This window comes from Burkholderia sp. MSHR3999 (assembly GCF_000833595.1).
Lineage (GTDB): Bacteria > Pseudomonadota > Gammaproteobacteria > Burkholderiales > Burkholderiaceae > Burkholderia > Burkholderia ubonensis.
Genome location: NZ_JRFO01000001.1, coordinates 1 through 112639 on the forward strand (window position 1 = coordinate 1; position 112639 = coordinate 112639).

At 64.7% G+C, this 112639-nt stretch carries 116 protein-coding genes, 7 tRNA genes, 3 rRNA genes and 1 riboswitch (1 of these 127 cut by a window edge); of the genes, 115 read left to right on the forward strand and 11 right to left on the reverse strand.

From position 1 onward, the window contains the following. The 6 genes from KY49_RS00005 to KY49_RS00030 all read left to right on the forward strand — a co-directional run. Positions 1-335, forward strand: a 16S ribosomal RNA gene (locus KY49_RS00005); the annotation flags it as partial. Between the two features lie 63 nt (positions 336-398). Then, positions 399-475, forward strand: a tRNA-Ile gene (locus tag KY49_RS00010). A gap of 39 nt (positions 476-514) precedes the next feature. After that, a tRNA-Ala gene (locus KY49_RS00015) sits at positions 515-590 on the forward strand. Positions 591-867: 277 nt separating this feature from the next. Further along, a 23S ribosomal RNA gene (locus tag KY49_RS00020) occupies positions 868-3749 on the forward strand. 120 nt (positions 3750-3869) lie between these two features. Then, positions 3870-3982, forward strand: a 5S ribosomal RNA gene (gene rrf / locus KY49_RS00025). A gap of 192 nt (positions 3983-4174) precedes the next feature. Next, complete coding sequence (locus tag KY49_RS00030; RefSeq protein ID WP_042584481.1) at positions 4175-5257, forward strand: IS630 family transposase; 1083 nt, start codon at positions 4175-4177, stop codon at positions 5255-5257. A 90-nt stretch (positions 5258-5347) separates the two neighbouring features. On the opposite strand, the gene KY49_RS00035 is transcribed toward KY49_RS00030, so the two are convergent. Continuing rightward, a complete protein-coding gene (locus KY49_RS00035; protein ID WP_042582901.1) occupies positions 5348-6493 on the reverse strand; it encodes a hypothetical protein in 1146 nt (381 codons plus the stop codon). 655 nt (positions 6494-7148) lie between these two features. On the opposite strand from KY49_RS00035, the gene KY49_RS00040 reads away from it, so the two are divergent. The 49 genes from KY49_RS00040 to dsbD all read left to right on the forward strand — a co-directional run bounded on the left by KY49_RS00040 (position 7149) and on the right by dsbD (position 45151). Further along, positions 7149-7234: transfer RNA gene (locus tag KY49_RS00040), tRNA-Tyr, on the forward strand. Between the two features lie 43 nt (positions 7235-7277). Continuing rightward, positions 7278-7351: transfer RNA gene (locus KY49_RS00045), tRNA-Gly, on the forward strand. Positions 7352-7376: 25 nt separating this feature from the next. Then, positions 7377-7451: transfer RNA gene (locus KY49_RS00050), tRNA-Thr, on the forward strand. A 64-nt stretch (positions 7452-7515) separates the two neighbouring features. Beyond that, a complete protein-coding gene (gene tuf / locus KY49_RS00055; RefSeq protein WP_034209732.1) occupies positions 7516-8706 on the forward strand; it encodes an elongation factor Tu in 1191 nt (396 codons plus the stop codon). A gap of 59 nt (positions 8707-8765) precedes the next feature. Next, positions 8766-8841 (forward strand) — tRNA-Trp (locus tag KY49_RS00060). Between the two features lie 43 nt (positions 8842-8884). Next, entirely contained in the window at positions 8885-9265 is a 381-nt protein-coding gene (gene secE / locus KY49_RS00065) for a preprotein translocase subunit SecE (RefSeq protein WP_042582902.1), read from the forward strand. Between the two features lies 1 nt (position 9266). Then, positions 9267-9824 carry a transcription termination/antitermination protein NusG gene (nusG, locus tag KY49_RS00070; protein WP_006765424.1) on the forward strand — a complete coding sequence of 186 codons (558 nt, stop codon included), beginning with the start codon at positions 9267-9269 and terminating at the stop codon, positions 9822-9824. Between the two features lie 141 nt (positions 9825-9965). After that, positions 9966-10397 carry a 50S ribosomal protein L11 gene (rplK, locus tag KY49_RS00075; protein ID WP_006400671.1) on the forward strand — a complete coding sequence of 144 codons (432 nt, stop codon included), beginning with the start codon at positions 9966-9968 and terminating at the stop codon, positions 10395-10397. After that, on the forward strand, positions 10398-11096 hold the full coding sequence (gene rplA, locus KY49_RS00080; protein WP_042582903.1) for a 50S ribosomal protein L1: 699 nt from the start codon (positions 10398-10400) through the stop codon (positions 11094-11096). Between the two features lie 305 nt (positions 11097-11401). Beyond that, positions 11402-11899 (forward strand): 50S ribosomal protein L10, encoded by a 498-nt coding sequence (gene rplJ, locus KY49_RS00085; protein ID WP_010092952.1) that lies wholly within the window; start codon positions 11402-11404, stop codon positions 11897-11899. A gap of 72 nt (positions 11900-11971) precedes the next feature. Further along, entirely contained in the window at positions 11972-12346 is a 375-nt protein-coding gene (rplL, locus tag KY49_RS00090; RefSeq protein WP_006477198.1) for a 50S ribosomal protein L7/L12, read from the forward strand. A gap of 367 nt (positions 12347-12713) precedes the next feature. Further along, the gene (rpoB, locus tag KY49_RS00095) at positions 12714-16820 is read left to right on the forward strand and encodes a DNA-directed RNA polymerase subunit beta (RefSeq protein ID WP_042582904.1); all 4107 of its coding nucleotides are present in this window, start codon (positions 12714-12716) and stop codon (positions 16818-16820) included. Positions 16821-16841: 21 nt separating this feature from the next. Beyond that, on the forward strand, positions 16842-21089 hold the full coding sequence (gene rpoC, locus KY49_RS00100; RefSeq protein ID WP_042582905.1) for a DNA-directed RNA polymerase subunit beta': 4248 nt from the start codon (positions 16842-16844) through the stop codon (positions 21087-21089). Positions 21090-21324: 235 nt separating this feature from the next. After that, positions 21325-23172: a DNA helicase RecQ gene (gene recQ, locus KY49_RS00105; protein WP_042582906.1), complete on the forward strand. Its 1848-nt coding sequence runs from the start codon at positions 21325-21327 to the stop codon at positions 23170-23172. A 218-nt stretch (positions 23173-23390) separates the two neighbouring features. Next, on the forward strand, positions 23391-23771 hold the full coding sequence (gene rpsL / locus KY49_RS00110; protein ID WP_006400662.1) for a 30S ribosomal protein S12: 381 nt from the start codon (positions 23391-23393) through the stop codon (positions 23769-23771). Between the two features lie 173 nt (positions 23772-23944). After that, positions 23945-24415 carry a 30S ribosomal protein S7 gene (gene rpsG / locus KY49_RS00115; protein ID WP_004198359.1) on the forward strand — a complete coding sequence of 157 codons (471 nt, stop codon included), beginning with the start codon at positions 23945-23947 and terminating at the stop codon, positions 24413-24415. 122 nt (positions 24416-24537) lie between these two features. Beyond that, a complete protein-coding gene (gene fusA / locus KY49_RS00120) occupies positions 24538-26640 on the forward strand; it encodes an elongation factor G (protein WP_042582907.1) in 2103 nt (700 codons plus the stop codon). A 41-nt stretch (positions 26641-26681) separates the two neighbouring features. Beyond that, positions 26682-27872: an elongation factor Tu gene (tuf, locus tag KY49_RS00125; protein ID WP_034209732.1), complete on the forward strand. Its 1191-nt coding sequence runs from the start codon at positions 26682-26684 to the stop codon at positions 27870-27872. Positions 27873-28158: 286 nt separating this feature from the next. After that, a complete protein-coding gene (gene rpsJ / locus KY49_RS00130) occupies positions 28159-28470 on the forward strand; it encodes a 30S ribosomal protein S10 (protein ID WP_004199280.1) in 312 nt (103 codons plus the stop codon). Positions 28471-28647: 177 nt separating this feature from the next. Then, on the forward strand, positions 28648-29298 hold the full coding sequence (gene rplC / locus KY49_RS00135) for a 50S ribosomal protein L3 (protein ID WP_009687192.1): 651 nt from the start codon (positions 28648-28650) through the stop codon (positions 29296-29298). After that, positions 29298-29918 carry a 50S ribosomal protein L4 gene (gene rplD, locus KY49_RS00140; RefSeq protein ID WP_042582908.1) on the forward strand — a complete coding sequence of 207 codons (621 nt, stop codon included), beginning with the start codon at positions 29298-29300 and terminating at the stop codon, positions 29916-29918. Before rplC ends, rplD begins: the two co-directional genes overlap by 1 nt. Then, the gene (gene rplW, locus KY49_RS00145) at positions 29915-30229 is read left to right on the forward strand and encodes a 50S ribosomal protein L23 (protein ID WP_009687194.1); all 315 of its coding nucleotides are present in this window, start codon (positions 29915-29917) and stop codon (positions 30227-30229) included. The genes rplD and rplW overlap by 4 nt, the downstream gene beginning before the upstream one ends. A gap of 2 nt (positions 30230-30231) precedes the next feature. Further along, positions 30232-31059, forward strand: coding sequence for a 50S ribosomal protein L2 (gene rplB, locus KY49_RS00150; RefSeq protein ID WP_009687195.1), 828 nt, complete (start codon positions 30232-30234; stop codon positions 31057-31059). Positions 31060-31069: 10 nt separating this feature from the next. Further along, on the forward strand, positions 31070-31345 hold the full coding sequence (rpsS, locus tag KY49_RS00155; protein WP_004199273.1) for a 30S ribosomal protein S19: 276 nt from the start codon (positions 31070-31072) through the stop codon (positions 31343-31345). Positions 31346-31357: 12 nt separating this feature from the next. Further along, the gene (rplV, locus tag KY49_RS00160; RefSeq protein ID WP_004199272.1) at positions 31358-31687 is read left to right on the forward strand and encodes a 50S ribosomal protein L22; all 330 of its coding nucleotides are present in this window, start codon (positions 31358-31360) and stop codon (positions 31685-31687) included. Between the two features lie 11 nt (positions 31688-31698). Then, positions 31699-32499 (forward strand): 30S ribosomal protein S3, encoded by an 801-nt coding sequence (gene rpsC / locus KY49_RS00165; protein ID WP_010092944.1) that lies wholly within the window; start codon positions 31699-31701, stop codon positions 32497-32499. A 2-nt stretch (positions 32500-32501) separates the two neighbouring features. Next, positions 32502-32918, forward strand: coding sequence for a 50S ribosomal protein L16 (rplP, locus tag KY49_RS00170; RefSeq protein ID WP_006765417.1), 417 nt, complete (start codon positions 32502-32504; stop codon positions 32916-32918). 9 nt (positions 32919-32927) lie between these two features. Next, positions 32928-33122: a 50S ribosomal protein L29 gene (gene rpmC, locus KY49_RS00175; RefSeq protein WP_006400652.1), complete on the forward strand. Its 195-nt coding sequence runs from the start codon at positions 32928-32930 to the stop codon at positions 33120-33122. Continuing rightward, on the forward strand, positions 33119-33391 hold the full coding sequence (rpsQ, locus tag KY49_RS00180; RefSeq protein ID WP_006752928.1) for a 30S ribosomal protein S17: 273 nt from the start codon (positions 33119-33121) through the stop codon (positions 33389-33391). Before rpmC ends, rpsQ begins: the two co-directional genes overlap by 4 nt. A 310-nt stretch (positions 33392-33701) precedes the next feature. Continuing rightward, the gene (gene rplN, locus KY49_RS00185) at positions 33702-34070 is read left to right on the forward strand and encodes a 50S ribosomal protein L14 (RefSeq protein ID WP_004197951.1); all 369 of its coding nucleotides are present in this window, start codon (positions 33702-33704) and stop codon (positions 34068-34070) included. A gap of 9 nt (positions 34071-34079) precedes the next feature. Continuing rightward, complete coding sequence (gene rplX, locus KY49_RS00190) at positions 34080-34388, forward strand: 50S ribosomal protein L24 (RefSeq protein WP_010092943.1); 309 nt, start codon at positions 34080-34082, stop codon at positions 34386-34388. 16 nt (positions 34389-34404) lie between these two features. Next, entirely contained in the window at positions 34405-34944 is a 540-nt protein-coding gene (gene rplE / locus KY49_RS00195) for a 50S ribosomal protein L5 (RefSeq protein WP_006482882.1), read from the forward strand. A 7-nt stretch (positions 34945-34951) separates the two neighbouring features. Continuing rightward, positions 34952-35257 carry a 30S ribosomal protein S14 gene (gene rpsN, locus KY49_RS00200; protein ID WP_006400648.1) on the forward strand — a complete coding sequence of 102 codons (306 nt, stop codon included), beginning with the start codon at positions 34952-34954 and terminating at the stop codon, positions 35255-35257. 14 nt (positions 35258-35271) lie between these two features. Then, positions 35272-35667 (forward strand): 30S ribosomal protein S8, encoded by a 396-nt coding sequence (rpsH, locus tag KY49_RS00205; protein ID WP_006400647.1) that lies wholly within the window; start codon positions 35272-35274, stop codon positions 35665-35667. Positions 35668-35685: 18 nt separating this feature from the next. Next, on the forward strand, positions 35686-36216 hold the full coding sequence (gene rplF / locus KY49_RS00210; protein ID WP_010092942.1) for a 50S ribosomal protein L6: 531 nt from the start codon (positions 35686-35688) through the stop codon (positions 36214-36216). 12 nt (positions 36217-36228) lie between these two features. Further along, positions 36229-36594, forward strand: coding sequence for a 50S ribosomal protein L18 (rplR, locus tag KY49_RS00215; RefSeq protein ID WP_006400645.1), 366 nt, complete (start codon positions 36229-36231; stop codon positions 36592-36594). A gap of 14 nt (positions 36595-36608) precedes the next feature. Beyond that, on the forward strand, positions 36609-37127 hold the full coding sequence (gene rpsE, locus KY49_RS00220; RefSeq protein WP_010092941.1) for a 30S ribosomal protein S5: 519 nt from the start codon (positions 36609-36611) through the stop codon (positions 37125-37127). A gap of 15 nt (positions 37128-37142) precedes the next feature. Continuing rightward, the gene (gene rpmD / locus KY49_RS00225; RefSeq protein ID WP_006400644.1) at positions 37143-37325 is read left to right on the forward strand and encodes a 50S ribosomal protein L30; all 183 of its coding nucleotides are present in this window, start codon (positions 37143-37145) and stop codon (positions 37323-37325) included. A gap of 28 nt (positions 37326-37353) precedes the next feature. Next, positions 37354-37788: a 50S ribosomal protein L15 gene (gene rplO / locus KY49_RS00230; RefSeq protein ID WP_006482880.1), complete on the forward strand. Its 435-nt coding sequence runs from the start codon at positions 37354-37356 to the stop codon at positions 37786-37788. A gap of 44 nt (positions 37789-37832) precedes the next feature. Continuing rightward, complete coding sequence (secY, locus tag KY49_RS00235) at positions 37833-39182, forward strand: preprotein translocase subunit SecY (RefSeq protein ID WP_010092940.1); 1350 nt, start codon at positions 37833-37835, stop codon at positions 39180-39182. 8 nt (positions 39183-39190) lie between these two features. Beyond that, positions 39191-39409: a translation initiation factor IF-1 gene (gene infA / locus KY49_RS00240; protein WP_004521905.1), complete on the forward strand. Its 219-nt coding sequence runs from the start codon at positions 39191-39193 to the stop codon at positions 39407-39409. Positions 39410-39429: 20 nt separating this feature from the next. Further along, complete coding sequence (gene rpmJ / locus KY49_RS00245) at positions 39430-39546, forward strand: 50S ribosomal protein L36 (protein ID WP_004199844.1); 117 nt, start codon at positions 39430-39432, stop codon at positions 39544-39546. A 38-nt stretch (positions 39547-39584) separates the two neighbouring features. Then, the gene (rpsM, locus tag KY49_RS00250; RefSeq protein ID WP_042582909.1) at positions 39585-39950 is read left to right on the forward strand and encodes a 30S ribosomal protein S13; all 366 of its coding nucleotides are present in this window, start codon (positions 39585-39587) and stop codon (positions 39948-39950) included. 28 nt (positions 39951-39978) lie between these two features. Next, a complete protein-coding gene (gene rpsK / locus KY49_RS00255; protein ID WP_010092939.1) occupies positions 39979-40380 on the forward strand; it encodes a 30S ribosomal protein S11 in 402 nt (133 codons plus the stop codon). 140 nt (positions 40381-40520) lie between these two features. Next, complete coding sequence (gene rpsD, locus KY49_RS00260; RefSeq protein ID WP_010092938.1) at positions 40521-41144, forward strand: 30S ribosomal protein S4; 624 nt, start codon at positions 40521-40523, stop codon at positions 41142-41144. A 124-nt stretch (positions 41145-41268) separates the two neighbouring features. Further along, positions 41269-42246 (forward strand): DNA-directed RNA polymerase subunit alpha, encoded by a 978-nt coding sequence (locus KY49_RS00265; RefSeq protein ID WP_042582910.1) that lies wholly within the window; start codon positions 41269-41271, stop codon positions 42244-42246. Between the two features lie 138 nt (positions 42247-42384). Then, positions 42385-42780, forward strand: coding sequence for a 50S ribosomal protein L17 (gene rplQ, locus KY49_RS00270; protein ID WP_006400638.1), 396 nt, complete (start codon positions 42385-42387; stop codon positions 42778-42780). A gap of 180 nt (positions 42781-42960) precedes the next feature. Continuing rightward, positions 42961-43287: a divalent-cation tolerance protein CutA gene (cutA, locus tag KY49_RS00275; RefSeq protein WP_042582911.1), complete on the forward strand. Its 327-nt coding sequence runs from the start codon at positions 42961-42963 to the stop codon at positions 43285-43287. Continuing rightward, positions 43280-45151, forward strand: coding sequence for a protein-disulfide reductase DsbD (gene dsbD, locus KY49_RS00280; protein WP_042582912.1), 1872 nt, complete (start codon positions 43280-43282; stop codon positions 45149-45151). Before cutA ends, dsbD begins: the two co-directional genes overlap by 8 nt. Before the next feature lie 142 nt (positions 45152-45293). Here the strand turns inward: dsbD and hemB are convergent, their stop codons facing one another. Continuing rightward, on the reverse strand, positions 45294-46292 hold the full coding sequence (gene hemB, locus KY49_RS00285) for a porphobilinogen synthase (RefSeq protein ID WP_042582913.1): 999 nt from the start codon (positions 46290-46292) through the stop codon (positions 45294-45296). Between the two features lie 252 nt (positions 46293-46544). Continuing rightward, positions 46545-47204 (reverse strand): ribosome biogenesis GTP-binding protein YihA/YsxC, encoded by a 660-nt coding sequence (gene yihA / locus KY49_RS00290; RefSeq protein ID WP_010092933.1) that lies wholly within the window; start codon positions 47202-47204, stop codon positions 46545-46547. A gap of 206 nt (positions 47205-47410) precedes the next feature. On the opposite strand from yihA, the gene KY49_RS00295 reads away from it, so the two are divergent. The 5 genes from KY49_RS00295 (at position 47411) to msrQ (ending at position 53422) form a co-directional block, all read left to right on the forward strand. Further along, positions 47411-48064: a c-type cytochrome gene (locus tag KY49_RS00295; RefSeq protein ID WP_042582914.1), complete on the forward strand. Its 654-nt coding sequence runs from the start codon at positions 47411-47413 to the stop codon at positions 48062-48064. A gap of 120 nt (positions 48065-48184) precedes the next feature. Further along, a complete protein-coding gene (locus KY49_RS00300; RefSeq protein WP_042582915.1) occupies positions 48185-50386 on the forward strand; it encodes a cytochrome c biogenesis protein ResB in 2202 nt (733 codons plus the stop codon). A gap of 4 nt (positions 50387-50390) precedes the next feature. Next, positions 50391-51581, forward strand: a complete 1191-nt coding sequence (gene ccsB / locus KY49_RS00305; RefSeq protein ID WP_042582916.1) for a c-type cytochrome biogenesis protein CcsB — start codon at positions 50391-50393, stop codon at positions 51579-51581. Positions 51582-51739: 158 nt separating this feature from the next. Then, entirely contained in the window at positions 51740-52735 is a 996-nt protein-coding gene (msrP, locus tag KY49_RS00310; RefSeq protein ID WP_042582917.1) for a protein-methionine-sulfoxide reductase catalytic subunit MsrP, read from the forward strand. A gap of 21 nt (positions 52736-52756) precedes the next feature. Continuing rightward, entirely contained in the window at positions 52757-53422 is a 666-nt protein-coding gene (gene msrQ / locus KY49_RS00315; protein WP_042582918.1) for a protein-methionine-sulfoxide reductase heme-binding subunit MsrQ, read from the forward strand. Between the two features lie 93 nt (positions 53423-53515). On the opposite strand, the gene lptM is transcribed toward msrQ, so the two are convergent. After that, positions 53516-53800 carry an LPS translocon maturation chaperone LptM gene (gene lptM / locus KY49_RS00320; RefSeq protein WP_042582919.1) on the reverse strand — a complete coding sequence of 95 codons (285 nt, stop codon included), beginning with the start codon at positions 53798-53800 and terminating at the stop codon, positions 53516-53518. A 36-nt stretch (positions 53801-53836) separates the two neighbouring features. On the opposite strand from lptM, the gene cyaY reads away from it, so the two are divergent. Beyond that, complete coding sequence (gene cyaY / locus KY49_RS00325) at positions 53837-54163, forward strand: iron donor protein CyaY (protein ID WP_010092926.1); 327 nt, start codon at positions 53837-53839, stop codon at positions 54161-54163. Positions 54164-54247: 84 nt separating this feature from the next. On the opposite strand, the gene KY49_RS00330 is transcribed toward cyaY, so the two are convergent. Then, the gene (locus KY49_RS00330) at positions 54248-56635 is read right to left on the reverse strand and encodes a penicillin-binding protein 1A (RefSeq protein ID WP_080425597.1); all 2388 of its coding nucleotides are present in this window, start codon (positions 56633-56635) and stop codon (positions 54248-54250) included. A gap of 224 nt (positions 56636-56859) precedes the next feature. On the opposite strand from KY49_RS00330, the gene KY49_RS00335 reads away from it, so the two are divergent. The 12 genes from KY49_RS00335 (at position 56860) to ugpQ (ending at position 69013) form a co-directional block, all read left to right on the forward strand. Further along, the gene (locus KY49_RS00335; protein WP_042582921.1) at positions 56860-57786 is read left to right on the forward strand and encodes a hypothetical protein; all 927 of its coding nucleotides are present in this window, start codon (positions 56860-56862) and stop codon (positions 57784-57786) included. Then, entirely contained in the window at positions 57783-58436 is a 654-nt protein-coding gene (locus KY49_RS00340) for a hypothetical protein (protein WP_042582922.1), read from the forward strand. The genes KY49_RS00335 and KY49_RS00340 overlap by 4 nt, the downstream gene beginning before the upstream one ends. After that, positions 58433-59305 (forward strand): hypothetical protein, encoded by an 873-nt coding sequence (locus KY49_RS00345; RefSeq protein WP_042582923.1) that lies wholly within the window; start codon positions 58433-58435, stop codon positions 59303-59305. Before KY49_RS00340 ends, KY49_RS00345 begins: the two co-directional genes overlap by 4 nt. 5 nt (positions 59306-59310) lie before the next feature. Then, complete coding sequence (locus KY49_RS00350; RefSeq protein ID WP_231636322.1) at positions 59311-60933, forward strand: type IV pilus secretin PilQ; 1623 nt, start codon at positions 59311-59313, stop codon at positions 60931-60933. A 41-nt stretch (positions 60934-60974) separates the two neighbouring features. Beyond that, positions 60975-61529 carry a shikimate kinase gene (locus tag KY49_RS00355; RefSeq protein WP_063805130.1) on the forward strand — a complete coding sequence of 185 codons (555 nt, stop codon included), beginning with the start codon at positions 60975-60977 and terminating at the stop codon, positions 61527-61529. Further along, the gene (aroB, locus tag KY49_RS00360; protein WP_042582926.1) at positions 61526-62605 is read left to right on the forward strand and encodes a 3-dehydroquinate synthase; all 1080 of its coding nucleotides are present in this window, start codon (positions 61526-61528) and stop codon (positions 62603-62605) included. Before KY49_RS00355 ends, aroB begins: the two co-directional genes overlap by 4 nt. A 41-nt stretch (positions 62606-62646) precedes the next feature. After that, positions 62647-63855 (forward strand): deoxyguanosinetriphosphate triphosphohydrolase, encoded by a 1209-nt coding sequence (locus KY49_RS00365; protein ID WP_042582927.1) that lies wholly within the window; start codon positions 62647-62649, stop codon positions 63853-63855. Between the two features lie 91 nt (positions 63856-63946). After that, positions 63947-65281 carry a sn-glycerol-3-phosphate ABC transporter substrate-binding protein UgpB gene (gene ugpB / locus KY49_RS00370; RefSeq protein ID WP_042582928.1) on the forward strand — a complete coding sequence of 445 codons (1335 nt, stop codon included), beginning with the start codon at positions 63947-63949 and terminating at the stop codon, positions 65279-65281. Positions 65282-65377: 96 nt separating this feature from the next. Then, positions 65378-66262, forward strand: a complete 885-nt coding sequence (gene ugpA, locus KY49_RS00375; protein WP_042582929.1) for a sn-glycerol-3-phosphate ABC transporter permease UgpA — start codon at positions 65378-65380, stop codon at positions 66260-66262. Further along, complete coding sequence (gene ugpE / locus KY49_RS00380) at positions 66259-67104, forward strand: sn-glycerol-3-phosphate ABC transporter permease UgpE (protein ID WP_042582930.1); 846 nt, start codon at positions 66259-66261, stop codon at positions 67102-67104. Before ugpA ends, ugpE begins: the two co-directional genes overlap by 4 nt. Before the next feature lie 32 nt (positions 67105-67136). Continuing rightward, complete coding sequence (locus KY49_RS00385; RefSeq protein WP_042582931.1) at positions 67137-68222, forward strand: sn-glycerol-3-phosphate import ATP-binding protein UgpC; 1086 nt, start codon at positions 67137-67139, stop codon at positions 68220-68222. 26 nt (positions 68223-68248) lie between these two features. After that, on the forward strand, positions 68249-69013 hold the full coding sequence (ugpQ, locus tag KY49_RS00390; RefSeq protein ID WP_042582932.1) for a glycerophosphodiester phosphodiesterase: 765 nt from the start codon (positions 68249-68251) through the stop codon (positions 69011-69013). A gap of 137 nt (positions 69014-69150) precedes the next feature. Here ugpQ and KY49_RS00395 read toward each other — a convergent pair whose 3' ends face one another. Continuing rightward, a complete protein-coding gene (locus tag KY49_RS00395; protein WP_042582933.1) occupies positions 69151-69882 on the reverse strand; it encodes an OmpW/AlkL family protein in 732 nt (243 codons plus the stop codon). 191 nt (positions 69883-70073) lie between these two features. Between KY49_RS00395 and KY49_RS00400 the strand changes: the two genes are divergently transcribed. The 3 genes from KY49_RS00400 (at position 70074) to KY49_RS00410 (ending at position 77334) form a co-directional block, all read left to right on the forward strand. Beyond that, complete coding sequence (locus KY49_RS00400) at positions 70074-70787, forward strand: transposase (RefSeq protein ID WP_010092912.1); 714 nt, start codon at positions 70074-70076, stop codon at positions 70785-70787. 291 nt (positions 70788-71078) lie between these two features. Continuing rightward, positions 71079-75782 (forward strand): glutamate synthase-related protein, encoded by a 4704-nt coding sequence (locus KY49_RS00405; RefSeq protein WP_042582934.1) that lies wholly within the window; start codon positions 71079-71081, stop codon positions 75780-75782. A gap of 85 nt (positions 75783-75867) precedes the next feature. Continuing rightward, a complete protein-coding gene (locus KY49_RS00410) occupies positions 75868-77334 on the forward strand; it encodes a glutamate synthase subunit beta (protein ID WP_042582935.1) in 1467 nt (488 codons plus the stop codon). A gap of 101 nt (positions 77335-77435) precedes the next feature. On the opposite strand, the gene KY49_RS36730 is transcribed toward KY49_RS00410, so the two are convergent. Further along, entirely contained in the window at positions 77436-77813 is a 378-nt protein-coding gene (locus tag KY49_RS36730) for a hypothetical protein (protein ID WP_156162404.1), read from the reverse strand. Positions 77814-77990: 177 nt separating this feature from the next. Between KY49_RS36730 and KY49_RS00415 the strand changes: the two genes are divergently transcribed. Together KY49_RS00415 and thpR are read left to right on the forward strand one after the other, a co-directional pair. Then, positions 77991-79478: an alanine/glycine:cation symporter family protein gene (locus KY49_RS00415; protein ID WP_042582936.1), complete on the forward strand. Its 1488-nt coding sequence runs from the start codon at positions 77991-77993 to the stop codon at positions 79476-79478. Positions 79479-79480: 2 nt separating this feature from the next. After that, complete coding sequence (thpR, locus tag KY49_RS00420) at positions 79481-80065, forward strand: RNA 2',3'-cyclic phosphodiesterase (RefSeq protein ID WP_042582937.1); 585 nt, start codon at positions 79481-79483, stop codon at positions 80063-80065. Between the two features lie 61 nt (positions 80066-80126). On the opposite strand, the gene KY49_RS00425 is transcribed toward thpR, so the two are convergent. Continuing rightward, positions 80127-81887, reverse strand: coding sequence for an ABC transporter ATP-binding protein/permease (locus KY49_RS00425; protein WP_042582938.1), 1761 nt, complete (start codon positions 81885-81887; stop codon positions 80127-80129). A gap of 272 nt (positions 81888-82159) precedes the next feature. After that, a riboswitch (TPP riboswitch) is annotated at positions 82160-82281 on the forward strand. Between the two features lie 214 nt (positions 82282-82495). Here KY49_RS00425 and KY49_RS00430 point away from each other — a divergent pair. From KY49_RS00430 to tatC, 29 genes are all read left to right on the forward strand, one after another. Beyond that, the gene (locus KY49_RS00430; protein WP_042582939.1) at positions 82496-83644 is read left to right on the forward strand and encodes an FAD-dependent oxidoreductase; all 1149 of its coding nucleotides are present in this window, start codon (positions 82496-82498) and stop codon (positions 83642-83644) included. Positions 83645-83678: 34 nt separating this feature from the next. Further along, on the forward strand, positions 83679-83876 hold the full coding sequence (gene thiS, locus KY49_RS00435) for a sulfur carrier protein ThiS (RefSeq protein ID WP_042582940.1): 198 nt from the start codon (positions 83679-83681) through the stop codon (positions 83874-83876). A gap of 39 nt (positions 83877-83915) precedes the next feature. Further along, entirely contained in the window at positions 83916-84731 is an 816-nt protein-coding gene (locus KY49_RS00440; RefSeq protein WP_042582941.1) for a thiazole synthase, read from the forward strand. Continuing rightward, positions 84728-85846, forward strand: a complete 1119-nt coding sequence (gene thiE / locus KY49_RS34885) for a thiamine phosphate synthase (protein ID WP_082062285.1) — start codon at positions 84728-84730, stop codon at positions 85844-85846. Before KY49_RS00440 ends, thiE begins: the two co-directional genes overlap by 4 nt. Before the next feature lie 99 nt (positions 85847-85945). After that, positions 85946-86770, forward strand: a complete 825-nt coding sequence (locus KY49_RS00450) for an ABC transporter ATP-binding protein (RefSeq protein WP_042582942.1) — start codon at positions 85946-85948, stop codon at positions 86768-86770. Then, on the forward strand, positions 86767-87534 hold the full coding sequence (mlaE, locus tag KY49_RS00455; RefSeq protein ID WP_042582943.1) for a lipid asymmetry maintenance ABC transporter permease subunit MlaE: 768 nt from the start codon (positions 86767-86769) through the stop codon (positions 87532-87534). Before KY49_RS00450 ends, mlaE begins: the two co-directional genes overlap by 4 nt. A 24-nt stretch (positions 87535-87558) precedes the next feature. Continuing rightward, positions 87559-88086 carry an outer membrane lipid asymmetry maintenance protein MlaD gene (gene mlaD, locus KY49_RS00460; RefSeq protein ID WP_042582944.1) on the forward strand — a complete coding sequence of 176 codons (528 nt, stop codon included), beginning with the start codon at positions 87559-87561 and terminating at the stop codon, positions 88084-88086. Between the two features lie 36 nt (positions 88087-88122). After that, a complete protein-coding gene (locus KY49_RS00465; RefSeq protein WP_042582945.1) occupies positions 88123-89031 on the forward strand; it encodes an MlaA family lipoprotein in 909 nt (302 codons plus the stop codon). Between the two features lie 112 nt (positions 89032-89143). Continuing rightward, the gene (locus tag KY49_RS00470) at positions 89144-89773 is read left to right on the forward strand and encodes an MlaC/ttg2D family ABC transporter substrate-binding protein (RefSeq protein WP_042582946.1); all 630 of its coding nucleotides are present in this window, start codon (positions 89144-89146) and stop codon (positions 89771-89773) included. After that, entirely contained in the window at positions 89770-90039 is a 270-nt protein-coding gene (locus KY49_RS00475) for an STAS domain-containing protein (protein ID WP_010092895.1), read from the forward strand. Before KY49_RS00470 ends, KY49_RS00475 begins: the two co-directional genes overlap by 4 nt. A gap of 187 nt (positions 90040-90226) precedes the next feature. After that, positions 90227-91153 carry an ABC transporter ATP-binding protein gene (locus KY49_RS00480; RefSeq protein WP_042584483.1) on the forward strand — a complete coding sequence of 309 codons (927 nt, stop codon included), beginning with the start codon at positions 90227-90229 and terminating at the stop codon, positions 91151-91153. Beyond that, complete coding sequence (locus tag KY49_RS00485; protein ID WP_042582947.1) at positions 91150-91905, forward strand: ABC transporter permease; 756 nt, start codon at positions 91150-91152, stop codon at positions 91903-91905. Before KY49_RS00480 ends, KY49_RS00485 begins: the two co-directional genes overlap by 4 nt. An 86-nt stretch (positions 91906-91991) precedes the next feature. After that, positions 91992-92231, forward strand: coding sequence for a BolA family protein (locus tag KY49_RS00490; RefSeq protein ID WP_006406983.1), 240 nt, complete (start codon positions 91992-91994; stop codon positions 92229-92231). Positions 92232-92244: 13 nt separating this feature from the next. Beyond that, a complete protein-coding gene (gene murA, locus KY49_RS00495; RefSeq protein ID WP_042582948.1) occupies positions 92245-93594 on the forward strand; it encodes a UDP-N-acetylglucosamine 1-carboxyvinyltransferase in 1350 nt (449 codons plus the stop codon). Then, on the forward strand, positions 93591-94244 hold the full coding sequence (gene hisG, locus KY49_RS00500; RefSeq protein WP_042582949.1) for an ATP phosphoribosyltransferase: 654 nt from the start codon (positions 93591-93593) through the stop codon (positions 94242-94244). The genes murA and hisG overlap by 4 nt, the downstream gene beginning before the upstream one ends. A 23-nt stretch (positions 94245-94267) precedes the next feature. After that, entirely contained in the window at positions 94268-95596 is a 1329-nt protein-coding gene (hisD, locus tag KY49_RS00505) for a histidinol dehydrogenase (RefSeq protein ID WP_010092889.1), read from the forward strand. An 82-nt stretch (positions 95597-95678) separates the two neighbouring features. Next, positions 95679-96758, forward strand: coding sequence for a histidinol-phosphate transaminase (gene hisC / locus KY49_RS00510; RefSeq protein ID WP_029226625.1), 1080 nt, complete (start codon positions 95679-95681; stop codon positions 96756-96758). Between the two features lie 59 nt (positions 96759-96817). Continuing rightward, a complete protein-coding gene (hisB, locus tag KY49_RS00515) occupies positions 96818-97405 on the forward strand; it encodes an imidazoleglycerol-phosphate dehydratase HisB (RefSeq protein WP_010092887.1) in 588 nt (195 codons plus the stop codon). A gap of 68 nt (positions 97406-97473) precedes the next feature. After that, the gene (locus KY49_RS00520) at positions 97474-98094 is read left to right on the forward strand and encodes a YchE family NAAT transporter (protein ID WP_010092886.1); all 621 of its coding nucleotides are present in this window, start codon (positions 97474-97476) and stop codon (positions 98092-98094) included. Next, positions 98091-98732 carry an imidazole glycerol phosphate synthase subunit HisH gene (gene hisH, locus KY49_RS00525; protein WP_042582950.1) on the forward strand — a complete coding sequence of 214 codons (642 nt, stop codon included), beginning with the start codon at positions 98091-98093 and terminating at the stop codon, positions 98730-98732. Before KY49_RS00520 ends, hisH begins: the two co-directional genes overlap by 4 nt. Positions 98733-99180: 448 nt before the next feature. After that, entirely contained in the window at positions 99181-99936 is a 756-nt protein-coding gene (gene hisA / locus KY49_RS00530) for a 1-(5-phosphoribosyl)-5-[(5-phosphoribosylamino)methylideneamino]imidazole-4-carboxamide isomerase (protein ID WP_010092884.1), read from the forward strand. Between the two features lie 96 nt (positions 99937-100032). After that, positions 100033-100806, forward strand: coding sequence for an imidazole glycerol phosphate synthase subunit HisF (hisF, locus tag KY49_RS00535; protein WP_010092883.1), 774 nt, complete (start codon positions 100033-100035; stop codon positions 100804-100806). Continuing rightward, a complete protein-coding gene (gene hisI / locus KY49_RS00540) occupies positions 100806-101219 on the forward strand; it encodes a phosphoribosyl-AMP cyclohydrolase (protein ID WP_042582951.1) in 414 nt (137 codons plus the stop codon). Before hisF ends, hisI begins: the two co-directional genes overlap by 1 nt. Continuing rightward, entirely contained in the window at positions 101216-101581 is a 366-nt protein-coding gene (locus KY49_RS00545) for a phosphoribosyl-ATP diphosphatase (protein WP_010092881.1), read from the forward strand. The genes hisI and KY49_RS00545 overlap by 4 nt, the downstream gene beginning before the upstream one ends. Before the next feature lie 72 nt (positions 101582-101653). Next, positions 101654-102043, forward strand: a complete 390-nt coding sequence (locus tag KY49_RS00550) for a DUF4870 family protein (protein WP_042582952.1) — start codon at positions 101654-101656, stop codon at positions 102041-102043. Between the two features lie 27 nt (positions 102044-102070). Continuing rightward, complete coding sequence (locus tag KY49_RS00555) at positions 102071-102436, forward strand: histidine triad nucleotide-binding protein (RefSeq protein ID WP_010092879.1); 366 nt, start codon at positions 102071-102073, stop codon at positions 102434-102436. 90 nt (positions 102437-102526) lie between these two features. Further along, complete coding sequence (gene tatA, locus KY49_RS00560; RefSeq protein WP_042584484.1) at positions 102527-102760, forward strand: Sec-independent protein translocase subunit TatA; 234 nt, start codon at positions 102527-102529, stop codon at positions 102758-102760. Positions 102761-102786: 26 nt separating this feature from the next. Further along, a complete protein-coding gene (gene tatB, locus KY49_RS00565; protein WP_042582953.1) occupies positions 102787-103317 on the forward strand; it encodes a Sec-independent protein translocase protein TatB in 531 nt (176 codons plus the stop codon). 41 nt (positions 103318-103358) lie between these two features. Then, positions 103359-104141 carry a twin-arginine translocase subunit TatC gene (gene tatC / locus KY49_RS00570; protein WP_042582954.1) on the forward strand — a complete coding sequence of 261 codons (783 nt, stop codon included), beginning with the start codon at positions 103359-103361 and terminating at the stop codon, positions 104139-104141. A 120-nt stretch (positions 104142-104261) separates the two neighbouring features. On the opposite strand, the gene KY49_RS00575 is transcribed toward tatC, so the two are convergent. Then, entirely contained in the window at positions 104262-105467 is a 1206-nt protein-coding gene (locus tag KY49_RS00575) for a Do family serine endopeptidase (RefSeq protein WP_042582955.1), read from the reverse strand. Positions 105468-105488: 21 nt separating this feature from the next. Here KY49_RS00575 and KY49_RS00580 point away from each other — a divergent pair, with 21 nt between their 5' ends. From KY49_RS00580 to KY49_RS00615, 8 genes are all read left to right on the forward strand, one after another. Further along, the gene (locus KY49_RS00580) at positions 105489-106235 is read left to right on the forward strand and encodes a Nif3-like dinuclear metal center hexameric protein (RefSeq protein WP_042582956.1); all 747 of its coding nucleotides are present in this window, start codon (positions 105489-105491) and stop codon (positions 106233-106235) included. Between the two features lie 218 nt (positions 106236-106453). After that, positions 106454-107074: a ubiquinol-cytochrome c reductase iron-sulfur subunit gene (gene petA, locus KY49_RS00585; RefSeq protein WP_042582957.1), complete on the forward strand. Its 621-nt coding sequence runs from the start codon at positions 106454-106456 to the stop codon at positions 107072-107074. Then, complete coding sequence (locus KY49_RS00590) at positions 107074-108465, forward strand: cytochrome b (protein WP_042582958.1); 1392 nt, start codon at positions 107074-107076, stop codon at positions 108463-108465. The genes petA and KY49_RS00590 overlap by 1 nt, the downstream gene beginning before the upstream one ends. Positions 108466-108486: 21 nt before the next feature. Further along, the gene (locus KY49_RS00595; protein WP_042582959.1) at positions 108487-109245 is read left to right on the forward strand and encodes a cytochrome c1; all 759 of its coding nucleotides are present in this window, start codon (positions 108487-108489) and stop codon (positions 109243-109245) included. 93 nt (positions 109246-109338) lie between these two features. Then, complete coding sequence (locus KY49_RS00600; protein ID WP_006400565.1) at positions 109339-109950, forward strand: glutathione S-transferase N-terminal domain-containing protein; 612 nt, start codon at positions 109339-109341, stop codon at positions 109948-109950. Positions 109951-110022: 72 nt separating this feature from the next. Further along, positions 110023-110532, forward strand: a complete 510-nt coding sequence (locus KY49_RS00605; protein WP_042582960.1) for a ClpXP protease specificity-enhancing factor — start codon at positions 110023-110025, stop codon at positions 110530-110532. Positions 110533-110551: 19 nt separating this feature from the next. Continuing rightward, positions 110552-110627: transfer RNA gene (locus KY49_RS00610), tRNA-Thr, on the forward strand. Positions 110628-110732: 105 nt separating this feature from the next. Beyond that, the gene (locus KY49_RS00615; RefSeq protein WP_042582961.1) at positions 110733-110987 is read left to right on the forward strand and encodes a hypothetical protein; all 255 of its coding nucleotides are present in this window, start codon (positions 110733-110735) and stop codon (positions 110985-110987) included. 210 nt (positions 110988-111197) lie between these two features. On the opposite strand, the gene KY49_RS00620 is transcribed toward KY49_RS00615, so the two are convergent. Together KY49_RS00620 and KY49_RS00625 are read right to left on the reverse strand one after the other, a co-directional pair. Continuing rightward, entirely contained in the window at positions 111198-112322 is a 1125-nt protein-coding gene (locus KY49_RS00620; RefSeq protein ID WP_060097396.1) for a glycosyltransferase family 9 protein, read from the reverse strand. 5 nt (positions 112323-112327) lie between these two features. Beyond that, positions 112328-112639: the 3' portion of an O-antigen ligase family protein gene (locus KY49_RS00625; RefSeq protein WP_231636323.1), read on the reverse strand. It continues 981 nt past the right edge of the window; the window shows 312 of its 1293 coding nt (coding positions 982-1293); the start codon falls outside the window, past its right edge; its stop codon occupies positions 112328-112330.

A 112639-nucleotide genomic window follows, 5' to 3' on the forward strand; every position in this document is an offset into this window, starting at 1 on the left:
CCTTATGGGTAGGGCTTCACACGTCATACAATGGTCGGAACAGAGGGTCGCCAACCCGCGAGGGGGAGCCAATCCCAGAAAACCGATCGTAGTCCGGATTGCACTCTGCAACTCGAGTGCATGAAGCTGGAATCGCTAGTAATCGCGGATCAGCATGCCGCGGTGAATACGTTCCCGGGGTCTTGTACACACCGCCCGTCACACCATGGGAGTGGGTTTTACCAGAAGTGGCTAGTCTAACCGCAAGGAGGACGGTCACCACGGTAGGATTCATGACTGGGGTGAAGTCGTAACAAGGTAGCCGTATCGGAAGGTGCGGCTGGATCACCTCCTTTCCAGAGCTATCTCGCACAAGTTGAGCGCTCACGCTTATCGGCTGTAAATCAGGACAGACTCAGGGGTCTGTAGCTCAGTCGGTTAGAGCACCGTCTTGATAAGGCGGGGGTCGTTGGTTCGAATCCAACCAGACCCACCATTGTCTGACGTGGAAACCTGAGAAGTCTCTGTACACATGGGGGGCATAGCTCAGCTGGGAGAGCACCTGCTTTGCAAGCAGGGGGTCGTCGGTTCGATCCCGTCTGCCTCCACCAATCTTCAATGACAAGCGTTCGACTTGATCGAGCTTTTGCCATTGGCGATTGAGCCAGTCAGAGTGATATGAGTAATACCATATCGGCTGTCGTTCTTTAACAATCTGGAAGAAGCAAGTAATTTGGATAGCGGAAGCGTCTTTGAGATGGACGTGGAAACTATCCGGGTTGTGATTGTATCGATGTATCTCAAGATGATTCGAACTTCATGTTCGGCTCAATTTGGAATACGGCACAACGCGAGAACTCAACCTGTAACGAGACAGACTCGTTATAGGGTCAAGCGAACAAGTGCATGTGGTGGATGCCTTGGCGATCACAGGCGATGAAGGACGCGGTAGCCTGCGAAAAGCTACGGGGAGCTGGCAAACGAGCTTTGATCCGTAGATGTCCGAATGGGGAAACCCACTCCTTATGGAGTATCCATGGCTGAATACATAGGCCATGTGAAGCGAACGCGGTGAACTGAAACATCTAAGTAACCGCAGGAAAAGAAATCAACCGAGATTCCCAAAGTAGTGGCGAGCGAAATGGGATGAGCCTTGCACTCTTTATTTGTATTGTTAGCCGAACGCTCTGGAAAGTGCGGCCATAGCAGGTGATAGCCCTGTAGGCGAAAACAGTATGAAAGAACTAGGTGTGCGACAAGTAGGGCGGGACACGTGAAATCCTGTCTGAAGATGGGGGGACCATCCTCCAAGGCTAAATACTCGTGATCGACCGATAGTGAACCAGTACCGTGAGGGAAAGGCGAAAAGAACCCCGGGAGGGGAGTGAAATAGATCCTGAAACCGCATGCATACAAACAGTCGGAGCCTCGTAAGGGGTGACGGCGTACCTTTTGTATAATGGGTCAGCGACTTACGTTCAGTAGCAAGCTTAACCGTATAGGGCAGGCGTAGCGAAAGCGAGTCCGAATAGGGCGTTCAGTTGCTGGGCGTAGACCCGAAACCAGGTGATCTATCCATGGCCAGGATGAAGGTGCGGTAACACGTACTGGAGGTCCGAACCCACTAACGTTGAAAAGTTAGGGGATGAGCTGTGGATAGGGGTGAAAGGCTAAACAAACCTGGAAATAGCTGGTTCTCTCCGAAAACTATTTAGGTAGTGCCTCGTGTCTCACCTTCGGGGGTAGAGCACTGTCATGGTTGGGGGGTCTATTGCAGATTACCCCGCCATAGCAAACTCCGAATACCGAAGAGTGCAATCACGGGAGACAGACATCGGGTGCTAACGTCCGGTGTCAAGAGGGAAACAACCCAGACCGCCAGCTAAGGTCCCCAAATATGGCTAAGTGGGAAACGAAGTGGGAAGGCTAAAACAGTCAGGAGGTTGGCTTAGAAGCAGCCACCCTTTAAAGAAAGCGTAATAGCTCACTGATCGAGTCGTCCTGCGCGGAAGATGTAACGGGGCTAAGCCATATACCGAAGCTGCGGATGCGAGCTAGTCTCGCATGGTAGGAGAGCGTTCCGTAAGCCTGCGAAGGTGCCTTGTAAAGGGTGCTGGAGGTATCGGAAGTGCGAATGCTGACATGAGTAGCGATAAAGGGGGTGAAAGGCCCCCTCGCCGTAAGCCCAAGGTTTCCTACGCAACGTTCATCGGCGTAGGGTGAGTCGGCCCCTAAGGCGAGGCAGAAATGCGTAGCTGATGGGAAGCAGGTCAATATTCCTGCACCGTCGTTAGATGCGATGGGGGGACGGATCGCGGAAGGTTGTCCGGGTGTTGGAAGTCCCGGTCGCTGCATTGGAGAAGGCGCTTAGGCAAATCCGGGCGCAGGATTCAAGGGTGTGGCGCGAGCTCCCTCGGGAGCGAAGCAATTGGAAGTGGTTCCAAGAAAAGCCTCTAAGCTTCAGTCTAACGATGACCGTACCGCAAACCGACACAGGTGGGCGAGATGAGTATTCTAAGGCGCTTGAGAGAACTCGGGAGAAGGAACTCGGCAAATTGGTACCGTAACTTCGGGATAAGGTACGCCCTTGTAGCTTGACTGGCCTGCGCCAGGAGGGTGAAGGGGTTGCAATAAACTGGTGGCTGCGACTGTTTAATAAAAACACAGCACTCTGCAAACACGAAAGTGGACGTATAGGGTGTGACGCCTGCCCGGTGCCGGAAGATTAAATGATGGGGTGCAAGCTCTTGATTGAAGTCCCGGTAAACGGCGGCCGTAACTATAACGGTCCTAAGGTAGCGAAATTCCTTGTCGGGTAAGTTCCGACCTGCACGAATGGCGTAACGATGGCCACACTGTCTCCTCCCGAGACTCAGCGAAGTTGAAGTGTTTGTGATGATGCAATCTACCCGCGGCTAGACGGAAAGACCCCATGAACCTTTACTGTAGCTTTGCATTGGACTTTGAACCGATCTGTGTAGGATAGGTGGGAGGCTATGAAACCGGAACGCCAGTTTCGGTGGAGCCGTCCTTGAAATACCACCCTGGTTTGTTTGAGGTTCTAACCTTGGCCCGTGATCCGGGTCGGGGACAGTGCATGGTAGGCAGTTTGACTGGGGCGGTCTCCTCCCAAAGCGTAACGGAGGAGTACGAAGGTACGCTAGGTACGGTCGGAAATCGTGCTGATAGTGCAATGGCATAAGCGTGCTTAACTGCGAGACCGACAAGTCGAGCAGGTGCGAAAGCAGGTCATAGTGATCCGGTGGTTCTGTATGGAAGGGCCATCGCTCAACGGATAAAAGGTACTCTGGGGATAACAGGCTGATACCGCCCAAGAGTTCATATCGACGGCGGTGTTTGGCACCTCGATGTCGGCTCATCTCATCCTGGGGCTGTAGCCGGTCCCAAGGGTATGGCTGTTCGCCATTTAAAGAGGTACGTGAGCTGGGTTTAAAACGTCGTGAGACAGTTTGGTCCCTATCTGCCGTGGGCGTTGGATATTTGAAGGGGGCTGCTCCTAGTACGAGAGGACCGGAGTGGACGAACCTCTGGTGTACCGGTTGTGACGCCAGTCGCATCGCCGGGTAGCTATGTTCGGAAGAGATAACCGCTGAAAGCATCTAAGCGGGAAACTCGCCTTAAGATGAGATATCCCTGGAGGCTTGACCTCCTTGAAGGGTCGTTCGAGACCAGGACGTTGATAGGTCGGGTGTGTAAGCGCAGTAATGCGTTCAGCTAACCGATACTAATTGCCCGTAAGGCTTGATCCTATAACAAGGCTGTTTTAGAGCGGTTGAATGACCGCGATGTGTGCGATACGCACAACCCCAGGATTACTGCTTCTTCCCAGATTGGTTCTGCTGGCCAAGCCAGCAGAACAACCCTCTTTGCCTGATGACCATAGCGAGTCGGTCCCACCCCTTCCCATCCCGAACAGGACCGTGAAACGACTCTACGCCGATGATAGTGCGGATTCCCGTGTGAAAGTAGGTAATCGTCAGGCTCCCTCAAGCCAGAAACCCCCGCCCAACCGGCGGGGGTTTTTGCATTTCCAGCGGCGGAAATGCATCCGGCCCGCCGGCGCGCGAAAACGTCACCCATCACTCTGCTCAGGCGCCCTAGTGTTCCGTCCCAGAAATAACTTTACATGGAATTGTGTTGCTCTATGATCAAGCGAAATTGAGTGGAGGTGATCATGGCGCGCAAGAGAATCGAGGTGGTGATCTCGGAACTGGAGCGGGAGCAATTGCTGTCGATGAGCCGCTCGCGTTCGCTGCCTCATTCGCTGGTGCGCCGGGCAAAGATTGTCCTGATGGCGGCTGACGGTCGTACGAACCAGGAAATCGCAGCGCAATGTGAAGTAACGTCTCCTGCGATCACGCACTGGAAGAAGCGGTTTGTCGCGCATGGGCTCGCCGGTCTGCATGACGAAGCACGCCCGGGGCGACCGCGCGCGCATGACAATGAAGCCGTGGCGGAGTTGCTGGCGAAGGTACTGCATGAGAAGCCCGACGGGGCAACGCACTGGAGTGTGCGTTCTGCTGCTGCGCAAACGGGTATTTCGAAGAGTTCGGTGGCCCGGTATCTGTCGCTGTTCGGTGTCCAGCCTCATCGCTCGAAGAGCTTCAAGCTTTCGACTGATCCGTACTTCGTCGAAAAGGTGCGCAATATTGTCGGGCTGTATCTGAGCCCGCCGACCAACGCCTTGGTGCTGTGTGTCGACGAGAAGAGCCAGTGTCAGGCGCTCGAGCGTACGCAGCCGGTGTTGCCGATGGGGCTGGGCTATCTTGAAGGTGTTACGCACGACTATATACGGCATGGCACGACCACCTTGTTTGCAGCGCTCAATGCGGCGACGGGCGAAGTCATCACGCAATGCAAGCCGCGTCATCGACATCAGGAGTTTCTGGCGTTTTTGAATCACATTGATCAAGCGGTTCCGGAAGATCTTGACGTGCATCTGATCGTCGATAACTACGCAACGCACAAGCACCCGAAGGTCAGGACATGGCTGGCGAAGCACCCGCGTTATCACATGCACTTCACGCCGACGTATTCGAGCTGGCTCAATCAGGTGGAGCGCTGGTTTGGCCTGATCACGCAGCAGGCCATCCGGCGCGGCTCGTTCAAAAATGTGCGCCAGCTGATTGCCAGCATCGAGCGCTATGTTGAGCAGTACAACCAGCACAAACGTCCGTTCGTCTGGACGGCAACCGCCGATTCCATCCTTCAGAAAGTGGCTCGGCTATGCAAAGTTATTTCTGGGACGGAACACTAGATTGCCGATGCAGATCGGCGCTACGCATGGCCCTGGTCCACCATTGCACATGTGTCACTTCCGGCAACCGGTCAACCGCAAGGCCGGCACTCATGGCAGTGTGCGAGGTGCGAGCAAAAGCGCGCGAACGCCGCGCCAAGGCAAGAGCACGCCTTCGCCCCGACAGTTTCTCTCGGCCTCCGAATACGCATTGAACGCGGCAAAGAGTCCTTCCTTCCTGGGCGAAAGCAGGAGTGACCACTTCCAATCCGCCATCTTCTTCGCGCCCTGGTTGCGACATCGCGAGTCGTCACATTCAAAGCTTCGGAATGCTTGGTCAATGCATTCCTTGTCGTTGCGCTCGTCCGCAGCACGTCTTAGCGCGAGCGACACTACATCGTTCCCTTTCGTGAAGTCGAAGGTTTCGGCTCCGGCAGCCGGAAAGCGAACCGTGCGAGTCCAGTCAAGGGGCTTGCCGGTGGCGAGATCGTAGGTCGTGGTATTCCAGCCGCTTGACGGGTGAGCTGCGCCTGGCCAATCCCAGTAGCATGTCGCGTCGACCGTGAACAAGCGGGTATTGGCGAATGCCACCGTCGGTGTGCAGCTCGAGTCGCCTTTCGGCCGGGCCATGAGTGTCAGGCCGACCGTTTCCCGAAACACCCGATCGAGGTCGGCGTTGATGGTTCGCACTGCGTCCGCTGACGGTCCGCTCGTCAGCTGCGGAGCGGATGCGCCACTCCGCTTTTCGGTGATGAATCGCCAGGTGACGGCGTGATCGGCTGACGTTCCCTTGCGTGCGGAAATCTCCGTCGGCCCTTCCACCCGCAAGCAATCGTAACCGCGTTCGGTTGCCGACGATCCGTGAAAGTTCGCGTCGCAGGTGGCGCTCGTGCGCTCCAGTCGGATCGGCAGGGTGGCGACCGCCCCAGCGTTTTTCCGCCACGTCCCGGATGCAGATCCGGATGCGAACGAGAGGGACCAAATGCCGGTCGGTTCGGCGCAGGCGATTGGTTCGTCGCCGCCGTCGGAAAGGGGACACTCGATGAATTCCCCCGCGTTGACGGTCGGGACCAGCCCGATGTCGATGCCTTGCGCGCGATAGAAGTAACGGCCGATCGCCTGCTTGTCGTTCTGGTAGAAGCGTAGAACGATAGGCGACTTGCCGATCATGCCGCGGTAGAGGCTTTCGTCCGGAGCGGCATGCGCGATGTCCGTGACGAGTGAGGCGGCGAACAGCAGCGCGCATGAGAGGCGCATGGAAGCTCCTGGTGTCGGGTTCGAGTCGAGCGCCTGGCGCTCCCTTGGCGTCGCAGACTGCGCATTTGGATCCGGACCCTACACAGACTAACGTGGCGCAACGAGGGGCGCCAGTCGATGCTGAGTCGCAACACTCGAGCATCGGGAGCGAACGAATAGCCGCGCATAGGCATGCGCGTCCATGCATTCGGACGACACGGCGGACTGCTGTTGCCGCTACGCGAGGAGATTGGCGACGCTGGACTGAGAAAACGTGCTGGATCTGCGCGTGCATCCCGGTTGCGGATGCGAGCGGGGCGCTTCGATCGCAAAGGCGTCTCGGGTGCGCAAAAGACCGGCAGATCAAGTTCGGCACGAAATTTGCGGTTTTTTGTGTTTACCCGCTTGGCTTTATCGTGCGAAGGTCGTATGATGGCGGTCTTCCGATTTTTCGGCGTGAACTCAGGTTCGTGACGGAACGGTCGGAGTCTGACGAAGATGCGTGCATTGGCGCGCCAGGTGTGACTTACGGTGTTCGCGAGGGCGTAATTGCTCGGTGGGGCGTCGATGAGGGGCTTGGGGCGTATCAGTCAGGTGCTGGTGAAGAGAATGAAAATAATCTTCGCAGTGCGCTTGACAAAGGTTCGATGCACCCCCATAATCGCCAGTTCTCTACGGAGGGGTGCCCGAGTGGCTAAAGGGGGCAGACTGTAAATCTGTTGGCTTACGCCTACGTTGGTTCGAATCCAACCTCCTCCACCAAGACATCAACGCAGAGAGCGGTAGGGAATCGTTAGTGGCCCGCGCGGGTGTAGCTCAATGGTAGAGCAGAAGCCTTCCAAGCTTACGACGAGGGTTCGATTCCCTTCACCCGCTCCAGTCTGTGCAGTTGAAGCATGAAATCGCCCATGTGGCTCAGTGGTAGAGCACTCCCTTGGTAAGGGAGAGGTCGGCAGTTCGATCCTGCCCATGGGCACCAGCAGTTATAGTCAGTGTCTGTTTGCGCGCGGCGCAACATGTGAAATTCCTTTCGGGAGTTGAAAATGGCCAAGGAAAAATTCGAGCGGACCAAGCCGCACGTGAACGTTGGTACGATTGGTCACGTTGACCACGGCAAGACGACGCTGACGGCGGCGATCACGACCGTGCTGACGAAGAAGTTCGGCGGCGAAGCGAAGGCATACGACCAGATCGACGCGGCGCCGGAAGAAAAGGCACGTGGTATCACGATCAACACCGCGCACGTCGAGTACGAAACGGCGAACCGCCACTACGCACACGTCGACTGCCCGGGCCACGCTGACTACGTGAAGAACATGATCACGGGCGCGGCGCAGATGGACGGCGCAATCCTGGTTTGCTCGGCAGCAGACGGCCCGATGCCGCAAACGCGTGAGCACATCCTGCTGGCGCGTCAGGTTGGCGTTCCGTACATCATCGTGTTCCTGAACAAGTGCGACATGGTGGACGACGCTGAACTGCTCGAGCTGGTCGAGATGGAAGTTCGCGAACTGCTGTCGAAGTACGACTTCCCGGGCGACGACACGCCGATCGTGAAGGGTTCGGCGAAGCTGGCGCTGGAAGGCGACACGGGCGAGCTGGGTGAAGTGGCGATCATGAACCTGGCCGACGCGCTGGACACGTACATCCCGACGCCGGAGCGTGCAGTTGACGGCGCGTTCCTGATGCCGGTGGAAGACGTGTTCTCGATCTCGGGCCGCGGTACGGTGGTGACGGGTCGTGTCGAGCGCGGCATCATCAAGGTCGGCGAGGAAATCGAAATCGTCGGTATCAAGCCGACGGTGAAGACGACCTGCACGGGCGTTGAAATGTTCCGCAAGCTGCTGGACCAGGGTCAGGCAGGCGACAACGTCGGTATCCTGCTGCGCGGCACGAAGCGTGAAGACGTGGAGCGCGGCCAGGTTCTGGCGAAGCCGGGTTCGATCACGCCGCACACGCACTTCACGGCTGAAGTGTACGTGCTGAGCAAGGACGAAGGTGGCCGTCACACGCCGTTCTTCAACAACTACCGTCCGCAGTTCTACTTCCGTACGACGGACGTGACGGGCTCGATCGAGCTGCCGAAGGACAAGGAAATGGTGATGCCGGGCGACAACGTGTCGATCACGGTGAAGCTGATTGCGCCGATCGCGATGGAAGAAGGTCTGCGCTTCGCAATCCGCGAAGGCGGCCGTACCGTCGGCGCAGGCGTCGTCGCCAAGATCATCGAGTAAGCCAGTTATTCGTTGATCGACAGTTTTGGGGCTGGCATTGGCCAGTCCCAACATGGTCTAGGGGTATAGCTCAACTGGCAGAGCGTCGGTCTCCAAAACCGAAGGTTGGGGGTTCGATTCCCTCTGCCCCTGCCAAAAAATCGCCACGTGTCCTACGTGGCATTTGTTTTAAGGTGTTATGGCGAATCCATCCGTCGAAACTGTAAATACCTCCGGCGATAAGCTGATGCTGGCCCTGGGCGTATTGTTGGTCTTGGCCGGATTCGTGGGCTTCTTCTGGCTGGGCGGTCAGGAGTGGTACATCCGCGGTGTCGCATTGGCGGTGGGGTTGATCGCCGGCGTGGCCGTCGGACTGATGTCGGCGCCTGGCAAGGGCCTGATCGCATTTGCCAAGGATTCGTACAAGGAAGTCCGGAAGGTCGTTTGGCCCACCCGCAAGGAAGCAACGCAAACCACGCTTGTCGTGTTCGGTTTCGTGCTCGTGATGGCGATTTTCCTCTGGTTGAGCGACAAGTCCATCGAGTGGGTGATTTTCTCGGCGATTCTGGGTTGGAAATGATATGAGCGATACTCCGGCATCCCCGAGCGGAAAGCGTTGGTACGTTGTGCACGCCTACTCCGGCATGGAGAAGAGCGTGCAACGCGCGCTTCAGGAGCGCATTGAACGTGCCGGCATGCAGGACAAATTCGGTCAGATCCTGGTTCCGACCGAAGAAGTGGTCGAAGTCAAGGGCGGCCACAAGGCAGTGACGGAGCGTCGTTTCTTTCCCGGCTACGTGCTGGTGGAAATGGAAATGACGGACGAAACGTGGCACCTCGTGAAAAATACCGCGAAGGTCACCGGTTTCGTCGGCGGTGCGCGTAACCGCCCGACGCCGATTTCCCCCAAGGAAGTCGAGAAGATCATGTCGCAGATGCAGGAAGGCGTGGAGAAGCCGCGCCCGAAGACCCTGTTCGAGGTCGGCGAGATGGTTCGGGTCAAGGAAGGCCCGTTCACGGATTTCAATGGCACCGTCGAAGAAGTGAACTACGAAAAGTCGCGTGTGCGTGTGTCGGTCACCATCTTCGGTCGCGCTACTCCGGTCGAGCTCGAGTTCGGCCAGGTCGAAAAAGTTTGATCCCGATTCGGTGGGCAGCCTCGGCTGCCCACCTTCGCGCTTACGGCCCGCGTCATGGCTGTTGAGGAGCGTCAGTAGCCGAACGGCGAACGCGCGTTATCACTCACCGAACGCCGCTTGGCGTTCCAACGAGGTTTTCAAATGGCAAAGAAGATTGTCGGCTTTATCAAGCTGCAGATCCCTGCAGGTAAAGCCAACCCGTCGCCGCCGGTCGGTCCGGCACTGGGCCAGCGCGGCCTGAACATCATGGAGTTCTGCAAGGCGTTCAACGCGCAGACTCAAGGCATGGAGCCGGGTCTGCCGGTGCCGGTGGTCATCACGGCATACGCTGACAAGAGCTTCACGTTCGTGATGAAGACGCCGCCGGCGACCGTCCTGATCAAGAAGGCGGCGAAGGTGGACAAGGGCTCGAGCAAGCCGCACACCGACAAGGTCGGTTCGATCACGCGCGCTCAAGCCGAAGAAATCGCGAAGACCAAGATGCCGGATCTCACGGCAGCTGATCTGGACGCAGCCGTTCGCACCATCGCTGGTAGCGCACGCTCGATGGGCATCACCGTGGAGGGTGTGTAAATGGCTAAGATCTCCAAGCGCCGTCAGGCATTTGCCGCCAAGGTCGACCGTCAGAAGCTGTATGCGATCGAAGACGCACTCGCACTCGTGAAGGAATGCGCGAGCGCGAAGTTCAACGAATCGATCGACGTCGCAGTCCAGCTCGGCATCGATGCGAAGAAGTCGGACCAGGTCGTTCGTGGTTCGGTCGTTTTGCCGGCAGGTACGGGCAAGTCGGTTCGCGTTGCCGTGTTCGCGCAAGGCGAGAAGGCCGAGCAGGCACGTGCAGCAGGCGCGGAAATCGTCGGTATGGAAGACTTGGCTGAGCAGATCAAGGCTGGCCAGATGGACTTCGACATCGTGATCGCTTCGCCGGACACGATGCGTATCGTCGGTACGCTGGGCCAGATCCTCGGCCCGCGCGGCCTGATGCCGAACCCGAAGGTCGGCACCGTGACGCCGGACGTCGCGACCGCCGTCAAGAACGCGAAGGCTGGCCAGGTCCAGTTCCGCGTCGACAAGGCCGGTATCATCCACGCAACGATCGGCCGTGCATCGTTCGAGTCGGCCGCGCTGCGCTCCAACCTGTCGGCGCTGATCGAAGCGCTGCAGAAGGCGAAGCCGGCAACGAGCAAGGGCGTGTACCTGCGCAAGATCGCACTGTCGAGCACGATGGGCGTCGGCGTGCGTGTCGACCAGGCTACGCTGGCCGCGCAGTAAGCAAGAATTCGGGCCGCTTCGCGTCGCGTAGCGGCCCTAAAGGGCTTTGGGCGGTTGTTCGTGCAGTTGGCGGGCAACCGGTTATCAAAGACCGTTGGTGGGAGCGCAGCAGTCGGGTGATCCCTTAATTCAAGCCAACGCAGATGGCGAACCCGAAAAAGTTTTGCAGTGGTGAAGCCGCAGGCCGCGAAGCGATTCGCGGCGTGAGGTGGAAATACTCCTAACGAGTCGGACGCCGTTGTTGAACGAGGTACGTGAGGTTCGTCATACCGGCAAGCTGAACGTATCGTTTCTGGAGGCTAACCGTGCCGCTTAATAGAGAAGACAAGCAAGCCGTCGTCGCTGAGGTTGCCGCGCAAGTCGCGAAGGCCCAGACCGTTGTGCTGGCTGAGTATCGTGGAATTGCGGTTGGCGATCTGACCACGCTGCGCGCGAAAGCGCGTGAGCAGAAGGTTTACCTGCGCGTTCTGAAGAACACGCTGGCGCGCCGCGCCGTTGAAGGTACGCCGTTTGCTCCGCTGGCAGAGCAGATGACTGGCCCCCTGATCTACGGCATCTCGGAAGATGCAATTGCTGCTGCTAAGGTCGTCAACGACTTCAGCAAGAGCAATGACAAGTTGGTCATCAAGGCTGGTTCGTTCGATGGCAAGGTGATGGACAAGGCTGGCGTGCAAGCGCTGGCAAGCATCCCGAGCCGTGAAGAACTGCTCTCGAAGCTGCTGTTCGTTATGCAATCGCCTGTTTCCGGCTTTGCGCGCGCTCTGGCCGCGCTGGCTGAGAAGAAGCAAGCCGAAGCTGCGTAATCACTACGCGCGAACGCACATCAGCGTCACTGATCGCTGGCTGTATCCGTATTCAATTTAGGAGTATTTCAAATGGCAATCGCAAAAGAAGACATCCTGGCAGCAGTCGAAGGGATGACCGTTCTGGAACTGAACGAACTGGTCAAGGCATTCGAAGAGAAGTTCGGCGTGTCGGCAGCTGCTGTTGCAGTCGCTGGCCCGGCAGGCGGCGGCGCTGCTGCTGCTGCTGAAGAGAAGACCGAGTTCACGGTCGTCCTGGCTGAAGCAGGCGCGAACAAGGTTTCCGTCATCAAGGCAGTTCGCGAACTGACGGGCCTGGGCCTGAAGGAAGCGAAGGACCTGGTTGACGGCGCACCGAAGCCCGTCAAGGAAGGCGTGGACAAGGCTGCTGCTGAAGAAGCCAAGAAGAAGCTGGAAGAAGCAGGCGCGAAGGTCGAAGTCAAGTAAGTTCCGACGCGCTGTGCGAAGGCTGGCGGTATTTCCACCGCCGGCCTTTTTGTGCTTTGTGGGGACGTTATTCTGGCACTCTTTCGGGAGCCCGAATAAACGCCCCCAGAAGCCAAAGATAACCGCCTAATCGTCGTGATTAGCGTTTCTCTTTGTCTTCTGAAGCGACTGCAGAAGGCAAGTTTGGTCGGGTAGCGGGCAACACAGGCATCCGCTGCCGTCAGCCAGCGGTTGGTAGCGGCCAACCACCAAGCTTCTCGGCTCGTTCAAGCCGTCGGACGGCCATCGGGTCTCAGTCGGTGAACACTCGGGTTTGACACGTCCAGGTATTCCGCCTCGATAGCACCCGCCGTGATTCGGAGATCGTATGCAATATTCCTTCACCGAGAAGAAGCGCATTCGCAAGAGTTTCGCGAAGCGCCCCATCGTTCACCAAGTTCCCTTCTTGCTGGCCACCCAGCTTGAATCATTCAGCACGTTTCTGCAAGCTGATGTGCCGGCGACGCAACGCAAGCCCGAGGGTTTGCAGGCCGCTTTCACATCCGTGTTTCCCATTGTTTCGCACAATGGCTTCGCGCGTCTCGAATTCGTGAGCTACGCGCTGTCCTCGCCGGCGTTCAACATCAAGGAATGCCAACAGCGGGGCCTGACGTACTGTTCCGCGCTGCGCGCGAAGGTGCGTCTCGTCATCCTCGACAAGGAATCGCCGAACAAGCCGGTCGTCAAGGAAGTGAAGGAGCAGGAAGTGTACATGGGCGAAATTCCGCTCATGACGCCGACGGGCTCGTTCGTCATCAACGGCACCGAGCGTGTGATCGTCTCGCAGCTGCACCGTTCGCCGGGCGTGTTCTTCGAACACGACAAGGGCAAGACGCACAGCTCGGGCAAGCTGCTGTTCTCGGCACGGATCATTCCGTACCGCGGCTCGTGGCTCGACTTCGAATTCGATCCGAAGGACATCCTGTACTTCCGCGTCGACCGTCGCCGCAAGATGCCGGTCACGATCCTGCTGAAGGCGATCGGCCTCACGCCGGAACAGATCCTCGCGAACTTCTTCGTGTTCGACAACTTCACGCTGATGGACGAAGGCGCGCAACTCGAGTTCGTGCCGGAGCGTCTGCGCGGTGAAGTCGCGCGTTTCGACATCACGGATCGCGACGGCAAGGTCATCGTCCAGAAGGACAAGCGGATCAACGCGAAGCACATTCGCGACCTCGAGGCCGCGAAGACGAAGTTCATCTCGGTGCCGGAAGACTACCTGCTCGGCCGCGTGCTGGCGAAGAACGTCGTCGACGGCGACACCGGCGAAGTGATCGCGAACGCGAACGACGAAGTCACGGAAAGCGTGCTCGAGAAGCTGCGCGAAGCGGGCATCAAGGACATCCAGACGCTCTACACGAACGACCTGGATCAGGGCCCGTACATCTCGTCGACGCTGCGTGTCGACGAAACGACCGACAAGACGGCCGCGCGCATTGCGATCTATCGCATGATGCGTCCGGGCGAGCCGCCGACCGAAGAAGCGGTCGAGGCGCTGTTCAACCGCCTGTTCTACAGCGAAGAAGCGTACGACCTGTCGAAGGTCGGCCGCATGAAGTTCAACCGCCGCGTCGGCCGTGACGAGATCACCGGCCCGATGACGCTGCAGGACGACGACATCCTCGCGACGATCAAGATCCTCGTCGAGCTGCGCAACGGCAAGGGCGAAGTGGACGATATCGACCACCTCGGCAACCGTCGCGTGCGTTGCGTCGGCGAACTGGCGGAGAACCAGTTCCGCGCCGGTCTCGTGCGTGTTGAGCGCGCGGTCAAGGAACGCCTCGGCCAGGCTGAGAGCGAAAACCTGATGCCGCACGACCTGATCAACTCGAAGCCGATTTCGTCGGCGATCCGCGAGTTCTTCGGTTCGTCGCAGCTGTCGCAGTTCATGGACCAGACCAACCCGCTGTCGGAAATCACGCACAAGCGCCGTGTTTCCGCACTGGGTCCGGGCGGTCTGACGCGCGAGCGCGCAGGCTTCGAAGTTCGTGACGTGCACCCGACCCACTATGGCCGCGTGTGCCCGATCGAAACGCCGGAAGGTCCGAACATCGGTCTGATCAACTCGCTCGCTCTGTACGCGCACCTGAACGAGTACGGTTTCCTCGAGACGCCGTACCGCAAGGTCGTGGACGGCAAGGTGACCGACCAGATCGACTACCTGTCGGCGATCGAGGAAGGCCGCTACATGATCGCGCAGGCGAACGCGGCGATCGACGAAGACGGCCGACTGATCGACGAACTCGTGTCGTCGCGTGAAGCCGGCGAAACGATGATGGTCACGCCGGACCGCATCCAGTACATGGACGTCGCGCCGTCGCAGATCGTGTCGGTTGCAGCTTCGCTGATTCCGTTCCTCGAGCACGATGACGCGAACCGTGCACTGATGGGCTCGAACATGCAGCGTCAGGCCGTGCCGTGTCTGCGTCCGGAGAAGCCGGTCGTCGGTACGGGCATCGAGCGCACCTGCGCGGTCGACTCGGGCACGACGGTCCAGGCGTTCCGCGGCGGCGTCGTCGACTATGTCGACGCGGGCCGTATCGTGATTCGCGTGAACGACGACGAAGCAGTCGCGGGTGAAGTCGGTGTCGACATCTACAACCTGATCAAGTACACGCGTTCGAACCAGAACACGAACATCAACCAGCGTCCGATCGTGAAGATGGGCGACAAGGTCTCGCGCGGCGACGTGCTGGCCGACGGCGCCTCGACGGACCTGGGCGAGCTCGCGCTCGGCCAGAACATGCTGATCGCGTTCATGCCGTGGAACGGCTACAACTTCGAGGATTCGATCCTGATCTCGGAGAAGGTCGTGGCCGACGATCGCTACACGTCGATCCACATCGAAGAGCTGAACGTCGTTGCACGCGACACGAAGCTCGGGCCGGAAGAAATCACGCGCGACATCTCGAACCTGGCGGAAGTCCAGCTTGGCCGTCTCGACGAATCGGGCATCGTGTACATCGGTGCGGAAGTCGAAGCGGGCGACGTGCTGGTCGGCAAGGTCACGCCGAAGGGCGAGACCCAACTGACGCCGGAAGAGAAGCTGCTGCGCGCGATTTTCGGCGAGAAGGCTTCGGACGTGAAGGACACGTCGCTGCGCGTGCCGTCGGGCATGAGCGGCACCGTGATCGACGTCCAGGTGTTCACGCGTGAAGGCATCCAGCGCGACAAGCGTGCGCAACAGATCATCGACGACGAACTGAAGCGCTACCGTCTCGACCTGAACGACCAGCTGCGCATCGTGGAAGGCGACGCGTTCCAGCGTCTCGCACGCATGCTCGTGGGCAAGGTCGCGAACGGCGGGCCGAAGAAGCTCGCGAAGGGCACGAAGATCGACCAGGCTTACCTGGAAGACCTCGACCACTACCACTGGTTCGACATCCGCCTCGCGGACGACGAGGCAGCGGCGCAGCTCGAAGCGATCAAGAACTCGATCGAAGAAAAGCGTCACCAGTTCGACCTCGCGTTCGAAGAGAAGCGCAAGAAGCTCACGCAAGGCGACGAACTGCCGCCGGGCGTGCTGAAGATGGTCAAGGTGTACCTCGCGGTGAAGCGCCGCCTGCAGCCGGGCGACAAGATGGCAGGCCGTCACGGCAACAAGGGTGTCGTGTCGAAGATCGTTCCGATCGAAGACATGCCGTACATGGCCGACGGCCGTCCGGCAGACGTCGTGCTGAACCCGCTCGGCGTGCCGTCGCGGATGAACGTGGGTCAGGTTCTCGAAGTGCACCTCGGCTGGGCCGCGAAGGGCCTCGGCTGGCGTATCGGCGAAATGCTGCAGCGCCAGGCGAAGATCGAGGAGCTGCGCATCTTCCTGACGAAGATCTACAACGAGTCGGGTCGCGCGGAAGATCTGGAAAGCTTCACCGACGACGAGATCCTCGAACTCGCGAAGAACCTGCGCGAAGGCGTGCCGTTCGCGACGCCGGTGTTCGACGGTGCGACCGAGGAAGAAATGGGCAAGATGCTCGACCTCGCGTTCCCGGACGACATCGCGCAGCAGCTCGACATGAACCCGTCGAAGAACCAGGTCCGCCTGTACGACGGGCGCACGGGCGAGCCGTTCGAACGCCGCGTGACGCTGGGCTACATGCACTACCTGAAGCTGCACCACCTTGTCGACGACAAGATGCACGCGCGTTCGACGGGCCCGTACTCGCTCGTCACGCAGCAGCCGCTGGGCGGCAAGGCGCAGTTCGGTGGCCAGCGTTTCGGTGAAATGGAAGTGTGGGCGCTCGAAGCGTACGGCGCATCGTACGTGCTGCAGGAAATGCTGACGGTGAAGTCGGACGACGTGACCGGCCGGACGAAGGTTTACGAGAACCTCGTCAAGGGCGATCACGTGATCGATGCAGGCATGCCGGAATCCTTCAACGTGCTGGTGAAGGAAATCCGCTCGCTCGGTATCGACATCGATCTCGACCGCAATTAATCGGACTACGGAGAGAAAGCAATGAAAGCTCTGCTCGATCTATTCAAGCAAGTCCAACAGGAAGAAGTTTTCGACGCGATCAAGATCGGTCTGGCCTCGCCGGACAAGATCCGCTCGTGGTCGTTCGGCGAAGTGAAGAAGCCGGAGACCATCAACTACCGTACGTTCAAGCCGGAACGCGATGGTCTGTTCTGCGCGAAGATCTTCGGGCCGATCAAGGACTACGAGTGCCTGTGCGGCAAGTACAAGCGCCTGAAGCACCGCGGCGTAATTTGCGAGAAGTGCGGCGTCGAAGTGACGCTGGCGAAGGTGCGTCGCGAACGCATGGGCCACATCGAACTGGCCTCGCCGGTCGCGCACATCTGGTTCCTGAAGTCGCTGCCGTCGCGTCTGGGCATGGTGCTCGACATGACGCTGCGCGACATCGAGCGCGTGCTGTACTTCGAAGCGTACGTGGTGATCGAACCGGGCATGACGCCGCTGAAGGCGCGGCAGATCATGACCGAAGAGGATTACTACAACAAGGTCGAGGAATACGGCGACGAATTCCGTGCCGAGATGGGCGCGGAAGGCGTGCGTGAGCTGCTGCGCGCGATCAACATCGACGAGCAGGTCGAGACGCTGCGCACCGAGCTGAAGAACACCGGCTCGGAAGCGAAGATCAAGAAGTACGCGAAGCGCCTGAAGGTCCTCGAGGCATTCCAGCGCTCGGGCATCAAGCCCGAGTGGATGATCCTCGAAGTGCTGCCGGTGCTGCCGCCGGAACTGCGTCCGCTCGTGCCGCTGGACGGCGGCCGTTTCGCGACGTCGGACCTGAACGACCTGTATCGCCGCGTGATCAACCGTAACAACCGGTTGAAGCGTCTGCTCGAGCTGAAGGCGCCGGAAATCATCGTCCGCAACGAAAAGCGGATGCTGCAGGAAGCCGTCGACTCGCTGCTCGACAACGGCCGCCGCGGCAAGGCGATGACGGGCGCGAACAAGCGTCCGCTGAAGTCGCTCGCCGACATGATCAAGGGCAAGGGCGGTCGCTTCCGTCAGAACCTGCTGGGCAAGCGCGTCGACTACTCGGGCCGTTCGGTCATCGTGGTCGGCCCGACGCTGAAGCTGCACCAGTGCGGCCTGCCGAAGCTGATGGCGCTCGAGCTGTTCAAGCCGTTCATCTTCAACAAGCTGGAAGTGATGGGCGTCGCTACGACCATCAAGGCTGCGAAGAAGGAAGTCGAGAACCAGACGCCGGTGGTGTGGGACATCCTCGAAGAGGTGATCCGCGAGCACCCGGTGATGCTGAACCGTGCGCCGACGCTGCACCGTCTCGGCATCCAGGCGTTCGAGCCGGTGCTGATCGAAGGCAAGGCGATCCAGCTGCACCCGCTCGTCTGCGCGGCGTTCAACGCCGACTTCGACGGTGACCAGATGGCCGTTCACGTGCCGCTGTCGCTCGAAGCGCAGATGGAAGCGCGCACGCTGATGCTCGCGTCGAACAACGTGCTGTTCCCGGCCAACGGCGATCCGTCGATCGTGCCGTCGCAGGATATCGTGCTGGGTCTGTACTACGCGACCCGCGAAGCGATCAATGCGAAGGGCGAGGGCCTGTCGTTCACCGGCGTGTCGGAAGTGCTGCGCGCGTACGAGAACAAGGAAGTCGAGCTCGCATCGCGCGTCAACGTGCGGATCACCGAAATGGTCCACAACGAGGACAAGTCGGAAGGCGCGCCGGCGTTCGTGCCGAAGATCACGCTGTACGCGACGACCGTCGGCCGCGCGATCCTGTCGGAGATCCTGCCGCACGGCCTGCCGTTCTCGGTGCTGAACAAGCCGCTGAAGAAGAAGGAAATCTCGCGCCTGATCAACACGGCGTTCCGCAAGTGCGGGCTGCGCGCGACGGTGGTGTTCGCCGATCAGCTGATGCAGTCGGGCTTCCGTCTCGCGACGCGCGCCGGCATCTCGATCTGCGTGGACGACATGCTCGTGCCGCCGCAGAAGGAAACGATCGTCGGCGACGCCGCGAAGAAGGTGAAGGAGTACGACCGCCAGTACATGTCGGGTCTCGTCACCGCGCAGGAACGCTACAACAACGTGGTCGACATCTGGTCGGCGACGTCGGAAGCGGTCGGCAAGGCGATGATGGAGCAGCTGTCGACGGAGCCGGTGACGGACCGCGACGGCAACGAGACGCGCCAGGAATCGTTCAACTCGATCTACATGATGGCCGACTCGGGCGCCCGGGGTTCGGCGGTGCAGATTCGTCAGCTGGCCGGTATGCGCGGCCTGATGGCGAAGCCGGACGGCTCGATTATCGAGACGCCGATTACCGCGAACTTCCGCGAAGGCCTGAACGTGTTGCAGTACTTCATCTCGACCCACGGTGCACGTAAGGGTCTGGCTGATACGGCACTGAAGACCGCGAACTCGGGTTACCTGACGCGTCGTCTCGTCGACGTGACGCAGGATCTGGTCGTGGTCGAGGACGATTGCGGCACGTCGAACGGCGTCGCGATGAAGGCGCTGGTCGAAGGCGGTGAAGTCGTCGAAGCGCTGCGCGACCGTATCCTCGGCCGCGTCGCGGTGGCGGACGTCGTCAATCCGGAAACGCAGGAAACGCTGTACGAAGCGGGCACGCTGCTCGACGAAACCGCGGTCGAAGACATCGAGCGCCTCGGCATCGACGAAGTGCGCGTGCGCACGCCGCTGACCTGCGAAACGCGTTACGGCCTGTGCGCGGCCTGCTACGGCCGCGACCTCGGCCGCGGCTCGCTCGTGAACGTCGGCGAAGCGGTCGGCGTGATCGCCGCGCAGTCGATCGGCGAACCGGGCACGCAGCTGACGATGCGTACGTTCCACATCGGTGGTGCGGCATCGCGTGCGGCAGTGGCGTCGTCGGTCGAAGCGAAGAGCAACGGTATCGTGCGCTTCACGGCCACGATGCGTTACGTGACGAACGCGAAGGGCGAGCAGATCGTCATCTCCCGTTCGGGCGAGGCGCTGATCACCGACGATATCGGCCGCGAGCGCGAGCGTCACAAGATCCCGTACGGCGCGACGCTGCTGCAGCTCGACGGCGCGACGATCAAGGCCGGCACGCAGCTGGCGACGTGGGATCCGATGACGCGTCCGATCATCACCGAGTACGGCGGTACGGTGAAGTTCGAGAACGTCGAGGAAGGCGTGACGGTCGCGAAGCAGATCGACGACGTGACCGGCCTGTCGACGCTGGTCGTGATCGACGTGAAGCGTCGCGGTTCGCAGGCGTCGAAGAGCGTGCGTCCGCAGGTGAAGCTGCTCGACGCGAACGGCGACGAAGTGAAGATCCCGGGCACGGAGCACGCGGTGCAGATCGGCTTCCAGGTCGGCGCGCTGATCACCGTGAAGGACGGCCAGCAGGTGCAGGTGGGTGAAGTGCTCGCACGTATCCCGACCGAAGCGCAGAAGACGCGTGACATTACCGGCGGTTTGCCGCGGGTGGCGGAACTGTTCGAAGCGCGTTCGCCGAAGGATGCGGGCATTCTCGCGGAAGTCACCGGCACGACGTCGTTCGGCAAGGACACGAAGGGCAAGCAGCGTCTCGTCATCACGGATCTCGAGGGCAACCAGCACGAGTTCCTGATCGCGAAGGAAAAGCAGGTGCTGGTCCACGACGCCCAGGTCGTCAACAAGGGCGAAATGATCGTGGACGGCCCGGCCGATCCGCACGACATCCTGCGTCTGCAGGGTATCGAGGCGCTGTCGCGCTACATCGTCGACGAAGTGCAGGACGTGTACCGTCTGCAGGGCGTGAAGATCAACGACAAGCACATCGAGGTGATCGTTCGCCAGATGCTGCGTCGTGTGCAGATCACCGACAACGGTGATACGCGCTTCATCCCGGGCGAGCAGGTCGAGCGTTCGGACATGCTGGACGAGAACGACCGCATGATCGCCGAAGGCAAGCGTCCGGCGTCGTACGACAACGTGCTCCTCGGTATCACGAAGGCGTCGCTGTCGACCGACTCGTTCATCTCCGCGGCATCGTTCCAGGAAACGACCCGCGTGCTGACCGAAGCGGCGATCATGGGCAAGCGCGACGATCTGCGCGGCCTGAAGGAAAACGTGATCGTCGGCCGTCTGATCCCGGCCGGTACCGGTCTCGCGTTCCACAAGGCGCGCAAGGCGAAGGAATCGTCGGATCGCGAGCGTTTCGACCAGATCGCAGCGGAAGAGGCGTTCGACTTCGGCACGCCGAGCACGCCTGCTGCGGAAGAGCCGCAACAGCATCCGGCAGCCGAGTAAGCGCGGGCGGCGCGAGCCGCCTCGCTACGCTGTCGCTGAAACCGCCCAGTTTCGACTGGGCGGTTTTTTTTCACCGTCGTTCACGCGCATGACGGGCTTGCGAGCGCGCCTGCCGCAGGCCCGTCATGCGCGCGAACGGAACCCGTCCGGATGGCCAACGTTGCGCGATTCGCCGCGCGAGCCGCGAGCGGGTTGTTAAAATCCGGGTCATCGTTTGCCGTCCTCGTTCTCATTCATGTCCCGCGCCCTCGAAATTCTCGACGAAGTCTTTGGTTATTCCGCGTTTCGCGGCCAGCAGGGCGAGATCGTCGAGCACGTCGCCGGCGGCGGCGATTGCCTCGTGCTGATGCCGACGGGCGGCGGCAAGTCGCTGTGCTATCAGATTCCTGCGCTGCTGCGCCGCGAGGCCGGGCAGGGCGCGGGCATCGTGGTGTCGCCGCTGATCGCGCTGATGCAGGACCAGGTCGCCGCGCTTTCCGAAGTCGGCGTGCGCGCGGCCTACCTGAACTCGACGCTGTCCGGCGCAGAAGCCGCGGCCACCGAGCGCGCACTGCGCGAAGGCGACATCGACCTGCTGTACGTCGCGCCCGAGCGGCTGATGACCGGGCGCTTCCTCGACCTGCTCGACCGCGCGAAGATCGGCCTGTTCGCGATCGACGAAGCGCACTGCGTGTCGCAATGGGGGCACGATTTCCGCCCCGAATACATCCAGCTGTCGGTGCTGCACGAGCGCTTTCCGTCGGTGCCGCGCATCGCGCTGACGGCCACCGCCGACGCGATCACGCGCGACGAGATCGTCCATCGCCTCGCGCTCGACGATGCGCGTGTGTTCGTGTCGAGCTTCGACCGCCCTAACATCCGCTACCGGATCGTCGAGAAGGACAACGCGCGCGCGCAGCTGCTCGACTTCATCCGCGCCGAGCATACGAACGCCGACGGCACGACCGACGCCGGCGTCGTGTACTGCCTGTCGCGGCGCAAGGTCGAGGAAACGGCTGAATGGCTGAAGTCGCAGGGCGTGCGCGCGTTGCCGTATCACGCGGGGATGGAATTCGAGGTGCGCCAGAAGCACCAGGAGATGTTCCAGCGCGAAGAGGGCATCGTGATGTGCGCGACGATCGCGTTCGGGATGGGCATCGACAAGCCGGACGTGCGCTTCGTCGCCCACCTCGACCTGCCGAAGAGCGTCGAGGGCTATTACCAGGAAACCGGCCGCGCGGGCCGCGACGGCCTGCCTGCGAACGCATGGATGGCGTACGGCCTCGGCGACGTCGTCCAGCAGCGCAAGATGATCGAGGAGTCCGATGCGGACGACGCGCACAAGCGCGTGCAGACGTCGAAGCTCGACGCGCTGCTCGGCCTGTGCGAGACGATCTCGTGCCGCCGCGTGCGCCTGCTGAACTATTTCGGCGAAGCCAGCCAGCCGTGCGGCAACTGCGATACGTGCATCGAGCCGCCCGATTCGTGGGACGCGACGCGCGAGGCGCAGATGGCGCTGTCGTGCGTGTTTCGCGCGCAGCGCGCGAGCGGCTTCAACTTCGGCGCGAGCCACCTGATCGAGATCCTGCGCGGCAGCCGCAACGAGAAGATCCTGCAGCGCGGCCACGACACGCTCAGCACGTTCGGGATCGGCGCGTCGCTGTCCGAGCCGGAATGGCGGGCGATCTTCCGGCAACTCGTCGCGTACGGCTACCTGGCCGTCGACCACGGCGGCTTCGGCGCGCTGGTGCTGACCGAAGCCGCGAAGCCGGTGCTCAAGGGCGAGGAAAAGGTCACGCTGCGGCGCTACGTGAAGCCGCAGCGCACGCGCCAGTCGTCGAGCCGCAGCGGTACGCGCGTCGATCCGACGACCGGCATGAGCACGCGCGAACGCGCGCGCTGGGACGCGCTGCGCGCGTGGCGCGCCGAGACGGCCAAGGCCGACGGCGTGCCGGCTTATGTGATCTTCCACGATGCGACCCTGGCCGAGATCGCGCGCAACGCGCCGGAGACGATCGACGATCTGCGTCATATTCCGGGCATGGGTATCCGCAAGCTCGAGCGTTTCGGCGCCGAGATCATCGACGTCGTCGAATCCGCCTGACGGGATCGTTTCCCGCCCCCGGCCGCGCGGCCGGAAAATCACGCAAGCCGTTGACTTGCTTGGTATTTCCGGAATATGATGCTAGGTTCCGGTTCTTGGTGGGACAGGTCGCGTGCGAAAGTTCGTGCCCGTTTTCCGGATCCGGAGGTCAATCGCACCTCGATTCTCGCTTTGCCCGAAATCGATGTGCGGATTTTGTTCAATTTCAGGAATAAACAATGCCAACCATCAACCAACTGGTTCGCAAAGGCCGTCAGTCGGAAACGACGAAGAGCAAGAGCCCGGCCCTGCAGGACTGCCCCCAGCGTCGCGGCGTGTGCACCCGTGTGTACACGACGACGCCGAAGAAGCCGAACTCGGCACTCCGTAAGGTCGCCAAGGTTCGTCTGACGAACGGCTTCGAAGTGATTTCGTACATCGGCGGTGAAGGCCACAACCTGCAGGAACACTCGGTTGTGCTGATCCGCGGCGGCCGTGTGAAGGACTTGCCGGGTGTGCGTTACCACATGGTTCGCGGCTCGCTGGATACCCAGGGCGTCAAGGACCGTAAGCAGGCGCGCTCGAAGTACGGCGCGAAGCGTGCGAAGGCTGCGAAGTAAGCAGTGTTCGATTAGGGATCGCCTCTGGGCGGTCAAGGCGGTGGTGCCGGATTGCCGGTGCTGTCGAGTAAGTGGTCACCCGGCCAAGCTGGTTAGTCTTGAAGATGTGATCGGGTTAGTTGGTGGCCGCGGGGCTGAGAAACAGCTCCAACTGAACAGGTAAAGGAAGAAACATGCCGCGTCGTCGCGAAGTCCCCAAGCGGGAAGTGTTGCCGGATCCGAAGTACGGCAACGTAGATGTAGCCAAGTTCATGAACATGCTGATGCTGTCCGGCAAGAAGTCGGTCGCTGAACGCATCGTTTATGGCGCATTCGAACAAATCCAGACCAAGGGTGGCAAGGACCCGCTGGAAGTGTTCACGGTTGCGCTCAACAACGTGAAGCCGGTGGTCGAAGTGAAGAGCCGTCGCGTTGGTGGTGCCAACTATCAGGTTCCGGTCGAAGTGCGCCCGTCGCGTCGTATGGCATTGGCGATGCGCTGGTTGCGTGAGGCTGCGAAGAAGCGCAGCGAGAAGTCGATGGCTCTGCGCCTTGCTGGCGAACTGTCCGAAGCGGCCGAAGGCCGTGGCGGCGCGATGAAGAAGCGCGATGAGGTTCACCGCATGGCGGAAGCCAACCGCGCATTCTCGCATTTCCGTTTCTAAGCGCCAGGCTGGGCTTTTAGCGGAAAAAATTCCGGGCGGGTGCGCTTTTCAAGCGCCTCGCCCGTTTGTGTTGAGGCGTGATGCGACAGGGTCGCATCACGCCAACCCAGTAGAGGATCAAAGTGGCTCGCAAGACTCCCATCGAGCGCTACCGCAACATCGGTATTAGCGCTCACATCGACGCCGGCAAGACGACGACGACCGAGCGCATTCTGTTTTACACCGGCGTGAACCACAAGATTGGTGAAGTTCACGACGGTGCAGCAACGATGGACTGGATGGAGCAGGAGCAGGAGCGTGGCATCACGATCACGTCCGCTGCTACCACGGCCTTCTGGAAGGGCATGGGCGGCAACTATCCGGAACACCGCATCAACATCATCGACACCCCGGGTCACGTCGACTTCACGATCGAAGTCGAGCGTTCGATGCGCGTGCTCGACGGCGCGTGCATGGTGTACTGCGCAGTGGGCGGCGTGCAGCCGCAGTCGGAAACGGTGTGGCGCCAGGCGAACAAGTACAAGGTGCCGCGTCTCGCGTTCGTCAACAAGATGGACCGTACCGGCGCGAACTTCTTCAAGGTCTACGACCAGCTCCGTCTGCGCCTGAAGGCGAACCCGGTTCCGGTCGTGGTGCCGATCGGCGCGGAAGAGAACTTCAAGGGCGTCGTCGATCTGCTGAAGATGAAGGCGATCATTTGGGACGAGGCGTCGCAAGGCACGAAGTTCGACTACGTCGACATCCCGGCCGAGCTCGCCGACACCTGCAACGAATGGCGTGAAAAGATGGTCGAAGCGGCTGCGGAAGCCAGCGAAGACCTGATGAACAAGTACCTGGAAGAAGGCGATCTGCCGGAAGCCGACATCGTCAAGGCGCTGCGCGACCGTACGATCGCATGCGAAATCCAGCCGATGCTGTGCGGTACCGCGTTCAAGAACAAGGGCGTGCAGCGCATGCTCGACGCCGTGATCGACTTCCTGCCGTCGCCGGTCGACATCCCGCCGGTCAAGGGCGAGCTGGAGAGCGGTGAAGAAGCCGAGCGCAAGGCGTCCGACGAAGAGAAGTTCTCGTCGCTCGCGTTCAAGATCATGACCGACCCGTTCGTCGGCCAGCTGATCTTCTTCCGCGTGTATTCGGGCGTCGTCAACTCGGGCGACACGCTGCTGAACTCGACCAAGGGCAAGAAGGAACGCCTCGGCCGTATTCTGCAGATGCACGCGAACCAGCGTGAAGAAATCAAGGAAGTCCGCGCAGGCGACATCGCGGCTGCGGTCGGCCTGAAGGAAGCGACCACGGGCGACACGCTGTGCGATCCGGCACACCCGATCGTGCTCGAGCGCATGGTGTTCCCGGAGCCGGTGATTTCGCAGGCGGTCGAGCCGAAGACCAAGGCTGACCAGGAAAAGATGGGCCTTGCGCTGAACCGTCTGGCGCAGGAAGATCCGTCGTTCCGCGTCCAGACCGACGAAGAGTCGGGCCAGACCATCATTTCGGGCATGGGCGAGCTCCACCTCGAAATTCTGGTCGACCGGATGAAGCGTGAATTCGGCGTGGAAGCGACCGTCGGCAAGCCGCAGGTTGCGTACCGCGAAACGATCCGCTCGACGGCGAAGGACGTCGACGGCAAGTTCGTCAAGCAGTCGGGTGGTCGCGGCCAGTACGGTCACGCGGTCATCACGCTCGAGCCGAACGAGCAGGGCAAGGGCTACGAGTTCTTCGACGAGATCAAGGGTGGTGTGATTCCGCGCGAATACATCCCGGCGGTCGACAAGGGTATCCAGGACACGCTGAAGTCGGGCGTGCTGGCAGGCTTCCCGGTCGTCGACGTGAAGGTCCACCTGACGTTCGGTTCGTACCACGACGTCGACTCGAACGAAAACGCGTTCCGCATGGCCGGTTCGATGGCGTTCAAGGAAGCGATGCGCAAGGCGAACCCGGTCGTGCTCGAGCCGATGATGGCTGTTGAAGTCGAGACGCCGGAAGACTACATGGGCAACGTGATGGGCGACCTGTCGGGCCGTCGCGGTATCGTCCAGGGCATGGAAGACATGGTCGGCGGCGGCAAGATCGTCCGTGCGGAAGTGCCGCTGTCGGAAATGTTCGGCTACTCGACGTCGCTGCGCTCGCTGACGCAAGGCCGTGCAACGTACACGATGGAGTTCAAGCACTACGCCGAAGCTCCGAAGAACGTTGCCGACGCGATCATCAGCGCGAAGTCGAAGTAAGCTGCATCTACCAACCGATTATTTTTTGAAAGAAGAGAATCATGGCAAAAGAGAAGTTTGAGCGGACCAAGCCGCACGTGAACGTTGGTACGATTGGTCACGTTGACCACGGCAAGACGACGCTGACGGCGGCGATCACGACCGTGCTGACGAAGAAGTTCGGCGGCGAAGCGAAGGCATACGACCAGATCGACGCGGCGCCGGAAGAAAAGGCACGTGGTATCACGATCAACACCGCGCACGTCGAGTACGAAACGGCGAACCGCCACTACGCACACGTCGACTGCCCGGGCCACGCTGACTACGTGAAGAACATGATCACGGGCGCGGCGCAGATGGACGGCGCAATCCTGGTTTGCTCGGCAGCAGACGGCCCGATGCCGCAAACGCGTGAGCACATCCTGCTGGCGCGTCAGGTTGGCGTTCCGTACATCATCGTGTTCCTGAACAAGTGCGACATGGTGGACGACGCTGAACTGCTCGAGCTGGTCGAGATGGAAGTTCGCGAACTGCTGTCGAAGTACGACTTCCCGGGCGACGACACGCCGATCGTGAAGGGTTCGGCGAAGCTGGCGCTGGAAGGCGACACGGGCGAGCTGGGTGAAGTGGCGATCATGAACCTGGCCGACGCGCTGGACACGTACATCCCGACGCCGGAGCGTGCAGTTGACGGCGCGTTCCTGATGCCGGTGGAAGACGTGTTCTCGATCTCGGGCCGCGGTACGGTGGTGACGGGTCGTGTCGAGCGCGGCATCATCAAGGTCGGCGAGGAAATCGAAATCGTCGGTATCAAGCCGACGGTGAAGACGACCTGCACGGGCGTTGAAATGTTCCGCAAGCTGCTGGACCAGGGTCAGGCAGGCGACAACGTCGGTATCCTGCTGCGCGGCACGAAGCGTGAAGACGTGGAGCGCGGCCAGGTTCTGGCGAAGCCGGGTTCGATCACGCCGCACACGCACTTCACGGCTGAAGTGTACGTGCTGAGCAAGGACGAAGGTGGCCGTCACACGCCGTTCTTCAACAACTACCGTCCGCAGTTCTACTTCCGTACGACGGACGTGACGGGCTCGATCGAGCTGCCGAAGGACAAGGAAATGGTGATGCCGGGCGACAACGTGTCGATCACGGTGAAGCTGATTGCGCCGATCGCGATGGAAGAAGGTCTGCGCTTCGCAATCCGCGAAGGCGGCCGTACCGTCGGCGCGGGCGTCGTCGCCAAGATCATCGAGTAATATCGGCGATCCGCGGGCCCCGGCGGGGCCTGCGATTCCACGGTACGCGGCTGTACCGTCGAAACCGGGTGCCCGGCTTGTGCCGGCACCCGGTTTTGTGTTTCCGGCGCCCCGTTGCGGGCGACGACAAACCCGCACCACCGCTTTATTTTTTCGTGTAGAATCGCGGGCTTAGCAGTGGAAGTACCGTTCGGGATCCGGCGCCTCGCTCCCCGCAGGCTTCGGGTTTCGCGTTCTTTTGGTGTCCGGCGATGCAATATCGCCTCGCTCTTTTCAAGGAATCGTCATGCAGCAACAGAAAATCCGCATTCGTCTGAAGGCTTTCGACTATCGTCTGATCGATCAATCGGCTGCCGAAATCGTCGACACGGCGAAGCGGACTGGCGCAATCGTCCGTGGCCCGGTGCCGCTGCCGACGCGCATCCAGCGTTTTGACATCCTGCGTTCGCCGCACGTCAACAAGACGTCGCGCGACCAGCTCGAAATCCGTACCCACCAGCGCCTGATGGACATCGTCGATCCGACCGACAAGACGGTCGACGCGCTGATGAAGCTCGATCTGCCGGCAGGCGTCGACGTGGAAATCAAGCTGCAGTAAGGCTTTCAGCGCCGCCCGGTCAGCCGGGCGGCGCTAAGTCTTTGATTGCTTGCAGAAAACGAATGGCCCGGCTATAATGCTAGGCTTTTCGCGTATTCGCGTAAAAAAGTCGGGCCTTGCGTGCCCGGCATTTTGTAAATCAGCCCCGACCAATCGCAGTCGGGAATGGAGAAAACGATGAGCCTTGGACTCGTAGGTCGCAAGGTTGGTATGACCCGTATCTTCACGGCTGAAGGGGATTCGATTCCCGTCACCGTGCTGGACGTGTCGGACAACCGCGTGACGCAGATCAAGACTGTTGAAACCGACGGCTACACGGCCGTGCAGGTTGCATTCGGCTCCCGTCGTGCATCGCGCGTGACGAAGCCGCTGGCAGGTCATCTCGCCAAAGCCGGTGTCGAAGCCGGTGAAATCCTCAAGGAATTCCGCATCGATGCGGCCAAGGCAGCCGAGCTGTCGAACGGCGCCATCGTCGGTCCGGACCTGTTCGAAGTGGGCCAGAAGGTCGACGTGCAAGGCGTGTCGATCGGTAAGGGCTACGCCGGTACCATCAAGCGTTACAACTTCGGTTCGGGTCGTGCATCCCACGGTAACTCGCGCTCGCACAACGTGCCGGGCTCGATCGGTATGGCGCAGGATCCGGGTCGCGTGTTCCCGGGCAAGCGCATGACGGGTCACATGGGTGACGTGACGGTGACGGTGCAGAACCTCGAAATCGCTCGTATCGACGCAGAGCGCAAGCTGCTGCTGGTCAAGGGCGCGATTCCGGGTGCGAAGGGCGGCAAGGTTTTCGTGACGCCGGCCGTGAAGACCAAGGGGGCGAAATAATGGAACTCAAGCTCCTGAACGCAAATGGTCAGGAAGGTGCGGTGGTTAACGCGTCGGACGTCGTGTTCGGCCGTGACTACAACGAAGCGCTGATCCACCAAGTTGTCGTCGCTTACCAGGCGAACGCTCGCCAGGGTAACCGCGCGCAGAAGGACCGTGAGCAGGTCAAGCACACGACCAAGAAGCCGTGGCGCCAGAAGGGTACGGGCCGTGCTCGTGCCGGTATGTCGTCGAGCCCGCTGTGGCGTGGCGGTGGTCGTATCTTCCCGAACTCGCCGGAAGAAAACTTCTCGCACAAGGTCAACAAGAAGATGCATCGCGCAGGCCTCTGCTCGATCTTCTCGCAGCTGGCCCGCGAAGGCCGTCTGTCGGTCGTCGAGGACATCGTTCTCGAAGCGCCGAAGACCAAGCTGCTGGCCGAAAAGTTCAAGGCCATGGGCCTCGAATCCGTGTTGATCATCACCGACACGGTCGACGAAAACCTGTACCTGGCTTCGCGCAACCTGCCGCACGTGGCAGTTGTCGAGCCGCGCTACGCTGACCCGCTGTCGCTGATCTACTTCAAGAAAGTGCTGGTCACGAAGGCTGCGGTCGCCCAGATCGAGGAGTTGCTGTCATGAGCGAGATTCGCAAGAACGATCATCGTTTGATGCAGGTCCTGCTCGCACCGGTGATTTCCGAAAAGGCGACGCTGGTTGCCGACAAGAACGAGCAAGTCGTGTTCGAAGTCGCACCGGATGCCACGAAGCAGGAAGTGAAGGCGGCTGTCGAGCTGCTGTTCAAGGTTGAAGTTGATTCCGTCAACGTGCTGGTTCAGAAGGGCAAGCAAAAGCGCTTCGGCCGTTCGATGGGCCGCCGCAAGGACGTGAAGAAGGCATACGTGTGCCTGAAGCCCGGCCAGGAAATCAACTTTGAAGCGGAGGCCAACTAACCATGGCAATCGTCAAAGTCAAACCGACATCGCCGGGCCGCCGCGCGATGGTCAAGATCGTCAACAAGGATCTGCACAAGGGCAAGCCGCACGCTGCGCTGCTCGACACGCAGAGCTCGAAGGCCGGTCGCAACAACAATGGTCGCATCACGACGCGTCACCAGGGTGGTGGTCACAAGCAGCACTACCGCGTGATCGATTTCCGTCGCACGAAGGACGGCATCCCGGCGAAGGTCGAGCGTCTCGAGTACGACCCGAACCGCAGCGCGAACATCGCGCTGGTGCTGTACGCAGACGGCGAGCGCCGCTACATCATCGCGCCGAAGGGCGTGACGGTTGGCCAGCAGCTGATGTCGGGCTCGGAAGCGCCGATCCGCGCAGGCAACACGCTGCCGATCCGTAACATTCCGGTCGGTACGACGATCCACTGCATCGAAATGCTGCCGGGCAAGGGCGCGCAAATGGCGCGTTCGGCTGGTACGTCGGCAATGCTGCTCGCACGTGAAGGCGTGTACGCGCAGGTTCGTCTGCGTTCGGGCGAAATCCGCCGCGTGCACATCGAGTGCCGTGCAACGATCGGTGAAGTCGGCAACGAAGAGCACAGCCTGCGCCAGATCGGCAAGGCAGGTGCAAACCGCTGGCGCGGTATCCGCCCGACGGTGCGTGGCGTGGCAATGAACCCGATCGACCACCCGCACGGTGGTGGTGAAGGCCGTACCGCTGCGGGCCGCGACCCGGTGAGCCCGTGGGGCACGCCGACGAAGGGCTTCCGTACGCGTCGCAACAAGCGCACGACGACGATGATCGTCCAGCGCCGTCACAAGCGTTAAGGAGTAGGCAATGGCACGTTCTGTTAAAAAAGGTCCGTTCTGCGACGCCCATTTGCTGAAGAAAGTTGAGGCGGCTGCAGCTTCGCGCGACAAGAAGCCGATCAAGACCTGGTCGCGTCGCTCGACGATCCTCCCGGATTTCATCGGTCTGACGATCGCCGTTCACAACGGCCGTCAACACGTTCCGGTGTACATCTCGGAAAACATGGTCGGCCACAAGCTTGGCGAGTTCGCACTGACCCGTACGTTCAAGGGTCACGCGGCCGACAAGAAGGCCAAGAAATAAGGGGCAATCAAGATGGAAGTGAAAGCAATTCATCGCGGTGCCCGCATCTCGGCGCAGAAGACGCGCCTTGTGGCTGACCAGATCCGCGGTTTGCCGGTCGACAAGGCGCTGAACGTTCTGACGTTCTCGCCGAAGAAGGCGGCTGGCATCGTGAAGAAGGTCGTGCTGTCGGCGATCGCGAATGCGGAGCACAACGAAGGCGCCGATATCGACGAGCTCAAGATCAAGAGCATCTACGTCGACAAGGCTGCGTCGCTCAAGCGGTTCACCGCGCGCGCAAAGGGTCGCGGCAACCGCATTGAGAAGCAATCCTGTCACATCACTGTGACGGTCGGGAATTAAGGGGTCATACGATGGGACAGAAAATTCATCCGACTGGCTTCCGTTTGGCCGTCAGCCGCAATTGGGCGTCGCGTTGGTACGCGAACAACAACAATTTCGCGGCGATGTTGAAGGAAGACATCGGTGTTCGTGAATACCTGAAGAAGAAGCTGAAGAACGCTTCGGTCGGTCGCGTCGTCATCGAGCGTCCGGCAAAGAACGCGCGCATCACGATTTTCAGCTCGCGTCCGGGTGTCGTCATCGGCAAGAAGGGCGAGGATATCGAACTGCTGAAGACGGAACTGCAACGCCGCATGGGCGTTCCGGTTCACGTCAACATCGAAGAGATCCGCAAGCCGGAAACCGATGCGCAGCTGATCGCTGACTCGATCACGCAACAGCTCGAGCGCCGGATCATGTTCCGTCGCGCGATGAAGCGTGCGATGCAGAACGCGATGCGCCTGGGTGCCCAGGGCATCAAGATCATGAGCGCGGGCCGTCTGAACGGTATCGAAATCGCACGTACGGAGTGGTATCGCGAAGGTCGCGTGCCGCTTCACACGCTGCGTGCCGACATCGACTACGCGACTTCGGAAGCGAAGACGACCTACGGGATCATCGGCGTCAAGGTGTGGGTGTACAAGGGCGATACCCTTGGCCGCAACGACGCGCCGGTGGTGGAAGAAGTAGCCGAAGACAAGCGTCCGCGTCGCAATGCGCGCCCGGGCGACCGTCGTCCGCGCCGTGACGGCGAAGGCGGCGCTCCGGGTGCTCGCCGTGGCGCACCGCGCCGTGGCGCCGGCAAGCCGGAAGACGGCAAGACTGGAGAATAACGATGCTGCAACCGAAACGCAGGAAGTATCGCAAAGAGCAGAAGGGTCGTAACACCGGCAAGGCGACGCGCGGCAACGCGGTGTCGTTCGGTGAATTCGGCCTGAAGGCGATCGGTCGCGGCCGTTTGACCGCGCGTCAAATTGAAGCGGCGCGTCGTGCCATGACGCGTCACATCAAGCGTGGCGGCCGCATCTGGATTCGCATTTTCCCGGACAAGCCGATTTCGCAGAAGCCGGCCGAAGTACGTATGGGTAACGGTAAGGGTAACCCGGAGTACTACGTTGCCGAGATTCAGCCGGGCAAGATGCTGTATGAAATGGACGGCGTATCCGAAGAACTGGCACGCGAAGCGTTCCGTCTGGCTGCAGCTAAGCTGCCGCTGAAGACGGCGTTCATCGTTCGTCAGCTCGGCGCCTAAGGAGAAAACATGAAGGCTTCCGAACTTCTCCAGAAAGACCAGGCCGCGCTCAACAAGGAGCTGGCGGACCTGCTGAAGGCGCAATTCGGCCTGCGCATGCAACTCGCGACCCAGCAGCTCACGAACACGAGCCAGCTGAAGAAGGTTCGTCGCGACATCGCACGTGTGCGGACCGTCATGACTCAGAAGGCGAACCAGAAATGAACGATAGCGTGAAAACCTCGCTGAAGCGGACGCTGGTCGGTCGGGTCGTCAGCAACAAGATGGACAAGACCGTCACCGTGCTGATCGAGCACCGCGTCAAGCATCCGATCTACGGCAAGTATGTCGTGCGCTCGAAGAAGTACCACGCGCACGATGAAGCGAACACCTGCAACGAAGGCGATCTCGTCGAAATCCAGGAAACTCGTCCTGTTTCGAAGACGAAGGCCTGGACGGTGTCGCGCCTCGTCGAAGCAGCCCGCGTCATCTGAGCGGGCGAGCAGTAGGGCAGTAACAGGCACTTCTCCACGAAGTGCTTGAAATCGCAAAGTTTTTGCTTGCGTGACCGGGATTATTTGTTATAATCCCGGTCTTCCCTCTTTATGGGAGCCCCGTCGCGGGCGAAGTTGGTGGGGGAAGCGGACGGGCGCCAGCCTGCTCCGAAAGATTCACCGAATTGCGATGGCGGGTTTCGTTTGCCGTCGCTGCTGTTCCAACCCAAGCAGCCGATTGGCTGACGGGACCAAGACTGACCGAATGCATCATGGTGGTGCATCCGGATTAAGTTGGGAAAGACAAACCATGATCCAGACCGAATCTCGGCTCGAAGTAGCCGACAACACGGGTGCACGTGAAGTCATGTGCATCAAGGTGCTCGGCGGCTCGAAGCGTCGTTATGCCAGCATTGGCGACATCATCAAGGTGAGCGTCAAAGAGGCAACGCCGCGCGGGCGCGTGAAGAAAGGCGAAATCTACAACGCCGTGGTGGTCCGCACCGCCAAGGGTGTTCGCCGTCAAGACGGCTCGCTGATCAAGTTCGACGGCAACGCCGCTGTGCTTTTGAATAACAAGCTCGAGCCGATCGGCACCCGTATCTTCGGGCCGGTCACGCGTGAGCTGCGTAGCGAACGATTCATGAAGATCGTTTCGCTGGCGCCGGAAGTGCTGTAAGGAGTCGCGATGAACAAGATTCGCAAGGGTGACGAAGTCATCGTCATCGCAGGCAAGGACAAGGGCAAGCGCGGCGTCGTGCTGGCTGTCGGCGCCGAGCATGTGACGGTTGAAGGTATCAACCTCGTCAAGAAGCATGTGAAGCCGAACCCGATGAAGGGTACGACGGGCGGCGTGGAAGCGAAGACGATGCCCCTCCATATTTCGAACGTCGCACTGGTCGACGCGAATGGCAAGGCGTCGCGTGTTGGCATCAAGGTCGAGGAAGGCAAGAAGGTTCGCTTCCTGAAGACGACCGGTGCCGTACTGAGCGCCTGACGCAGCGGAGTAAAAAATGGCTCGTTTTCAAGAGTTTTACAAAGAAAAGGTTGTGCCCGGCCTGATCGAGAAGTTCGGTTACAAGTCGGTCATGGAAGTGCCGCGCATCACCAAGATCACGCTGAACATGGGTCTTGGCGAAGCGATCGCTGACAAGAAGATCATCGAGAACGCCGTTGGCGACCTGACGAAGATCGCTGGTCAGAAGCCGGTTGTGACGAAGGCGCGCAAGGCAATCGCAGGCTTCAAGATCCGCCAGGGCTACCCGATCGGCGCGATGGTGACGCTGCGTGGTCGCGCGATGTACGAATTCCTCGACCGTTTCGTGACCGTTGCCCTGCCCCGCGTGCGTGACTTCCGCGGTGTGTCGGGTCGTGCTTTCGATGGCCGCGGCAACTACAACATCGGTGTGAAAGAGCAGATCATTTTCCCCGAAATCGATTACGACAAGATCGACGCGCTGCGTGGGCTGAACATCAGCATCACGACCACTGCGAAGACCGACGACGAAGCGAAGGCTCTGCTCGCCAGCTTCAAGTTCCCGTTCAGAAACTGAGGTTACCGTGGCTAAACTGGCACTGATCGAACGTGAAAAGAAGCGCGCCCGCCTGGTCGCGAAGTTCGCAGCAAAGCGCGAAGCGCTGAAGGCGATCATCGAAGACCAAAGCAAGTCGGAAGAAGAGCGCTACGAAGCACGCCTGGAGCTGCAGCAACTGCCCCGCAACGCAAACCCGACCCGCCAGCGCAACCGCTGCGCGATTACGGGCCGTCCGCGTGGCACGTTCCGTAAATTCGGCCTCGCGCGCAACAAGATTCGTGAAATCGCATTCCGTGGCGAGATTCCTGGCCTGACCAAGGCGAGCTGGTAATAGGAGAAACATAAATGAGCATGAGTGATCCTATCGCCGATATGCTGACTCGCATCCGCAACGCGCAGATGGTCGAGAAGGTATCGGTCGCGATGCCCTCGTCGAAGGTCAAGGTTGCAATCGCACAAGTCCTCAAGGACGAAGGTTATATCGACGATTTCGCGGTGAAGACCGAAGGCGCGAAGGCTGAGCTGAACATCGCGCTGAAGTACTACGCTGGTCGTCCGGTCATCGAGCGCCTCGAGCGCGTGTCGAAGCCGGGCCTGCGCGTGTACCGCGGCCGTAACGAGATTCCGCAGGTCATGAATGGCCTCGGTGTTGCTATCGTGTCGACGCCGAAGGGCGTGATGACCGACCGCAAGGCGCGCGCTACGGGCGTCGGCGGCGAAGTCATCTGCTACGTCGCTTAAGGCCGAGGAGAGAGAAACATGTCTCGAGTAGGTAAGAGCCCGATCGCGCTGCAAGGCGCGGAAGTCAAGCTGGCCGACGGTGCAATCACCGTCAAGGGCCCGCTGGGCACCATCACGCAAGCGGTCAACCCGCTCGTGAACGTGGCGAACAACGACGGCACGCTGAACCTGTCGCCGGCGGACGAAAGCCGCGAAGCAAATGCACTGTCGGGCACGATGCGCGCGATCATCGCGAATGCCGTGCACGGCGTGACCAAGGGTTTCGAGCGCAAGCTGACGCTGGTTGGCGTCGGTTATCGTGCGCAAGCGCAAGGCGACAAGCTGAACCTGTCGCTGGGTTTCTCGCACCCGGTGGTGCACCAGATGCCGGAAGGCGTCAAGGCTGAAACCCCGACGCAAACCGAAATCGTGATCAAGGGGATCGACAAGCAGAAAGTCGGGCAAGTGGCAGCGGAAGTCCGCGGCTACCGTCCGCCGGAGCCCTACAAGGGCAAGGGCGTGCGCTATTCCGACGAGGTTGTGATCCTCAAAGAAACGAAGAAGAAGTAAGGGTGCGCAATCATGGATAAGACTCAATCTCGCCTGCGCCGCGCTCGCCAGACGCGTATCAAGATCGCTGAGCTGCAGGTCGCGCGTCTCGCCGTGCATCGCACGAATACGCACATCTACGCGCAAGTGTTCTCGCCGTGCGGCACCAAGGTGCTGGCAAGCGCGTCGACGCTCGAAGCCGAAGTGCGCGCTGAGCTCGCCGACAAGTCGGGCAAGGGCGGCAACGTTGCCGCTGCGACCCTGATCGGCAAGCGTATCGCCGAAAAGGCCAAGGCCGCCGGCATCGAATCCGTCGCCTTCGACCGCTCGGGCTTCCGCTACCACGGCCGCGTGAAGGCGCTGGCTGAGGCGGCTCGCGAAGCCGGGCTCAAGTTCTAAGGAAGGAATTCGTCATGGCAAAGATGCAAGCGAAAGTTCAGGCTGACGAGCGCGACGACGGCCTTCGTGAAAAGATGATTTCGGTCAACCGCGTGACCAAGGTCGTGAAGGGTGGCCGTATTCTCGGCTTCGCCGCACTGACCGTGGTCGGCGACGGCGATGGCCGCATCGGTATGGGCAAGGGCAAGGCGAAGGAAGTGCCGGTTGCCGTCCAGAAGGCAATGGAACAAGCTCGCCGCAACATGTTCAAGGTGCCGCTCAAGAACGGCACGCTGCAGCACGAAGTGCACGGCAAGCACGGCGCATCGGCAGTCCTCCTCGCTCCGGCGAAGGACGGTACTGGCGTGATCGCCGGCGGCCCGATGCGCGCAGTGTTCGACGTGATGGGCGTTCAAAACGTCGTGGCGAAGAGCCACGGTTCGACGAACCCGTACAACCTCGTCCGTGCGACGCTGGACGGCCTGCGCAAGCAGTCCACCCCGGCAGACATCGCGGCGAAGCGCGGCAAGTCCGTCGAAGAAATTTTGGGCTAAGCCCGGGTGGTCACCATGTCTGAAAAAACTGTCAAGGTTCAGCTCGTCAAGAGCCTGATCGGGACCCGCGAATCGCACCGCGCGACCGTGCGTGGCCTGGGCCTGCGCCGACTCAATTCGGTTAGCGAGCTGCAGGATACGCCGGCGGTCCGCGGCATGATCAACAAGGTCTCGTACCTGGTTAAGGTCATCGCGTAAGCGGCCGACTACGGATCAAGGAGTTGATATGGAATTGAATAACCTGAAGCCGGCCGCTGGCGCCAAGCACGCCAAGCGTCGCGTCGGCCGCGGCATCGGTTCGGGCCTCGGCAAGACGGCTGGCCGTGGTCACAAGGGTCAGAAATCGCGTTCGGGCGGCTTCCACAAGGTCGGCTTCGAAGGCGGTCAGATGCCGCTGCAACGTCGTCTGCCGAAGCGCGGCTTCACGTCGCTGACGAAGGAATTCGTCGGTGAAGTGCGCCTGGGCGACCTCGAGAAGCTGCCGGTCGACGAAATCGATCTGCTCGCACTGAAGCAAGCCGGCCTGGTCGGCGAGCTGACGAAGAGCGCAAAGATCATCGCCACCGGTGAACTGAAGCGCAAGATCGTCGTGAAGGGTCTCGGCGCCACCAAGGGTGCGCGCGCTGCGATCGAAGCGGCTGGCGGTTCGTTTGCCGAGTGACACGCCTAGCGCGTCGTCTCTAGCATTTGCATCGGAGAAAGTACTTGGCTAACAGCCCGAGTCTTGCAAAACCCGGTCGAAGCACGGCGAAATTCGGCGATCTGCGCCGGCGAGCGATGTTCCTGCTCCTGGCGCTGATCGTCTATCGCATCGGCGCGCACATCCCCGTGCCGGGCATCGATCCGGATCAACTGGCTAAGCTGTTCCAGAGCCAGGCGGGCGGCATCCTGGGCATGTTCAACATGTTCTCGGGTGGCGCGCTTTCCCGCTTCACGATCTTCGCGCTGGGGATCATGCCGTACATCTCGGCGTCGATCATCATGCAGCTGATGGCGATCGTCTCGCCGCAGCTCGAAGCGCTGAAGAAGGAAGGGCAGGCAGGGCAACGGAAGATCACGCAGTACACGCGGTATTTCACCGTGGTGCTCGCGACCTTCCAGGCGTTCGGTATCGCGGCCGCGCTGGAAAACCAGCCGGGCCTCGTCACCGACCCCGGCATGCTGTTCCGTCTGACGACGGTCGTGACGCTGGTAACCGGCACGATGTTCCTGATGTGGCTGGGTGAGCAGATCACCGAGCGAGGTCTGGGCAACGGTATCTCGATCATCATCTTCGGCGGGATCGCAGCAGGGTTCCCGAATGCCGTCGGTGGGTTGCTCGAGCTGGTGAAGACGGGTTCGATGGGGCCGTTCTCGGCGATCATCATTGTCGTTCTGATCGCCGCGGTGACTTACCTGGTCGTGTTCATCGAACGCGGTCAGCGCAAGATCCTCGTGAACTACGCGAAGCGCCAGGTCGGCAACAAGATCTACGGCGGGCAGTCGTCTCACCTGCCGCTGAAGCTGAACATGTCGGGCGTGATTCCGCCGATCTTCGCATCGTCGATCATCCTGTTCCCGGCAACCATCCTCGGCTGGTTCAGCACGGGTCAGCCGTCGGGAAGCTGGTTCTCCAACACGCTGCATAACGTGGCGGAGGCGCTGAAGCCGGGCCAGCCGGTCTATGTGCTGCTGTACACGCTGGCAATCGTGTTTTTCTGCTTCTTCTACACCGCACTGGTGTTCAACAGCAGGGAAACCGCGGACAACCTGAAGAAGAGCGGCGCGTTCGTGCCGGGCATCCGTCCGGGCGAGCAGACTGCGCGATACATCGACCGCATCCTCACGCGTCTGACGCTGGCCGGTGCGATCTACATCGTCTTCGTGTGTCTGCTGCCGGAGTTTCTGGTGCTGCGCTGGAACGTGCCGTTTTATTTTGGTGGAACGTCGCTGCTGATCATTGTCGTCGTCACGATGGACTTCATGGCGCAGGTGCAGTCGTACGTTATGTCGCAACAGTATGAGTCGCTGCTCAAGAAGGCTAACTTCAAGGGCGGCAACATCCCAATGCGTTGAAAGGACTTATGGCCAAGGACGATGTAATCCAGATGCAGGGCGAGGTGATCGAAAACCTTCCGAATGCGACCTTCCGCGTGAAGCTGGAGAACGGCCATGTCGTGTTGGGGCATATCTCCGGAAAGATGCGGATGCACTACATCCGCATTCTCCCGGGCGACAAGGTGACGGTTGAATTGACGCCTTACGATCTGTCGCGTGCGCGGATCGTGTTCCGGGCGAAGTGATTTGAAAAAAGGGTAATATCATGAAAGTGATGGCATCGGTTAAGCGCATTTGCCGCAATTGCAAGATCATCAAGCGCAAAGGCGTCGTTCGCGTGATCTGCAGCTCGGATCCGCGCCACAAGCAGCGCCAAGGCTGACCGCGCGTTTGTTTGCGCTTTTTGTTTGAGGAAAAACAATGGCTCGTATCGCAGGGGTTAACATCCCGAATCACCAGCATACCGAGATCGGCCTGACGGCTATCTTCGGTATCGGCCGCACCCGTTCGCGCAGCATCTGCGCGGCAGCTGGCGTCGATTTTTCGAAGAAGGTCAAGGATCTGACCGACGCAGACCTGGAAAAGCTGCGTGAAGAAGTGGGCAAGTTTGTCGTCGAAGGCGATCTGCGCCGTGAAGTGACGATGAACATCAAGCGCCTGATGGATCTCGGCTGCTACCGTGGCGTTCGTCACCGCAAGGGCCTGCCGATGCGCGGTCAGCGTACGCGTACGAACGCACGTACTCGCAAGGGTCCGCGTCGTGCAGCGCAAGCGCTGAAGAAGTAAGCGGAACTGACAGTTACAGGAAAACGTAATGGCTAAGGCTTCGAACACCGCGGCGCAACGCGTTCGCAAGAAGGTCAAGAAGAACGTCGCTGAAGGCGTGGTTCACGTTCACGCGTCGTTCAACAACACGATCATCACGATCACCGATCGCCAGGGCAATGCACTGGCATGGGCGACGTCGGGCGGCCAGGGCTTCAAGGGCTCGCGCAAGTCGACGCCGTTCGCTGCTCAGGTTGCTGCTGAGTCGGCCGGTCGTGTGGCGATGGAATATGGCGTGAAGAATCTGGAAGTGCGGATCAAGGGCCCGGGCCCGGGTCGCGAGTCGGCAGTGCGCGCACTGCACGGCCTCGGCATCAAGATCACCGCGATTTCGGATGTCACTCCGGTTCCGCACAACGGCTGCCGTCCGCCGAAGCGTCGCCGCATCTGACGATGTGCTGGCGCAATGCCTGTCGCCGCTTCGCGTCGACGGGCTGTGCTTTTTTGATTGACTAAGCCCACCGTTCGCCCCAAAGGGCGCGAACTAGCGCGGATCGCGATCCGCGTGACTGATTGATAAAGGAATGCAAAGTGGCACGTTATATCGGCCCTAAGGCCAAGCTGTCCCGCCGTGAAGGCACCGACCTGTTCCTGAAGAGCGCACGCCGCTCGCTCGCCGACAAGTGCAAGCTCGACAGCAAGCCGGGCCAGCACGGCCGTACCTCGGGCGCACGTACGTCCGACTACGGCACGCAGCTGCGTGAAAAGCAAAAGGTCAAGCGCATCTACGGCGTGCTGGAGCGTCAGTTCCGCCGCTACTTCGCCGAAGCCGACCGCCGCAAGGGCAACACGGGTGAAAACCTGCTGCAACTGCTCGAGTCGCGCCTCGACAACGTCGTGTACCGCATGGGCTTCGGCTCGACCCGCGCTGAAGCGCGTCAGCTGGTGAGCCACAAGGCGATCACCGTGAACGGCATCGTCGCGAACGTCCCGTCGCAGCAAGTGAAGGCAGGCGACGTGATCGCGATCCGCGAAAAGGCGAAGAAGCAGGCACGTATCGTCGAAGCGCTGTCGCTGGCCGAGCAAGGCGGCCTGGCGAGCTGGGTTGCAGTCGATGCGAAGAAGTTCGAAGGTACGTTCAAGCAAATGCCGGAACGCGCCGACATCGCCGGCGACATCAACGAAAGCCTGATCGTCGAATTGTATTCGCGTTAATCCGATTGACGGCCGAGGTACCCCGATTGCGTCATGCAAGGAGGGGCCTCGGCTGTTTATTTTCTGGTTGTTACCGGTCAGCCTTATCGGTGTAACGAGCCGAGGGTATTGAAAAGGAAAACCCATGCAAACCAGTTTGCTGAAACCCAAGATCATCGCCGTGGAATCGCTGGGCGAGAACCACGCGAAGGTGGTCATGGAGCCGTTCGAACGCGGCTATGGCCACACCTTGGGCAATGCGCTCCGCCGCGTGCTGCTGTCGTCGATGGTGGGCTACGCGCCGACCGAAGTGACGATCGCGGGCGTGGTGCACGAGTATTCGACGCTTGACGGTGTGCAAGAGGACGTCGTCAACCTGCTGCTGAACCTGAAGGGCGTGGTGTTCAAGCTGCACAACCGCGACGAAGTGACGGTGACGCTGCGCAAGGAAGGCGAAGGCATCGTCACGGCAGCCGATATCGAGCTGGCGCACGATTGTGAAGTCATCAACCCGAATCACGTGATCGCGCATCTGTCGAAGGGCGGCAAGCTCGACGTGCAGATCAAGATCGAGAAGGGCCGCGGCTATGTGCCGGGCAACGTGCGTCGCTATGGCGAAGACACGGCCAAGATCATCGGCCGCATCGTCCTCGATGCATCGTTCTCGCCGGTTCGCCGCGTGAGCTACGCAGTCGAAAGCGCGCGTGTCGAGCAGCGTACCGACCTCGACAAGCTCGTGATGAACATCGAGACGAGCGGCGTGATCACGCCGGAAGAGGCGATCCGTCAATCGGCGCGCATCCTGGTCGACCAGCTGTCCGTGTTCGCGGCGCTGGAAGGCACGGAGACGGCAGCGGAAGCACCGTCGCGCGCACCGCAGATCGATCCGATCCTGCTGCGTCCGGTGGACGATCTCGAGCTGACGGTTCGTTCGGCGAACTGCCTGAAGGCCGAGAACATCTACTACATCGGCGACCTGATCCAGCGCACGGAAAACGAGCTGCTGAAGACGCCGAATCTCGGTCGCAAGTCGCTCAACGAGATCAAGGAAGTGCTTGCTTCCCGCGGTCTCACGCTGGGCATGAAGCTCGAGAACTGGCCGCCGGCTGGTCTCGACAAGTAAGCCCGGTTGTTGCTGTAACTGGCCAAGATGCGGATTTTCCTTTAGAATCCGCATCTTGCTTTTTTTCGTTACCGGCCCGTGCACCCCTGTAGGTGCGATAGAAGAGCTGGATCAAAACTTTGAATCAAGGAAACTGAAATGCGCCATCGTCATGGTCTGCGGAAACTGAACCGCACGAGCAGCCACCGTCTGGCAATGCTCCGCAACATGTCCAACTCGCTGATCGAGCACGAAGTCATCAAGACGACGCTGCCGAAGGCGAAGGAACTCCGTAAGGTCGTCGAGCCGCTGATCACGCTCGGCAAGAAGCCGTCGCTCGCGAACCGTCGCCTGGCGTTCAACCGCCTGCGCGATCGCGACTCGGTGGCGAAGCTGTTCGACGTGCTCGGTCCGCGTTTCGCGAACCGTCCGGGCGGCTACCTGCGCATCCTGAAGTTCGGCTTCCGCGTCGGCGACAACGCACCGATGGCACTGGTCGAGCTGCTGGATCGTCCGGAAGTCGACGAAACGGAAAACGTGCAAGAAGCTGAATAAGCTTCCCGGTACGTCGCAGTAACAGAAAAGGGTCAAGCATTCGCTTGGCCCTTTTTGCTTGGCGGTCGCGGAGTGCGGTCGATTGCCGCAGGCGGCCGCCGGCACCATCGCGCAGGGTGCGCTACGATACGGAGCAAACAGCTGGCGAATGCGCCGGCGAACGAAACTGGAGGTGCGCGAATGGTCGTGGTGCTGATGCTGACGACGGTGCCGGATGCGGCGACCGCCGACGCGCTCGCCGACGGCGCGCTGGCCGCGCGGCTTGCCGCCTGTGTGTCGCAGCTCGGCGCGATCCGGTCGCGCTATCACTGGGAAGGCAAGGTCGAAACGGCCGAAGAAATCCAGCTGCTGTTCAAGACGAGCCCGGTGCGCTCGCTCGAGCTGGAGCGCTTCATCCAGTCGCACCATCCTTACGACACGCCCGAAATCGTCTCCTGGCAAGCGGCGGCCGCGCCGAAGTACGGCCAGTGGGTGGCTGGCGAAACTCAACGTCTATTTCATGTTTAACGGTATGGCTCTTCGCGCGCGCATCCATGCATTGCGGCTCCTCGCGCTGCTGCTGTCGCTCCTCGTGTTCACGCTGGGCGGCATGTCGCTCGCCCGGGCCGCCGACGATTTCCTCGATCCGTCGGTGGCGTTCAAGTTCAGCGCCAGCGAGTCGCCGGGCCAGGTCGACGTGCGTTTCAAGGTCGCGGACGGCTATTACCTGTATCGGGAGCGGTTCGCGTTCGCGGTCAAGAGCGGCCAGGCGACGCTCGGCGAGCCGCAGCTGCCCGCGGGCCATGTGAAATTCGACCAGACGTTCCAGAAGAACGTCGAGACCTATCGCGGTGACGTGGTGATCCACGTGCCGGTCAAGCAGGCCGCCGGGGCGTTCGAGCTCGCGGTGACGTCGCAGGGATGCGCGGACGAAGGAATCTGCTATCCGCCGGCCGAGCATGTCGTGAAGGTGAGCGGCGACGCGCTCGGCGCGGTGTCCACGGCGGCGACCGCGGCCTCGCCGGCCGGCCGGGACGACGCGGCCGGCAGCTGGCTCGACCAGATCACGAGCGCCGATTATGCGCAGTCGCTGCTCGAAGGCCAGGGCTTCTTCACGGTCGTCGCACTCTATTTCGTCGCGGGCGTCGTGCTGAGCCTCCTGCCCTGCTCCTATCCGATGATTCCGATCGTATCGGCGATCATCATCGGCCAGGGCACGCGCGTGACGCACGCACGCGGCTTCGCGCTGTCGCTGACCTACGTGATCGGCATGGCGCTCGTCTACACGGTGCTCGGGATCGCCGCCGCGCTGGTCGGGCAGAGTCTCGGGGCATGGCTGCAGAACCCGTGGGTGCTGGGCAGCTTCGGCGTGCTGCTGACGGCTTTCGCGGCATCGCTGATTTCCGGCATCGACATCGCACTGCCGCAGCGCTGGCAGAACGGCGCCGCCAACGCGACGACCGGCCACAAGGGCGGCCACTTCGCGGCGGTCGCGGCGATGGGCGCGCTGTCGGCGCTCGTCGTCGGCGCCTGCATGACGGCGCCGCTGTTCGCGGTGCTCGCGTTCATCGCGCATACCGGCAACGCGCTGCTCGGCGGCGCGGCGCTGTTCGCGATGGGGCTGGGGCTCGGCGTGCCGCTGCTGATCGTCGGCGTCGGCGCGGGCACGTTGCTGCCTCGCGCGGGCGCGTGGATGGATGGCGTGAAGGTGTTCTTCGGCATCGTGCTGCTCGCGGCCGCGCTGTGGATCGTCTGGCCGGTGCTCGGCGGGGCGTTTCGGATGATGCTGGCCGCGCTGTGGCTGCTCGTCGCGGCGGCCGCGCTCGGCCTGTTCACGCCGCACGCGGGCACGCCGTCGATCTGGCGGCGACTCGGGCGCGGGCTCGGCGCGGCGCTGGCGATCTGGGCGGCCACGCTGCTCGTCGGCCTCGCCGCAGGATCGACCGATCCCGTCAAGCCGCTGGCGGTGCTTGCCGCGCGCACGACCGCGTCCGTGGCCGGCCCGCCCGCGGCCGGTGCGCCGGGCGCGGAAGGGCCGACGTTCGCGTCAGTGCGGTCGAATGGCGAGCTCGATGCGCTGCTGAAGACGTCGGGCCAGCCGGTGATGCTCGATTTCTATGCCGACTGGTGCGTGAGCTGCAAGGAGATGGAGCATCTGACCTTCACCGATTCGCGCGTGCAGGCGAGGCTCGCGCAACTGCACCTGGTGCGCGCGGACGTCACCGCGAACAGTCCGGCCGATCAGGCGCTGCTGAAGCGCTTCAACCTGTTCGGCCCGCCCGGGATCATCTTCTTCGATCGCAACGGCAAGGAAATCGGGCGGGTGGTCGGCTATCAGGCCCCCGACACGTTCCTGCGCAGCCTCGATCGCGCGGCCGTGCCGACGGTGTGACCGGCGCGCGTCGCTCGCGGGTCCGAGACGTTCGAATGCCCTGAGCGCACAAAGACGGCGTCGGCCCTCGATCGACCGGCAAGAAGAAACGGCGACGCACCGAAGTGCGTCGCCGTTTTGCTTTCCGGCCTCTGGCGCCGGGTCAGCGCTGCGCCTTCAGCAGGCGCGCGGCATCGAGCGCGAAGTACGTGAGCACGCCGTCGGCGCCGGCGCGCTTGAACGCGAGCAGCGATTCGAGCACGACCTTGTCGTGATCGAGCCAGCCGTTCATCGCGGCGGCCTTCAGCATCGCGTATTCGCCGCTGACCTGGTACACGTAGGTCGGGAAGCGGAACTCGTCCTTCACGCGGCGCACGATGTCGAGGTACGGCATGCCGGGCTTCACCATCACCATGTCCGCGCCTTCCTCGATGTCGAGGCGCACTTCGCGCAGCGCTTCGTCGGTGTTCGCCGGGTCCATCTGGTAGGTCATCTTGTTGCTCTTGCCCAGATTCGCCGCCGAGCCGACCGCGTCGCGGAACGGGCCGTAAAACGCCGACGCGTACTTGGCCGAGTAGGCCATGATGCGCGTATGGATATGGCCTTCGCTTTCGAGCATCTCGCGGATCGCGCCGATGCGGCCATCCATCATGTCGGACGGCGCAACGATGTCGACGCCGGCCTCGGCCTGCGCGCGCGCCTGCTCGATCAGGATTTCGACGGTGTCGTCGTTGATCACGTAGCCGTTTTCGTCGAGCACGCCGTCCTGGCCGTGGCTCGTGTACGGATCGAGCGCGACATCGGTCAGCACGCCGAGCTCGGGGAAGCGCTTCTTCAGCTCGCGCACCGCGCGCGGGATCAGGCCCTCTGGATTGGCCGCCTCGCGGCCGTCAGGCGTCTTCAGCGACGGCTCGATGGCCGGGAACAGCGACAGCACGGGCACGCCCAGTTCGACGCACTGCTCGGCCACCTGCATCAGCAGGTCGACGGACACGCGCTCGACACCGGGCATCGACGGCACCGGCTGGCGCTCGTTCGTGCCTTCGACGACGAAGACCGGATAGATCAGGTCGTCGGTGGTCAGGCGGTTTTCGCGCATCATGCGGCGGGAGAAGTCGTCGCGGCGCATCCGGCGCGGACGATGAAGCGGATGGAAGCTCATGGCGATTTGGCAGAAATCAGGGCAATAAGGGCTTTACAGAACCCTTAGGTTATTTTCTGGATCGTTGGTATATGATAGCGATCGAGCGTCACGCCTAGCGTGATGCTCCCCGCTTCTCCTCCCTGAGCGGGTGCCTGTCGTTATTCGATTAGGCTGTTTAACCCGCCGCTAAACGGCGGGTTTTTTTATGAGCCGGCCGAAACGCAGGCGCCCTCAGGTGCGCACGGCCGGTGCCGGCCGCGCGGTGCCCGATCATTGTGCTACAGGCTCGCTTTTTTCGTCGGCGACGGACGGCCGCACCCAGCTCTCGATCAGCGCGTGGGCCTCGTCGAGCCCCGTGCGCTTGAGCGCCGAGAACAGCTGGGCCGTCAGCTTGCCTTCGACGCCCGCGTCGCGATACGCATCCAGCCCCTTCTGCGTCGTCCGCAGCGCGTTGATGCTTTCCTGGCGCGTCAATTTGTCGCATTTCGTCAGCAGCGTGTGGATCGGCTTGCCGGTCGGCGCGAACCACTCGATCATCCGGCGGTCGAGCTCGGTCAGCGGGCGGCGCGAATCCATCATCAGGATCAGCCCGCAGAGCTGCGAGCGGGTTGCGAGGTAGGTCGACAGCAGCATTTCCCAGTGCGCCTTCGCGGCGCCGGGCACTTCCGCGTAGCCGTAGCCGGGCAGGTCGACGAGGTTCGCGACGGGCTCGGCCGCGGGGCCGACCGAGAAGTAGTTGATGTGCTGCGTACGGCCGGGCGTCTTCGACGCGAACGCGAGCCGCTTCTGGTTGCACAGCACGTTGATCGCGGTCGATTTGCCGGCGTTCGAGCGGCCCGCGAACGCGACTTCCGGCTGCACCGTCGGCGGCAGGTCGCGCAGGTGGTTGACGGTCGTGTAGAAGCGGGCTTGATGGAGCAGAAAGGCCATGGGAACCGGGGACGGACGGGCGGCGCGAGCCGCTTGGTGGAGGCGGGGTAGCCCCGATAGGCGCGGGGGCTTTCAGCGCGATATTGTACAATACGGCGGTTTTACCGAAGGCCCCGGGCGCCCCGCCTCGCGCGCTTCTGCGGTAGACTGATCGCCGTCGTTTATTGCAGAACCTCAATTCCCACAAGACGAAACAGGGTGTGCGAATGAATCGACTGTGCAAGTCTCTGATGGTGCTTCAGGTTGCAGCAGGGTTCGTAGGTTTCGTAGCAGAGGCAAGGGCGGCGGATGCGGCAAAGCCGGATCTGGATCGTGGCAAGGCGATCGCGGCGCAAGTCTGCGCATCGTGTCACGGCGCCGACGGCAACAGCGCGTCGGGCGGTTTTCCGAAGCTCGCCGGCCAGCATCCCGAGTATCTGGTCAAGCAGTTGAACGATTTCAAGGCGCAACCGGGCGCGAAGGGGCCGGCGCGCAACAACGCCGTGATGGTCGGGTTCGCGAGCGCGCTGAGCGCGGACGACATGCGCAACGTCGCGGCGTATTACGGTTCGCAGGCGGCCAAGCCCGGCACCGCGCACGTCGCGGCCAGCGTGCCGCTCGGCCAGAAGATCTACCGCGGCGGCATCGCGGAGAAGGGCGTGCCCGCGTGTGCGAGCTGCCACGGGCCGACCGGGCAGGGGCTGCCGGTCCAGTATCCGCGTCTGTCGGGCCAGTGGTCGGATTACACCGTCGCCCAGTTGGCGGCGTTCCAGCAGGGAGCTGGCGCCCGTAACAACAACGAGGCGATGCATCAGATCGCGTCGCGCCTGTCGGACAGCGAGATCAAGGCCGTCGCGGATTACATCGCCGGCCTGCACTGAGCGTCGGCCGCGAAAGAGCGACCGGGCGCCCGCAGGGCGGCCGGAGTCAGAACAAGAAAAGGGTGGGGCGCCGCATCGCAGCGGCCGCCTTGCCCTTTTTTGTTGTCAGTCGGAGTTTGAATGAGCGTTACCACGTCGGGGTTGCAGTCGAAGTCGGGCCAGGGCGCAACGAAGCGCGCAGTCGAGCTGTTGAGCTCGATGCGCTTTGCGATCGCGCTGCTGGTGGTGCTGTCGATCGCGAGCATCGTCGGCACCGTCCTGACCCAGGACGACCCGTATCCGAACTACGTGAACCAGTTCGGGCCGTTCTGGGCCGACATCTTCCGCTCGCTCGGCCTGTACAACGTGTACAGCGCGTGGTGGTTCATGCTGATCCTGATCTTCCTCGTCGTGTCGATCTCGCTGTGCGTGATCCGCAATGCGCCGAAGATGCTCAAGGACGCGAAGAGCTGGAAGGACAAGGTGCGCGAAGGCAGCCTGCGCGCGTTCCACCACAAGGCCGAATATGCGGCGGCCGGCACGCGCGCGCAGGCGACCGCGACGCTCGCCGCGTTCGTCACGAAGGCCGGCTACAAGCACGTCGTGCGCGAAACCGACGGCGCGACGCTGGTCTCCGCGAAGCGCGGCGCGATGACGAAGTGGGGCTACATCGCCGCGCACCTCGCGATCGTCGTGATCTGCGTCGGCGGCCTGCTCGACAGCAACCTGCCGATCAAATTCCAGATGTGGATGTTCGGCAAGAGCCCCGTCAACACGAGCGCGACGATCAGCGAGATCTCGCCCGACCATCGCCTGTCGGCGTCGAACCCGACGTTCCGCGGCTACGCGTGGGTGCCGGAAGGCCAGTTCGTGTCGACCGCGATCCTCAACCAGCCGAACGGCTCGCTGATCCAGGACCTGCCGTTCTCGATCCAGCTCAACAAGTTCATCGTCGACTACTACACGACCGGGATGCCGAAGCTGTTCGCGAGCGACATCGTCGTGATCGATCGCGCGACCGGGCAGAAGATCCCGGCGCGCGTCGAGGTCAACAAGCCGTTCACGTACAAGGGCGTGTCGATCTACCAGTCGAGCTTCCAGGACGGCGGCTCGCAGATGCAGATGACCGCGTACCCGATGACGGGCGCCGTGCCGAAGACGTTCCCGGTGCAGGGCACGATCGGCAGCTCGGTGCCGCTGCAGATGCCGGGCGCCGACGGCGAGACGATCGAATTCTCCGATTTCCGCGCGATCAACGTCGAGAACATGGCCGACGCGAACGGCAAGCCGGACGTGCGCGGCGTCGCGAAGACCACGACGCTCAAGGAAGCGTTCGACGAGCGGCTCGGCTCGGGCGCGAAATCGTCGAAGCCGATCCAGCTGCACAACATCGGCCCGTCGGTGCAGTACAAGGTGCGCGGCAAGGACGGCCAGGCGCGCGAGTTCAACAACTACATGCTGCCGGTCGACATGGGCGGCGAGCGCGTGTTCCTCGCGGGCGTGCGCGCAAGCCCGAACGATCCGTTCCGCTACATGCGGATTCCGGCGGACAGCCAGGATTCGATCGGCGAATGGATGCGCGTGCGCGCGGCGCTCGAAGATCCGGCGGTGCGCACGGAGGCCGCCGCACGCTTCGCGCAGCGTTCGCTGCCGGGCAGCGAAGCGGCGCTGCGCGGCCGCCTGCAGGACAGCGCGTCGAAGGTGCTGACCCTGTTTGCGGCCGGCGACGACAGCGCCGGGCGCGGTGCGGACGGCCAGCCGCTGGGCGGGTTCCAGGCGGTTGCGACGTTCATCGACCGGTCGGTGCCGAAGGCCGAGCAGGAGAAGGCGGCCGGCCTGCTGCTGCGGATGCTCGAAGGCGCGATGTGGGAGGTCTGGGAGATCGCGCGCGAGCGCGCCGGCGAACCGCCCGTGCAGCAGGGCGCGGAGACGGTCCGGTTCGTGCAGAACGCGATCAACGCGCTGTCCGACAGTTTCCTGTACGGCGCGCCGGTCTACCTGCAGCTCGATTCGTTCAAGCAGGTGCAAGCTTCGGTATTTCAGCTGACGCGCGCGCCCGGCAAGAATCTGGTGTATCTTGGCAGCCTGCTGCTGGTCGCCGGCATCTTCTCGATGTTCTACGTGCGCGAGCGGCGCCTCTGGTTCTGGCTCAAGGACGCCGGCTCCGGCGTCGATGTGGTGATGGCGATGTCCACGGCCCGCAAGACCTTCGATTTCGAGAAAGAATTCGTGCAGACGCGCGACGCGGCAGGTGCCGCCTTGCACGCCGCACCTCGCGATGCCGCTCCGGCATCGGCTCCCCGCCCGCCGGCCGGCGGCGGTTCAGAGGATTCCACCCGGTAACATCATGGATCTCACTCAAGTTTCCCCCGCCCGCGAGGCGTCGGCTCAGGCCCCGATTCCGGCGCCGCTGTTCGACGACCGTCCGTTCCTGTTGCGCCTGTCGCCGCTCGACTGGCTGTTCGCGCTCGCGCTCGTGCTCGGCGCGGGTTATGCGTTCGTGCACTACAACGCGCACATGGATTACTACGACAAGGCGGTGCTGATCGGCGCCGTCCCGGCGCTCGTCACGCTCGGCTGGCGCTGGAAGCCGGCCCGGCTGCTGATGGCGTCGATCGCGGTGCTGGCGCTGCTGTCGATCCGGATCTACCAGGGCGACCTGGCGCGCGCGGACTCGGCGTTCTTCCTCAAGTACTTCCTGTCGAGCCAGTCGGCGATCCTGTGGATGAGCGCGCTGTTCGTGCTCGCGACGGTGTTCTACTGGATCGGCACGCTCGCGCGTTCGGCGTCCGCCGCCGCGATCGGCCAGAAGCTCACGTGGGTCGCGGTGCTGATGGGCTTCGCCGGGATGATGGCGCGCTGGTACGAGTCGTACCTGATCGGCGCCGACGTCGGCCATATCCCGGTGTCGAACCTGTATGAAGTGTTCGTGCTGTTCAGCCTGATCACCGCGCTGCTCTACCTGTATTACGAAGGCCACTACGGCACGCGCGCGCTCGGCGCGTTCGTGCTGCTGATCATCAGCGCGGCGGTCGGCTTCCTGATGTGGTATTCGATCGCGCGCGACGCGCAGCAGATCCAGCCGCTCGTGCCGGCGCTGCAGAGCTGGTGGATGAAGATCCACGTGCCGGCGAACTTCATCGGCTACGGCAGCTTCGCGCTGTCGGCGATGGTGTCGGTCGCGTACCTGATGAAGGAGCGCGGCGTGCTCGGCGACCGGCTGCCGGCGCTCGAGGTGCTCGACGACGTGATGTACAAGTCGATCGCGGTCGGCTTCGCGTTCTTCACGATCGCGACGATCCTGGGCGCGCTGTGGGCGGCCGAGGCGTGGGGCGGCTACTGGAGCTGGGACCCGAAGGAGACCTGGGCGCTGATCGTGTGGCTGAACTACGCGGCGTGGCTGCACATGCGGCTGATGAAGGGCCTGCGCGGCACGGCCGCCGCGTGGTGGGCGCTGACGGGCCTGATCGTCACGACGTTCGCGTTCCTCGGTGTCAACATGTTCCTGTCTGGGCTGCACAGCTACGGCAAGCTGTAAGATTCCCGACGCTCGTTCGACCAAAGACCGCCGGCGCACTGCGTGCCCGGCGGTTTTCTTTTGTAACGTGTGGGCGATCCGGGCGCCGAACGGCGCATGATGGCGCGGGTCGAACGCGCATGGCGCGGGCGCGGTGCGCACGCAGAAGGAGCAGCACGATGTGGATCAAACGGCCTTTCCGGAACGCGTTGAGCGGTGACGACATTCCGCGCAGCGAGATCACGCCGCGCGCGGTATTCGACAACCGCCGGCGCATGCTGCAGGCAGCCGGCCTCGCGGCGGCGGGCAGCATGCTGGGCGGCAGCGGCGCGGCGTTCGCCGCGTACGCGTCGCCCGATGCGCGTGCGGCGAAGCTGGCGGCGAAAACCAACCCGAAATTCGTCGTGGCCGACAAGGCGACGCCGTTCAAGGACGTCACGTCCTACAACAACTTCTACGAATTCGGCACCGACAAGGGCGATCCGGCCCGCAACGCCGGCACGCTGCGCCCGCGTCCGTGGCGCGTCAGCGTCGAGGGCGAGGTGCAGCATCCGAAGGTGTTCGATCTCGACGAACTGCTGAAGCTCGCGCCGCTCGAGGAGCGCGTCTACCGGCTGCGCTGCGTCGAAGGCTGGTCGATGGTGATTCCGTGGATCGGCGTGCCGCTTGCCGAGCTGATCAAGCGCGTGCAGCCGACCGGCAACGCGAAATACGTGCAGTTCGTCACGCTCGCCGACCCGTCGCAGATGCCGGGCCTGTCGACGCCGATTCTCGACTGGCCGTATTCGGAAGGCCTGCGGATGGACGAGGCGATGAATCCGCTGACGCTGCTGGCGATGGGCGTCTACGGGCAGGTGCTGCCGAACCAGAACGGCGCGCCCGTGCGGGTCGTCGTGCCGTGGAAGTACGGCTTCAAGAGCGCGAAGTCGCTCGTGAAGATCCGCTTCGTCGACAAGCAGCCGCCGACCAGCTGGAACACCTACGCGCCGAACGAGTACGGCTTCTATTCGAACGTGAATCCGAACGTCGACCATCCGCGCTGGAGCCAGGCGACCGAGCGGCGCATCGGCGACGACGGGTTCTTCACACCGAAGCGCAAGACGCTGATGTTCAACGGCTACGGTGAGTTTGTCGCGTCGATGTATCAGGGCATGGATCTGAAGAAATTCTTCTGACGCGCACCGATGAGAAACGACATGCCCGCTTCGACGCTCGCGCCGGCGCCCGCCGTCGCGCTCCGGCCGGACAAGGCCCGGGCCGCTCCGCCGCGCTGGCTCGCTCCTGCCAAGGTGCTGGCCTTCGCAGCCGGCCTGACTCCGTTCGCGCGCGTCGTGCTGTTCGGCCTGACCGACCGGCTCGGCGCGAATCCGGTCGAATTCGTCACGCGCTCGACCGGCCTGTGGACGCTCGTGATGCTGTGCATCACGCTCGGCGTCACGCCGCTGCGGCGGATGACCGGCGTTGCCGCACTGCTGCGCTTTCGCCGGATGCTCGGCCTGTTCGCATTCTTTTACGCGACGCTGCACTTCACGACCTATGTCTGGTTCGACAAGTGGTTCGACCTGGCCGAGATCCTGAAGGACATCGGCAAGCGGCCGTTCATCACCGTCGGCTTCGCCGCGTTCGTGCTGCTGGTCCCGCTCGCCGCGACGTCGCCACGCGTGATGGTCCGCAGGCTCGGGCGGCACTGGGCGACGCTGCATCGCGCGATCTACGCGATCGTGCCGTTCGGCGTGCTGCACTTCTGGTGGATGAAGGCCGGCAAGCACGATCTTGCGCAGCCGAAGCTGTACGCGGCGATCGTCGTGGCGCTGCTCGGCTGGCGCGTGGCCGCGTGGGGATGGCGGCGCGTGCGGGGTTGACGGGCCGCGAATCGCGACGCACCAACAACAAAGGCGATGACCGCGTGGTCATCGCCTTGTTTGCCGCCGTTGCGTGGTTGCTGTCTCGCCGCGTTACTGCGGGCTGGCCGAGCCGGATGCGGGGGCCGGTGCAACGGCGCCGCTCGACAGCTCGGGCGACAGCGTGAGCGGCGTGCCGGACGTATCGGGCATGCTCTCGGACGACGACGCGGTTTCGTCGGTCGGCTTGACGTCCGACGGCGGCGCGCCCCGCTGCTGGTCGACCGGTTTCGGCGGAAGAGGCGGCACGGTGGGCAAATAGAGCGGACCGCTTTGACCGCAGCCTGCAAGAATTGCCAAAGCCGCTACAATCGCGCTCATCCGGAAAACGACTCGCATGATCGTCCCTGAACAATTGAACCGATAGAGTTTAGCATGTCCGATACCGAATACCTGACCCGCGCCGAGGCCGTGCTGGCGGCCGTCGAGCGCACCGTGGACGCCGCGAACGACGGCGATCACGACATCGATCTCGAGCGCAACGGCAGCGTGCTGACGCTGACGTTCGAGAACGGCTCGAAGATCATCGTCAACCTGCAGCCGCCGATGAAGGAAGTGTGGATCGCCGCGAAGGCGGGCGGTTTCCATTACCGTTACGTCGACGGCGCATGGCGCGACACGCGCACCGGCACGGAGTTCTACGCGGCGCTCAGCGACTACGCGACGCAGCAGGCCGGGATGCCGATCACGTTCAGTGCCTGAGCGTTCGCGCGGGCGCGCGCCAAACGTCTGATCAAACAAAAAGCGGCCCGAGGGCCGCTTTTTTGTCGATGACCGCGTGGCAGGTCAGTGGCCGCGGAACAGGTTCATGATGTCCTGCTTCTCCTGCTCGTCGACGTGCGGCGCTTCTTCCTCCGCGTCCTGCGCGACCGGCGCCTGCGCCACGCCGACCGTCGACACGAAGCCGTGCCCCGGCGTGAAGTCGGCGAAATACAGCTCGCTGCCGAGCGTCTCGACGCCGTCCGGCATCGTCGGCTTGAATTCGGGCACGCCCTTGAGCGCCGCGCCCATGTAGTCGATCCACACGGGCAACGAGAGGCCGCCGCCGGTTTCGCGGTCGCCGAGGCTGCGCGGGTTGTCGTAGCCGATCCAGGCGATCGCGGCGAGCGTGTGCTGGTAGCCGGCGAACCACGCGTCGTGCGAGTCGTTCGTCGTGCCGGTCTTGCCCGCGAGATCGGTGCGCTTCAGCACGTTCGACTTCGCGCCGGTGCCGCGCTGCGCGACGCTCTGCAGCAGGCTGTTCATCACGTACGCGTTGCGCGCGTCGATTGCGCGCGGCGCGTTCTGATCGGCGACGAGCGGCTGCGCGCGCGCGACGACGACGCCGTTCGGATCGGTCACCTCGGCGATCAGGTACGGATTGACGCGGAAGCCGCCGTTCGCGAACACCGAGTACGCCCCCGCCATCTGCAGCGGCGTGACGAGGCCGGCGCCCAGCGCCATCGGCAGATAGGCCGGGTGGCGGTCGGCGTCGAAGCCGAAGCGCGTGATGTATTGCTGCGCGTACTTCGTGCCGATGTGGTTGAGGATCCGGATCGACACGAGGTTGCGCGAGCGCTGCAGCGCGGTGCGCATCGACATCGGGCCGTCGAAGCCGCCGCCGTAGTTCTTCGGCTCCCACGGCTGGCCGCCCGTTTCCGCGGCGCTGAAGTACAGCGGGCCGTCGTTGATGATCGTCGCCGGCCCGAGGCCCTTGTCGAGCGACGCCGAGTAGATGAACGGCTTGAACGACGAGCCCGGCTGCCGCCATGCCTGCGTGACGTGGTTGAACTTGTTCTTGTTGTAGTCGAAGCCGCCGACGAGCGAGCGGATCGCGCCGTCCTGCGGGACGATCGAGATGAACGCGCCTTCGATCTGCGGCAGTTGCGTGATCGTCCATGCGCCGGCGTCGTTCTTCACGACACGGACGATCGCGCCCGGACGAATGCGCCGGTTCGGCTGCGCATTGGCCGACAGCGCGCTCGCGGCGAAGCGCAGGTTGTCGCCTTCGAGCGTCGCGCTGCTGCCGTCGATGAACGCGACGGTGATCTGGCGTGGGCCGGCATCGGTCACGACCGCCGCGATCAGCTCGCCGTTGTCCGGATGCTCGAGCAGCGCGTCGTCGATCGCCTGCTCGCGATCGTCGGCGCCGGCCGGCAGCTCGATGAAGCCCTCCGGCCCGCGATAGCCGTGACGCCGCTCGTAATCCATGATCCCTTTGCGCAGCGCGCCGTAGGCGACCTGCTGATCGGCGGAATCGATCGTCGTGACGACGTTGAAGCCGCGCGTATACGTCTCCTCGCGGTACTGCGCGTACATCATCTGCCGCACCATTTCGGCGACGTACTCGGCGTGCACGCTGAATTCGCGGCCTGCGCCCTTGACGACGAGCGGCTGCGCGATCGCTTCGTCGTACTGCCCGCGCGAGATGAAGTTCAGCTCGAGCATCCGCTGCAGGATGTATTCCTGGCGCACCTTCGCGCGCTTCGGATTGACGACCGGGTTGTACGCGGACGGCGCCTTCGGCAGGCCGGCCAGCATCGCGGCTTCCGCCAGCGTGATGTCCTTCAGGTCCTTGCCGAAGTACACCCGGGCGGCGCTCGCGAAGCCGTACGCGCGCTGGCCGAGATAGATCTGATTCATGTAGACCTCGAGAATCTGATCCTTCGTCAGCGCCCGCTCGATCCTGTACGCGAGCAGCATCTCGTAGATCTTGCGCGTGTAGGTTTTCTCGCTCGACAGGAAGAAGTTGCGCGCGACCTGCATCGTGATCGTGCTCGCGCCCTGCGTCGCGTGGCCGTTGGTCAGCGCGACGATGCCGGCGCGGAAGATCCCGGTGAGGTCGACGCCGCCGTGGTCGTAGAAGCGCGCGTCCTCGATCGCGAGGATCGCCTTCTTCAGCGAGTCGGGGACGTCCCTGAAGTGGACGATGTCACGGCGTTCCTCGCCGAATTCGCCGATCAGCACGTGATCGGACGTATAGATGCGCAGCGGAACCTTCGGACGATAGTCCGTCAGCGCGTCGAGCGACGGCATGTTCGGCGACGCGACGACGAGCGCATAGCCGAGCACGAGAGCGCCGCACAGGACGAGCGCCACGCACACCGTCACGAGGCCGATCAGGACTTTCAGCCACCAAGGGCGTTTCTTCGGCTCCGGGGCGGGGGGCGGGGACGTAGGGGACGTGGATTGCATAGGCATACCGGAAAACAGTCCCGCGATTATAGCTGGCCGGTATGGCCGGTCCTGACGGGCGAGCACCCGTCGCGCGGCCGCGGGTTGCCGCCCCTCCAGCATAGCGCGCCGGCGCATGCGTTTCGCGGCGTTGGCCGTTCGGCCGACTGCCGGCCGCGCGCGCCGCTCGCCAGAATGCGAGCCTGGGATTGCGGCAGGGGCCGCAGCGACGGCGGGAGGCTGGGATGGACGGACGATGGGCGGTGCGATTCGAGATGGGCAGGCGCACGGCGATAGGGATCGACGTCGCCGCGGGCGACGTGAGGGTGGCGGTGCTGAGCCGGCGCGGGCGCGGCGCGGACGTGCGCGTCGAAGGGCTCGAGACGGAGCCGCACGGGCTGTCCGATGGGCCCGACGAGGTTCGCTGGGCGGCGGTCGGGCGCGCGCTGTCCGCGGCCGTGTCGCGTCTGGCGGCGCGCGGGGTGCGGTGCGACGCACGCGGCGTGATGGCGCTGCGGGACGACGAGATGCACACGGCGACGCTCGACCTGGCCGGGCGCAACGACATCCCCGATGCCGCGCGCCAGGCCGCGGAACGCATCTCCGGGCTGGCGCCGGACAGTCTCGCATTCGACTGGCGGCACGACGGCGGTGCGCGGCCCGGCGAGATCGCAATCGCCGCCGCGCCGCAGGCCGCGCTGCAGCGGCGGGTCGACGCGGCCGCCGTGGCCGGTGTGGATCTGACGGCGATCGACGGCGAATCGATCGCGGCGCTGCGGGCGTTGCGTTTTGCCGCGCTGCGCGAATCGGAGGCAAGCGAGCCATGCCTCGCGCTCTGGTTCGGCGATGCGGGCGTGCGCGGCTGGTGGCTGGAAGGTGGGGAGGCCGTGTCGCAGTTCACGTTTCCGGATCGCGCCCATGCGGCGCTGCCCGACGTATTGCGCGCGCGGGTGCGCCGGCCGGCCCGCTGTGCGCTCGTCGGCGGCGACGAGCGCTGTCTCGCGCGGTTCGGCACGTCCGTCGCCGAGATCGGCGACCTGCTCGGCGCGAGCGCGATGCCGTTCGAGTGCGCGCGTTGGGGCGGCGAAGCGTCCGCGGCGCCGGCCGGTTCTGTCGGCGGGCCGGCATTCGCGGTTGCCTTCGGGCTGGCGTTGCGCGGAGTGTGGGAATGAGCGCGCCGACCGTGTTACTGGGGGCGCCGCAGAAGCCGGCGGCCGCGTTCGCGTGGCTCGACCTCGACGGATTCAACCTGCTGCCCTATCGCGACCGCCTCGCGCGGGCCATGCGTCGGCGCCGGGCCGCGCAATGCGGCGCAGCGATCCTGCTCGGCATCCTGGGCGTCGGCGCATGGACGGGCGGGGCGGCGTGGCTGCGCATGCGAACCGATGCCGAACGTGCTGTGGTCGAGGCGCGGCTGTCGAGGCAACAGCCCCGGGTGGACGCGGCGGCGCGTGCCGCGCGGATGGTCGCCGCCGCCGCGCAGCGCGACGCGCAGGCTGCGGCGCTGGCGGCGCCTTACCGGCGGGCCACCGAACTGCTCGTGTTGGTGGCGCGGGTTCGCGATGACGGCATCGGGCTGGAAGCGTTGCGCATGACGGCGTCCGGCGCGGTGCTCGACGCGCGGGCCGCGAGTTATCGGGCGGCAGCGCGGTGGCTCGACCGCATCGCGCGCGAGCAGCACGGGTGGCGCGTCGACGTCGACGCGCTGAAGCCGGCCCCGGCGGAGCCGGCGGGTGCGACGCGGATGCCGTTCCGGTTCTCGGTGCAATTGCGCTGGCACGACGGACCGTCCCGCGACGCCGGGCAGGGGGAGCGGACATGACGGCGCTTGCGTATCGATTCGGGAGCGGCGACGGCGGGCGAAACGGCGCGACGCGGCGCGCGCTGCCGGTTGCGTCGCACGTCGCAGGCTGCGTGCTCGCGTTCGGCATGGTGCTGGCGGGCGGCGTTCACCTCTCGGCCGCCGCGGACTGGAGCGGCCTCGCCCGCAGCCGCGCGTCCCTGGATGCCGCCCGGGCGCGCGCTGCCGAGGCCGAGCGCGCGCTGGCGCAGGCCGCGATGCATCGCGCGGCGCCCGCCAAGACCGACGACTGCCGCGGCGAGCCGGCGGCACCCGGCTGGCCGGCGCTGATGCTCGAACTGGCCGAGCTCGCCGCGTCGAGCGGGCTGCGGGTCGTCTCGTTCGAGCCGCAGCCCGAGCCGGGCGCCCGGCAGGACGTGCGGCGCACGGTGCGCATCGTCGCGGATGGCGGCTTTCCGGCGCTGCGGCGGATGGTCGGCGCCCTGGCGACGTTGCCGGTGCTGGTCGTGCCGACGGCGATAAGCGCCGAGCGCGCCGGGCGGGCCGCGCGCGTCGGGCTGTCGCTCGACGTATTTCCCGCGATGCCGGGCGGTCGCGCGGCATACGGCGACCGACCGATCGCCGTGGCTTCGCAGGACGCGGATCCGTTCGGTATCGGAGACGAGCCGGGAACGGGCGACACCTTGCCGTCCCGGCTCGCCGGCGTGATGCGCGACGCGCGCACCGGCCTCGCGCTGTTCGACGACGGCGCCGGGGCCATTACCGCCGTGGCGGCCGGCGAGGCGGTCGGGGCGATGCGCGTGGTGCGTGTCGAAGCGGACGCAGTGACGCTGGCGACGAGGAGCGGGCCGCGCAGGATGGGGCTCGATGACGAGGGCATGCAATGGTGAGAAGCATGCTGAGAACCGCAATTGTCTGGATCGGGTTATACGCTGCCGCGGCGTCGGGCGCGTTGCCGCCGCTGCCGCGCGTGTGGCCGGCAGCGGCGTGGCGCGCCGACGGGCCGGGTGTGCCTGACGTGCCGCTGCCGCAGGGCGCCGTCGCCGGCATGGAGCACGCGCCGTTGCCAGCCGAGCCGCCAACGGGGCCGGAGCCGGCGCCGCGCGCCGCGCCCGCGACGATCGCAGCGACGGCGCCCGCCCTGGAAGGTCCACCGATCCCGCTGCCGCCGCCGGTGCGCATGAGCGACGCCGCGCGCCGGCCCGGCGATGCGGACGACGACCGGCGAATCTCGCTGAACCTGCACGGCGTCAGCCTGGCCGCCGCGTTCGACGCGTTCGCCCGGTTCACGGGGCTCAACATCATCGTCAGCGAGCAGGTGCGCGGCACGGTATCGCTCCGTCTGAACCATGTCCGCTGGCGGAATGCGTTCGACACGCTGCTCGACACGCATGGGCTCGCGATGTCCCGGCGCGACAACGTGATCTGGATCACGCCCGCGGCGGAGCTGGCCGCGCGCGAGCGCGAACGCTTCGAGGCGCACGCGCGGGCGGCGGATCTCGAGCCGCTCGCCAGCCGCACCTTCGTGCTCCACTATCCGCGCGCGCAGGACGTGCAGCGGCTCCTGACCGGCGCGGCGGGGCAGCGCGTGCTGTCGAAACGCGGGGCGGCGGCGGCCGATTCGCGCACGAACCAGCTGTTCGTCACCGATCTCGCGCCGCGCATTGCGCAGATTGCGGGCCTGATCGACGCAATCGACCGGCCGTCGAGGCAGGTCCGGATCGAGGCGCGCATCGTCGAGGGCGAGCAGGGCTTTTCGCGCAATCTCGGCGCCCGCCTCGCATTGCGCGCCCGGGAGCGGGCGGCGGCGGCCGACGGCGCCGCCTTCACCGCGGGGGCGCGCAACGCGCTGGACCTGGCCGCGCGGCCGCTTGGCGGCTTCGACGCGGCCACGGCCGGCTTCACGCTGTTCGCCGCGCCGTTGAGCCGCGTGCTCGACGTCGAGCTGAGCGCGCTCGAGGCGCAAGGTCGGGGGCAGATCGTGTCGAGCCCGCGCGTCGTGACGGCCGATCGCGCGAAGGCCATCGTCGAGCAGGGCGCGGAGCTGCCTTACCAGGCAAAGGTCGGCAACGGCGTGAGCGGCGTGCAGTTCCGCCGGGCGACGCTGAAGCTCGAGGTCGAGCCGCAGATCACGCCGGACGGGCGCGTCGTGCTCGACCTCGACGTCACGAAGGACAGCGTCGGCGAGCCGACGGCGGCCGGACCGGCGATCCATACCAAGCACGTGCAGACCCGCGTCGAGGTGGAGGACGGCGGGACGGTCGCGATCGGCGGGATTTACGAGCAGTTGCGCCGGGACGATGTGACGCGGGTGCCGCTCTTGGGCAAAATACCGATTCTGGGCGCGCTGTTTCGGCATCGCGCGCAGCGCGACCAGCGCAGCGAGCTGGTCGTCTTCATCACCCCGACGGTGGTCGGCGCGCGTTGCGACGCGGCTGGCGGCGGCGAGCCGGCGGCCGGCGAAACCGGCCCGGACGCCGCCGGCCCAGGCTCGACAAGGCAGCCGCTTTGCCAGTAAGCTGCGCCACACACCAGCAAGATTGAAGCAAAGGAAAGCCGTTGCAAGCGCGGGATCCACACGCAAACGTATTTTTCGTCGGCCTTATGGGAGCGGGTAAGACCACCGTGGGCCGCGCGGTCGCGCGCCGGCTCGACAGGACGTTCTTCGACTCCGACCACGAGATCGAGGCGCGGACGGGCGCACGCATTCCGGTGATCTTCGAGATGGAAGGCGAAGCCGGGTTTCGCGACCGCGAAGCGCAGATGATCGCCGAGCTTGCGCAGCGCGAGCACATCGTGCTCGCGACGGGCGGCGGCGCGATCCTGCGCCCCGAAAATCGCGAATGCCTCAAATCTAACGGCATCGTCGTCTATCTGCGCGCCAATCCGCACGATCTGTGGCTGCGCACGCGCAAGGACAAGAACCGGCCGCTGCTGCAGACCGACGATCCGAAGGCGCGTCTCGAAGCGCTCTACGAAGTGCGCGACCCGCTGTATCGGGAATGCGCGGATTTCGTCATCGAAACCGGCCGCCCGTCGGTCAACGGCCTCGTCAACATGGTGCTGATGCAACTCGAGATGGCAGGCGTTGTCGCCAAGCCTATACAAGCATGATTACTGTCAACGTCGAACTGGGCGACCGCGCCTATCCGATTCATATTGGCGCCGGCCTGATCGGCCGCACCGAACTGTTCGCGCCCCACATCAAGGGCTCGTCGGTCACGATCGTCACGAACACGACGGTCGATCCGCTCTACGGCGATGTGCTGCGCGCCGCGCTCGCGCCGCTCGGCAAGCGCGTGTCGACGGTCGTGCTGCCGGACGGCGAGGCGTACAAGAACTGGGAAACGCTGAACCTGATCTTCGACGGCCTGCTGACCGAGCGTGCGGACCGCAAGACCACGCTCGTCGCGCTCGGCGGCGGCGTGGTCGGCGACATGACGGGCTTTGCGGCCGCGTGCTACATGCGCGGCGTGCCGTTCATCCAGGTGCCGACGACGCTGCTGTCGCAGGTCGACTCGTCGGTCGGCGGCAAGACCGGCATCAATCACCCGCTCGGCAAGAACATGATCGGCGCGTTCTACCAGCCGCAGGCGGTGATCGCGGACATCGGCGCGCTGACGACGCTGCCCGAGCGCGAACTGGCGGCGGGCATCGCCGAGATCATCAAGACCGGCGCGATCGCCGACGCCGCGTTCTTCGACTGGATCGAGGCGAACGTCGACGCATTGAACCGTCGCGAGCCCGGCGCGCTCGCCGAAGCCGTCAAGCGCTCGTGCGAGATCAAGGCGAGCGTGGTCGCGGCCGACGAACGCGAAGGCGGCCTGCGCGCGATCCTCAACTTCGGCCACACGTTCGGCCACGCGATCGAGGCCGGGCTCGGCTACGGCGAATGGCTGCACGGCGAGGCGGTCGGCTGCGGGATGGTGATGGCGGGCGACCTGTCGGTGCGGCTCGGCCTGCTGGACGAAGCGTCGCGGCAGCGCCTCGACGCGGTGATCGCGGCCGCGCACCTGCCGACCCGCGCGCCGGCGCTCGGCGACGCGCGCTACATGGACCTGATGCGCGTCGACAAGAAGGCGGAAGCCGGCGCGATCAAGTTCATCCTGCTGAAGCGCTTCGGCGATACGCTGATCGCGCCGGCGCCCGACGAGGCCGTGTTCGCCACCCTGGCGCAGACGACCCGGTAACTGCGGCCCGGATGCCCCGGCGCCCCTGACATGGAGGAGACGTGAGCGAGACATCCAGCAGCAAACTGCCCCAGGCCAGCCGTGCCGCCGCCGCGCCGGTGGCCGAGCCGCCGACGCTGGCGGCGCTGGAAGCCCATCTCGCTCCGTATGCCGCGCACGCGTCGTGCTCGCGCGGCCGGCGCCATCCGGAACCGCCGCCGGCGGCCCGCACCGAATTCCAGCGCGACCGCGACCGCATCGTCCACTCGACCGCATTCCGCCGGCTCGAATACAAGACCCAGGTCTTCGTCAATCACGAAGGCGACCTGTTCCGCACCCGCCTCACGCACAGCCTCGAAGTCGCGCAGATCGCGCGCTCGGTCGCGCGCAACCTGCGGCTGAACGAGGATCTCGTCGAGGCGATCTCGCTCGCGCACGACCTCGGCCATACGCCGTTCGGCCATGCGGGGCAGGACGCGCTCAACGCGTGCATGCGCGAGCACGGCGGCTTCGAGCACAACCTGCAGAGCCTCGCCGTCGTCGACGAGCTCGAGGAGCACTACGGCGCGTTCAACGGGCTGAATCTCTGCTTCGAGACGCGCGAGGGCATCCTCAAGCACTGCTCGCGCGAGAACGCGCGCAAGCTCGGCGCGCTCGGCGAACGGTTCCTGCAGGGGCGCCAGCCGTCGCTCGAGGCGCAGCTCGCGAACATCGCCGACGAAATCGCCTACAACAACCACGACGTCGACGACGGCCTGCGCTCCGGGCTCGTCACGATCGAGCAGCTCGCGGAAGTCGAGCTCTGGCAGCGTCACCACGACGAGGCGCTCGCCGAATTCCCGCATCTCGAAGGCCGGCGTCTCGTGCACGAGACGGTGCGCCGCATCATCAATACGCTGATCGTCGACCTGATCGACGAAACCACGCGCAATCTCGCGCGCATCGCGCCGGCGTCGCTCGACGACGTGCGCGCGGCCCCGCCGATCGTCGCGCACAGCGAGCCGGTCGCCGCGCAGGCGGCGGCGCTCAAGCGCTTCCTGTTCAAGAACCTGTACCGCCATTACAAGGTCATGAGGATGGCGAACAAGGCGCAGCGCGTCGTCGCCGGCCTGTTCGACGCGTTCTGCGACGATCCGCGCCTGCTGCCGCCGCCGTACCAGTGCGACGATCCGGCGAAGCAGCCGCGCCTCGTCGCCCACTACATCGCCGGCATGACCGATCGTTTCGCGCTGAAGGAATACCAGCGGCTGTTCGTCGTCAGCGACAACTGACTGTCACATTCGATCACTAGACTTCGCCGGTTCGCTGGCAACGGGAAAGCCGTACATGCGGTTGGTATCGTTTTCATAGGAGAAGAGGTCGATGAAGAAGAAGCCCGTAGGGACGCTGGTTCGCTCGCTCGCGCTCGGGGGCGTGCTGATGGCCGGCGCGCAGCACGCAGCATTCGCGGCGACGGAAATCCAGTTCTGGCATGCGATGGAAGCCGCGCTCGGCGAGCGGGTCAACGACATCGCCGCGCAGTTCAACGCGTCGCAAAGCGACTACAAGATCGTGCCGGTCTTCAAGGGCACCTACGACCAGGCGCTCGCGGCGGGCATCGCCGCGTACCGCAGCGGCAACGCGCCGGCGATCCTTCAGGTCTACGAAGTCGGCACCGCGACGATGATGCAGGCGAAGAAGGCGGTGGTGCCCGTCTACGACGTGTTCAAGCAGGCCGGCGTGCCGCTCGACGAAAAGGCGTTCGTGCCGACCATTGCAAGCTACTACAGCGACGCGAAGACGGGCCATCTGGTGTCGATGCCGTTCAACAGCTCGACGCCGGTGCTGTACTACAACAAGGACGCGTTCAAGAAGGCCGGGCTCGACCCGAACCAGCCGCCGAAGACCTGGGACGAAGTGAAGGCCGACGCGGAGAAGCTGCGCAAGTCGGGCATGGCGTGCGGCTTCACGACCGGCTGGCAGGGCTGGATCCAGCTCGAGAACTACAGCGCGTGGCATGGCGTGCCGTTCGCGAGCCGCAACAACGGCTTCGACGGCGCCGACGCGGCGCTCGAGTTCAACAAGCCGCAGCAGGTCGCGCACATCCAGTTCCTGCAGCAGATGGCGAAGGACGGCACGTTCACGTACGCGGGCCGCAAGGACGAGGCGTCGTCGAAGTTCTACAGCGGCGATTGCGGGATCATGACGACGTCGTCGGGCGCGCTCGCGACGCTGCGCAAGTTCGCGAAGTTCGATTTCGGCACCGGCATGATGCCGTACGACGCGAATGTGAAGGGGGCGCCGCAGAACGCGATCATCGGCGGCGCGAGCCTGTGGGTGCTGGCGGGCAAGGACCCGGCGACCTACAAGGGCGTCGCGAAATTCCTCGCGTATCTCAGCTCGCCGCCCGTCGCCGCGAAGTGGCACCAGGACACGGGCTACCTGCCGGTCACGACGGCCGCGTACGACCTGACGCGCCAGCAGGGCTTCTACGCGAAGAACCCGAGTGCGGAAACCGCGATCAAGCAGATGATGAACAAGCCGCCGCTGCCGTACACGAAGGGGCTGCGGCTCGGCAACATGCCGCAGATCCGCACGGTCGTCGACGAGGAGTTCGAGCAGGTCTGGGCGCAGAAGAAGGCGCCGAAGGACGCGCTCGATTCCGCGGCCACGCGCGGCGACGAACTGCTGCGCCGCTTCGAGAAGTCGGGCAGCTGAGCGCGCTTCGCCCTGCGCCGCCGGCCGTGTCGCACGAACCCGCGCGACGGCCGGCGGCCGTTCATCCTTGCTTTCTGGCCTGACCGGATCTCCGCGATGCAATCCCGTTCCCGTTTCGGCACGAGCCTGTTGCCGTACCTGCTGATCGCGCCGCAGCTCGCGATCACCGGCGTGTTCTTCCTGTGGCCCGCCGGCGTCGCGCTGTGGCAGTCGACGCAGATGCAGGACGCGTTCGGCACGTCGAGCGAGTTCGTCGGCGTCGCGAACTTCGCGCACCTGTTCGCCGATCCGCTGTATCTCGACTCGTTTCGCACGACGCTCGTGTTCAGCGCGCTCGTCACCGTGAGCGGGCTCGTCGTGTCGCTGCTGCTCGCCGCGTGCGCGGACCGCGTGGTGCGCGGCGCGCGCGCGTACCGCACGCTGCTGATCTGGCCGTACGCGGTCGCGCCGACGATCGCCGCGGTGCTGTGGGCGTTCCTGTTCAACCCGAGCATTGGCCTCGTCACCTACGCGCTCGCGAAGTCGGGAATCGTCTGGAACCACGCGCTGAACGGCGGGCAGGCGATGTTCCTGGTCGTGCTCGCGTCGGTGTGGAAGCAGGTGAGCTACAACTTCCTGTTCTTCTACGCGGGGCTGCAGGCGATCCCGCGCTCGCTGATCGAGGCGGCCGCGATCGACGGCGCGGGCCCGGTGCGGCGCTTCTTCCACGTGGTGCTGCCGCTCCTGTCGCCGACGAGCTTCTTCCTGCTGGTCGTGAACCTCGTCTACGCGTTCTTCGACACGTTCCCGGTGATCGACGCCGCGACCGCCGGCGGCCCCGCGCAGAGCACCAAGACGCTGATCTACAAGATCTTCGCGGAAGGCTTCCAGGGGCTCGACATCGGCAGCTCGGGCGCGCAGTCGGTCGTGCTGATGGCGATCGTCGTCGGCCTCACGGTGATCCAGTTCCGCTTCGTCGAACGCAGGGTGCAATACGCATGATCGAGAATCGCAAGGGCTTCGACCTGTTCTGCCACGCGGTGCTGATCGCGGGCGTCGCGCTGCTCGTGTTTCCCGTCTACGTCGCGTTCTGCGCGGCGACGATGAGCGCGCAGGAAGTGTTCACGGTGCCGTTGTCGCTCGTGCCGAGCACGCACCTCGTCGAGAACGTCGCGTACATCTGGCGGCACGGCAGCGGCGGCACGACCGCGCCGTTCGGCCTGCTGCTCGCCAACAGCTTCGCGATGGCGCTCGGCATCGCGGTCGGCAAGATCGCGGTGTCGATCCTGTCCGCGTACGCGATCGTCTATTTCCGCTTCCCGTTCCGCAATACGGCGTTCTGGCTGATCTTCGTCACGCTGATGCTGCCGGTCGAGGTGCGGATCTTCCCGACCGTGCAGGTCGTGTCGACGCTGCATATGACCAACACCTACGCGGGGCTCACGCTGCCGCTGATCGCGTCGGCGACCGCGACCTTCCTGTTCCGCCAGTTCTTCATGACGCTGCCCGACGAGCTGATGGACGCGGCGCGCATCGACGGCGCGGGGCCGCTGCGCTTCTTCTGGGACGTCGTGCTGCCGCTGTCGAAGACGAGCATCGCCGCGCTGTTCGTGATCACCTTCATCTACGGGTGGAACCAGTACCTGTGGCCGATCCTGATCACGACGGAGGCGTCGCTGTCGACGTCCGTGGTCGGCATCAAGACGATGATCGCGAGCGGCGACACCGCGACCGAATGGCATTACGTGATGGCCGCGACGCTCCTGGCGATGATTCCGCCGCTCGTCGTCGTGCTGGCGATGCAGCGCTGGTTCGTGCGCGGCCTCGTCGATTCTGAAAAGTAACCACGGACACGCTACGAGGAGAAGGACGACGTATGGCTGCGCTGAGCTTGAGGGGCGTCAGGAAATCCTATGACGGAAAGCAGCAGGTGCTGCACGGGATCGACGTCGACATTGCCGACGGCGAATTCATCGTGCTGGTCGGGCCGTCGGGCTGCGGCAAGTCGACGCTCCTGCGGATGATCGCGGGGCTCGAGAGCGTGACGGACGGCGAGATCGCGATCGGTGAGCGCGTCGTCAACGCGCTCGAGCCGAAGGATCGCGACATCGCGATGGTGTTCCAGAACTACGCGCTGTATCCGCACATGACGGTCGCGCAGAACATGGGCTACGGGCTGAAGATTCGCGGCGTCGAGCGCGCGACGATCGACGCGCGCGTCGCGTCGGCCGCGAAGATCCTCGAGCTCGAGCCGCTGCTCGCGCGGCGGCCGCGCGAGCTGTCGGGCGGGCAGCGGCAGCGGGTCGCGATGGGGCGCGCGATCGTGCGCGAGCCGTCGGTGTTCCTGTTCGACGAGCCGCTGTCGAACCTCGACGCGAAGCTGCGCGTGCAGATGCGGCTCGAGATCCAGCGGCTGCATGCGCGGCTCGCGACGACGAGCGTGTACGTGACGCACGACCAGATCGAGGCGATGACGCTCGCGCAGCGCGTGATCGTGATGAACCGCGGCCACGCGGAGCAGATCGGCGCGCCGGTCGACGTCTACGAGAAGCCGGCGACGGTGTTCGTCGCGGGCTTCATCGGCTCGCCGGCGATGAACCTGCTGCACGGGCGGCTGTCGGACGATGGCGCGACGTTCGAGGTCGCAGGCGGCGGCCCCGCGCTGCCGGTCACCGGCGCGCGTGGAATCGGCACGGAGATCGCGACGGGCCGCGACTGGGTGCTCGGCGTGCGCCCGGAGCACATGACGCCGCAGCCGGGCTTGCCGAATGTCACACTGCCGGTCGATTCGTGCGAGCTGCTCGGCGCGGACAACCTCGTGCACAGCCGCTGGGGCGCGCACGACGTCGCGGTGCGCCTGCCGCACGCTGACCGCCCCGCGCGCGGCACGGTGCTCGCGGTCGCGCTGCCCGCGCACCGGCTGCATTTCTTCGATCCCGAGACCGGCAAGCGCGCCGGCTGAACCTGTTCCTGTTGCGAGGCGTTCCGATGACTTTCCGCCCTGACTGGCCGTACCCGCGCGTCGTCGCCCATCGCGGCGGCGGCACGCTCGCGCCGGAGAACACGCTCGCCGCGCTCGACGAAGGCGCGCGGCGCGGCCACGCGATGGTCGAATTCGACGCGAAGCTGTCGGCCGACGACGTCACGTTCCTGCTGCACGACGACACGGTCGACCGGACCTCGGACGGCCACGGGCCGGCGGCCGCGATGCGCTATGCGGAACTCGCGGCGCTCGATGTCGGCGCGTGGTTCGATGCGCGCTTTGCGGGCGAGCGGATGCCGACGTTCGAGGCGGCGGCGGCGCGCTGCGTCGCGCTCGGGCTGATGGCGAACGTCGAGATCAAGCCGTGCCCGGGCCGCGAGCGCGAAACCGGGCGGCGCGTGGCCGCGGACGCGGCTGCGTACTGGCGTGACGCCGCGGTGCCGCCACTGTTGTCGTCGTTTTCTTTCGATGCGCTGCAGCAGGCGCGCGTCACCGCGCCCGGCCTGCCGCGCGGCATGCTGTACGAGGCGGTGCCGGACGACTGGTACGCGCAGGCGGTCGACGCGCTCGGCTGCGTGTCGCTGCACGCGGACCACACGCGGCTCGACGAGCCGCTCGTGCACGCAATCAAGGCGGCCGGGCTGCGCATCCTGGTTTACACGGTCAACGACCCCGAACGGGCGCGGGAACTCGTGCGCTGGGGCGTCAACGCGGTCTGCACCGACCGGATCGACCTGATCGGCCCGCATGCGCTCGACGGAATCCTCTAGCGCGCGAACCTGACGCGAAAAAACGACGCCCCGGCGGGTTTCCGTCCGGGGCGTTCTGCTTTGCGGAGGGGTAACGCCAGGAAAATTCCGCTACAAATTGCAGCGGGATTAACCATTCCCCAAATATTCGACTACGCTTAGAAACGGTAGCCGACGTTGAGGTACGTGACGATCGGGTTGAGCGAGATCTTCGCCTTCGACGTTTCGGTCAGGGTGCCGACCTGGGTCCGTTTGGCCGTCGTGAAGGTCGCGGTGACGCTCACCGGGATGTACGAAATCGACAGGCCGGCGAACCAGTGGTCGGTGAAGTTGTACGTGAAGCCGGCGTTGAAGACGGGCGCCCACTGGTTGCTGGTCGTCGCGCTGGTCGGGCCGCCGAGCACGCCGTTCTCGAATGCGCTGTTCGTGATCTTCGCGCCGGTGAACCACACGTACGTCGCGCCGATGCCGAGATACGGACGGAATTTGGCGTTGGCTTCGTTGAAGTGGTAGCGCAGCAACAGTGCCGGGCTCCACTGATATACATTGCCGAGCTTGCCGAAGCTTTCGAACCGACCCTTGCCGTTGATGTCGAACTTCGGCGGGATCCCCATGACGAGCTCGGTGGAGATATGGTCAGTGACGAAATAGCCTGCCGCGAGCCCGATGGTGTCGGCGTCGCTGATGCCGGCGCCGGTGTTGGGAATCGGTTGGTTGACGGGCCTGCCGCCGACGCTATAGACGTACAGCGGATCGCTGCTGTCCTGCGGCGACAGGTGGAGCCAGCCGGTGCTGACGTAAAAGCTGCCTGCGGATTGCGCGTGTGCCGTACCACCCGCGAACGTAAACGCGAGCGCTGCGGCCCCCGTAATGGCCAGTTTTCGTTTCATTGTGTCTCCTCCGATCAAAGGCGTGCTCATTATGACTACTGCGTTTAAAACCAAACAAGCTCGTAAGTTAGAGTTTTCTCCCTAGGATTCGCACGACCGTACGATTCAGCGCCGAGAGCGGGAGGATTCTACGCAAGTGCGCACAATTGGACCTTCGGGTATTTCCTAACGCGATCAAACGGACATTCAGCATGGCACGGTTAGCACGACTCTACGTTCCCGACCAGCCGCAGCACGTGATATTGCGCGGCCTGGATCAGCAACCCGCGTTCGTCGACGACCAGGACTACGAGCTCTTCATCGATTGCCTGAAGGCCGCGGCGCGCGATCATCACCTGGCGGTGCACGCGTACGTGCTGTTGCCGCGTCAGGTGCAGCTGCTCGTGACGCCGAGCGACGAGGCCAGCCTGCCGAAGGCGATGCAGGCGGTCGGACGTCGCTACGTCGCGCATTTCAACCGCCGCTATTCGCGGCGCGGCACCCTGTGGGAAGGCCGCTATCGCGCGACGGTGATCGAAGGCGAGCGGTATTTCCTGCTCGCGAGCCGCGTGGTCGAGCTGAGCCCGGTGCGCGCGCAGCTCGTTGCGACGCCCGACGCCTATCGGTGGTCGAGCTACCGGCATCACGTCGGGCTCACCGTCGACAGCCTGATCACCGACCACCCGCTCTACTGGGCGCTCGGCAATACGCCGTTCGAACGGCAGCGCGCGTACAAGGAGCTGTGCGAGCAGCCGCTCGACGAGCGGCAGGCCGACCAGCTGCAGCAGGCGACGCTGAAGGGCTGGGTGCTCGGCGGCGAGACCTATCGCGAATGGGCGGCGCGCACCGCGAACCGGCGCGTGTCGCCGCTGCCGCGCGGACGCCCTCGAAAGGTGCGTGAGAACACGCCGCCGATCCAGCAATAAGCGCGGGCAGGCGGACCAGGAGGCGGCGCCGCGGGCGCCGCTTCTCTTTGCACCAAAATGATACGGACCCAATAAAATGGCACCAGATCGATGCATCTGTTTAAGTGGGGTCGTATCAAGCGGTTTTTGTTGCTATTCCTTTGATTCGTCGCGTATATTCCGAATTCCGGTGGCCGGGGCGAAGCCTGCCCAGCCCACTGTCGGCCGCGCCGACTCCTGCCGGGAGCGGGAAACGGCGGCAACAAGAAAATGGTTCAACGGCCCTCGAGGCCCCTTTACGACGGTGTCCCCATGAACGACCACCAGCAGCCGCTCACCGCGGTGCCCGCCGCGCAAGGTCTGTACGACCCGCAACACGAACACGACGCCTGCGGCGTCGGCTTCGTCGCTCACATCAAGGGCAAGAAGAGCCACGAGATCATCGAACAGGGTCTGAAGATCCTCGAGAATCTCGACCACCGCGGCGCGGTCGGCGCCGATCCGCTGATGGGCGACGGCGCGGGGATCCTGATCCAGATTCCGGATGCGTTCTACCGTGAGGAAATGGCGAAGCAGGGCGTGACGCTGCCGCCCGCCGGCGAGTACGGCGTGGGGATGATCTTCCTGCCGAAGGAAAACGCGTCGCGGATCGCGTGCGAGCAGGAGCTCGAGCGCACCGTGAAGGCCGAGGGTCAGGTGGTGCTGGGCTGGCGCGACGTGCCGGTCGACCATGCGATGCCGATCTCGCCGACCGTGAAGGCGACCGAGCCGCTGATCCGCCAGATCTTCATCGGCCGCGGCAAGGACATCATGGTGACGGACGCGCTCGAGCGTAAGCTCTACGTGATCCGCAAGACCGCCAGCCACCGCATCCAGGCGCTCAAGCTGAAGCACGGCAAGGAATACTTCGTGCCGTCGATGTCGGCGCGCACGATCGTCTACAAGGGCCTGCTGCTGGCCGGCCAGGTCGGCGTGTACTACCGCGACCTGCAGGACGCGCGCGTCGTGTCGGCGCTCGCGCTCGTGCACCAGCGCTTCTCGACCAACACGTTCCCGGCCTGGGAGCTGGCCCACCCGTACCGGATGATCGCGCACAACGGCGAGATCAACACCGTGAAGGGCAACGTCAACTGGCTGAACGCCCGCACCGGCGCGATCGCGAGCCACGTGCTCGGCGACGACCTGCCGAAGCTCTGGCCGCTGATCTACCCGGGCCAGTCGGATACGGCTTCGTTCGACAACTGTCTCGAACTGCTCGTCATGGCCGGCTATCCGCTCGTGCACGCGGTGATGATGATGATCCCGGAAGCGTGGGAGCAGCACACGCTGATGGACGAGAACCGCCGCGCGTTCTACGAATACCACGCCGCGATGATGGAGCCGTGGGACGGCCCCGCCGCGATCGCGTTCACCGACGGCCGCCAGATCGGCGCGACGCTCGACCGCAACGGCCTGCGCCCGGCGCGCTACATCGTGACCGACGACGACCTCGTGATCATGGCGTCGGAAGCCGGCACGCTGCCGATCCCCGAATCGAAGATCGTCAAGAAGTGGCGCCTGCAGCCGGGCAAGATGTTCCTGATCGACATGGAGCACGGCCGCATCATCGACGACAAGGAGCTCAAGGACAACCTCGCGAACGCTAAGCCCTACAAGAGCTGGATCGACGCCGTGCGCATCAAGCTCGACGAGATCGAGCCGAAGGCGGAAGAGGTCGCGGCCGGCCGCAGCCAGGGCGCGACGCTGCTCGACCGACAGCAGGCGTTCGGCTATACGCAGGAAGACCTGAAGTTCCTGATGGCGCCGATGGCGCAGCAGGGCGAGGAAGCGGTCGGCTCGATGGGCAACGACTCGCCGCTCGCGGTGATGTCGAACAAGAACAAGACGCTCTATCACTACTTCAAGCAGCTGTTCGCGCAGGTCACGAACCCGCCGATCGACCCGATCCGCGAGAACATGGTGATGTCGCTCGTGTCGTTCATCGGCCCGAAGCCGAACCTGCTCGACACGAACAACATCAACCCGCCGATGCGGCTCGAAGTGTCGCAGCCGGTGCTCGACTTCAAGGACATCGCGAAGATCCGCGCGATCGACCAGTACACGGGCGGCAAGTTCAGCTCGTACGAGCTGAGCATCTGCTATCCGGTCGCGTGGGGCAAGGCCGGCATCGAGGCGCGCCTCGCGTCGCTGTGCGCGGAAGCCGTCGACGCGGTGAAGTCGGGCTACAACATCCTGATCGTGTCGGACCGCAAGACCGACGCCGAGCACGTCGCGATCCCCGCGCTGCTCGCGACCTCGGCGATCCACACGCACCTCGTCCAGCAGGGGCTGCGCACCAGCACGGGCCTCGTCGTCGAGACGGGCTCGGCGCGCGAGACGCACCACTTCGCGCTGCTCGCCGGCTACGGCGCGGAAGCGGTCCACCCGTACCTCGCGATGGAAACGCTCGCGCAGATGGCCGACGGCCTGAAGGGCGACCTGTCGCCGGAAAAGGCGGTGTACAACTTCACGAAGGCGGTCGGCAAGGGCCTGCAGAAGGTCATGTCGAAGATGGGCATCTCGACGTACATGTCGTACACGGGCGCGCAGATCTTCGAAGCGGTCGGCCTCGCGACCGACCTCGTCGAGAAGTACTTCAAGGGCACGGCGTCGAAGGTCGGCGGCATCGGCCTGTTCGAAGTCGCGGAAGAGGCGATCCGCCTGCACCGCGACGCGTTCGGCGACAACCCGGTGCTGCGCGACATGCTCGACGCGGGCGGCGAGTACGCCTATCGCGTGCGCGGCGAGGACCACATGTGGACGCCGGATTCGATCGCGAAGCTGCAGCACGCGACGCGCAGCAACTCGTACCAGACGTACAAGGAATACGCGCACCTGATCAACGATCAGACGAAGCGCCACATGACGTTCCGCGGGCTGTTCGAGTTCAAGGTGTCGCCGGCGAAGGCGATTCCGATCGACGAAGTCGAGCCGGCGAAGGACATCGTCAAGCGCTTCGCGACGGGCGCGATGTCGCTCGGCTCGATCAGCACCGAGGCGCACGCGACGCTCGCGATCGCGATGAACCGGATCGGCGGCAAGTCGAACACCGGCGAGGGCGGCGAGGACGAAAAGCGCTACCGCAACGAGCTGCGCGGCATTCCGATCAAGTCGGGCGAGTCGCTGAAGTCGGTGATCGGCGACGAGATCGTCAGCGACATCCCGCTGAAGGACGGCGATTCGCTGCGCTCGAAGATCAAGCAGGTCGCGTCGGGCCGCTTCGGCGTGACGGCCGAGTACCTGGCATCGGCCGACCAGATCCAGATCAAGATGGCGCAGGGCGCGAAGCCGGGCGAAGGCGGCCAGTTGCCGGGCCACAAGGTGTCCGACTACATCGGCAAGCTGCGCTACTCGGTGCCGGGCGTCGGCCTGATCTCGCCGCCGCCGCACCACGACATCTATTCGATCGAGGATCTGGCGCAGCTGATCCACGACCTGAAGAACGTGAACCCGAGCTCGAGCATCTCGGTGAAGCTCGTGTCGGAAGTGGGCGTCGGCACGGTCGCGGCGGGCGTCGCGAAGGCGAAGGCCGATCACGTCGTGATCGCCGGCCATGACGGCGGCACCGGCGCGTCGCCGCTGTCGTCGGTCAAGCACGCGGGCACGCCGTGGGAGCTCGGCCTCGCCGAAACGCAGCAGACGCTGGTGCTGAACCGCCTGCGCGGCCGCATCCGCGTGCAGGCCGACGGCCAGATGAAGACCGGCCGCGACGTCGTGATCGGCGCGCTGCTCGGCGCGGACGAATTCGGCTTCGCGACGGCGCCGCTCGTCGTCGAGGGCTGCATCATGATGCGCAAGTGCCACCTGAACACGTGCCCGGTCGGCGTCGCGACGCAGGACCCGGTGCTGCGCGCGAAGTTCGCGGGCCAGCCGGAACACGTCGTCAACTACTTCTTCTTCGTCGCCGAGGAAGTGCGCGAGATCATGGCGCAGCTCGGCATCGCGAAGTTCGACGACCTGGTCGGCCGCGCCGACCTGCTCGACACCCGCAAGGGCATCGAGCACTGGAAGGCGAAGGGCCTCGACTTCTCGCGCGTGTTCTACCAGCCGGAAGAGTGCGAGGACGTCGCGCGGCGTCACGTCGACGTGCAGGACCACGGCCTCGAGCGCGCGCTCGACCACGTGCTGATCGAGAAGGCGAAGGCGGCGATCGAGAACGGCGAGCACGTGTCGTTCATCCAGCCGGTGCGCAACGTGAACCGCACGGTCGGCGCGATGCTGTCGGGCGCGATCGCGAAGAAGCATGGCCACGACGGCCTCGACGACGACGCGGTGCACATCCAGCTGAAGGGCACGGCGGGCCAGAGCTTCGGCGCGTTCCTCGCGAAGGGCGTGACGCTGGACCTCGTCGGCGACGGCAACGACTACGTCGGCAAGGGCCTGTCGGGCGGCCGGATCATCATCCGCCCGACCAACGACTTCCGCGGCAAGTCCGAGGAAAACATCATCTGCGGCAACACGGTGATGTACGGCGCGATCGAAGGCGAAGCGTTCTTCCGCGGCGTTGCCGGCGAGCGCTTCTGCGTGCGCAACTCGGGCGCGACGGCGGTCGTCGAGGGCACGGGCGACCACGGCAGCGAATACATGACGGGCGGCACGGTCGTCGTGCTCGGCGAGACGGGGCGCAACTTCGCGGCCGGCATGTCGGGCGGCGTCGCGTACGTGTACGACCCGGAAGGCACGTTCGCGGCGAAGTGCAACAAGTCGATGGTCGCGCTCGATCCGGTGCTGCAGCAGGCCGAGCAGGAGCGCACGGTCGACCGCGCGCTCTGGCACGCGGGCACGACGGACGAAGCGCTGCTCAAGGGGCTCGTCGAGCGTCATTTCCAGTTCACCGGTTCGCCGCGCGCGAAATCGCTGCTGGAAAACTGGGACGCGGCGCGGCGCCAGTTCGTGAAGGTGTTCCCGCACGAATACAAGCGCGCGCTGGGCGAGATCGGCGCGAAGAAGGCGGCGAAGGAAGAACTGGCCGCCTGAGCGACGAACGACACAGCAGAGGCCGCGCGCGCCTGACGGGCCGCGCGGCTCCCCCACCCGATACACGGAATCAGAAGAGCACCTTATGGGCAAGGCAACCGGTTTTCTGGAGTTCGAACGCCGCCACGAGGCGTACGAGGCACCGCTCACGCGCGTGAAGCACTACAAGGAATTCGTCCAGGCGCTGTCCGACGCGGACGCGAAGGTCCAGGGCGCGCGCTGCATGGATTGCGGCATCCCGTTCTGCAACAACGGCTGCCCGGTCAACAACATCATCCCGGACTTCAACGACCTGGTGTATCGCCAGGACTGGAAGCAGGCGATCGAAGTCCTGCATTCGACCAACAACTTCCCGGAGTTCACGGGCCGCATCTGCCCGGCGCCGTGCGAGGCCGCGTGTACGCTCGGGATCAACGACGACCCGGTCGGCATCAAGTCGATCGAGCACGCGATCATCGACAAGGCATGGGCGGAAGGCTGGGTGCAGCCGCAGCCGGCCGCGCACAAGACGGGCAAGAAGGTCGCGGTCGTCGGCTCCGGCCCCGCGGGCCTCGCCGCCGCGCAGCAGCTTGCGCGCGCGGGCCACGACGTGACGGTGTTCGAGAAGAGCGACCGGATCGGCGGCCTGCTGCGCTACGGAATTCCCGACTTCAAGCTCGAGAAGTGGCTGATCGACCGCCGCATGCGCCAGATGGAGGCGGAAGGCGTGACGTTCCGCACCAGCGTGTTCATCGGCAAGGATGCACTGCCGGACTCGATCGGCAACATGGCGAAGGAAACCATTTCGCCGGCAACGCTGAAGGAAGAATTCGACGCGGTCGTGATCGCGGGCGGTTCGGAAACGCCGCGCGACCTGCCGGTGCCGGGCCGCGAGCTGGCCGGCATCCACTTCGCGATGGACTTCCTGCCGCAGCAGAACCGCGTGAACGCCGGCGACAAGCTCGTCGACCAGTTGCTCGCGAAGGGCAAGCACGTCGTCGTGATCGGCGGCGGCGACACGGGTTCGGACTGCGTCGGCACGTCGAACCGTCATGGCGCGAAGAGCGTCACGCAGTTCGAGCTGCTGCCGCAGCCGCCGGAACAGGAAAACAAGCCGCTCGTGTGGCCGTACTGGCCGATCAAGCTGCGCACGTCGTCGTCGCACGAGGAAGGCTGCGAGCGCGACTGGGCGGTCGCGACGAAGCGCTTCGAAGGCAAGAACGGCAAGGTCGAGAAGCTGATCGCGGCGCGCGTCGAGTGGAAGGACGGCAAGATGCAGGAAGTGCCGGGCTCGGAATTCGAGATGAAGGCCGATCTGGTACTGCTCGCGATGGGCTTCACGCAGCCGGCTTCTCCGGTGCTCGAGGCATTCGGCGTCGACAAGGACGCGCGCGGCAACGCGCGTGCGGCGACCGAAGGCGATCGCGCGTACTACACGTCGGTCGACAAGGTGTTCGCGGCGGGCGACATGCGCCGCGGCCAGTCGCTCGTGGTGTGGGCGATCCGCGAAGGCCGGCAATGCGCGCGGTCGGTCGATGCGTACCTGATGGGGCATTCGGAGCTGCCGCGCTGAGTATCATCGCGGGCGGGTTTCGATGAAAGCCGGGCGTCCGAGAGGGCGCCCGGTTTTTTTGCGCCTGTCGACGGCAGCGACGCCCCTCCGCAGTTTTCCAGTCATTCGCGCGGCGTGCGTTGTTCTCTGGCCGCGAACGAGATCATGCGTCCAAGGCAGTCGAGTACGGCGAAATAGTTGCCTTCGCGCGCGTGCAGACCGAAATGCCAAGTATCGCGTTTCCCGGGATGCACCAGAGCGCCCAGTGCACGGTGTGGCGAACGAATGTCGGAATCGTGGTGGCGTGCTGGATTCGAGACGGCCTGTTTTCGTCGAGGCCAAGCGGTCACGCTGATCGCTTCATTCGGCGGATTGCAAGCGAGTGCTGTTCGGCCGGTCGAGGACCGGGGGCGTCGCGGCTTGCGCGACTTGTACGGATCGCGGACGTCAAGCCGACAAAACGCGCCCCGGACATCGTTTCCGATCGTAATGAAAATCATCGCATCTGCCTGATTCGTTCTGTGCACAGGTCGCCTAACCTGAAGACGTTCGCCACCAGTTTTCGCCACCCCAATCCTTTCGTTTTGTAAGAATTCTCGCGAATTGTCATATCATGTCGTTCCTCCGGCGCGCCACGTGCAGCCGGCCATGACTGACCGCATTTAAGAGGACACTGGATGGAAGCACTCGTGCAAGGGCTGATCGACGCCGTCAACGGCGTGTTGTGGAACTACGTGCTGATCGCGCTGCTGCTCGGCGCGGGCGCGTGGTTCACGCTGCGATTCCGGATGATCCAGCTGAAGGCGCTGTTCCTCAGCATGAAGCTGGTCGGCAGCAAGGGCGAGCCGGGCAGCATCTCGTCGTTCCAGGCGTTCGCGACCGGGCTCGCGAGCCGCGTCGGCACCGGCAACATCGCCGGCGTCGCGGTCGCGCTGACCGTCGGCGGGCCGGGCGCGATCTTCTGGATGTGGATGACGGCGCTCGTCGGCATGTCGTCCGCGTTCGTCGAGGCGACGCTCGCGCAGATCTTCAAGGTCTCGCATCCCGACGGCACCTATCGCGGCGGCCCCGCGTACTACATCCAGCAGGGCCTGCGCTCGCGCGGCTTCGGCGTGCTGTTCTCGCTGTCGCTGATCCTCGCGTTCGGCTTCGTGTTCAACGCGGTGCAGGCGAACGCGATCGCCGACGCGTTCCATACGTCGTTCGGCTGGAGCCGCGAGACCGTCGGCCTCGCCCTCGTGCTGCTGACCGCGCCGATCATCTTCGGCGGGATCCGCCGGATCGCGACCGTCGCGCAGGTGATCGTGCCGCTGATGGCGATCGGCTACCTCGCGCTCGCGGTCTACGCGGTCGCGACGCACATCGCGATGGTGCCGGACGTGATCATGCTGATCGTGAAGAGCGCGTTCGGACTCGAGCAGGCGGCGGGCGGCCTGACCGGCTATGCGGTCAGCCAGGCGATCGCGATCGGCGTGAAGCGCGGGCTGTTCTCGAACGAAGCCGGCATGGGCAGCGCGCCGAACGCGGCGGCGACCGCCAGCACCCGGCATCCGGTCGCGCAGGGGCTGATCCAGATGCTCGGCGTGTTCGTCGACACGATCGTGATCTGCAGCGCGACCGCGTTCGTGATCCTGTTGTCCGGCCAGTACGAGCTCGGCACCGGCATGGAAGGCGCGGCGCTCACGCAGCGCGCGATCTCGAGCCACGTCGGCGACTGGGGCGGCATCTACATGGCGGTCGCGATCTTCTTCCTCGCGTTCTCGTCGGTGATCGGCAACTACGCGTATGCGGAGGGCAACGTCGACTTCATCACGAAGCGGCGCGGCGTGCTGCCGGTATTCCGCATCGCGGTGCTCGGGATGGTGATGTTCGGCAGCGTCGGCCAGCTCCCGCTCGTGTGGGCCATGGCCGACACGAGCATGGGCCTGATGGCGATCATCAACCTGATCGCGATCCTCGCGCTCGGCAAGCACGCACACGCCGCGTGGCGCGATTACCGTCGCCAGCGCGCCGCGGGCGTCGCCGATCCGGTGTTTACGCGCAACACGATTCCGGAGCTGGCGCACGTGCTGCCGAAGGACGTGTGGGGCGAGCACGGCCCGCTGCCGCGGCGTCCGGCGGCAGCGCCTGCAACCGGCGTCGCGACGGGCGTCGCGGCCAACTGACCATGAACGGCGACCGGCTCCGCGCATTCGTCGCGCTGATGGCCGACGCGGCGTCGCGCGACGCATTGCACGCGCTGCCGGTCGCGCGCGGCGCGCGGCGCACGCAGCCGGAGCAGCTGCACGTGACACTCGCGTTTCTCGGCGCGATCGAGCGCGACCGGTGCGACGCGCTCGCCGCGCGGTTGCCGGCGCTGGCGGCGGCGCACGCATTGCCGCTGCAGCAGGTCGCGCGGCTCGCGTGGTGGCCGAGTCTGCCGAAGGCGCGCCTGATCGTCGCGGAGCTCGGCGTCGAGCCGGCGCTGGTCGCGCTGAACGACGCGCTGGTGGCCGCGTTGCGGGACGTCGGCATGCCGACCGATCGCCGGCCGTTCCGGCCGCACGTGACACTCGCGCGGCTGCCGCACTACGCGGTCGGGCAGCCGGCGCACGGCGGCGAGCTGCGCCAGCCGGTCGAATTGCATTTCGAAGCGCTGACCTTGTTCGAAAGCGTGCTGTCGCATACGGGGGCGTCGCATCGCCCGCTGGTGTCGGCGCCGCTTGCGCTGGCGGATGCGCAGGGAAGAGGAGAGGGCCCGCTGCCGGCGTAGGCGGGCCATGCTGGGCGGGCGGCCGGGACGCTCGACGCGCACCGGCCGGCTGCCCGGGCGATTACGCGGCGACCTTGTCGCTGTCGCTCACGCGTTCGACGTTGATCGTGCCGCCGTGGTACGCCGCGAGCGATTCGCGGTGCGCGATGCTGACGATCGCGGCCTGCGGCAGCCGCTCGTTGAACAGGTGATAGAGGCGCGCTTCGTTGTCCGCGTCGAGCGCGCTCGTCGCTTCGTCGAGGAACAGGAAGTCCGGCTTGTGCAGCAGCACGCGCGCGCCGGCAAGACGCTGCTGCTCGCCCGGCGACAGCACGCGGGTCCAGTGCGCGGTCTCGTCGAGCCGGTCGACGTACTCCTCGAGCCGGCACGCGCGCAGCGCGTCGCGGCATGCGTCGTCGCTGTATGTGTCGGCGGTGGCCGGATAGGTGAGCGCGGCCTTCAGCGTGCCGATCGGCAGGTAGCTCGTTTGCGGCACGAACATCATCCGCGCGCTGACCGGCGCGTCGATCGCGCCGTCGCCGAACGGCCAGAGCCCCGCGAGCGCGCGCATGAACGTGCTCTTGCCGGAGCCCGACTTGCCGATCACGAGCCAGCGCGAACCGGGCTCGATCGTGACGCTGCCGATGTCGGCGAGCGCGTTGCCGTTCGGCAGCGCGAGCTTGAGCGACGACGTCGACAGGCGCTCGCTGTCGACGTAATGCAGGTTGATGCCGCCGTGCTCGGTCGCGGGCGACACGCTTTCCTTCAGGTGCGACGCGCGCATCACGCGCTTGAATTCGCGCAGACGATTGACGGTCGCGCGCCATTCGACGAGCGTGCTGTAACTGTTGATGAACCAGGAGAACGAGTCGCTGACGTTGCCGAAGGCTTGCGAGATCTGCATGAGCGTGCCGAACGAGAACGCGCCCGCAAAATAGGCCGGTGCCGCGGCGATGAGCGGGAAGATGTTCGCGATCTGGCTGTAGAAGTTCAGGACGAAGTTCAGCCGCATGGTGTACTTCATCAATCGCCACCAGTTTTCGCGAACGCGTTCGAAGATGTTCCGCGCATTCGAATTCTCGAATGCCGCTCCGTCATAGAACGCAATCTGCTCGGCGTTCTCGCGCACCCGGATCATGCCGAAGCGGAAATCCGCCTCGACTTTTTGCTGCTGGTAGTTGATTGACACGAGCGGGTGGCCTGCCCGATGCATCAGGTACGAGCCGAGCAGCGCATAGAGGGCCGCAACCCATACCATGTAGCCGGGAATCACGACGGACGTTCCGCCGATGGGTATCGTCAGCGGGCCGGCGAGCGTCCAGAGGATCACGATGAACGAGACGAGCGAGACGGCGGTCGACAACAACTCGAGCGACAGCACCAGCGTGGTCGTGGCGAATGCCTGAAGATCGTCGGTAATGCGCTGGTCCGGGTTGTCGGTCAGGCGATCGCGTTCGATCCGGTAGAACGCGCGGTCATTCAGCCATTCGTCAAGGAACTGGTTCGTGAGCCACTGTCGCCAGCGGAATCCCAGCATCTGGCGCAGATAGCGGCTGAAGACGAAGAGGATGATCGCGCCGAAAGCGATCGCGCAAAACACGAGCATCAGGTGAGGGAAGTGGCGAGCATCCTTCGCCTGCAGGGCGTTCGTGAACTGTCCGTACCAGGTGTTGAAGCGCACGCTCAGCCATACGCTGGTCAGGTTCATCACGATGATCGCGACGAGCAATCCCCACGCGACTTTCCATTCGGACGAGACCCAGTAGGGCTTGATGAGGCTCCACGCGGAAACCGGGCGCTCGTCCTGCGGCGCGTCGGGGGCGGTAGGGGGCGATTGGGTCATGTGCTTCCTGATGTGTAGCCGGCGCGCAGGCCGGGCGGTGCCGGGTGCGCGCCGTGAAACGGCGGGCCGGGAAAAGGCGCCGGATGACGGCGGGCGTCGCGAATTGTGGTCCGCCCGTCTTAAACGGCACTTAACGGCCAGCGGTGAGACGACAACCGGCGCGCCCGAGCGCACCGGCCTGCGGGCATTGTGCCAGAGCGGCGCGCGGCATCGGTGAAATTGCCGACCGGGGACAGTTTGCGGCGGTTTCCGCTTTTATGGTCTAATGGCCGTCGACGAAACAGGGGTGCTTCGTGCACGGCCGGCAGAGATACCGGCGCCGCAGCGAGGCTGAGAGAGACCCTTCGCACCCGATCCGGGTAATACCGGCGCGGGAAGTTTCCGATCCCGCCGGGCTGCGCTGGCTGCGTCCCCATTGCCAGCGCGCTGTTCCGTCCGGCCGGCCTTTGCTGCCGGTTTCGTCCTTTTGGGTACGCGCGACGCGCGTTACGGAAGGATTCGATGGCCGATCAATCTTCAGTCTTTTGTCCCGCCCCGCGCGCGTTCGCACGGGATCGCGCACGCGTGTCCGCTCCGCATGGACGCGCTTTTCGGGGGGAGGGCGTCCAATGAGCACGCCAATTTCTCGCCCGGATTTCGCCGTGCTGGGCGGCGGCCTCGTCGGCCGCCTGATCGCGTGGCGGCTCGCGGGCAACGGGCATCGCGTCGCGCTCTACGAGCGCGGCGGCCCCGATGGCGAGCAGTCGGCCGCGTGGATCGCGGCCGCGATGCTCGCGCCGCTCGCCGAGGCCGCCAGCGCGGAACGGCTGATCACCGAGCTCGGCGTGGCGTCGCTCGCGCGGTGGCCGCAGTGGCTCGCCGAGCTTCCCGAGCCGGTGTTCTTCCAGCACGACGGCACGCTTATCGTCTGGCATCACGCGGATCGCGCCGAGGCGCCGCTGTTCGAGCGGCGCGTGCGCGCGAACGCGCCGGCCGCGCTGCTCGACGGCGGCCTCGTCACGCTTGCCGGCGCGCAGGTCGATGCGGTCGAGCCGGCGCTCGCGGGCCGCTTCGCGCGCGGCCTGCTGCTGCCGCGCGAAGGCCAGCTCGACAACCGCCAGGCGCTGCGCGCCATTGCCGCGGGCCTCGCGCAGCGCGGTGTCGCCACGCACTGGCACGTCGCGATCGACGCGCACAACCTGCCGGACGCGCATTTCACGATCGACTGCCGCGGGCTCGGCGCGAAGCCGGTGCTGCCCGCGCTGCGCGGCATCCGCGGCGAGGTCGCGCGCGTGCATGCGCCGGGCATCGGGCTGACGCGGCCGGTGCGGCTGCTGCATCCGCGCTATCCGCTGTACATCGCGCCGAAGCAGGACGACCTGTACGTGATCGGTGCGACCGAAGTGGAGGGCGAGGACATGTCGCCCGTCAGCGTGCGCTCCGCGCTGGAGTTGCTGAGCGCCGCGTTCTCCGTGCATCCGGCGTTCGGCGAGGCCCGCATCCTCGAACTGAATTCGCAGTGCCGGCCGACGCTGCCCGACCATCGCCCGGCGCTGATCTGGGACGGCGCCGCGACGCTTGCCGTCAACGGGCTGTACCGGCACGGCTTCATGATCGCGCCGGAGGTCGCGCACGCGGCGGTCGCGTTCGCCGAGGCGGCGCTGTCCGGCGCGCTGGGCAGTACGTTCGGCGGCGCGGACGCGTTCGCCGCGTGGCGCGGCGCGGCACGCTGGCCGGATCTCCTTCATCACCGCGACGCCACGCGCCAGCCGGCCTGACGCGCGTCGCCTCCCGTATTCGACGAAGCAAGCCATGAATATTCAGATCAATCAGCAGACCCTCACGCTGCCCGACGGCGCGACGGTCGCCGACGCGCTCGCCGCGTACGGCGCGCGGCCGCCGTTCGCGGTTGCGCTGAACGGCACGTTCGTCGCGCGCGCGCAGCATGCGGCGCGCGCGCTCGCGGCGGGCGACAAGCTCGACGTCGTGCACCCCGTCGCGGGCGGCTGAGCGCCGCCGGTGCGTCCCCGATCTTTCCAGGAACACGAGATGACGTCACTCCCTTGCGCCGATGCGCTGACGCTGTACGGCGAACCCTTCGCAAGCCGCGTGCTGCTCGGCACGTCGCGCTATCCGTCGCTGCAGTCGCTGTCCGATTCGATCGCGGCCGCGCAGCCCGGCCTCGTGACGGTCGCGCTGCGCCGCCAGATGAGCGGCGGCACCGCCGAAGCCGGCTTCTTCGACCTGCTCAAGCGTCACGCGGTGCCGCTGTTGCCGAATACGGCCGGCTGCCAGACCGTCGCCGAGGCGGTGACCACCGCGCACATGGCGCGCGAGGTGTTCGAGACCGACTGGATCAAGCTCGAGCTGATCGGCGACGACTACACGCTGCAGCCCGACCCGGTCGGCCTGATCGAGGCCGCCGCGCAACTGGTCAAGGACGGCTTCAAGGTGCTGCCGTACTGCACCGAGGATCTCGTGATCGGCCGGCGCCTGCTCGACGTCGGCTGCGAGGCGCTGATGCCGTGGGGCGCGCCGATCGGCACCGGCAAGGGCGTCGTGAACCCGTACGGGCTGCGCGTGCTGCGCGAGCGGCTGCCGGACGTGCCGCTGATCGTCGACGCGGGGCTCGGCGTGCCGTCGCACGCGTGCCAGGTGATGGAGTGGGGCTTCGACGGCGTGCTGCTGAACACGGCGGTGTCGCAGGCGACCCATCCGGAAATCATGGCGCGCGCATTCGCGCAGGGCGTCGCCGCCGGCCGGGCCGCGTACCTCGCGGGGCCGATGGATGCGCGCGAAACCGCGCACGCGAGCACGCCGGTCGTCGGCATGCCGTTCTGGCACCAGGACGGGGGCGGCGCGTGAGCGCGGGGCTGGCCGCCGCATTCTGGCCGCCCGCGGACGAGCTGACGGAGGCGGCCGAGCGGATTCGCGCGCGGCTCGGCGAGTGGCCGCGCGGCGCGGCGTCGTGGCGGCTGTGCGTCGCGCCGCCCGACCTGCCGGCCGACGGCGACGTGCTGATCGTGTCGGAAGGCGACCATGCGGCGCGCGCGCAAGCGTCGGCCGCGTCGCGGCCGGCGTCGTCCGGCGTGGCGGTCGTCGAATTCGGCGAGCGCCGCGCGGTGCTGCACCGGGCGGGCGAACGCATCGCGCTCGACGCCGCGCACCCGCTCGCGGACGACTGGATGCCCGCGTTCGCCGCGTTCCTCGACTGCGGCTTTGCGCCGCCCGATGCGCTGGTGCTCGCGCTCGCGTGGCGCGACGGCGACGAGGCCGCCGTCGATGACGACGCAGGCGCATGGCCGGTGAACCCCGCGCGGTTCCCGCGCGTCGCCGGGCTGCCGCCCGCGCCCGAGCCGGCCTTTCCGCCGTGTCCCGCGCGGCTCGGCCTGTATCCGGTCGTGCCGAGCGCGGAATGGGTCGAGCGGGTGCTGGACTGCGGCGTGCTGACCGTGCAGCTGCGCGTGAAGGGCGCCGCGCCGGACCTGCTGCGCGCGGAAATCGCGCGCGCGGTCGCCGCCGGTCGCCGCCATCCGGACGCGCGCGTGTTCATCAACGATTACTGGCAAATTGCCGCGCAAGCAGGGGCATACGGCGTGCATCTGGGCCAGGAGGACCTCGAGACGGCCGACCTTGCGGCGATCGCGCGCGCGGGGCTGCGGCTCGGCCTGTCGAGTCACGGTTATTACGAAATGTTGCGCGCGCTGCACGTGCGCCCGAGCTATCTCGCGCTCGGGCCGGTGTTCGCGACCACGACCAAGGCGGTCGCCGCGCCGCCGCAGGGGCTTGCCCGGATCGCCCGCTACGCGCGCTTCGCGGGCGCGCGGGCGCCGCTCGTCGCGATCGGCGGGGTCGGGCCGGACACGCTGCCGGCCGTGCTGGCGACGGGCGTCGGCAGCGTCGCGGTGGTCAGCGCGGTGACCGGGGCCGCGGATTACCGGGCAAGGATTATTGCGTTGCAGCAATTGTTTCCCGGATAATTTGACATTCATTGACCGGAAGGCCGAGGGCGACGTCACGACATCATTCCGATGCAGGCCCTATAATTCGGCGTTCTGCGTAAAAGGAATGTCAGCTCCGTGAGCGCCCCCACCACTTCCGAGACCCTGCTGGAACTCCGCGATGTCGACTTCGGCTACGGCGACCGCCTCGTCCTGTCGAACCTGAACCTGCGCTTCGCGCGCGGGCAGGTGGTCGCGGTCATGGGCGGCTCGGGCTGCGGCAAGACCACCGTGCTGCGCCTGATCGGCGGGCTCGTGCGCGCGCGCCGCGGCCAGGTGCTGTTCGACGGCGCCGACGTCGGCGCGCAGACGCGCGACGGCCTGTACGCGCTGCGCCGCAAGATGGGCATGCTGTTCCAGTTCGGCGCGCTCTTCACCGACATGTCGGTGTTCGACAACGTCGCGTTCGCGCTGCGCGAGCATACCGACCTGCCCGAGGAGCTGATCCGCGACCTGGTGCTGATGAAGCTCAACGCGGTGGGCCTGCGCGGCGCGCGCGACCTGATGCCGTCCGAGGTGTCGGGCGGCATGGCGCGGCGCATCGCGCTCGCGCGGGCGATCGCGCTCGATCCGCAGCTGATCATGTACGACGAGCCGTTCGCGGGCCTCGACCCGATCTCGCTCGGCATCACCGCGAACCTGATCCGCACGCTGAACCACGCGCTCGGCGCGACGTCGATCCTCGTCACGCACGACGTGCCGGAGTCGTTCGCGATCGCCGACTACGTGTACTTCCTGGCCAACGGCGGCGTGCTCGCGCAGGGCACTCCCGACGAGCTGCGTGCGTCGACCGATCCGAGCGTACGCCAGTTCATCGACGGCGCGCCGGACGGCCCGTTCAAATTTCATTACACGAGCCCGCCGCTCGGCGCGGATTTCGGGCTCGGCGGAGGGCGCGCATGATCAGCGCGATCGGACGTTTCGTCAACGGCGGCCTCGTGCGCGCCGGCTATGGCGCCCGCATGTTCGTGCGGCTCGTGCTGGAGTTCTTCCCGCTGCTGCGCCGGCCGCGGCTCGTCACGAAGCAGATCCACTTCCTCGGCAACTACTCGTTCGTGATCATCGCGGTATCGGGCCTGTTCGTCGGCTTCGTGCTCGGCCTGCAGGGCTACTACACGCTGAACCGCTACGGGTCCGAGCAGGCGCTCGGCCTGCTCGTCGCGCTGTCGCTCGTGCGCGAGCTCGGGCCGGTCGTCACGGCGCTGCTGTTCGCGGGCCGCGCGGGCACGTCGCTGACCGCCGAGATCGGCCTGATGAAGGCCGGCGAGCAGCTCACCGCGCTCGAGATGATGGCGGTCGATCCGATCAAGACGGTGATCGCGCCGCGCATGTGGGCGGGGATCATCGCGATGCCGCTGCTCGCGGCGATCTTCAACGCGGTCGGCGTGCTCGGCGGCTATTTCGTCGGGGTCGTGCTGATCGGCGTCGATCCGGGCGCGTTCTGGTCGCAGATGCAAGGCGGCGTCGAGGTCTGGGCCGACGTCGGCAACGGCGTGCTGAAGAGCATCGTGTTCGGGTTCGCCGTGACCTTCATTGCACTGTTTCAAGGGTATGAGGCGAAGCCCACGCCTGAAGGCGTGTCGCGCGCGACCACCAAGACGGTCGTGTTCGCGTCGCTCGCCGTACTCGGCCTCGATTTCCTGCTGACCGCGCTGATGTTCAGCTAAGCCTCAGCCAAGCCATATTTTGGGATGACGATGAAAAAGACTGCTCTCGACTTCTGGGTCGGCCTGTTCGTGGTGGTGGGCTTCCTGGCGGTACTGTTCCTTGCGCTGAAGGTCGGCAACATGAGTTCGCTATCGTTTCAGCCGACCTACGCGGTGAAGATGAAATTCGACAACATCGGCGGGCTGAAGCCGCGCGCCGCCGTGAAAAGCGCGGGCGTCGTGGTCGGCCGCGTGAAGGCGATCGGCTTCGACACGAACACCTACCAGGCGCTCGTGACGATCGATCTCGACAAGCAATACCAGTTCCCGAAGGACTCGTCCGCGAAGATCCTGACGTCGGGCCTGCTCGGCGAGCAGTACGTCGGCCTCGAGCCGGGCGGCGATTCCGAGATGCTGAAGGCGGGCGACACGATCGCGATGACGCAGTCGGCGATCGTGCTCGAGAACCTGATCGGCCAGTTCCTGTACAGCAAGGCGGCGGACGCCGGCGGTGCGAAACCGGCCTCCGGCGCGCCTGCCGCGACGGCGCCTGCCGCGTCCGGCGCCCAATAACCACACGAGAGATCACAATAAGAGGGGGAAACGATCATGCAGACGATTCGGATCAGGCACGCCGCGCTCGCGGTGGCTGCGGCAGCCGCGCTGAGCGGCTGCGCCACCGTGCAGACGCCGACCAAGGGCGATCCGCTCGAGGGCTTCAACCGGACGATGTACAAGTTCAACGACACCGTCGACGCCTATGCGGTGAAGCCGGTCGCGAAGGGCTATCAGTACGTGGTGCCGCAGCCGGTGCGCGACAGCGTGACGAACTTCTTCTCGAACATCGGCGACGTCTACATCGCGGCGAACAACCTCGTTCAGCTGCGGATCGCGGACGGCGTTGGCGACATCATGCGCGTCGTGATCAACACCGTGTTCGGTGTCGGCGGCCTGTTCGACGTCGCGACGATCGCGAAGCTGCCGAAGCACACGGCCGACTTCGGCGTCACGATGGGCCGCTACGGCATGCCGGCGGGCCCGTACCTCGTGCTGCCGCTCCTCGGCCCGAGCACCGTGCGCGACGCGGCGGGCCTCGGCGTCGACTATCTCGGCAATCCGCTGACCTACGTGAAGCCGGACGGCGTGAGCTATGGCCTGTTCGGCCTGAACCTCGTGAATACGCGCTCGAACCTGCTCGGCGCGGGCGACGTGCTGGAAGCGGCGGCGATCGACAAGTACTCGTTCGTGCGCAATGCGTACCTGCAGCGGCGCCAGATGCTGATCAGCAACGCACGCGGCGAGGCGGGCGGATCGTCGGACAGCGAAGCGCTGCCGAAATACGACCTGCCGGATGACGGCGCGGCGGCGCCGGCGGGTGCATCCGGTGCGGCTGCACCGGCGCCGGGGTCGGAAGCGGCGGGTGCGCCGAATCCGGCCAGCGCAACGCACGTGCCGCCGATGCAGGTGACGCCGCCCGCGCCCGGCGGGCTGCGCATCCCGAGCATCCGGCTGCATTGATCGGACTTACATTCGTTACAGCCGGAAACGATTATGCCGGCGGCGCGCGCGAACTTGCGCGTAAGCTACCGGCTCCAACCTTCGCATCGACTCATACATGCAGGCCAATATTATGAAGAAACTGTTCCTGATCCCGGTCTTCGCGGCATTGTTCTCGTTCGGCGGCGCGGCCTACGCGGAGGTCGACCAGTCGAACCCGCAAGCGCTGATCAAGAGCGCGACGCAGCAGGTGCTCGATGAAGTGAAGCAGCAGACGATCAAGCAGGGCGACACGAACCGCATCATGACGATCGTCAACAAGGACATCCTGCCGTACACCGATTTCCGCCGCACCACGCAGCTCGCGATGGGCCGCCACTGGCGCGAGGCGTCGCAGGCGCAGCAGCAGCAGGTGATGGAGCAGTTCAAGATGCTGCTGATCCGCACGTACTCGGGCGCGATCGCGCAGCTGAAGCCGGATCAGCAGATCCAGTACCCGCCGTTCCGCGCAAGCCCGGAGGACACCGACGTCGTGGTCAAGACGGTCGCGATGAACAACGGCCAGCCGGTCCAGATCGACTACCGCCTGTACAAGACGCAGCAGGGCTGGCGGGTGTATGACCTGAACGTGCTCGGCGCGTGGCTGATCCAGACGTACCAGCAGCAGTTCAACGAGAAGATCCAGCAAAGCGGCGTGGACGGCCTGATCCAGTTCCTCGCGCAGCGCAATCAGGAGCTTGCCGCCGGCAAGCAGGCGTCGTGAGCGGCTTCGCAGCCGGTTCCACGCTGACCCACGCGAGCGCGAAGGCCGCGCTTGCGGCGGGGCTCGCGCAGATCGGCGCGGGCGCCACCGCTGTCGACTGCGCGGCGCTCGCGGAATTCGACTCGTCCGCGCTCGCCGTGCTGCTCGCATGGCAGCGCGCCGCAAAGGCGCGCGGCGCCCGCCTCGACATCCTCAATTTCCCTCCGAAGCTCGCCAGCCTCGCGCAGGCCTACGGCGTCGACGCGCTCATCAACGGGCGACATTGACCCTGCCGCTGAACGCCGGCCCCTGCGGGGCGCCGGCTGCCGAACGGCCGATTCCGATGGCCGTCCCCTCCCGCCGGTTTGCCCTATAATCAAGCGTTTTGCGGGACTGCCGGTCGGCGTCGGGCCCCAATTTTCTTTCGCAGCAAGCACAGAATAGGCGTCGCGGCCGTTGCGCCGCGCACAGTCCATGTCAGCCATAGAAATCCGTCACGTCAAGAAGCGCTACAAGTCGCTTCAGGCGCTCAAGGGCGTCAGCCTGTCGGTCGAGGAAGGCGAGTTTTTCGGTCTGCTCGGCCCGAACGGCGCAGGCAAGACCACGCTCATCAGCATCCTCGCCGGGCTCGCCCGGGCCGACGAAGGCAGCATCTCGGTGCGCGGCCATGACGTCGTCAAGGACTTCCGGGCCGCGCGCCGCGCGCTCGGCGTCGTGCCGCAGGAACTGGTGTTCGATCCCTTCTTCACGGTGCGCGAGACGCTGCGGATCCAGTCCGGCTACTTCGGGCTGCGCCACAACGACGACTGGATCGACGAGGTGATGGCCAATCTCGACCTGACCGAGAAGGCGGACGCGAACATGCGCGCGCTGTCGGGCGGGATGAAGCGCCGCGTGCTGGTCGCGCAGGCGCTCGTGCACCGGCCGCCCGTGATCGTGCTCGACGAGCCGACCGCCGGCGTCGACGTCGAGCTGCGCCAGACGCTGTGGAAATTCATCTCGCGCCTGAACCGCGAAGGTCACACGATCGTGCTGACCACCCACTACCTCGAGGAAGCCGAGTCGCTGTGCGACCGCATCGCGATGCTGCGCCGGGGCGAAGTGGTCGCGCTCGAGCGCACCGACGCGCTGCTGCAGCGCTTCGCGGGCCTGCAGCTGTACCTGCGCTTCGCGCTCGGCGCGCTGCCCGCCGAGCTGCGCGCGCTCGAAACCGATCCGGCCGCCCGTGCGCCCGGCGAACACCTGCTGCGGCTCGCGAACTACGACGACGTCGAGCGCATCCTCGCGCAGTGCCGCGCCGCCGGCTGCACGTTCGACGAGATCGAGGTCAGGAAGGCCGACCTCGAGGATGTGTTCGTCCAGGTGATGAACGGGGCCGAGGTGATCGAGGGGCTGGCATGAGCGGTTTTCAGACGCTGTTCTACAAGGAAATCCTGCGGTTCTGGAAGGTGTCGTTCCAGACGGTGCTCGCGCCCGTCGTCACGGCGCTGCTGTACCTGACGATCTTCGGCCATGCGCTGTCGGGCCGCGTCGAGGTGTATCCGGGCGTCGAGTACGTGAGCTTCCTCGTGCCGGGCCTCGTGATGATGAGCGTGCTGCAGAACGCGTTCGCGAACAGTTCGTCGTCGCTGATCCAGTCGAAGATCACCGGCAACCTCGTGTTCATGCTGCTGCCGCCGCTGTCGTACAGGGACATCTACGGCGCGTACGTGCTGGCGTCCGTCGTGCGCGGGCTCGCGGTCGGCGCCGGCGTGTTCGTCGTGACGGTCTGGTTCATCCCGATGCAGTTCGCGGCGCCCGCGTTCATCCTCGGGTTCGCGCTGTTCGGCGCGGCGATCCTCGGCACGCTCGGCCTCATCGCCGGGATCTGGGCGGAGAAGTTCGACCAGCTCGCCGCGTTCCAGAACTTCCTGATCATGCCGCTGACGTTCCTGTCCGGCGTGTTCTACTCGACGCATTCGCTGCCGCCCGTGTGGCGCGAAATCTCGCGTCTCAACCCGTTTTTCTACATGATCGACGGCTTTCGCTACGGGTTCTTCGGCGCGTCCGACATCAACCCGCTCGCGAGCCTCGCGATCGTCGCCGGTTTCTTCGTGCTGCTCGCGCTGTTCGCGATGCGGCTGCTCGCGACCGGCTACAAACTGCGTCATTGATATGAATCGGCCGCCGCGCGCGGCGCCGCTCCCCTCGGGGAGCGCGGCGCCGCGCGCGGTCCGGCGCGCACCGACAGGAGCATCACATGTTGCCGACTCCCGAACAGGTCAAGCAATACATCGCGGGCGGGCTCGCCTGCACGCATCTGGAAGTCGAAGGCGACGGCCAGCACTTCTTCGCGACGATCGTGTCGCCGGCCTTCGAGGGCAAGCGGCCGATCCAGCGGCATCAGCTCGTCTATGCGGCGCTCGGCGACCGCATGAAACAGGAAATCCACGCGCTCAGCATGAAGACGCTGACGCCCGCCGAATGGCAGAACGCATAACCGGAACCACTGAGTGCAAGTCACCGTCAACGAGCGCGACGCCGTCGAGAGCGTCGCCGCGGCACACCCGGCCGGCAATCGGGATACGCAGGGACATGGGATGGACAAGCTCGTGATCGAAGGCGGCCGCCGGCTGTCCGGCGAGATCGTCGTGTCGGGCGCGAAGAACGCGGCGCTGCCGATTCTGTGCGCGGGCCTGCTGACGGCCGATCCGGTCCACCTCGACAACGTGCCGAACCTGAAGGACGTCCGCACCACGCTGAAGGTCCTGAACCAGATGGGCGTGAAGAGCGAGACGGACGGCAGCCACGTGCGGCTCGACGCGTCGCGCGTCGACAACCTCGTCGCGCCGTACGAGCTCGTGAAGACGATGCGCGCGTCGATCCTCGTGCTCGGGCCGCTGCTCGCGCGCTTCGGCGAGGCGAAGGTGTCGCTGCCGGGCGGCTGCGCGATCGGCGCGCGGCCGGTCGACCAGCACATCAAGGGCCTGCAGGCGATGGGCGCCGAGATCAGCATCGAGCACGGCTTCATCGAGGCGCGCGCGAAGCGCCTGAAGGGCGCGCGCATCGTCACCGACATGATCACGGTGACGGGCACCGAGAACCTGCTGATGGCGGCGACGCTCGCCGACGGCGAAACGGTGATCGAGAACGCCGCGCGCGAGCCGGAAGTGAGCGATCTCGCACACTTGCTGGTCGAAATGGGTGCGAAAATCGACGGCATCGGCACCGACCGGCTCGTGATCCAGGGCGTCGAGCGGCTGCACGGCGCGCGTCATTCGGTCATTCCTGACCGCATCGAGGCCGGCACCTTCCTGTGCGCGGTCGCGGCGGCGGGCGGCGACGTGACGCTGACGGGCGTGCGCCCGCACATCCTCGACGCGGTGATCGACAAGCTGCGCGAGGCCGGCGTGACGGTCGAGGAAGGCGACACCTGGCTGCGCGTGAAGATGGATCGCCGGCCGTCCGCGGTGACGATCCGCACGTCCGAATACCCGGCGTTCCCGACCGACATGCAGGCGCAGTTCATGGCCCTCAATACGGTCGCGACGGGCACCGCGCAGGTCGTCGAAACCATTTTCGAGAACCGTTTCATGCACGTGCAGGAGCTGAACCGGCTCGGCGCGAACATCACGATCGACGGCAACATGGCGCTCGTGACGGGCGTCGAGAAACTGTCGGGCGCGAACGTGATGGCCACCGACCTGCGCGCGTCCGCGAGCCTCGTGATCGCCGGGCTGCGCGCCGACGGCGAGACGCTCGTCGACCGCATCTATCACCTCGACCGGGGATACGACCGGATGGAAGCCAAACTGACCGCCGTCGGCGCGAACGTGCGCCGCGTTTCCGGGAGCCAAGCATGAGCGCGCCGTTGACCCTTGCCCTGTCGAAGGGCCGGATCTTCGAGGAAACCCTGCCGCTGCTCGCCGCCGCCGGGGTGCAGGTCACCGAGGATCCGGAAACGTCGCGCAAGCTGATCCTGCCGACGACCAACCCGAACCTGCGCGTGATCATCGTGCGCGCGAGCGACGTGCCGACCTACGTCGAATACGGCGCGGCCGACTTCGGCGTGGCCGGCAAGGACGTGCTGATCGAGCACGGCGGCTCGGGCCTGTACCAGCCGATCGACCTGAACATCGCGCGCTGCCGGCTGTCGGTCGCGGTGCCCGCCGGCTTCGACTATGCGAAGGCGGTGCGCCAGGGCGCGCGCCTGCGCGTCGCGACGAAGTACGTCGAAGCGGCGCGCGAGCACTTCGCCGCGAAGGGCGTGCACGTCGACCTGATCAAGCTGTACGGGTCGATGGAGCTCGCGCCGCTCGTCGGCCTCGCCGACGCGATCGTCGACCTCGTCAGCTCGGGCGGCACGCTCCGGGCGAACAATCTGGTCGAGGTCGAGGAGATCATGCAGATCTCGTCGCGCCTCGTCGTGAACCAGGCTGCGCTGAAGTTGAAGCGCGCGGCGCTCAAGCCGATCCTCGACGCGTTCGAACGCGCGTCGCGCGATGGCGCGTGAGCGCACACCGTAACGGAACTCCCATGTCCATCACCATCCGCAAACTCGATTCGACGAGCGAAGGCTTCGATGCCGCGCTGCGCGCGGTGCTCGCGTTCGAGGCGAGCGAAGACGACGCGATCGAGCGCTCGGTCGCGCAGATCCTCGCCGACGTGAAGGCGCGCGGCGACGCCGCGGTGCTCGACTACACGAACCGCTTCGACCGGCTGGGCGCGGACAGCGTCGCCGCGCTGGAGCTGCCGCAGGAAGCGCTGCAGGAAGCGCTCGACGGCCTTGCGCCGAAGGCGCGCGCGGCGCTGGAAGCGGCCGCGGCGCGCGTGCGCGGGTATCACGAGAAGCAGAAGATCGAATGCGGCAGCCATAGCTGGCAGTACACGGAAAGCGACGGCACGGTGCTCGGCCAGAAGGTCACGCCGCTCGACCGCGTCGGCCTGTACGTGCCGGGCGGCAAGGCGGCCTATCCGTCGTCGGTGCTGATGAACGCGATTCCCGCGCGCGTCGCGGGCGTCGGCGAGATCGTGATGGTCGTGCCGACCCCGGACGGCGTGAAGAACGACCTCGTGCTCGCCGCGGCGCTGCTCGGCGGCGTCGACCGCGTGTTCACGATCGGCGGCGCGCAGGCGGTGGCCGCGCTCGCGTACGGCACCGCGACCGTGCCGGCCGTCGACAAGATCTGCGGGCCCGGCAACGCGTACGTCGCGTCGGCGAAGCGCCGCGTGTTCGGCACGGTCGGCATCGACATGATCGCCGGGCCGTCGGAGATCCTCGTGCTGTGCGACGGCACCACCGACCCGAACTGGGTCGCGATGGACCTGTTCTCGCAGGCCGAGCACGACGAGCTCGCGCAGTCGATCCTGCTGTGCCCGGACGCGTCGTTCATCGAGCGCGTCGAGAAGGCGATCGACGAGCTGCTGCCGACGATGCCGCGCGAGGCCGTGATCCGCGCGTCGCTCGAAGGCCGCGGCGCGCTGGTCAAGGTGCGCGACATGGCGGAAGCGTGCAGGATCGCGAACGACATCGCGCCCGAGCACCTCGAGATTTCGGCGCTGGAGCCGCAGCAGTGGGGCCAGCAGATCCGCCACGCCGGCGCGATCTTCCTCGGCCGCTATACGAGCGAGAGCCTCGGCGACTACTGCGCGGGCCCGAACCACGTGCTGCCGACGTCGCGCACCGCGCGCTTTTCGTCGCCGCTCGGCGTGTACGACTTCATCAAGCGCTCGAGCGTGATCGAAGTCAGCGCCGAAGGCGCGCATACGCTCGGCGAGATCGCGTCCGAGCTCGCGTACGGCGAAGGGCTGCAGGCGCATGCGAAGAGCGCCGAATACCGGATGAAAGGCGGCGGCCAGGGCTGATTGCCGGGCCGCAGACGGGCGCGGCGGCTGTCGCCGCGCTGACCCATTGACGCCGGCGCAATGCACGCCGGCCTGCAAGACCATGACGACGCCACAAGACATCATTCGCCGCGACGTGCTCGCGATGACGAGCTACCCGGTGCCGGACGCGAGCGGGTTCGTGAAGCTCGACGCGATGGAGAACCCGTACCCGCTGCCCGAACCGCTCGCGGCGGCGCTCGGCGCGCGCCTCGCGCAGGTCGCGCTGAACCGCTATCCGGCGCCGCGCCCGGCCGCGCTCATCGACAAGCTGCGCCGCACGATGGGCGTGCCGGCCGCGTGCGACGTGCTGCTCGGCAACGGCTCCGACGAGATCATCAGCATGATGTCGGTCGCGTGCGCGAAGCCGGGCGCGAAGGTGCTCGCGCCGGTGCCGGGCTTCGTGATGTACGAGCTGTCGGCGAAGTTCGCGCAGCTCGAGTTCGTCGGCGTGCCGCTCGCGGCCGACCTGACGCTCGACGTCGACGCGATGCTCGCGGCGATCGCCGAGCACCGTCCGGCGCTCGTCTACCTCGCGTACCCGAACAACCCGACCGGCACGCTGTACGACGCCGCCGGCGTCGAGCGCATCATCGCGGCCGCGCGGCACAGCCTGGTCGTGATCGACGAGGCATACCAGCCGTTCGCCGAGCGCTCGTGGCTGCCGCGCGCGGCGGAGTTCGACAACGTCGTCGTGATGCGCACGGTGTCGAAGCTCGGCCTCGCGGGCATCCGCCTCGGCTACCTCGCCGGGCTGCCGGCGTGGCTCGCGGAGTTCGACAAGGTGCGTCCGCCGTACAACATCAACGTGCTGACGCAGGCGACCGCCGATTTCCTGCTCGATCACCTCGACGTGCTCGATGCACAGGCGGCCGAGCTGCGCGCCGAGCGCGCGCGCCTTGCGCAAGCGGTGGCCGCGCTGCCGGGCGTGACGGTGTTCCCGAGCGCCGGCAATTTCCTGCTGGTGCGCGTGCCGGACGCGGCGGCCGTGTTCGACGCGCTGCTGACCGAGCGGGTGCTGGTCAAAAACGTGAGTAAAATGCATCCGTTGCTGGCCGAATGCGTGCGGCTGACCGTCGGTTCTCCCGATGAAAACGCCCGCCTGCTGGCCGCATTGAAACTCGCGCTGCCCGGTCGAGCCTGACGGCGCCGCGGCGCGAAACGATCAATCCCCATTTACATCGACTCAGTCAAGGAATTGCCATGCGTGTGGCGGAAGTCGTTCGCAATACCAGCGAAACGCAGATCCGTGTGAAGCTCAATCTCGACGGCACCGGCCAGCAGAAGCTCGCGACCGGCGTGCCGTTCCTCGACCATATGCTCGACCAGATCGCTCGACACGGCCTGGTCGATCTCGAGGTCGAGGCGCATGGCGACACGCATATCGACGATCACCACACGGTCGAGGACGTCGGCATCACGCTCGGCCAGGCGGTCGCGAAGGCGATCGGCGACAAGAAGGGCATCCGCCGCTACGGCCATTCGTACGTGCCGCTCGACGAGGCGCTGTCGCGCGTCGTGATCGACTTCTCGGGCCGTCCGGGCCTCGAATTCCACGTGCCGTTCACGCGCGCGCGGATCGGCACCTTCGACGTCGACCTGTCGATCGAATTCTTCCGCGGCTTCGTGAACCATGCGGGCGTGACGCTGCACGTCGACAACCTGCGCGGGATCAACGCGCACCACCAGCTCGAGACGGTGTTCAAGGCCTTCGGCCGCGCGCTGCGGATGGCGGCGGAGCTCGACGAACGCGCGGCGGGGCAGGTCCCGTCGACGAAGGGCAGCCTCTGAACCTCGCCTTCTGAACGGACGCACGGACAAGACAACCTCACGGCTTCGGCGCGTCGCGCCGGCTTGCGATGGATCTGCTCAAATCGTTCATTTCGCTGCTCGCGCTGATCAACCCGGTCGGCGCGGTGCCGTTTTTCCTGAGCCTGACCGCGCAGCAGACGGACGACGAGCGGCGCCGGACGATCCGGATCGCGTCGGTGTCGGTGTTCTGCGTGATCACGGTGACGACGCTGCTCGGCCAGCAGATCATCGACTTCTTCGGCATTTCGGTCGGCTCGCTGGAGGTGGGCGGCGGGATCATCATGCTGCTGATGGCGATCAGCATGCTGAACGCGCAGGCCGGCAACACCCGCTCGACGCCGGAGGAGCGCCACGAAGCCGAGCAGAAGGACAACATCGCGGTGGTGCCGCTCGCGATCCCGCTGCTGACGGGCCCCGGCTCGATCAGCACGGTGATCATCTATGCGGCGAACTCGCGTCACTGGTATGACCGGGTGGGGCTCGTCGCGATCGGCGCGGTCCTCGCCTGCCTGTGTTTCTTTGCGATGCGGCTCGCCGAGCCGATCGCGAACTGGATCGGCCGCACCGGCATCAACATCGCCACGCGGCTGATGGGACTGATGCTGTCGGCGCTGGCGGTGGAATTCATCGTCAACGGACTGAGGGCGCTACTGCCTGCACTGAGATGAAAACTTCGATTGCGATTGTGGATTATGGGATGGGCAACCTGCGCTCGGTCGCGCAGGCGCTCATGAAAGCCGAACCGGCCGCCGACGTGGCGATCGTCGACACGCCGGCCGCGATCCGCGCAGCCGACCGCGTCGTGCTGCCCGGCCAGGGCGCGATGCCGGACTGCATGCGCTGCCTCGGCGAGTCGGGTCTGCAGGAGGCCGTGATCGAGGCGTCGCGCACGAAGCCGCTGCTCGGCGTCTGCGTCGGCGAGCAGATGCTGTTCGACTGGAGCGCCGAAGGCGACACGAACGGCCTCGGGCTGCTGCCCGGCAAGGTCGTGCGCTTCGATCTCGCAGGCCAGTTGCAGGACGACGGCTCGCGCTTCAAGGTGCCGCAGATGGGCTGGAACCGCGTGCGCCAGTCGCAGCCGCACCCGTTGTGGGACGGCGTGCCGGACGACGCCTATTTCTACTTCGTGCACAGCTATTACGTGGTGCCGGACAACCCGGCGCATACGGTCGGCGAAACGGTCTACGGTGCGCCGTTTACGTCCGCGGTCGCGCGGGACAATCTCTTCGCGACCCAATTCCACCCGGAGAAAAGCGCGGAAGTCGGGTTGCGTCTGTATCGCAACTTCGTACACTGGAAACCGTAAACGTGGCGCGCGAACCACATTCGGCGGGCGCGGAACGCCCGTCGCACGGGGCTCGCGAGGGCCTGTTCCCGCCAATAACGGGCTTGCGCTGGCCACCAGAAGGGCCGAGCGCAAGGAATGGGACGCCGCGAATACCGGGCGTATTCGCAAGGAGCATGACGCGGCGATCGGCCCTTCTGGTGGCCAGCCCCGCGAGTGGTTTTTTCAAATCAGGGGAACGTGCCTTTCCGGCCGCATTGCGGCGTCGATCGTCGCTTGTTTGGCTCGGCCAAACGGCGCTCCTCTCTCCTTGCACTGCGACCGGAAAGGCACGTTCGCAAGCCCGTTATTGGCGGGAACAGGCCCTAACCGCTGAACGAGTTGTACTAAACTAGCGAGACGACGCGGCGCCGGAAACGGCCGGTGCGCGTCGAATCTTTTTCCTTTCCCCAGACGACAACCGATTGCTATGTTGCTGATTCCGGCCATCGATCTCAAAGACGGTCAGTGTGTGCGCCTCAAACAGGGCGATATGGACCAGGCCACGATTTTCTCCGAGGACCCCGCGGCGATGGCCCGCAAGTGGGTCGACCTCGGCGCCCGGCGGCTCCATCTCGTCGACCTGAACGGCGCGTTCGCCGGCAAGCCGAAGAATCTCGACGCGATCGAGGCGATCCTCGAAGAGGTCGGCGATGAAATTCCCGTGCAGCTCGGCGGCGGCATCCGCAGCCTCGAGACGATCGAGAAGTACCTCGACGCGGGCCTGTCCTACGTGATCATCGGCACCGCGGCCGTGAAGGACCCGGGCTTCCTGCAGGACGCGTGCAGCGCGTTCGCGGGCAACATCATCGTCGGCCTCGACGCGAAGGACGGCAAGGTCGCGACCGACGGCTGGAGCAAGCTGACGGGGCACGAGGTGATCGACCTCGCGCAGAAGTTCGAGGACTACGGCGTCGAATCGATCGTCTACACGGACATCGGCCGCGACGGCATGCTGCAGGGCATCAACATCGAGGCGACCGTGAAGCTCGCGCAGGCGGTCGGCATTCCGGTGATCGCGAGCGGCGGCCTGTCGAACCTCAACGACATCGAGAAGCTGTGCGAAGTGGAAGAGCACGGCGTCGAAGGCGTAATCTGCGGCCGTGCGATCTACTCCGGCGATCTCGACTTCGCGGCCGCGCAGAAGCGCGCGGACGAACTGAACGGCGAGCTCGACAACGCCTGATCCGGCCGTCGTCACCCTTGCCGGGGCTGCCCGCCGGGCGGCCCTGACCGGGCGGCCGCTCGCGGCCGTCCCAATTTGCGGCACTTGGCGCACATCATGGCTCTAGCTAAACGCATCATTCCCTGCCTGGACGTTACCGCCGGGCGCGTCGTCAAGGGCGTCAACTTCGTCGAACTGCGCGACGCGGGCGACCCCGTCGAGATCGCCCGCCGCTACGACGAGCAGGGCGCCGACGAACTGACGTTCCTCGACATCACCGCGACGTCCGACCAGCGCGACCTGATCCTGCCGATCATCGAGGCGGTCGCGTCGCAGGTCTTCATCCCGCTGACGGTCGGCGGCGGCGTGCGCGCCGTCGAGGACGTCCGGCGCCTGCTGAACGCGGGCGCGGACAAGGTCAGCATGAACTCGTCCGCGGTCGCGAACCCGCAGCTCGTGCGCGACGCGGCCGACAAGTACGGCTCGCAGTGCATCGTCGTCGCGATCGACGCGAAGCGCGTGTCCGCCGACGGCGAGACGCCGCGCTGGGAAGTGTTCACGCACGGTGGCCGCAAGGGCACCGGGCTCGACGCGATCGAGTGGGCGCGCAGGATGGCCGAGCTCGGCGCGGGCGAGATCCTGCTGACGAGCATGGATCGCGACGGCACGAAGTCGGGCTTCGACCTCGCGCTCACGCGCGGCGTGTCGGACGCGGTGCCGGTGCCGGTGATCGCGTCGGGCGGCGTCGGCTCGCTGCAGCACCTGGCGGACGGCATCAAGGACGGCCGCGCGGATGCGGTGCTCGCGGCGAGCATCTTCCACTACGGCGAACACACGGTCGGCGAGGCGAAGCGCTTCATGGCCGGCCAGGGCATTCCGGTGAGGTTGTGATGAGCACGGAAAACGCAATGCCGGCGTGGCTCGACAAGGTCCGCTGGGACGACAACGGCCTCGTGCCGGTGATCGCGCAGGAAGCGTCGACCAACGACGTGCTGATGTTCGCGTGGATGAACCGCGAGGCGTTGGCGAAAACGATCGAAACCCGGCGGGCCGTCTATTATTCGCGCTCGCGCAAGCGCCTGTGGTTCAAGGGCGAGGAGTCGGGCCACGTGCAGCACGTGCACGAGGTGCGCCTCGATTGCGACGAGGACGTCGTGCTGCTGAAGGTCGAGCAGGTGTCGGGCATCGCGTGCCACACCGGCCGGCATTCGTGCTTCTTCCAGAAATTCGAAGGCACCGTCGAAGGCGGCGACTGGGTCGCGGTCGAGCCGGTGCTGAAAGACCCCGAACACATCTACAAATGACGCAAACGACCGAAGACACGCTGCTGCGCCTCGCGGCCGTGATCGACAGCCGCAAGGGTGGCGATCCCGATCAATCGTACGTATCGCGCCTGTTCCACAAGGGCGACGACGCGGTGCTGAAGAAGATCGGCGAGGAGGCGACCGAGGTCGTGCTCGCCGCGAAGGACGTGCGCCAGGGTGGCGCGCCGACGGCGCTCGTCGGCGAGGTGGCGGACCTGTGGTTCCATTGCCTCGTGATGCTGTCCCATTTCGACCTGAGCCCGGCCGACGTGATCGCCGAGCTCGAGCGTCGCGAAGGGATGTCCGGCATCGAGGAAAAGGCACTGCGCAAGCGTCGCGAGCGCGAGGAAAACGGCGGCTGACACGCATCGTCGCGCGGCCGGCCGGCATATCGTGGCAAACTGTAAGAATTGTCATCGAACGGGGGTAGCATCATGACGGATACGCCAAGCCAGTTCCCGCCGTCGGTTCCGGGCAGCGCGGAAAGCGAGCGCCTGAACGGGTTGCGCACGCTGACTCACGTGCTGTACGGGCTCTATGCCGTGCACTGGCTGACGGGCGGCGTCACGGGCCTCATCGCGATCATCATCAACTACGTGAAGCGCGGCGACACGGCCGGGACGCCGTACGCGGATCATTTCGAATGGCAGATCCGCACGTTCTGGCGCGCGCTGATCGCGTACGTGATCGGCTTCGCGCTGCTGTTCGTCGGCATCGGCTTTCTGGTGCTGGGAGCGGTCTGGATCTGGACGCTGTACCGTATCATCAAGGGCTGGCTGTATTTGAACGACAACAAGGCGCTCGATCCGCAGGCGTGGTTCTGACACCGCGGCGCGCACCTCAGGAGCAACATGAGTCACGATCCGAATTGCCTGTTCTGCAAGATCGCGGCAGGCGAGATCCCGAGCACGAAGGTGCACGAGGATGAAGAGTTCGTCGCGTTCCGCGACATCCGCCCGGCGGCCGAGACGCACGTGCTCGTGATTCCGCGCAAGCACCTGCCGACGCTGTCGTCGGCCGGGGAAGAGGACGCGCCGCTGCTTGGTAGAATGCTGGTGCTCGTCGCGCGCCTCGCCGAGCAGCTCGGCGTGGCCTATCACGGCGGCGAAACCGGTTTTCGCACGGTGATCAATACGGGCCCCGGCGGCGGGCAGGAGGTGTACCACCTGCACGCGCATATCCTGGCGGGTCCGCGCCCCTGGCACCGGATGGGTTGACGGCGCGGGGCGTTTCCCGCGTCGATGGTCGACGCCGGCGCAGCGCCGGCGATTTGCGCCGCAAGCGGCGTGGTTGAGGAGAGTTTCATCATGGGTGGATTGAGCATTTGGCACTGGCTGATCGTGCTGCTGATCGTCGCGCTGGTTTTCGGCACGAAGAAGCTGCGCAACATCGGCAACGACCTGGGCAGCGCCGTGAAGGGTTTCAAGGACGGCATGAAGGACGCCGACGCACCTTCGGCCGACGCGCAGCAACTGCCGCGTTCGGGCTCGGTGGACGTCAACGCGAAGGAAACGACGCGTTCCGATTCGAACAAGGCGTGACGCCGGCACGCTGACGGGCATTCTCCATGCTGGATCTCGGTCTTTCGAAGATGGCGCTGATCGGCGTCGTCGCGCTCGTGGTGCTCGGCCCCGAGCGCCTGCCGCGTGTCGCACGCACGGCGGGCGCGCTGTTCGGCCGCGCGCAGCGCTACATCAACGACGTGAAGGCCGAGGTCTCGCGCGAGATCGAGCTCGACGCGCTGCGGACGATGAAAAGCGATTTCGAGACCGCCGCGCGCAATGTCGAGACCACGATTCACGACAACCTGCGCGAGCACGAGCAGGACCTGAACGCCGCGTGGCATTCGGCGGTCGGCGGCGCGACCGACGCGGTTGACCAGGCGGGCACGTCGGGCTCCGGCTCGCCGTCCGCATCGTCGTGGCTCGGCAGCACCGCCGCGTCGGCGCCGAAGCGCCGCAACTGGCGGGTCAAGCAGGCGGCGACGCCCGTCTGGTACAAGCGCGCCACCACGCGCCGCACGCACGTGCAGTCCGGCGCCGCGCGCGTCGCGCGCCATCAGCCGGCGAGCCTGCGCCGGCCGACGCGCTTCTTCTGAGCCGAGCGCATGCTCGCTCGTCAATCCAACCGAGGGCCGGTGTGAGCGACCCCCAGCAGAATCCGGACGAAGGCCCGGAAGAAACCTTCATCTCCCATCTCGTCGAGCTCCGCGATCGCATCATTCGCGCGGGGCTGTCCGTGATCGTCGTGTTCCTCGGGCTCGTCTACTGGGCGCCGGACATCTTCCGGCTGCTCGCGCGCCCGCTGATGGAGAACCTGCCGAAGGGCGGCAGGATGATCGTCACGGATGTCACCGGCTCGTTCTTCGTGCCGATGAAGGTGACGATGCTCGTCGCGCTCGTGATCGCGCTGCCGGTCGTGCTGTACCAGATCTGGGCGTTCGTCGCGCCGGGGCTGTACCAGCACGAGAAGAAGCTCGTCGTGCCGCTCGTCGGCAGCAGCTACGTCCTGTTCCTGTGCGGGATGGCGTTCGCGTACTTCCTCGTATTCCCGACGATCTTCCGCGTGATGGCGCACTACAACGCGCCGCTCGGCGCGGAGATGTCGACCGATATCGACAATTACCTGAGCTTCGTGCTCGGGATGTTCATCGCGTTCGGGGTGACGTTCGAGGTGCCGATCGTGGTCGTGCTGCTCGTCCGGATGGGCGTGCTGACCGTGAAGAAGCTGAAGGAGATCCGGCCCTACGTGATCGTCGGCGCCTTCGTCGTCGCGGCGGTCGTCACGCCGCCGGACGTGTTTTCGCAGCTGATGCTCGCGCTGCCGCTCGTCGTGCTGTACGAGGCCGGGATCCTCGCGGCGCGGTTCTTCGTGCCGAAGCCGGCGCAAGCCGAGCCCGAGAACGGCGAGGCTGCGAGCTGACGCTTTCGGGCAGCGTGACGGAGCCCGGCCGGGCGATTCCCCCAGCAAAAATGGCAGCCGATCGGCTGCCATTTTTTTATGCAGGCGAACCGGCAAAAAGGCGGCGCGCCGGCAGCGGCGTCATTCGGTGTCGCTGTCCTGCTCGTCGAGCGCCTGCTTCGGCGGCGGCGGGCGCTTGCCGATCATGACGTTCACGTCGAGCTCCTTGCCCTTGCGCACGACGTGCACCTTGGCCGTCGCGCCCGGCTTGATCTGCGCGACGACGTTCAGCAGCTTGGTCGTGTCGGTGATCTCCTCGCCGTTGACCGACACGAGGATGTCGCCCGGCTTGATGCCCGCCTTGTCGGCCGGGCCGCCCTGCAGCACGCCCGCGACGATCGCGCCCGATTTCTGCTGCAGGCCGAACGACTCGGCGATCTCCGGCGTGACGTCTTGCGGCTCGACGCCGATCCAGCCGCGCGTGACCGAGCCCGTCGTGATGATGCTTTCGAGCACGGTGCGCGCGGTCGACACCGGAATCGCGAAGCCGATGCCGAGCGAGCCGCCGGAGCGCGAATAGATCGCCGTGTTGATGCCGAGCAGGTTGCCGTTCACGTCGACGAGCGCGCCGCCGGAGTTGCCCGGGTTGATCGGCGCGTCGGTCTGGATGAAGTTCTCGAACGTGTTGATGCCGAGGTGATTGCGGCCGAGCGCGCTGATGATCCCCATCGTCACCGTCTGGCCGACGCCGAACGGGTTGCCGATCGCGAGCACGACGTCGCCGACGCGCGACTGGTCGGAGCGGCCGAGCGTGATCGTCGGCAGGTCGGTCATGTTGATCTTGAGCACCGCGAGGTCGGTCTCCGGATCGATGCCGATCACCTTCGCGGTGGCCGTGCGGCCGTCGGCGAGCGCGACTTCGATCTGGTCGGCGCCGTCGACGACGTGCTGGTTCGTTAGAATGTAACCTTCCGGGCTCACGATAACGCCCGAACCGAGGTTGGCCGCCGGCTCGTCCTGCTGCTTGCGGGCGTTGCGGTCACCGAAGAAATAGCGGAACAGCGGATCTTTCGCGCGCGGATCGGGCGGCAGCGAGCCGTCCTTGCTGGAGAACACGTTGACGACTGCCGGCATTGCCTTTTGCGCGGCGTCGGCGTACGACGTGGTCGCAGGTGCGCCGCCGATGCCGGGCGCGACTTCGCGTAGGGCGACGATCGGCGTGGCGAGCTGCTTGCCGAGCTGTCCTTGCCGTTGCAGCCATTGCGGCTTGAGCGTCACGACGATGAACATCAGCGCGAGCAGCACCGTGACCGCCTGCGCGAAGAACAGCCAGAAGCGTCTAAGCATCTGAATGGACTAGAGGTTTATATGGATCGAATCGAACTCGAATTGTACTTGAACAATACCCTCGAAACGGCGCGGTTCAAGGACTATTGCCCGAACGGGCTGCAGGTCGAGGGCCGCCGCAAGATCGAGAAGATCGCGACCGGCGTGACCGCGTCGGCGGCATTTCTCGAAGCGGCGATCGAATGGGGGGCGGATGCGGTGCTGGTCCATCACGGCTACTTCTGGCGCAACGAGGCGCCGCAGATCACCGGCCGCAAATACCGGCGCCTGAAGCTGCTGCTCGCGAACGACCTGAATCTGTTCGCGTTCCACCTGCCGCTCGACGCGCACCCCGAATTCGGCAACAACGCGCAGCTCGGCGAGAAGCTCGGGCTGATCGGCGAATCGCGCTTCGGCGACGGCGATCTCGGCTGGATGGCCACGCTGCCGATGCCGGTGACGCTCGAGCACTTCGTCGCGAAGGTCGAGCGCACGCTCGGCCGCACGCCGCTCGTGCTCGGCGACCCGGAGCAGCAGCTGCGCCGCATCGCGTGGTGCACGGGCGCCGCGCAGAGCTATTTCGACGCGGCGATCGACGCCGGCGCCGACGTGTTCCTCACCGGCGAGGTGTCGGAGCCGGTCACGCACGCGGCCGCGGAGAGCGGCGTCGCGTTCGTTGCGGCGGGGCACCATGCAACCGAACGCTACGGAATCCAGGCGCTTGGGGCCCATTTGTCCGAGCGATTCGATCTCGAACACCTGTTTATCGATATCCATAACCCGGTCTGAACGGCCGGATTGCGGCGGCGCATCGAAATCACGCAATGTAGCAAGCGTTTAAAAGTGGGTTGGATTATTCACTCGGGTGGTGGGGGAAAACCCTTAACTATCAACCACTTCGAAGGGATTTTCATTTCCGGGCCTTGTAAATGACGACTCCATTCGAGCAAACTAGCGGCGGAATGGAAAGTCGTGACGGAAAATCCAACTCAGAAGTGGGGCGTGTGATGCGAGACAAGGAAGAGAAACGCGTCGACAGCGGCCGCCGTACCTGGCTGATTGCGACATCCGTAGCAAGTGGCGTGGGAGGCGTCGCCACCGTCATCCCGTTCGCGGCGTCGCTGGCGCCGTCGGCGAAAGCGAAAGCGGCCGGCGCGCCGGTCGAAGTCGATATCAGCGCGCTGAAGCCCGGCGAGATGCTCACCGTGCCGTGGCGCGGCAAGCCCGTCTGGGTGCTGAACCGCACCGACTCGATGCTCGCCGACGTGACCAAGGCCGACAAGGAAGTCGCCGATCCGACCAGCAAGAACCCCTATTCGATGCCGTTGCCGGCTTACTGCGCGAACGAATATCGCTCGCGGGCCGACCACAAGAACATCCTCGTCGTGATGGCCGTGTGCACGCACCTCGGCTGCACGCCATCCCAACGCTTCCAGACGGGGCCGCAGCCGAACCTGCCCGACGACTGGCCGGGCGGCTTCCTGTGCCCGTGCCACGGTTCGACCTACGACCTTGCCGGCCGTGTCTTCAAGAACAAGCCGGCGCCGCAGAATCTCGACGTCCCGCCCTACATGTTCACGTCGGCGACGACGCTCGTGATCGGCAGGGACGAGAAAGGAGAAGCGTAATGGCGACGACCGAGCACAACGAAGTCACGACGACGACGACGGGTCTCACCGGCTGGATTGATGCGCGCTTTCCGTGGACGGTCATGGTCAAGAAGCACATGACCGAGTACTACGCGCCGAAGAACTTCAACTTCTGGTACTTCTTCGGCTCGCTCGCGCTGCTCGTGCTCGTCAACCAGATCGTCACCGGCATCTTCCTGACGATGAACTACAAGCCCGACTCGACGCTCGCGTTCGCGTCGGTCGAGTACATCATGCGCGAAGTGCCGTGGGGCTGGCTGATCCGGTACATGCACTCGACGGGCGCGTCGATGTTCTTCGTGGTCGTCTACCTGCACATGTTCCGCGGGCTGATGTACGGCTCGTACCGCAAGCCGCGCGAACTCGTGTGGATCTTCGGCTGCGCGATCTTCCTGTGCCTGATGGCCGAGGCGTTCTTCGGCTACCTGCTGCCGTGGGGCCAGATGTCGTTCTGGGGCGCGCAGGTGATCGTGAACCTGTTCTCGGCGATCCCGTTCATCGGCCCGGACCTGTCGCTGTGGATCCGCGGCGACTACGTGGTGTCCGACGTCACGCTGAACCGTTTCTTCGCATTCCATGTGATCGCGATCCCGCTCGTGCTGATCGGCCTCGTGATCGCGCACCTGGTCGCACTGCATGAAGTGGGGTCGAACAACCCGGACGGCATCGAGATCAAGAAAAAGAAGGATGCGAACGGCATTCCGCTCGACGGCATCCCGTTCCATCCGTACTACTCGGTGCACGACTTCTTCGGCGTGTGCGGGTTCCTGATCGTGTTCGCGCTGATCGTGTTCTTCGCGCCGGAAATGGGCGGCTACTTCCTCGAGGCGAACAACTTCGTTCCCGCGAACCCGCTGCAGACGCCGCCGGAAATCGCGCCGGTCTGGTACTTCACCGCGTTCTACGCGATGCTGCGCGCGACCACCGACCCGTTCAAGATCGTGCTGATGATCGTGATCGCGCTGCTCGGCGTGCTCGCGCTGCTGCGCGCGCGCGGCAAGTGGCGGCTCGGGCTGCCGGTGCTGTCGGCCGCGATCGTCGTGTTCATGTACCTGACGGAATCGAAATTCTGGGGTGTCGTCGTGATGGGCTCGGCGGTGGTATCGCTGTTCTTCCTGCCGTGGCTCGACCGCAGCCCCGTGAAGTCGATCCGTTACCGCCCGCTGTTCCACAAGGTGTTCCTCGGGATCTTCGTCGTCGCGTTCCTGACCCTTGCGTTCCTCGGCACGCGGCCGCCGTCACCGACCGCGACGGTGATCGCGCAGGTGTGCGCGCTGATCTACTTCGCGTTCTTCCTCGGCATGCCGGTCTGGACGCCGCTTGGCACGTTCAAGCAGCCGCCGGAGCGGGTGCGCTTCAAGCCCCATTAACGTGAGCGAGGAGAGAACGACATGAAGAAACTGCTTTCGACGCTCGCGCTGATCGGGGCGACCGCCTGTGCGTTGCTGACGGCGCCGGTGGCGGCCGCGGAGGGCAATTTTCCGCTCGACCGCGCGCCCGATAACACGGAAAATCTCGTTTCGCTTCAGCACGGCGCGCAATTGTTTGTAAACTATTGCTTGAACTGCCACAGCGCGAACCTGATGCGCTACAACCGTCTGACGGATCTGGGCATATCCCAGAAGGAGATCGAAAAGAATCTCCTGTTCACGACCGACAAGGTCGGCAACACGATGTCCGTTGCGATGCGGCCCGAAGATGCGAACAACTGGCTCGGCGTCACGCCGCCCGACCTGTCGGTCGAAGCGCGGGCGCGCGGCCGGGACTGGCTGTATACGTATCTGCGGAGCTTCTACCGCGACGATGCGCGGCCGACCGGCTGGAACAACGCGGTGTTCGAGAACGTCGGCATGCCCCATGTGCTCTGGCAGCTGCAGGGGCAGCGCATCGCGAAATTCGAGGAAAAGACGGACGAGGAGACGGGCGAGAAGGTGCGCGCGCTCGTCGGCTTCCAGCAGATGACTCCCGGGACGTTGTCGCCGGTGGATTATGATTCTGCGGTGGCCGACCTGGTGGCGTACATGACATGGATGGCCGAACCGGCCCAGCAGACCCGCAAGCGTCTCGGCGTCTGGGTGCTGGTGTTCCTCGGCGTCCTGACTTTCCTGGCCTGGCGGCTCAATGCCGCGTACTGGAAAGATATCAAGTAATCACGCCTGACCGGCGTGGGGCCGGCGCAAGGCGGAACCCGGAGGAGGGTTCTTCCGCGCGCTGGCCCTCGGCTTTTTTGAGGAAACGCAAATATGATGGTTCTGTATTCCGGCACAACTTGCCCGTTCTCCCAGCGTTGCCGGCTGGTGCTGTTCGAGAAGGGCATGGACTTCGAGATCCGCGACGTCGACCTGTTCAACAAGCCGGAAGACATTTCGGTGATGAACCCGTACGGCCAGGTGCCGATCCTCGTCGAGCGCGATCTGATCCTGTACGAATCGAACATCATCAACGAGTACATCGACGAGCGCTTCCCGCACCCGCAGCTGATGCCGGCCGACCCGGTGCAGCGCGCCCGCGCGCGCCTGTTCCTGCTCAACTTCGAGAAGGAACTGTTCGTGCACGTCAGCACGCTCGAGAACGAGAAGGGCAAGGCAGCCGAGAAGAACCACGAGAAGGCGCGCCTCGCGATCCGTGATCGCCTGACGCAGCTCGCGCCGATCTTCGTGAAGAACAAGTACATGCTCGGCGAGGAGTTCTCGATGCTCGACGTCGCGATCGCGCCGCTGCTGTGGCGTCTGGATCACTACGGCATCGAGCTGTCGAAGAATGCGGCGCCGCTGATGAAGTATGCGGAACGGATCTTCAGCCGTCCGGCGTATATCGAAGCACTGACGCCGTCCGAAAAGGTCATGCGTCGTTAATGGCATGACGAAGGGCAAGACGGAGCGGCGCGCGCGGAGGGCCGCGCGATCCGTTCCGGTTAGAGGATTGTGATGCAAGAGATTTCAACGAAGCCTTATTTGCTGCGCGCGCTGTACGAGTGGTGCACCGATAACGGTTACACGCCGCACATCGCGGTGAGGGTCGACAATTCGACGCGCGTGCCGCGCCAGTTCGTTCGCGACGGCGAGATCGTGCTCAACATCAGCTTCGAGGCGACGAGCCAGCTGCAGATGGGCAACGAGTGGATCGAGTTCACCGCGAGGTTCTCCGGCAAGGCGCACAAGCTCGAGATTCCGGTGGCCAACGTGCTCGCGATCTATGCGCGCGAGAACGGGCAGGGGATGGCGTTCCAGGTCGATGCGGTCGCGGAGGATGGTCCGGATTCGGGCGAATTCGACGAGGAAGCGCACGTGGACGAGCAGCGCGGCGCAGCGACGGGGCTGACGCCCGTGGCCGATAGCGGTGCGAACGAAGAGCCGTCGGAAGGCGCGGATGAACCGCCGACGTCCGACGGCGACGGGGCGAAAGGCGGCAGACCTCGCCTCAAGATCGTGAAATGAGGTAGAATCTCTTGCTTACGCCGGCTTAGCTCATCTGGTAGAGCAGTTGATTTGTAATCATCAGGTGGCGGGTTCGAGTCCTGCAGCCGGCACCAATAAAATCAAGGGGTTACAGCGTTCGCGTTGTAACCCCTTAGTCTTTTGGGGTCCCGTGTAACCACGGTTGTAACCGAATTCCGCCAATCGCGAGGCAAGCTACGATGCCGCTCTTTCGCATCTCCAACCATCAATTCACGGTTGGTGACGTCGTGGAGCGCGGTCGCTGGGGTAATGCCCTTCGGACTTATCAATTCGACGCGGGCTCACCTGACGGCGCATACAAGGGTTGGCGGCTCGCCAGTGAACTTCTCCTTGAGCAAGTGCGGCGGGACATCGCCCCGCATCTGCCAAGCCGCTGGGACTGCACCTTCGCGATTGCAGACCGCGCCCAAGCCATCGCACAGATTTGCAGGTGACGGCTGTTCTCTAGCAGTGCCTCGGTAACGTCGGATAGCTTGGGCAGGCTGCATGACTCTTCTCTAACGTCGGAGAGGGCGTGGGGGCTATCCGCGCATTCAGTCTGTCGTTCATCAAGGATCGCGGACGTGTCACGCTTCGGACGGAGATGCTCGGAATAGAGGCTTGCGACTGATTGCCGGCCGTCACTTTCCCCGGCCTGACCGGCATCACGCCGCGTCTGTCAACAGTTGTCCCGATGTGCTTCCCAATTTGGTCCGAAGTGCCGAGAGAATCTCTGGAGGATCGATTTCGCTGACTGCTCCGCGACTTTGAAGTCCGATCGAATTGCAGCTTGGCGTCAACCGGAGATGCATCGGCTCGATATGCGCAAACAGCGTGACGGAGCCTACATCGGTCGAGTGGGCAACGTGCATCATGCCGCCGTCGCAGCCGACAAACACGGCGCTGCGCGCAACCATCGCGCGCGATTGCAGCAGGCTCAGCTGTCCAACGGTCGAGCGTATGTCAAACCGCGCATAGGTGTGCCTGCAAATTGCATCGGCAGCGTCGGCCCCGTTCGGGGCCCCGAGCAGCACGATGGTCGGCGGTACGTCGATGTCGGTGGCATCGTCGAGTGCCGACAGCAGTTCGGTCCAGCGTTCATATGTCCGCCGCGGATCGATGCCCCCGACCGCGATGCACATGTAGCGCGTGTCGGGCACGATGGCGTCGACGCTGCGCTCGGTCGACACATTGCTATGGAGGTACGGCTTCGCGATATCGCGCAGATAGGCGGGCGTCAGGCCGAGCTCGAAAATGTGGTTGATCGCGGCAAAGCTGAATTGGGTCTGGTTGCGGTCCGGGCCGTAGAAATACCCGAACAGGCTCGCGAACGGCAGCCGCCTGAAATGCTGCTTCTTCAGCCGGATCGACGGAAAATTGAATTCGTTCAACAGAATGGCGTCGTAGTCGCGCTTCAGCGCATCGTCGACCCGGTCGAAAACGTTCGAGAATACGTCGTCTTCTTCGAACAGCGGACGGAGCTTGGGCAGCGTCAGCAGATCGATGCTCATGCCTGTTCCGCGCAACAGGCTTCGGCCCGCCATGTCCATCGTCGCGTCGCCGAAATTGCTCTTGCCCGTGTATAGCCACAAGATCCGCGCATCACGCGGCAAGGTCGGCCGGGCAAGCGCCAGTTGGCCGCCTGCCGCAAGCGACAGGCGTCGATGCAGGAATTTCTTCGCGATCTTCAGCGTCGGCGTGTTGCCGAGATAGCGCGCCGGATCGTGCGGAACCCATTCATACGGAATCCTGGTGGATTCCGCGACACAACGATCGATCAGTCGAAACATGTTTTTCATTGCCCGGCTGGACCCTTGGACTGTCGCCGCTCGGCGAGCACCTGACCCGCGAGACCGGCGATCAGCAGGCCATTGAACGATGCCGTGTACTTCAGTGTGAACATCTCGAACGCGATGCCGGCGAGCATCAGGCAGATCGTAAACGCGAGCCCCATGTCGGCTGCAATGCGTGCGCGCGGGCTGTACCGGCGTGCACGCCAGAACGTCGCGATCGGCACCGCGAACAGTGCGACGACCGCGACGGCGCCCGCGATGCCAGAGCGCAGCATGTTGGCGAGCAGTTCGTTGTGCGGGCCCGCGAAGATGAT

Bases quoted from the DNA above. Each gene is read 5' to 3' on its own strand.
- KY49_RS00030 (WP_042584481.1), top strand. From the start codon at position 4,175: ATGGCGCGCAAGAGAATCGAGGTGGTGATCTCGGAACTGGAGCGGGAG.
- KY49_RS00035 (WP_042582901.1), bottom strand. From the start codon at position 6,493: ATGCGCCTCTCATGCGCGCTGCTGTTCGCCGCCTCACTCGTCACGGAC.
- tuf (WP_034209732.1), top strand. From the start codon at position 7,516: ATGGCCAAGGAAAAATTCGAGCGGACCAAGCCGCACGTGAACGTTGGT.
- secE (WP_042582902.1), top strand. From the start codon at position 8,885: ATGGCGAATCCATCCGTCGAAACTGTAAATACCTCCGGCGATAAGCTG.
- nusG (WP_006765424.1), top strand. From the start codon at position 9,267: ATGAGCGATACTCCGGCATCCCCGAGCGGAAAGCGTTGGTACGTTGTG.
- rplK (WP_006400671.1), top strand. From the start codon at position 9,966: ATGGCAAAGAAGATTGTCGGCTTTATCAAGCTGCAGATCCCTGCAGGT.
- rplA (WP_042582903.1), top strand. From the start codon at position 10,398: ATGGCTAAGATCTCCAAGCGCCGTCAGGCATTTGCCGCCAAGGTCGAC.
- rplL (WP_006477198.1), top strand. From the start codon at position 11,972: ATGGCAATCGCAAAAGAAGACATCCTGGCAGCAGTCGAAGGGATGACC.
- rpoB (WP_042582904.1), top strand. From the start codon at position 12,714: ATGCAATATTCCTTCACCGAGAAGAAGCGCATTCGCAAGAGTTTCGCG.
- rpoC (WP_042582905.1), top strand. From the start codon at position 16,842: ATGAAAGCTCTGCTCGATCTATTCAAGCAAGTCCAACAGGAAGAAGTT.
- recQ (WP_042582906.1), top strand. From the start codon at position 21,325: ATGTCCCGCGCCCTCGAAATTCTCGACGAAGTCTTTGGTTATTCCGCG.
- rpsL (WP_006400662.1), top strand. From the start codon at position 23,391: ATGCCAACCATCAACCAACTGGTTCGCAAAGGCCGTCAGTCGGAAACG.
- rpsG (WP_004198359.1), top strand. From the start codon at position 23,945: ATGCCGCGTCGTCGCGAAGTCCCCAAGCGGGAAGTGTTGCCGGATCCG.
- tuf (WP_034209732.1), top strand. From the start codon at position 26,682: ATGGCAAAAGAGAAGTTTGAGCGGACCAAGCCGCACGTGAACGTTGGT.
- rpsJ (WP_004199280.1), top strand. From the start codon at position 28,159: ATGCAGCAACAGAAAATCCGCATTCGTCTGAAGGCTTTCGACTATCGT.
- rplC (WP_009687192.1), top strand. From the start codon at position 28,648: ATGAGCCTTGGACTCGTAGGTCGCAAGGTTGGTATGACCCGTATCTTC.
- rplD (WP_042582908.1), top strand. From the start codon at position 29,298: ATGGAACTCAAGCTCCTGAACGCAAATGGTCAGGAAGGTGCGGTGGTT.
- rplW (WP_009687194.1), top strand. From the start codon at position 29,915: ATGAGCGAGATTCGCAAGAACGATCATCGTTTGATGCAGGTCCTGCTC.
- rplB (WP_009687195.1), top strand. From the start codon at position 30,232: ATGGCAATCGTCAAAGTCAAACCGACATCGCCGGGCCGCCGCGCGATG.
- rpsS (WP_004199273.1), top strand. From the start codon at position 31,070: ATGGCACGTTCTGTTAAAAAAGGTCCGTTCTGCGACGCCCATTTGCTG.
- rplV (WP_004199272.1), top strand. From the start codon at position 31,358: ATGGAAGTGAAAGCAATTCATCGCGGTGCCCGCATCTCGGCGCAGAAG.
- rpsC (WP_010092944.1), top strand. From the start codon at position 31,699: ATGGGACAGAAAATTCATCCGACTGGCTTCCGTTTGGCCGTCAGCCGC.
- rplP (WP_006765417.1), top strand. From the start codon at position 32,502: ATGCTGCAACCGAAACGCAGGAAGTATCGCAAAGAGCAGAAGGGTCGT.
- rpmC (WP_006400652.1), top strand. From the start codon at position 32,928: ATGAAGGCTTCCGAACTTCTCCAGAAAGACCAGGCCGCGCTCAACAAG.
- rpsQ (WP_006752928.1), top strand. From the start codon at position 33,119: ATGAACGATAGCGTGAAAACCTCGCTGAAGCGGACGCTGGTCGGTCGG.
- rplN (WP_004197951.1), top strand. From the start codon at position 33,702: ATGATCCAGACCGAATCTCGGCTCGAAGTAGCCGACAACACGGGTGCA.
- rplX (WP_010092943.1), top strand. From the start codon at position 34,080: ATGAACAAGATTCGCAAGGGTGACGAAGTCATCGTCATCGCAGGCAAG.
- rplE (WP_006482882.1), top strand. From the start codon at position 34,405: ATGGCTCGTTTTCAAGAGTTTTACAAAGAAAAGGTTGTGCCCGGCCTG.
- rpsH (WP_006400647.1), top strand. From the start codon at position 35,272: ATGAGCATGAGTGATCCTATCGCCGATATGCTGACTCGCATCCGCAAC.
- rplF (WP_010092942.1), top strand. From the start codon at position 35,686: ATGTCTCGAGTAGGTAAGAGCCCGATCGCGCTGCAAGGCGCGGAAGTC.
- rplR (WP_006400645.1), top strand. From the start codon at position 36,229: ATGGATAAGACTCAATCTCGCCTGCGCCGCGCTCGCCAGACGCGTATC.
- rpsE (WP_010092941.1), top strand. From the start codon at position 36,609: ATGGCAAAGATGCAAGCGAAAGTTCAGGCTGACGAGCGCGACGACGGC.
- rpmD (WP_006400644.1), top strand. From the start codon at position 37,143: ATGTCTGAAAAAACTGTCAAGGTTCAGCTCGTCAAGAGCCTGATCGGG.
- rplO (WP_006482880.1), top strand. From the start codon at position 37,354: ATGGAATTGAATAACCTGAAGCCGGCCGCTGGCGCCAAGCACGCCAAG.
- infA (WP_004521905.1), top strand. From the start codon at position 39,191: ATGGCCAAGGACGATGTAATCCAGATGCAGGGCGAGGTGATCGAAAAC.
- rpmJ (WP_004199844.1), top strand. From the start codon at position 39,430: ATGAAAGTGATGGCATCGGTTAAGCGCATTTGCCGCAATTGCAAGATC.
- rpsM (WP_042582909.1), top strand. From the start codon at position 39,585: ATGGCTCGTATCGCAGGGGTTAACATCCCGAATCACCAGCATACCGAG.
- rpsK (WP_010092939.1), top strand. From the start codon at position 39,979: ATGGCTAAGGCTTCGAACACCGCGGCGCAACGCGTTCGCAAGAAGGTC.
- KY49_RS00265 (WP_042582910.1), top strand. From the start codon at position 41,269: ATGCAAACCAGTTTGCTGAAACCCAAGATCATCGCCGTGGAATCGCTG.
- rplQ (WP_006400638.1), top strand. From the start codon at position 42,385: ATGCGCCATCGTCATGGTCTGCGGAAACTGAACCGCACGAGCAGCCAC.
- cutA (WP_042582911.1), top strand. From the start codon at position 42,961: ATGGTCGTGGTGCTGATGCTGACGACGGTGCCGGATGCGGCGACCGCC.
- dsbD (WP_042582912.1), top strand. From the start codon at position 43,280: ATGTTTAACGGTATGGCTCTTCGCGCGCGCATCCATGCATTGCGGCTC.
- hemB (WP_042582913.1), bottom strand. From the start codon at position 46,292: ATGAGCTTCCATCCGCTTCATCGTCCGCGCCGGATGCGCCGCGACGAC.
- yihA (WP_010092933.1), bottom strand. From the start codon at position 47,204: ATGGCCTTTCTGCTCCATCAAGCCCGCTTCTACACGACCGTCAACCAC.
- KY49_RS00295 (WP_042582914.1), top strand. From the start codon at position 47,411: ATGAATCGACTGTGCAAGTCTCTGATGGTGCTTCAGGTTGCAGCAGGG.
- KY49_RS00300 (WP_042582915.1), top strand. From the start codon at position 48,185: ATGAGCGTTACCACGTCGGGGTTGCAGTCGAAGTCGGGCCAGGGCGCA.
- ccsB (WP_042582916.1), top strand. From the start codon at position 50,391: ATGGATCTCACTCAAGTTTCCCCCGCCCGCGAGGCGTCGGCTCAGGCC.
- msrP (WP_042582917.1), top strand. From the start codon at position 51,740: ATGTGGATCAAACGGCCTTTCCGGAACGCGTTGAGCGGTGACGACATT.
- msrQ (WP_042582918.1), top strand. From the start codon at position 52,757: ATGCCCGCTTCGACGCTCGCGCCGGCGCCCGCCGTCGCGCTCCGGCCG.
- lptM (WP_042582919.1), bottom strand. From the start codon at position 53,800: ATGCGAGTCGTTTTCCGGATGAGCGCGATTGTAGCGGCTTTGGCAATT.
- cyaY (WP_010092926.1), top strand. From the start codon at position 53,837: ATGTCCGATACCGAATACCTGACCCGCGCCGAGGCCGTGCTGGCGGCC.
- KY49_RS00330 (WP_080425597.1), bottom strand. From the start codon at position 56,635: ATGCAATCCACGTCCCCTACGTCCCCGCCCCCCGCCCCGGAGCCGAAG.
- KY49_RS00335 (WP_042582921.1), top strand. From the start codon at position 56,860: ATGGACGGACGATGGGCGGTGCGATTCGAGATGGGCAGGCGCACGGCG.
- KY49_RS00340 (WP_042582922.1), top strand. From the start codon at position 57,783: ATGAGCGCGCCGACCGTGTTACTGGGGGCGCCGCAGAAGCCGGCGGCC.
- KY49_RS00345 (WP_042582923.1), top strand. From the start codon at position 58,433: ATGACGGCGCTTGCGTATCGATTCGGGAGCGGCGACGGCGGGCGAAAC.
- KY49_RS00350 (WP_231636322.1), top strand. From the start codon at position 59,311: ATGCTGAGAACCGCAATTGTCTGGATCGGGTTATACGCTGCCGCGGCG.
- aroB (WP_042582926.1), top strand. From the start codon at position 61,526: ATGATTACTGTCAACGTCGAACTGGGCGACCGCGCCTATCCGATTCAT.
- ugpB (WP_042582928.1), top strand. From the start codon at position 63,947: ATGAAGAAGAAGCCCGTAGGGACGCTGGTTCGCTCGCTCGCGCTCGGG.
- ugpA (WP_042582929.1), top strand. From the start codon at position 65,378: ATGCAATCCCGTTCCCGTTTCGGCACGAGCCTGTTGCCGTACCTGCTG.
- ugpE (WP_042582930.1), top strand. From the start codon at position 66,259: ATGATCGAGAATCGCAAGGGCTTCGACCTGTTCTGCCACGCGGTGCTG.
- KY49_RS00385 (WP_042582931.1), top strand. From the start codon at position 67,137: ATGGCTGCGCTGAGCTTGAGGGGCGTCAGGAAATCCTATGACGGAAAG.
- ugpQ (WP_042582932.1), top strand. From the start codon at position 68,249: ATGACTTTCCGCCCTGACTGGCCGTACCCGCGCGTCGTCGCCCATCGC.
- KY49_RS00395 (WP_042582933.1), bottom strand. From the start codon at position 69,882: ATGAAACGAAAACTGGCCATTACGGGGGCCGCAGCGCTCGCGTTTACG.
- KY49_RS00400 (WP_010092912.1), top strand. From the start codon at position 70,074: ATGGCACGGTTAGCACGACTCTACGTTCCCGACCAGCCGCAGCACGTG.
- KY49_RS00405 (WP_042582934.1), top strand. From the start codon at position 71,079: ATGAACGACCACCAGCAGCCGCTCACCGCGGTGCCCGCCGCGCAAGGT.
- KY49_RS00410 (WP_042582935.1), top strand. From the start codon at position 75,868: ATGGGCAAGGCAACCGGTTTTCTGGAGTTCGAACGCCGCCACGAGGCG.
- KY49_RS36730 (WP_156162404.1), bottom strand. From the start codon at position 77,813: ATGATTTTCATTACGATCGGAAACGATGTCCGGGGCGCGTTTTGTCGG.
- KY49_RS00415 (WP_042582936.1), top strand. From the start codon at position 77,991: ATGGAAGCACTCGTGCAAGGGCTGATCGACGCCGTCAACGGCGTGTTG.
- thpR (WP_042582937.1), top strand. From the start codon at position 79,481: ATGAACGGCGACCGGCTCCGCGCATTCGTCGCGCTGATGGCCGACGCG.
- KY49_RS00425 (WP_042582938.1), bottom strand. From the start codon at position 81,887: ATGACCCAATCGCCCCCTACCGCCCCCGACGCGCCGCAGGACGAGCGC.
- KY49_RS00430 (WP_042582939.1), top strand. From the start codon at position 82,496: ATGAGCACGCCAATTTCTCGCCCGGATTTCGCCGTGCTGGGCGGCGGC.
- thiS (WP_042582940.1), top strand. From the start codon at position 83,679: ATGAATATTCAGATCAATCAGCAGACCCTCACGCTGCCCGACGGCGCG.
- KY49_RS00440 (WP_042582941.1), top strand. From the start codon at position 83,916: ATGACGTCACTCCCTTGCGCCGATGCGCTGACGCTGTACGGCGAACCC.
- mlaE (WP_042582943.1), top strand. From the start codon at position 86,767: ATGATCAGCGCGATCGGACGTTTCGTCAACGGCGGCCTCGTGCGCGCC.
- mlaD (WP_042582944.1), top strand. From the start codon at position 87,559: ATGACGATGAAAAAGACTGCTCTCGACTTCTGGGTCGGCCTGTTCGTG.
- KY49_RS00465 (WP_042582945.1), top strand. From the start codon at position 88,123: ATGCAGACGATTCGGATCAGGCACGCCGCGCTCGCGGTGGCTGCGGCA.
- KY49_RS00470 (WP_042582946.1), top strand. From the start codon at position 89,144: ATGAAGAAACTGTTCCTGATCCCGGTCTTCGCGGCATTGTTCTCGTTC.
- KY49_RS00480 (WP_042584483.1), top strand. From the start codon at position 90,227: ATGTCAGCCATAGAAATCCGTCACGTCAAGAAGCGCTACAAGTCGCTT.
- KY49_RS00485 (WP_042582947.1), top strand. From the start codon at position 91,150: ATGAGCGGTTTTCAGACGCTGTTCTACAAGGAAATCCTGCGGTTCTGG.
- KY49_RS00490 (WP_006406983.1), top strand. From the start codon at position 91,992: ATGTTGCCGACTCCCGAACAGGTCAAGCAATACATCGCGGGCGGGCTC.
- hisG (WP_042582949.1), top strand. From the start codon at position 93,591: ATGAGCGCGCCGTTGACCCTTGCCCTGTCGAAGGGCCGGATCTTCGAG.
- hisD (WP_010092889.1), top strand. From the start codon at position 94,268: ATGTCCATCACCATCCGCAAACTCGATTCGACGAGCGAAGGCTTCGAT.
- hisC (WP_029226625.1), top strand. From the start codon at position 95,679: ATGACGACGCCACAAGACATCATTCGCCGCGACGTGCTCGCGATGACG.
- hisB (WP_010092887.1), top strand. From the start codon at position 96,818: ATGCGTGTGGCGGAAGTCGTTCGCAATACCAGCGAAACGCAGATCCGT.
- KY49_RS00520 (WP_010092886.1), top strand. From the start codon at position 97,474: ATGGATCTGCTCAAATCGTTCATTTCGCTGCTCGCGCTGATCAACCCG.
- hisH (WP_042582950.1), top strand. From the start codon at position 98,091: ATGAAAACTTCGATTGCGATTGTGGATTATGGGATGGGCAACCTGCGC.
- hisA (WP_010092884.1), top strand. From the start codon at position 99,181: ATGTTGCTGATTCCGGCCATCGATCTCAAAGACGGTCAGTGTGTGCGC.
- hisF (WP_010092883.1), top strand. From the start codon at position 100,033: ATGGCTCTAGCTAAACGCATCATTCCCTGCCTGGACGTTACCGCCGGG.
- hisI (WP_042582951.1), top strand. From the start codon at position 100,806: ATGAGCACGGAAAACGCAATGCCGGCGTGGCTCGACAAGGTCCGCTGG.
- KY49_RS00545 (WP_010092881.1), top strand. From the start codon at position 101,216: ATGACGCAAACGACCGAAGACACGCTGCTGCGCCTCGCGGCCGTGATC.
- KY49_RS00550 (WP_042582952.1), top strand. From the start codon at position 101,654: ATGACGGATACGCCAAGCCAGTTCCCGCCGTCGGTTCCGGGCAGCGCG.
- KY49_RS00555 (WP_010092879.1), top strand. From the start codon at position 102,071: ATGAGTCACGATCCGAATTGCCTGTTCTGCAAGATCGCGGCAGGCGAG.
- tatA (WP_042584484.1), top strand. From the start codon at position 102,527: ATGGGTGGATTGAGCATTTGGCACTGGCTGATCGTGCTGCTGATCGTC.
- tatB (WP_042582953.1), top strand. From the start codon at position 102,787: ATGCTGGATCTCGGTCTTTCGAAGATGGCGCTGATCGGCGTCGTCGCG.
- KY49_RS00575 (WP_042582955.1), bottom strand. From the start codon at position 105,467: ATGCTTAGACGCTTCTGGCTGTTCTTCGCGCAGGCGGTCACGGTGCTG.
- KY49_RS00580 (WP_042582956.1), top strand. From the start codon at position 105,489: ATGGATCGAATCGAACTCGAATTGTACTTGAACAATACCCTCGAAACG.
- petA (WP_042582957.1), top strand. From the start codon at position 106,454: ATGCGAGACAAGGAAGAGAAACGCGTCGACAGCGGCCGCCGTACCTGG.
- KY49_RS00590 (WP_042582958.1), top strand. From the start codon at position 107,074: ATGGCGACGACCGAGCACAACGAAGTCACGACGACGACGACGGGTCTC.
- KY49_RS00595 (WP_042582959.1), top strand. From the start codon at position 108,487: ATGAAGAAACTGCTTTCGACGCTCGCGCTGATCGGGGCGACCGCCTGT.
- KY49_RS00600 (WP_006400565.1), top strand. From the start codon at position 109,339: ATGATGGTTCTGTATTCCGGCACAACTTGCCCGTTCTCCCAGCGTTGC.
- KY49_RS00605 (WP_042582960.1), top strand. From the start codon at position 110,023: ATGCAAGAGATTTCAACGAAGCCTTATTTGCTGCGCGCGCTGTACGAG.
- KY49_RS00615 (WP_042582961.1), top strand. From the start codon at position 110,733: ATGCCGCTCTTTCGCATCTCCAACCATCAATTCACGGTTGGTGACGTC.
- KY49_RS00620 (WP_060097396.1), bottom strand. From the start codon at position 112,322: ATGTTTCGACTGATCGATCGTTGTGTCGCGGAATCCACCAGGATTCCG.